This window comes from Shewanella sp. MR-4, assembly GCF_000014685.1.
Lineage (GTDB): Bacteria > Pseudomonadota > Gammaproteobacteria > Enterobacterales > Shewanellaceae > Shewanella.
Genome location: NC_008321.1, coordinates 921351 through 1036693 on the forward strand (window position 1 = coordinate 921351; position 115343 = coordinate 1036693).

At 48.2% G+C, this 115343-nt stretch carries 96 protein-coding genes and 1 riboswitch (1 of these 97 only partly in view); of the genes, 63 read left to right on the plus strand and 33 right to left on the minus strand.

The window, feature by feature from the left end; all coding sequences use genetic code 11:
• Positions 1–952: the 5' portion of an ATP-dependent RNA helicase SrmB gene (srmB, locus tag SHEWMR4_RS04110; protein WP_011621585.1), read on the minus strand. Its footprint begins 311 nt before the window's first position; the window shows 952 of its 1263 coding nt (coding positions 1–952); it begins with the start codon at positions 950–952; the stop codon falls past the left edge of the window.
• Positions 953–1354: 402 nt separating this feature from the next.
• Here srmB and SHEWMR4_RS04115 point away from each other — a divergent pair, with 402 nt between their 5' ends.
• Complete coding sequence (locus SHEWMR4_RS04115) at positions 1355–4711, plus strand: MHYT domain-containing protein (protein ID WP_011621586.1); 3357 nt, start codon at positions 1355–1357, stop codon at positions 4709–4711.
• A 2-nt stretch (positions 4712–4713) separates the two neighbouring features.
• Complete coding sequence (locus SHEWMR4_RS04120) at positions 4714–5709, plus strand: two-component system response regulator (protein ID WP_011621587.1); 996 nt, start codon at positions 4714–4716, stop codon at positions 5707–5709.
• Positions 5710–5783: 74 nt separating this feature from the next.
• Here SHEWMR4_RS04120 and SHEWMR4_RS04125 read toward each other — a convergent pair whose 3' ends face one another.
• Positions 5784–6494, minus strand: a complete 711-nt coding sequence (locus SHEWMR4_RS04125; protein WP_011621588.1) for a tRNA1(Val) (adenine(37)-N6)-methyltransferase — start codon at positions 6492–6494, stop codon at positions 5784–5786.
• 526 nt (positions 6495–7020) lie between these two features.
• On the opposite strand from SHEWMR4_RS04125, the gene brnQ reads away from it, so the two are divergent.
• From brnQ to SHEWMR4_RS04155, 6 genes are all read left to right on the plus strand, one after another.
• Entirely contained in the window at positions 7021–8436 is a 1416-nt protein-coding gene (brnQ, locus tag SHEWMR4_RS04130) for a branched-chain amino acid transport system II carrier protein (protein WP_041408701.1), read from the plus strand.
• An 82-nt stretch (positions 8437–8518) separates the two neighbouring features.
• Positions 8519–9421: a site-specific tyrosine recombinase XerD gene (gene xerD, locus SHEWMR4_RS04135; protein WP_011621590.1), complete on the plus strand. Its 903-nt coding sequence runs from the start codon at positions 8519–8521 to the stop codon at positions 9419–9421.
• Positions 9422–9571: 150 nt separating this feature from the next.
• A complete protein-coding gene (dsbC, locus tag SHEWMR4_RS04140) occupies positions 9572–10297 on the plus strand; it encodes a bifunctional protein-disulfide isomerase/oxidoreductase DsbC (RefSeq protein WP_011621591.1) in 726 nt (241 codons plus the stop codon).
• 92 nt (positions 10298–10389) lie between these two features.
• Positions 10390–12114, plus strand: a complete 1725-nt coding sequence (gene recJ, locus SHEWMR4_RS04145; protein ID WP_011621592.1) for a single-stranded-DNA-specific exonuclease RecJ — start codon at positions 10390–10392, stop codon at positions 12112–12114.
• Positions 12115–12152: 38 nt separating this feature from the next.
• Positions 12153–12482, plus strand: a complete 330-nt coding sequence (locus SHEWMR4_RS04150) for a hypothetical protein (RefSeq protein WP_011621593.1) — start codon at positions 12153–12155, stop codon at positions 12480–12482.
• 13 nt (positions 12483–12495) lie between these two features.
• On the plus strand, positions 12496–12930 hold the full coding sequence (locus SHEWMR4_RS04155; protein ID WP_011621594.1) for a GNAT family N-acetyltransferase: 435 nt from the start codon (positions 12496–12498) through the stop codon (positions 12928–12930).
• A 463-nt stretch (positions 12931–13393) separates the two neighbouring features.
• On the opposite strand, the gene ahpF is transcribed toward SHEWMR4_RS04155, so the two are convergent.
• From ahpF to SHEWMR4_RS04175, 4 genes are all read right to left on the minus strand, one after another.
• On the minus strand, positions 13394–14971 hold the full coding sequence (gene ahpF / locus SHEWMR4_RS04160) for an alkyl hydroperoxide reductase subunit F (protein ID WP_011621595.1): 1578 nt from the start codon (positions 14969–14971) through the stop codon (positions 13394–13396).
• 237 nt (positions 14972–15208) lie between these two features.
• Positions 15209–15778, minus strand: a complete 570-nt coding sequence (gene ahpC / locus SHEWMR4_RS04165; RefSeq protein WP_011621596.1) for an alkyl hydroperoxide reductase subunit C — start codon at positions 15776–15778, stop codon at positions 15209–15211.
• 341 nt (positions 15779–16119) lie between these two features.
• Positions 16120–17655 carry a leucyl aminopeptidase gene (locus SHEWMR4_RS04170; protein ID WP_011621597.1) on the minus strand — a complete coding sequence of 512 codons (1536 nt, stop codon included), beginning with the start codon at positions 17653–17655 and terminating at the stop codon, positions 16120–16122.
• 89 nt (positions 17656–17744) lie between these two features.
• The gene (locus SHEWMR4_RS04175; RefSeq protein ID WP_011621598.1) at positions 17745–18488 is read right to left on the minus strand and encodes a spermidine synthase; all 744 of its coding nucleotides are present in this window, start codon (positions 18486–18488) and stop codon (positions 17745–17747) included.
• 100 nt (positions 18489–18588) lie between these two features.
• Here SHEWMR4_RS04175 and SHEWMR4_RS04180 point away from each other — a divergent pair, with 100 nt between their 5' ends.
• Together SHEWMR4_RS04180 and SHEWMR4_RS04185 are read left to right on the plus strand one after the other, a co-directional pair.
• Positions 18589–19134 (plus strand): mechanosensitive ion channel family protein, encoded by a 546-nt coding sequence (locus SHEWMR4_RS04180; protein WP_011621599.1) that lies wholly within the window; start codon positions 18589–18591, stop codon positions 19132–19134.
• Between the two features lie 248 nt (positions 19135–19382).
• Complete coding sequence (locus SHEWMR4_RS04185) at positions 19383–19928, plus strand: DUF3332 domain-containing protein (RefSeq protein WP_011621600.1); 546 nt, start codon at positions 19383–19385, stop codon at positions 19926–19928.
• A 96-nt stretch (positions 19929–20024) separates the two neighbouring features.
• Here the strand turns inward: SHEWMR4_RS04185 and SHEWMR4_RS04190 are convergent, their stop codons facing one another.
• The 3 genes from SHEWMR4_RS04190 to fccA form a co-directional block, all read right to left on the minus strand.
• Complete coding sequence (locus SHEWMR4_RS04190) at positions 20025–20762, minus strand: dienelactone hydrolase family protein (RefSeq protein ID WP_011621601.1); 738 nt, start codon at positions 20760–20762, stop codon at positions 20025–20027.
• A gap of 67 nt (positions 20763–20829) precedes the next feature.
• On the minus strand, positions 20830–21819 hold the full coding sequence (gene ldhA, locus SHEWMR4_RS04195; RefSeq protein WP_011621602.1) for a lactate dehydrogenase LdhA: 990 nt from the start codon (positions 21817–21819) through the stop codon (positions 20830–20832).
• A 245-nt stretch (positions 21820–22064) separates the two neighbouring features.
• Positions 22065–23855: a fumarate reductase flavoprotein subunit FccA gene (fccA, locus tag SHEWMR4_RS04200; protein ID WP_011621603.1), complete on the minus strand. Its 1791-nt coding sequence runs from the start codon at positions 23853–23855 to the stop codon at positions 22065–22067.
• A gap of 504 nt (positions 23856–24359) precedes the next feature.
• Between fccA and SHEWMR4_RS04205 the strand changes: the two genes are divergently transcribed.
• From SHEWMR4_RS04205 to SHEWMR4_RS04215, 3 genes are all read left to right on the plus strand, one after another.
• Positions 24360–24770, plus strand: coding sequence for a hypothetical protein (locus SHEWMR4_RS04205; protein ID WP_011621604.1), 411 nt, complete (start codon positions 24360–24362; stop codon positions 24768–24770).
• Positions 24767–25291: a class I SAM-dependent methyltransferase gene (locus tag SHEWMR4_RS04210; protein WP_011621605.1), complete on the plus strand. Its 525-nt coding sequence runs from the start codon at positions 24767–24769 to the stop codon at positions 25289–25291. The genes SHEWMR4_RS04205 and SHEWMR4_RS04210 overlap by 4 nt, the downstream gene beginning before the upstream one ends.
• 61 nt (positions 25292–25352) lie before the next feature.
• Positions 25353–25643, plus strand: coding sequence for a hypothetical protein (locus tag SHEWMR4_RS04215; RefSeq protein WP_011621606.1), 291 nt, complete (start codon positions 25353–25355; stop codon positions 25641–25643).
• A 118-nt stretch (positions 25644–25761) separates the two neighbouring features.
• Here the strand turns inward: SHEWMR4_RS04215 and SHEWMR4_RS04220 are convergent, their stop codons facing one another.
• The 3 genes from SHEWMR4_RS04220 to SHEWMR4_RS04230 form a co-directional block, all read right to left on the minus strand.
• The gene (locus SHEWMR4_RS04220) at positions 25762–25947 is read right to left on the minus strand and encodes a hypothetical protein (protein ID WP_011621607.1); all 186 of its coding nucleotides are present in this window, start codon (positions 25945–25947) and stop codon (positions 25762–25764) included.
• A 98-nt stretch (positions 25948–26045) separates the two neighbouring features.
• Positions 26046–27470 carry a cytochrome c biosynthesis protein gene (locus SHEWMR4_RS04225; protein WP_011621608.1) on the minus strand — a complete coding sequence of 475 codons (1425 nt, stop codon included), beginning with the start codon at positions 27468–27470 and terminating at the stop codon, positions 26046–26048.
• Positions 27471–27696: 226 nt separating this feature from the next.
• A complete protein-coding gene (locus SHEWMR4_RS04230; RefSeq protein ID WP_011621609.1) occupies positions 27697–28122 on the minus strand; it encodes an organic hydroperoxide resistance protein in 426 nt (141 codons plus the stop codon).
• 128 nt (positions 28123–28250) lie between these two features.
• Here SHEWMR4_RS04230 and ohrR point away from each other — a divergent pair, with 128 nt between their 5' ends.
• From ohrR to rlmC, 3 genes are all read left to right on the plus strand, one after another.
• Positions 28251–28748, plus strand: coding sequence for a hydroperoxide resistance transcriptional regulator OhrR (gene ohrR / locus SHEWMR4_RS04235; protein WP_011621610.1), 498 nt, complete (start codon positions 28251–28253; stop codon positions 28746–28748).
• A gap of 80 nt (positions 28749–28828) precedes the next feature.
• Positions 28829–30004: a glycerol-3-phosphate dehydrogenase/oxidase gene (locus SHEWMR4_RS04240; RefSeq protein WP_041408972.1), complete on the plus strand. Its 1176-nt coding sequence runs from the start codon at positions 28829–28831 to the stop codon at positions 30002–30004.
• A 179-nt stretch (positions 30005–30183) separates the two neighbouring features.
• The gene (rlmC, locus tag SHEWMR4_RS04245; RefSeq protein WP_011621612.1) at positions 30184–31338 is read left to right on the plus strand and encodes a 23S rRNA (uracil(747)-C(5))-methyltransferase RlmC; all 1155 of its coding nucleotides are present in this window, start codon (positions 30184–30186) and stop codon (positions 31336–31338) included.
• A gap of 14 nt (positions 31339–31352) precedes the next feature.
• On the opposite strand, the gene SHEWMR4_RS04250 is transcribed toward rlmC, so the two are convergent.
• The 4 genes from SHEWMR4_RS04250 to SHEWMR4_RS04265 are packed head-to-tail and all read right to left on the minus strand — an operon-like array spanning position 31353 to position 34498.
• The gene (locus SHEWMR4_RS04250; RefSeq protein WP_011621613.1) at positions 31353–32582 is read right to left on the minus strand and encodes a sensor histidine kinase; all 1230 of its coding nucleotides are present in this window, start codon (positions 32580–32582) and stop codon (positions 31353–31355) included.
• Positions 32583–32593: 11 nt separating this feature from the next.
• A complete protein-coding gene (locus tag SHEWMR4_RS04255; RefSeq protein ID WP_011621614.1) occupies positions 32594–33310 on the minus strand; it encodes a response regulator transcription factor in 717 nt (238 codons plus the stop codon).
• Positions 33307–33726: a DUF3019 domain-containing protein gene (locus SHEWMR4_RS04260; RefSeq protein WP_011621615.1), complete on the minus strand. Its 420-nt coding sequence runs from the start codon at positions 33724–33726 to the stop codon at positions 33307–33309. The genes SHEWMR4_RS04255 and SHEWMR4_RS04260 overlap by 4 nt, the downstream gene beginning before the upstream one ends.
• The gene (locus tag SHEWMR4_RS04265) at positions 33716–34498 is read right to left on the minus strand and encodes a MipA/OmpV family protein (RefSeq protein ID WP_227499228.1); all 783 of its coding nucleotides are present in this window, start codon (positions 34496–34498) and stop codon (positions 33716–33718) included. Before SHEWMR4_RS04265 ends, SHEWMR4_RS04260 begins: the two co-directional genes overlap by 11 nt.
• Positions 34499–34851: 353 nt before the next feature.
• On the opposite strand from SHEWMR4_RS04265, the gene SHEWMR4_RS04270 reads away from it, so the two are divergent.
• The 3 genes from SHEWMR4_RS04270 to SHEWMR4_RS04280 all read left to right on the plus strand — a co-directional run bounded on the left by SHEWMR4_RS04270 (position 34852) and on the right by SHEWMR4_RS04280 (position 43104).
• The gene (locus SHEWMR4_RS04270; RefSeq protein ID WP_011621617.1) at positions 34852–39969 is read left to right on the plus strand and encodes a S8 family serine peptidase; all 5118 of its coding nucleotides are present in this window, start codon (positions 34852–34854) and stop codon (positions 39967–39969) included.
• A gap of 183 nt (positions 39970–40152) precedes the next feature.
• The gene (chrA, locus tag SHEWMR4_RS04275) at positions 40153–41304 is read left to right on the plus strand and encodes a chromate efflux transporter (protein ID WP_041408703.1); all 1152 of its coding nucleotides are present in this window, start codon (positions 40153–40155) and stop codon (positions 41302–41304) included.
• A 135-nt stretch (positions 41305–41439) separates the two neighbouring features.
• The gene (locus SHEWMR4_RS04280) at positions 41440–43104 is read left to right on the plus strand and encodes a methyl-accepting chemotaxis protein (RefSeq protein ID WP_011621619.1); all 1665 of its coding nucleotides are present in this window, start codon (positions 41440–41442) and stop codon (positions 43102–43104) included.
• 107 nt (positions 43105–43211) lie between these two features.
• Here the strand turns inward: SHEWMR4_RS04280 and fdhF are convergent, their stop codons facing one another.
• Entirely contained in the window at positions 43212–47510 is a 4299-nt protein-coding gene (fdhF, locus tag SHEWMR4_RS04285) for a formate dehydrogenase subunit alpha (RefSeq protein ID WP_011621620.1), read from the minus strand.
• A gap of 515 nt (positions 47511–48025) precedes the next feature.
• Here fdhF and prfB point away from each other — a divergent pair.
• The 4 genes from prfB (at position 48026) to SHEWMR4_RS04305 (ending at position 53728) form a co-directional block, all read left to right on the plus strand.
• A protein-coding gene (gene prfB, locus SHEWMR4_RS04290; RefSeq protein WP_164925631.1) for a peptide chain release factor 2 occupies positions 48026–49124 on the plus strand; the annotation gives its coding sequence in 2 pieces (ribosomal slippage) (positions 48026–48100 and positions 48102–49124; 1098 coding nt in all).
• A gap of 29 nt (positions 49125–49153) precedes the next feature.
• Positions 49154–50656, plus strand: coding sequence for a lysine--tRNA ligase (gene lysS / locus SHEWMR4_RS04295; RefSeq protein ID WP_011621622.1), 1503 nt, complete (start codon positions 49154–49156; stop codon positions 50654–50656).
• A gap of 363 nt (positions 50657–51019) precedes the next feature.
• The gene (gene pbpG / locus SHEWMR4_RS04300; RefSeq protein ID WP_011621623.1) at positions 51020–51976 is read left to right on the plus strand and encodes a D-alanyl-D-alanine endopeptidase; all 957 of its coding nucleotides are present in this window, start codon (positions 51020–51022) and stop codon (positions 51974–51976) included.
• A gap of 189 nt (positions 51977–52165) precedes the next feature.
• Positions 52166–53728 (plus strand): rhomboid family intramembrane serine protease, encoded by a 1563-nt coding sequence (locus SHEWMR4_RS04305; RefSeq protein WP_011621624.1) that lies wholly within the window; start codon positions 52166–52168, stop codon positions 53726–53728.
• Positions 53729–53820: 92 nt separating this feature from the next.
• On the opposite strand, the gene SHEWMR4_RS04310 is transcribed toward SHEWMR4_RS04305, so the two are convergent.
• The 3 genes from SHEWMR4_RS04310 to SHEWMR4_RS04320 form a co-directional block, all read right to left on the minus strand.
• Positions 53821–56130 carry a toxin-antitoxin system YwqK family antitoxin gene (locus SHEWMR4_RS04310; protein WP_011621625.1) on the minus strand — a complete coding sequence of 770 codons (2310 nt, stop codon included), beginning with the start codon at positions 56128–56130 and terminating at the stop codon, positions 53821–53823.
• A gap of 160 nt (positions 56131–56290) precedes the next feature.
• Entirely contained in the window at positions 56291–58024 is a 1734-nt protein-coding gene (locus SHEWMR4_RS04315; RefSeq protein WP_011621626.1) for a toxin-antitoxin system YwqK family antitoxin, read from the minus strand.
• A 9-nt stretch (positions 58025–58033) separates the two neighbouring features.
• Positions 58034–60322 (minus strand): hypothetical protein, encoded by a 2289-nt coding sequence (locus SHEWMR4_RS04320; protein ID WP_011621627.1) that lies wholly within the window; start codon positions 60320–60322, stop codon positions 58034–58036.
• Positions 60323–60593: 271 nt separating this feature from the next.
• On the opposite strand from SHEWMR4_RS04320, the gene SHEWMR4_RS04325 reads away from it, so the two are divergent.
• The 5 genes from SHEWMR4_RS04325 to SHEWMR4_RS04350 all read left to right on the plus strand — a co-directional run bounded on the left by SHEWMR4_RS04325 (position 60594) and on the right by SHEWMR4_RS04350 (position 68015).
• Positions 60594–61556 carry a dienelactone hydrolase family protein gene (locus tag SHEWMR4_RS04325; RefSeq protein WP_011621628.1) on the plus strand — a complete coding sequence of 321 codons (963 nt, stop codon included), beginning with the start codon at positions 60594–60596 and terminating at the stop codon, positions 61554–61556.
• 650 nt (positions 61557–62206) lie between these two features.
• Positions 62207–64042 (plus strand): putative Ig domain-containing protein, encoded by a 1836-nt coding sequence (locus SHEWMR4_RS04335; protein WP_011621629.1) that lies wholly within the window; start codon positions 62207–62209, stop codon positions 64040–64042.
• A 989-nt stretch (positions 64043–65031) separates the two neighbouring features.
• Positions 65032–65562 (plus strand): HEPN domain-containing protein, encoded by a 531-nt coding sequence (locus tag SHEWMR4_RS04340; RefSeq protein WP_011621630.1) that lies wholly within the window; start codon positions 65032–65034, stop codon positions 65560–65562.
• 20 nt (positions 65563–65582) lie between these two features.
• The gene (locus SHEWMR4_RS04345; RefSeq protein WP_011621631.1) at positions 65583–66005 is read left to right on the plus strand and encodes a hypothetical protein; all 423 of its coding nucleotides are present in this window, start codon (positions 65583–65585) and stop codon (positions 66003–66005) included.
• 75 nt (positions 66006–66080) lie between these two features.
• Positions 66081–68015: an AAA family ATPase gene (locus SHEWMR4_RS04350; protein WP_011621632.1), complete on the plus strand. Its 1935-nt coding sequence runs from the start codon at positions 66081–66083 to the stop codon at positions 68013–68015.
• A gap of 368 nt (positions 68016–68383) precedes the next feature.
• Here SHEWMR4_RS04350 and metH read toward each other — a convergent pair whose 3' ends face one another.
• Entirely contained in the window at positions 68384–72118 is a 3735-nt protein-coding gene (gene metH / locus SHEWMR4_RS04355) for a methionine synthase (protein WP_011621633.1), read from the minus strand.
• A 210-nt stretch (positions 72119–72328) separates the two neighbouring features.
• On the opposite strand from metH, the gene SHEWMR4_RS04360 reads away from it, so the two are divergent.
• From SHEWMR4_RS04360 to SHEWMR4_RS04445, 18 genes are all read left to right on the plus strand, one after another.
• Entirely contained in the window at positions 72329–73051 is a 723-nt protein-coding gene (locus tag SHEWMR4_RS04360; protein WP_011621634.1) for a histidine phosphatase family protein, read from the plus strand.
• A 180-nt stretch (positions 73052–73231) separates the two neighbouring features.
• A riboswitch (cobalamin riboswitch) is annotated at positions 73232–73391 on the plus strand.
• 132 nt (positions 73392–73523) lie between these two features.
• Positions 73524–74489, plus strand: a complete 966-nt coding sequence (locus tag SHEWMR4_RS04365) for an ABC transporter ATP-binding protein (protein ID WP_011621635.1) — start codon at positions 73524–73526, stop codon at positions 74487–74489.
• Positions 74486–75634, plus strand: a complete 1149-nt coding sequence (locus SHEWMR4_RS04370; RefSeq protein WP_011621636.1) for a FecCD family ABC transporter permease — start codon at positions 74486–74488, stop codon at positions 75632–75634. The genes SHEWMR4_RS04365 and SHEWMR4_RS04370 overlap by 4 nt, the downstream gene beginning before the upstream one ends.
• Positions 75635–75908: 274 nt before the next feature.
• Positions 75909–76961 (plus strand): nicotinate-nucleotide--dimethylbenzimidazole phosphoribosyltransferase, encoded by a 1053-nt coding sequence (cobT, locus tag SHEWMR4_RS04375; RefSeq protein WP_011621637.1) that lies wholly within the window; start codon positions 75909–75911, stop codon positions 76959–76961.
• Between the two features lie 96 nt (positions 76962–77057).
• A complete protein-coding gene (locus tag SHEWMR4_RS04380) occupies positions 77058–77846 on the plus strand; it encodes an adenosylcobinamide-GDP ribazoletransferase (RefSeq protein ID WP_011621638.1) in 789 nt (262 codons plus the stop codon).
• A complete protein-coding gene (gene cobU, locus SHEWMR4_RS04385; RefSeq protein ID WP_011621639.1) occupies positions 77843–78445 on the plus strand; it encodes a bifunctional adenosylcobinamide kinase/adenosylcobinamide-phosphate guanylyltransferase in 603 nt (200 codons plus the stop codon). The genes SHEWMR4_RS04380 and cobU overlap by 4 nt, the downstream gene beginning before the upstream one ends.
• Positions 78446–78532: 87 nt before the next feature.
• Positions 78533–80158, plus strand: a complete 1626-nt coding sequence (locus tag SHEWMR4_RS04390) for a cobyric acid synthase (RefSeq protein ID WP_011621640.1) — start codon at positions 78533–78535, stop codon at positions 80156–80158.
• A gap of 28 nt (positions 80159–80186) precedes the next feature.
• On the plus strand, positions 80187–80822 hold the full coding sequence (cobO, locus tag SHEWMR4_RS04395; protein WP_011621641.1) for a cob(I)yrinic acid a,c-diamide adenosyltransferase: 636 nt from the start codon (positions 80187–80189) through the stop codon (positions 80820–80822).
• A 155-nt stretch (positions 80823–80977) separates the two neighbouring features.
• On the plus strand, positions 80978–82015 hold the full coding sequence (locus SHEWMR4_RS04400) for a DUF2235 domain-containing protein (RefSeq protein WP_011621642.1): 1038 nt from the start codon (positions 80978–80980) through the stop codon (positions 82013–82015).
• A gap of 14 nt (positions 82016–82029) precedes the next feature.
• Entirely contained in the window at positions 82030–82854 is an 825-nt protein-coding gene (locus SHEWMR4_RS04405; RefSeq protein ID WP_011621643.1) for a cobalamin-binding protein, read from the plus strand.
• A gap of 78 nt (positions 82855–82932) precedes the next feature.
• Positions 82933–83316: an MAPEG family protein gene (locus SHEWMR4_RS04410; protein WP_011621644.1), complete on the plus strand. Its 384-nt coding sequence runs from the start codon at positions 82933–82935 to the stop codon at positions 83314–83316.
• A 53-nt stretch (positions 83317–83369) separates the two neighbouring features.
• On the plus strand, positions 83370–83684 hold the full coding sequence (locus tag SHEWMR4_RS04415) for a hypothetical protein (protein ID WP_011621645.1): 315 nt from the start codon (positions 83370–83372) through the stop codon (positions 83682–83684).
• A 343-nt stretch (positions 83685–84027) separates the two neighbouring features.
• Complete coding sequence (locus SHEWMR4_RS04420) at positions 84028–84252, plus strand: hypothetical protein (protein WP_011621646.1); 225 nt, start codon at positions 84028–84030, stop codon at positions 84250–84252.
• An 882-nt stretch (positions 84253–85134) separates the two neighbouring features.
• Complete coding sequence (locus tag SHEWMR4_RS04425) at positions 85135–85530, plus strand: type IV pilin protein (protein WP_011621647.1); 396 nt, start codon at positions 85135–85137, stop codon at positions 85528–85530.
• 24 nt (positions 85531–85554) lie between these two features.
• Positions 85555–86013 carry a Tfp pilus assembly protein FimT/FimU gene (locus SHEWMR4_RS04430; RefSeq protein WP_011621648.1) on the plus strand — a complete coding sequence of 153 codons (459 nt, stop codon included), beginning with the start codon at positions 85555–85557 and terminating at the stop codon, positions 86011–86013.
• Positions 86014–86042: 29 nt separating this feature from the next.
• Positions 86043–86459 carry a type IV pilus modification protein PilV gene (gene pilV, locus SHEWMR4_RS04435; protein ID WP_011621649.1) on the plus strand — a complete coding sequence of 139 codons (417 nt, stop codon included), beginning with the start codon at positions 86043–86045 and terminating at the stop codon, positions 86457–86459.
• Positions 86460–86467: 8 nt separating this feature from the next.
• Positions 86468–87004 (plus strand): PilW family protein, encoded by a 537-nt coding sequence (locus SHEWMR4_RS04440; protein ID WP_011621650.1) that lies wholly within the window; start codon positions 86468–86470, stop codon positions 87002–87004.
• A gap of 66 nt (positions 87005–87070) precedes the next feature.
• Positions 87071–88240, plus strand: a complete 1170-nt coding sequence (locus tag SHEWMR4_RS04445) for a PilX N-terminal domain-containing pilus assembly protein (protein ID WP_011621651.1) — start codon at positions 87071–87073, stop codon at positions 88238–88240.
• Between the two features lie 86 nt (positions 88241–88326).
• Here SHEWMR4_RS04445 and SHEWMR4_RS04450 read toward each other — a convergent pair whose 3' ends face one another.
• From SHEWMR4_RS04450 to pyrC, 4 genes are all read right to left on the minus strand, one after another.
• On the minus strand, positions 88327–88620 hold the full coding sequence (locus tag SHEWMR4_RS04450; RefSeq protein WP_011621652.1) for a DUF3144 domain-containing protein: 294 nt from the start codon (positions 88618–88620) through the stop codon (positions 88327–88329).
• Between the two features lie 246 nt (positions 88621–88866).
• Complete coding sequence (locus tag SHEWMR4_RS04455; protein WP_011621653.1) at positions 88867–89223, minus strand: nuclear transport factor 2 family protein; 357 nt, start codon at positions 89221–89223, stop codon at positions 88867–88869.
• Positions 89224–89382: 159 nt separating this feature from the next.
• Entirely contained in the window at positions 89383–90429 is a 1047-nt protein-coding gene (locus SHEWMR4_RS04460) for a hypothetical protein (protein WP_011621654.1), read from the minus strand.
• Positions 90430–90564: 135 nt separating this feature from the next.
• The gene (gene pyrC / locus SHEWMR4_RS04465; protein ID WP_023269013.1) at positions 90565–91596 is read right to left on the minus strand and encodes a dihydroorotase; all 1032 of its coding nucleotides are present in this window, start codon (positions 91594–91596) and stop codon (positions 90565–90567) included.
• Positions 91597–91966: 370 nt separating this feature from the next.
• Here pyrC and SHEWMR4_RS04470 point away from each other — a divergent pair, with 370 nt between their 5' ends.
• The 10 genes from SHEWMR4_RS04470 to SHEWMR4_RS04515 all read left to right on the plus strand — a co-directional run bounded on the left by SHEWMR4_RS04470 (position 91967) and on the right by SHEWMR4_RS04515 (position 102080).
• On the plus strand, positions 91967–93229 hold the full coding sequence (locus SHEWMR4_RS04470; protein ID WP_011621656.1) for an efflux RND transporter periplasmic adaptor subunit: 1263 nt from the start codon (positions 91967–91969) through the stop codon (positions 93227–93229).
• A 95-nt stretch (positions 93230–93324) separates the two neighbouring features.
• Positions 93325–93600: a hypothetical protein gene (locus tag SHEWMR4_RS04475; RefSeq protein WP_041408976.1), complete on the plus strand. Its 276-nt coding sequence runs from the start codon at positions 93325–93327 to the stop codon at positions 93598–93600.
• Between the two features lie 100 nt (positions 93601–93700).
• Positions 93701–94441 carry an ABC transporter ATP-binding protein gene (locus SHEWMR4_RS04480; RefSeq protein WP_011621658.1) on the plus strand — a complete coding sequence of 247 codons (741 nt, stop codon included), beginning with the start codon at positions 93701–93703 and terminating at the stop codon, positions 94439–94441.
• Positions 94442–94449: 8 nt separating this feature from the next.
• On the plus strand, positions 94450–95754 hold the full coding sequence (locus SHEWMR4_RS04485; protein ID WP_011621659.1) for an ABC transporter permease: 1305 nt from the start codon (positions 94450–94452) through the stop codon (positions 95752–95754).
• Positions 95755–95765: 11 nt separating this feature from the next.
• Positions 95766–96965 carry an ABC transporter permease gene (locus SHEWMR4_RS04490; protein ID WP_011621660.1) on the plus strand — a complete coding sequence of 400 codons (1200 nt, stop codon included), beginning with the start codon at positions 95766–95768 and terminating at the stop codon, positions 96963–96965.
• Between the two features lie 96 nt (positions 96966–97061).
• Positions 97062–98516, plus strand: a complete 1455-nt coding sequence (locus SHEWMR4_RS04495) for a sigma-54-dependent transcriptional regulator (RefSeq protein WP_011621661.1) — start codon at positions 97062–97064, stop codon at positions 98514–98516.
• A 41-nt stretch (positions 98517–98557) separates the two neighbouring features.
• On the plus strand, positions 98558–100225 hold the full coding sequence (locus tag SHEWMR4_RS04500) for a sensor histidine kinase (protein ID WP_011621662.1): 1668 nt from the start codon (positions 98558–98560) through the stop codon (positions 100223–100225).
• A gap of 232 nt (positions 100226–100457) precedes the next feature.
• A complete protein-coding gene (locus SHEWMR4_RS04505) occupies positions 100458–100868 on the plus strand; it encodes a curli production assembly/transport protein CsgE (RefSeq protein ID WP_011621663.1) in 411 nt (136 codons plus the stop codon).
• A 10-nt stretch (positions 100869–100878) separates the two neighbouring features.
• Complete coding sequence (locus tag SHEWMR4_RS04510) at positions 100879–101274, plus strand: curli assembly protein CsgF (protein WP_011621664.1); 396 nt, start codon at positions 100879–100881, stop codon at positions 101272–101274.
• On the plus strand, positions 101274–102080 hold the full coding sequence (locus SHEWMR4_RS04515; protein ID WP_011621665.1) for a CsgG/HfaB family protein: 807 nt from the start codon (positions 101274–101276) through the stop codon (positions 102078–102080). The genes SHEWMR4_RS04510 and SHEWMR4_RS04515 overlap by 1 nt, the downstream gene beginning before the upstream one ends.
• Positions 102081–102138: 58 nt before the next feature.
• Here SHEWMR4_RS04515 and SHEWMR4_RS04520 read toward each other — a convergent pair whose 3' ends face one another.
• Positions 102139–102747, minus strand: a complete 609-nt coding sequence (locus SHEWMR4_RS04520) for a TetR/AcrR family transcriptional regulator (protein WP_011621666.1) — start codon at positions 102745–102747, stop codon at positions 102139–102141.
• 21 nt (positions 102748–102768) lie between these two features.
• Positions 102769–104193 carry a coniferyl aldehyde dehydrogenase gene (locus SHEWMR4_RS04525; RefSeq protein ID WP_011621667.1) on the minus strand — a complete coding sequence of 475 codons (1425 nt, stop codon included), beginning with the start codon at positions 104191–104193 and terminating at the stop codon, positions 102769–102771.
• Positions 104194–104390: 197 nt separating this feature from the next.
• Between SHEWMR4_RS04525 and SHEWMR4_RS04530 the strand changes: the two genes are divergently transcribed.
• From SHEWMR4_RS04530 to SHEWMR4_RS04540, 3 genes are all read left to right on the plus strand, one after another.
• Positions 104391–104789, plus strand: a complete 399-nt coding sequence (locus SHEWMR4_RS04530; protein ID WP_011621668.1) for an STAS/SEC14 domain-containing protein — start codon at positions 104391–104393, stop codon at positions 104787–104789.
• Positions 104790–104808: 19 nt separating this feature from the next.
• Entirely contained in the window at positions 104809–105240 is a 432-nt protein-coding gene (locus tag SHEWMR4_RS04535) for a universal stress protein (protein WP_011621669.1), read from the plus strand.
• Between the two features lie 174 nt (positions 105241–105414).
• Entirely contained in the window at positions 105415–105852 is a 438-nt protein-coding gene (locus SHEWMR4_RS04540; RefSeq protein WP_041408705.1) for a universal stress protein, read from the plus strand.
• A 3-nt stretch (positions 105853–105855) separates the two neighbouring features.
• Here SHEWMR4_RS04540 and SHEWMR4_RS04545 read toward each other — a convergent pair whose 3' ends face one another.
• Together SHEWMR4_RS04545 and SHEWMR4_RS04550 are read right to left on the minus strand one after the other, a co-directional pair.
• Positions 105856–106713 carry a substrate-binding periplasmic protein gene (locus tag SHEWMR4_RS04545; protein ID WP_011621671.1) on the minus strand — a complete coding sequence of 286 codons (858 nt, stop codon included), beginning with the start codon at positions 106711–106713 and terminating at the stop codon, positions 105856–105858.
• 123 nt (positions 106714–106836) lie between these two features.
• Complete coding sequence (locus tag SHEWMR4_RS04550; RefSeq protein ID WP_011621672.1) at positions 106837–107388, minus strand: DUF924 family protein; 552 nt, start codon at positions 107386–107388, stop codon at positions 106837–106839.
• A 198-nt stretch (positions 107389–107586) separates the two neighbouring features.
• Here SHEWMR4_RS04550 and SHEWMR4_RS04555 point away from each other — a divergent pair, with 198 nt between their 5' ends.
• From SHEWMR4_RS04555 to SHEWMR4_RS04565, 3 genes are all read left to right on the plus strand, one after another.
• The gene (locus tag SHEWMR4_RS04555; RefSeq protein WP_011621673.1) at positions 107587–107922 is read left to right on the plus strand and encodes a winged helix-turn-helix domain-containing protein; all 336 of its coding nucleotides are present in this window, start codon (positions 107587–107589) and stop codon (positions 107920–107922) included.
• On the plus strand, positions 107919–109394 hold the full coding sequence (locus SHEWMR4_RS04560) for an NAD(P)/FAD-dependent oxidoreductase (protein ID WP_011621674.1): 1476 nt from the start codon (positions 107919–107921) through the stop codon (positions 109392–109394). Before SHEWMR4_RS04555 ends, SHEWMR4_RS04560 begins: the two co-directional genes overlap by 4 nt.
• A 96-nt stretch (positions 109395–109490) precedes the next feature.
• Complete coding sequence (locus SHEWMR4_RS04565; RefSeq protein ID WP_011621675.1) at positions 109491–109856, plus strand: hypothetical protein; 366 nt, start codon at positions 109491–109493, stop codon at positions 109854–109856.
• Here SHEWMR4_RS04565 and SHEWMR4_RS04570 read toward each other — a convergent pair.
• Positions 109853–110194, minus strand: a complete 342-nt coding sequence (locus tag SHEWMR4_RS04570) for a DUF2956 domain-containing protein (protein WP_011621676.1) — start codon at positions 110192–110194, stop codon at positions 109853–109855. The genes SHEWMR4_RS04565 and SHEWMR4_RS04570 overlap by 4 nt on opposite strands.
• Before the next feature lie 193 nt (positions 110195–110387).
• Between SHEWMR4_RS04570 and SHEWMR4_RS04575 the strand changes: the two genes are divergently transcribed.
• Positions 110388–112169: an ABC transporter ATP-binding protein/permease gene (locus SHEWMR4_RS04575; RefSeq protein WP_083757966.1), complete on the plus strand. Its 1782-nt coding sequence runs from the start codon at positions 110388–110390 to the stop codon at positions 112167–112169.
• Positions 112170–112270: 101 nt separating this feature from the next.
• Here SHEWMR4_RS04575 and SHEWMR4_RS04580 read toward each other — a convergent pair whose 3' ends face one another.
• The 3 genes from SHEWMR4_RS04580 to SHEWMR4_RS04590 form a co-directional block, all read right to left on the minus strand.
• Entirely contained in the window at positions 112271–113875 is a 1605-nt protein-coding gene (locus SHEWMR4_RS04580) for a long-chain-fatty-acid--CoA ligase (protein ID WP_011621678.1), read from the minus strand.
• Between the two features lie 236 nt (positions 113876–114111).
• Positions 114112–114894 carry a type I methionyl aminopeptidase gene (map, locus tag SHEWMR4_RS04585; RefSeq protein ID WP_011621679.1) on the minus strand — a complete coding sequence of 261 codons (783 nt, stop codon included), beginning with the start codon at positions 114892–114894 and terminating at the stop codon, positions 114112–114114.
• Entirely contained in the window at positions 114887–115111 is a 225-nt protein-coding gene (locus SHEWMR4_RS04590) for a ParD-like family protein (RefSeq protein WP_011621680.1), read from the minus strand. The genes map and SHEWMR4_RS04590 overlap by 8 nt, the downstream gene beginning before the upstream one ends.
• Between the last annotated feature and the right edge of the window lie 232 nt (positions 115112–115343).

Below are 115343 nucleotides of genomic sequence, written 5' to 3' on the forward strand. Positions count from 1 at the left end.
TCACGTGGCTGATATCGTCGATATCGATACCGCGTGCGGCCACATCGGTCGCCAGTAATACATTCACTTCGCCTTTGGTAAAGCGGCTTAGGGCTTGGAAGCGCTTCTTCTGCTCCATATCGCCACGCATAAAGGCGCAGGGAATACCGGCTTTAAGTAACTGACCTTCGAGGCTAGACACCACATCGCGAGTCTTCACGAATACGATGGCGCGTTTCACTTCTTCCTGCTTGAGCAGATGGCACAGCAGGGCAATCTTATGGTCTTTATCGTCGGCAAGGTGGATCCATTGGTGGATCTTGGCCTTCTCTTTGCGCGGAGCGTCGACATCGATTTCGATCGGGTCGTTAAGGACTTCGCGGGCAAAACGAATGACGCCGCTACCTTCGAGGGTGGCGGAAAACAACATATTTTGCTTACGACCTTGGGCTTCGAGGGCAATCGCCTTAACCACGGCAGAGAAGCCCATATCGAGCATACGGTCGGCTTCGTCGATGATCAATATGTCTACTGATTCCGCACTGAATTTGCCTTTGTCTAAATATTCCATCAGGCGACCTGGGGTCGCGACCAGAATATCGATATTGCCCTTTAAGGCTTCCTCTTGAGGCGCATAGGGTACACCGCCAGTGATAATGGCAATGTTTAGCCCTTGGTCAGTGGCTAAATGGCAGGCATAGCGGTGAATTTGACTCGCCAACTCTCGAGTCGGGGTGAGGATCAACACGCGCGCTTGGCCCGAATAACGGCGGGGGAAGTCGATTAAGTGTTGCAGCGCTGGCAATAAGAAACTGGCGGTTTTACCTGTACCCGTCGGGGCGCGCGCCAAAATATCCCGCTGCTCTAAGGCGTGCGGCAGGGTTTCTTGCTGGATGGTGGTGGGCGACAGGTGCCCCATGGCTTTAAGTGACTCTAATAAGCTAGGGTCAAGCTGAAAATCTTCAAATTGCATGCGCGGCGTCTCGACGAATAATAGCCAAGTATTATAAAGGTTATAGTCGTTAACTTAAATCATTTAATCGGATGGGGTTTACTTTTACGCGGTTTGGCCGATGAAGTACGGGTCTGCTCGCATGAAGGCGAGCTGATGCTAGTCGTTAGGGAGTGGGTTTTACCGTACTCTATTGCATTTGGAGGCAGACATTTTGCAAAAGATGTATAAGATAAAGAGAATATTGTAAAAATACCGGCTTTTGTTGAGGGTGTTCAAAGGATTGATGGGATGTTAACTGGAGTCTTAACAATAAATTGTGCCTATGGTTGATGAGTGCTATCCCATAGTTCCCCAAGTGTTAGCCCTGCTTGGATGAGTGTTTGAAGTGTTGGTTACGATTAGGTTTTACGTTTCTAAAACATGGGCTTAAAATATATGGCTTTTGATTGGTTTTCGCAGTTTTTTATTTCTTCCCAAGACAGCCTCTTGCTGAATGTCTATTACAATCCTCTGTTAGTGACAATCTCTATTCTGATTGCGATTTTTTCGGCTTTTATGGCCTTTCAGGTCACGACCCAAGCGGTGCTCAGCCAATCGAAATCACGCCAGCAGATCATGTTGCTGACGGGAAGCGTCGTCCTTGGCGGTGGTGTCTGGTCGATGCATTTTATTGGCATGTTGGCCTTCGATTTGTGTTCGCCCGTGACCTATGATTTCGGGCTTACTGCCCTATCCTTGTTACCCAGCATAGGTGCTTCATGGGTGGCGTTGAACTTGCTATCCAAGCCGAGTTTTAAGTTTTCCCAAGTGCTGATTAGCGGCATCTTAGTGGGGGCGGGGATAGGGACTATGCATTATGTGGGCATGGCGGCCATGGATATGGCGCCATTACTGCGATACGACCCGTGGATTTTTGCGCTGTCGATTGTGGTTGCCGTGCTACTGGCCATTATTGCACTTTGGGTTCGCACCGGACTGAATCAGCTTATCGCATCCAATATGAGTGCCATTACGAGCAATTTTATTGCCAGTATCGTCATGGGGCTGGCGATATCGGGCATGCATTACACTGGCATGGCGGCGGCACGTTTTGTTAAACCTGAAGGACTTGAGCTTAGCGAGCAGAGCTCGGAAATTTCATTCTATCTGGCGCTCGGCGTATCGGTTACTACCGTTATCATCATCTGTTTAGTGCTGATCGTGAATGTGATTTTTAAATATAAAGACTTGTCTTTGCTCGCAAAATCCAATGAAGACCGCATGCGCGCCATGATGAACACTGCCGTTGATGGCATTATTACCATCGATGGACAAGGCATCATAGTCAATGTTAACAAAGCGGTGACTACCATCTTAGGTTGGTCACCCGCCGAGTTACTGGGCGAGAATGTGAAAAAAATCGTGCCTGAGTCGATTCGCCCACATCACGATGGCTATTTAGCTCGGTATATTAACACCCGTGAAGCACAGATTATTGGCACAGGCCGTGAGGTTGAGGCGCAGCATAAAGCGGGGCATTCGGTGCCAGTGCGCCTCAGCATAGGTCATGTGATGCAGGGCAAAGCCCATTACTTTGTTGGGTTTCTTTCCGATCTCAGCCTGCGTAATGAGATGGAACAAGAGCTTAAAAACAATGAGGCAAAGTTTCGCTCGCTGATCACCAATATTCCAGGCATTGCCTACCGCTGTAAAAGTACTGAGGGCTGGCCCATGGTGTTTATTAGTGAAGCCGTGCTGAATATCACCGGCTATCCCGCCGAAGATTTTGAGCTTCCTCATCCTAAACGTTTCTTCTCGGATCTCTATTATCCCGATGATATAGAATCCATTTATGCACAGGCTCAGCCGCCGACCTTTTCGATGGAATATCGCATCATACGCGCAGACGGCGAAGTGCGTTGGCTGTTCGAGCATGGTAATTACATCCTAGATGAAACCAGCAATGAGGTATGGATTGACGGTTTCTTAATGGATATCACCGAGCGTAAGGTGATGGAGCAGGATCTAGTAACAGCCAAGAACAATGCCGAGCAGGCGGCTGCGGCCCGTGCTGCCTTCTTGGCCAATATGAGCCATGAGATCCGCACGCCTATGAATGCCATCATAGGCTTTAGCGATATTCTGTTGGAGTCGGTGTTAGATACTGAGCAGCACAAACAGCTCTCCACCATCAATCGCTCCGCCAAATCCTTAATGCATTTACTCAACGATGTGCTCGACAGCGCTAAGCTCGACAAGGGTAAATTAGAATTAGAAAACCGAGTATTTTGCTTAACCGATGAAATCGATACTGTGATTTCAACCCTGTGGTTGCAGGCGAAAAAACAGCGCTTATCCCTCGAGGTCGATATTGCTCCCTCTATGGCGGCGAACTTTATCGGCTCACCCGAGCGTATTCGCCAAGTGTTGATCAATCTGATAGGTAATGCCGTTAAGTTTACCTGTGAAGGCAAGGTCACGGTCAGTGTCTTCCCGCAAAACGACAATCTGGTTACCTTCGAGATTATCGATACAGGTATCGGGATGACACCCGAGCAGCTTAATCGGGTATTTGAGGCATTTGCTCAGGCGGATGCATCGATGAGCCGAAAATACGGCGGTACAGGCTTAGGAACCACAATTAGCAAACAGTTAGTTGAGCTGATGGGCGGTCAGCTTGAGGCTGAGAGTACCTTAGGGCAAGGCAGTACCTTCCGCTTTACCATTCCCTTGCAATCCAGCTCTGAACCGCTCGAGACCGAGCGCGCAGACCATGGCTCATTACCGCCGCTGACCCTGTTAGTGGTCGATGATATTCAGCAGAATATCGATCTCCTGTCCGTATGGTTGACCCGTCAAGGGCATAAAGTGATCACCGCCCGCGATGGTGAGCAGGCGCTGCTGCGGATGCAAAAAGCCGACATCGATATCACGCTGATGGACTTGCAAATGCCTGTAATGGATGGACTGACGGCGGCGAAGATGCGCCGTGAGCAAGAGGCTGAGTCCCAGTTGCCCCATATGCCAATCATTGCGTTAACCGCGAGCGTGCTTGAACAAGATAAGAGCGCCGCAGAGCAAGCTGGTATGGATGGTTTTGCCAATAAACCCATAGATTTTGCGCTGCTGACACGGGAAATTGCCCGAGTACTACAACTGAATCCGCCGCAAGCCGAGGCTGAATCTTTGCAGCCTTTAGGCAGTCAATTAGTCGATGAGGCCAAAGGCGTGAAGTTATGGGGCTCTAAACCACAATTTATCAAAGAGTTGATGAAGTTTATTGCCCAATGGCCAGAAAAAAGCCAAGCACTACAGCAGGCCATTAGTGAGCAAGATACCGCAACGATTAAACTCTTAAGCCATAGTTTGAAAGGTGTCAGCGGTAATTTGGGTCTATTGCAATGGATGAGCTACTTTGCGCAGTTAGAAAAGTTAACCCAAGCTGAGTCTCTCTCGTTTGAGGCCATGGAGGCTATCATTGCGAAAATCAGCGACTCCCTCGTGGAGATTGGAGATTATATCGAGAGCACCACTGTATCATCTGCTAGTGGATCCGAGCTCGCCCAATCGGGGACAGACGATCCCGCACAATTGTTAGCGCATATCGATGCTTTGCTCGCGTCAGTTGTTCATCATAGTTTTGATGAGTCTGATCTTGAGGCGCTTACCGCGCGTATTGATGAGCATTTGCGCCTTAGCGTGACGATAATTACCGAGGCCTTAGATAACTTTGATTTTGATATTGCCCATAACGAATTGCTCGAGTTACGGCGTATTATCACCGCGAATCAGGAGTAGCAATGCAGTCTGCATCTGAACATAAAAAAACCTTATTGTTGGTGGATGATGAGCCGGTTAACTTACGGGTGCTCAAGCAAGTGTTGCATCAGGATTATCATCTTATCTTTGCCAAGAGTGGCGAAGAGGCCTTGCGTTTAGCACAAACTGAACTGCCATCGCTGATCCTACTCGACATCATGATGCCCAATATGACGGGACTGGAAGTCTGTCAGTTGCTCAAAAATATCCCAGAGACTCAGTCTATCCCGGTGATTTTTGTCACCGCATTGAATGATGAGCACGACGAAGCAGCAGGCTTTGCCGTGGGCGGAGTGGATTACATCGTCAAGCCGATATCGGCCACCATAGTCAAAGCACGGGTGAAAACCCATTTATCCTTAGTGCAGGCCGATGAATTGCGTCGCACACGCTTGCAAGTGATCCAACGCTTGGGCCGCGCCGCTGAATATAAAGATAACGAAACTGGCACCCATGTGCTGCGCATGAGCCATTATTCTAAAATTTTGGCATTAGCCTATGGACTGAGTGAGGCACAGGCGGATGATTTATTGCACGCGGCGCCCATGCACGATATAGGTAAAATCGGTATTCCCGATAGCATTATGCTTAAACCGGGTAAGTTAACCGAAGAAGAATTCGCCATTATGAAAAACCATCCCCATATTGGCGCCGAAATTATTGGTGAGGCCGACTCTGAGCTGCTGCGGCTAGCCAAATCCGTGTCCCTAACCCACCATGAAAAATGGAACGGCACTGGTTACCCTAATGGGCTGAAAGGAGAGGAAATTCCGTTAGAGGGAAGGATAGTCGCCTTGGCCGATGTATTTGATGCACTGACCAGCAAACGTCCCTATAAAGAAGCATGGTCAATTGAGAAGACCATGGACTATATCCAGGAGCAGAGTGGTGTACATTTCGACCCTGAGTTGGTGCGCTTATTTACCGAGAACTTAGATAAAGTGATTGAAATTAAAAATAAATGGATAGATAGCTGATGTTGTAACAAGTCAATCACGTTCGTTAGTCGCTATGGATAAGGCTCTCTTTGGAGCCTTATCATTCAAACGAGTCAAAGCTTAAGATAAAAATCCTTGGTCAGTTCGATCATTTGCTCAGTGTAGTTTCCATCTTCCCCTCGAATGGTGAGGTCTGTGCGCTGATATGGCTCCACCTCCGTTTTACTTAACAGCAGCAATGCGCGATTCGCGGCTTTATTCTCTACACTTTTTACCCAGACTTCCCGCACGAGATAAAGAGCAGTGTCATTCAGACAGGCCTTAAAGCGTGCCAGGCTTTGGATTGGTAGGATTAGGCTGGCATATCCCTCAAACGATAGACACTGACTTATCGCATCGAGTAAGGGGGTAAAGCCTAAGGTCTCAGTGTGACGCGCCATCGCCCGGTGTTGTTCACTCGCCTTGGGGCCATGCTCAAAGTAGGGTGGATTGCAGATGATATGGTCAAAATATCCTTGATACTGAGCCAGTTGGCAAACGCTCTGAATATCCCCATGGACAAGCTGACATCTCTTCGCCCAAGGACTTTGAGTCATATTGTATCTACAGGCCGCTGCGGCTTTTTCTTCCAACTCGACAGCAGTGATCTGTCCTTGGCTGCGCTGCGCCGCCATTAAACTCAATAATCCGCTGCCCGCACCAATATCGAGTATGTTTTTTGCCTCAGCCAGCGGCGCCCAGGCGCCCAAGATAACGCCATCGGTGCTGACGGGCATGCCGCAATTAAGGTCGTCAATGTGGAATTGTTTAAAGGTAAATGCCATGGAAATTACATCATCAAGTGAATAATCACGATTTCGCGCAAGAAAGAAGAGGTTATTTTAAAGGGCATACCGCATATTCGCTAAGATTTTTGTGCCTGATACAAATAAGTTCATTCTTCCATTTAGATCTAGTTTTGGTGTTTTTTATGCTGTTTTAAGTCGAGTTTCACTTAAGTCACGGTTTAATTTATTAGATTAGTAACGCATTGTTAGCAGTTAATTAGCATTGGTGAGCTTTTTTAAGTAAAAACAATCTTGTCTGTTGTATTGGTTTTTTAATTCTGATATTAGTTTTGCCCCCATTTTTAATCAATTTTATGATTAACGGATAGGTGAACGGGTTTTTAGGTGAATAAATCGGCAGTGAAGCCAATTTTTAGTTCATTTTTGTTTATAAACTCAGCAGATATCGCACATATTTACCACGGAATTGTGTAAACATAGATTTGCACTCCGGATGGGCTTTGTTTTAGCTATGGCTAATCGACACATAATCACTTAAGTTTATTAAAAACAATAAGACAAGATGGGGCTTTCCGTGCAAGACAATCAGATGAGTATCGGGGATACATTAGGCTTAGGTTTTATGACCTTTGCATTTTTTTTGGGGGCGGGTAACTTAATTTTTCCACCCTTTGCGGGTATGTTGGCCGGGGAGAATATGTTCCTTGCCATGTTAGGTTTTCTCATCACTGCCGTAGGTTTACCTTTAGTCGGGCTCATTGCTGTTGCTAAGGCTCAAGGTAAGGTTATGGCAATGCTGCCAGTGTTTGCGGCAACCGCATTGGCCATCGCGATTTATATCATTATTGGGCCCGCGTTTGCGGCGCCACGTACCGGCCTTGTGGCCTATGAAATCGGTGCAAAGCCCTTTATCGATAACACGACTGCGACCATTATGCTCGGCAATTTATCGCTTAATTTGTCGCAGTTAATCTATACCCTGTGCTTCTTTACCGTGACTATGCTACTGGCATTGTTCCCCGGTAAATTACTCGACAGCGTCGGTAAAGTATTAACGCCTATCCTATTGTTATTGCTGGTAGGTTTAGCCTTATCTGTGGTGTTTTTACCCGCAGCAGATGTAGGTGTGGCCGTGGGTGACTACCAAAACCATCCGCTGACCAAAGGTATCCTCGAAGGCTACAACACCATGGATACCCTAGCGTCGTTGATGTTTGGTATGTTGATTATCGATCTGCTGCGTAAAAAGGGGATCGACCAACCTAGCGCGCAGACTAAATACTTGATCCGTGCAGCCTTTATTGCGGCGGCAGGTCTGGCATTTGTTTATGTGTCTCTGTTCTTTTTAGGTGCGACGGCGGGTGATATTGCCGTAGGTGCTAAAAACGGTGGCGAGATTTTAACTAACTATGTGACACGTGAGTTTGGCAGTTTAGGCGCGGTATTACTGTCTACCGTTGTGACCTTAGCCTGTTTAACCACGGCGGTCGGTTTAGTGAGTGCCTGCTCAGAGTTTTTCAATGAGTTGATGCCAAAGCTGTCTTACCGTTTCTTGGTGGTTGTACTCAGCGCTATCTGTGCCTTGATTGCGAACGTGGGGCTGTCTCAGCTGATCGCTATCAGTATTCCTGTGTTGATGGCAGTTTACCCTGTGGCTATTACCTTAGTGGCGGTAACTTTCTTGACCGAATACTTCCCGCGTCCACAGTTTGCTCACCGTGCTGCACTGTCTGTGGCACTGCTGTTTGGTATTTTCGATGGGATGAAAGTCGCGGCGAAAGGCCTCACAGGTGAAGACGGTAAAGGCATCACCGAAGCGGCGCAGAGCTTTATCGATATGGTGAGTGGTATGTCTCCCACACTGTCGATTTTACCTCTGTATGAAGAGGGGATGGCGTGGTTACTGCCAACCTTAGTCGTGATCGTGCTGTGTTTATTGTTTGGCCGCGGTGGTGCGAAAGCGGTCAGCGCGGCATAAACAAGACGCTGCCACAAGCAGAACAATTGAGTTAATATCAACGGCGTATCCTTAGAATACGCCGTTTTTTTATGGAGTTTTTGTGGCTAAAACCTATCAGTGCGATCCGCTTATCGATGCCTTTCTCGATGATCTTTGGTCCAGTAAGGGCTTAAGTGATAACACCTTGAGTGCCTATCGCACCGATTTACGCCATTTTGACCGCTATCAACAGAGCCAAGGCCTGCGGTTAATCGAGGTGGTGCAAGCCGATGTGCGCGCCTATTTAGCCTACCGAGTCGAACAACAATTTGCCCGCACCAGTAGCGCACGTCTACTTAGCAGTTTACGGCGTTTTTATACTTATTTATTGCAGACCAAGCAGATTGCTGGCGATCCTATGGCGCTGATCGAATCGCCCAAATTGAGTCGGCAATTGCCAGATTCCTTAAGTGAGTCACAGGTCGATAGATTGCTGGCCGAGCCCAATGTGGACGACCCAGTTGAGTGCCGTGATAAAGCCATGCTTGAACTCTTATATGCGACTGGATTGCGGGTGAGTGAGCTGGTGGGGCTCACTCTGGAGCAGATGAGTTTGCGCCAAGGTCTAGTGCGGATTGTGGGTAAGGGCGGTAAAGAACGGTTAGTGCCTATGGGCGAGCTGGCCATTACCGAGGTTGAACGCTACTTAAGCTCTGCGCGCCATGAGTTGTTGGGCAATGTCCAGTCCGATGTGGTATTTCCATCTAAGCGCTCGCAGATGATGACGCGGCAAACTTTCTGGCATAGGATCAAGCTCTACGCGAGCCGTGCCGGCATCGAAACTGAACTTTCACCCCATACCCTGCGCCATGCCTTTGCGACCCACTTACTCAACCATGGCGCCGACCTTAGGGTGGTACAATTACTCTTAGGTCACAGTGACTTATCGACGACTCAAATTTATACCCATGTGGCGCGAGCGAGATTACAAGAGCTACATCAACAGCATCATCCTCGTGGTTAAGTTGGATCCTTCACAAAACCGCGAATGGTTGAATTTAGTTACAGTATAAATTTGCATTCTATCTAGCTTGTCTGTAACTTTTTGCCCCCATACAGGGTCTAATAAGATGACCCATATGTCGCAGTAGCGATTTACTTAATAGGAAGTCCCATGAAGTTGACCCGAGCATTATCTTTAGTTTTCGCGCTTGTTGTTGCGCCTCTGGCCAGCGCCGCTACGGCGACCACTCCCGACACTGCTGCGATTAAGCAAAAACTCAGCGAGATGTTAGACGTTGAAGTGATTTCAATGCAGGATTCACCGATCGAAGGTTTATATCAAGCCATGACCAACCGTGGCGTGCTCTATATCAGCCGCGATGGTTCAAAACTGTTCCACGGTAATTTATACGATATTGATAAGGGCATGAAAAACCTGACGGAAGCGGCGCTTGCTGGCCCTCGTCTGGCGATGATGAAGCCGCTTGAAGATCATATGCTGGTATATAAAGCCAAGGATGAAAAACACGTTGTGACTGTGTTTACCGATGTGAGCTGTGGCTATTGCCGCAAGTTACATAGCCAAATGGCCGACTACAACAAGCTCGGCATTACCGTGCGTTACTTAGCCTTCCCACGTGCTGGTGTACCATCTGCCAATGCCGATGAGATGCAGGCTATTTGGTGTGCTAAGGATCCATTAAAGGCCATGACAGAAGCTAAGGCGGGCAAAAAAGTGTCTGCCGCGACCTGTGATGCCAAGATTGCCGAGCAGTACGAGCTAGGCACCAGCTTTGGCGTTAACGGCACGCCTGCAATCGTATTGGAAGACGGTAATATGATCCCAGGATATCAACCACCTGCCGATCTACTGCGTACCTTAGAAGCTCGCAAATAATCCTGTTTCGGATAAATTTATCCCATTAAAGGTGAGCTTAAGGCTCACCTTTTTGTTATCTTAGCCCCATGATTGCTTAAGAGTTTGCTCCCTTGATCCATAAGATAGTCCGTCGTCCAACCGTTGATGATAGCCATTTACCCGCTCACCTTCCGCCGTTATTAAGACAGCTTTACGCCCGCCGTGGTGTTATGCCCAACGAATGCGAACTGGTGCTCAAAGGCCTGTTAAGACCCGATACAATGAAGGGCTTAGAACAAGCAGCTAAGCTAATTGCCGATGCGATGCAGCAGGATAAGTCGATACTGATCGTCGGCGATTTTGATGCCGACGGTGCTACCTCGACCAGTGTGTGTTTGTTAGCGCTGAGGATGATGGGCGCGAGCAAGGTCGATTATCTGATCCCCAATCGTTTCGACTACGGTTATGGTCTGAGTCCTGAGATTGTCGCCGTGGCGGCATCCAAACAGGCAGAATTACTTATTACTGTAGATAACGGCATTTCCTCAATTGAGGGCGTGGCCGCCGCCAAAGCCTTTGGCATGCAGGTGGTGATCACCGACCATCACTTACCCGGCCATGAGTTACCGGCGGCCGATGCCATAGTGAATCCCAATCAGCCCGGTTGTCAGTTTGCCAGTAAATCCATTGCTGGCGTCGGGGTCGCCTTTTATCTGATGACGGCGCTTAGGGCAGAGCTGCGCGCTCGTCATTGGTATCAAGCCCGCGGCATTGCTGAGCCTAATCTCGGTACTCTGCTGGATATTGTTGCCCTTGGCACTGTGGCCGACGTGGTGTCGCTCGATGCCAACAATCGTATTCTGGTCGAGGCGGGATTGCAGCGGGTACGCAGTGGTCGATGCCGTGTGGGCATTACCGCCTTACTCGAAGTGGCCAAACGTAATCCTGCTCGCATTGTTGCCTCGGACTTTGGCTTTGCCGTGGGGCCTAGGCTTAATGCCGCTGGCAGACTGGATGAAATGGCGCTTGGCGTTGAAACCCTGCTGTGCGAAGACATCATGTATGCAAGGCGGATGGCGGCAGAACTCGATAGTCTCAACCAAGAGCGACGTGAGCTTGAGGTCGGGATGCAGCAAGAGGCGCTGAAAAGTCTTGAATATCTAAAGCTTAATGAAGAGCAACTTCCGTGGGGTATTGCCCTCTTTCAAGAGGATTGGCACCAAGGGGTTATCGGTATTCTTGCTTCGCGGATTAAAGATAAATACCACAGACCCGTTATCGCCTTTGCCGATGCGGGTAATGGTGAAATTAAAGGCTCGGCGCGCTCCATCAAAGGCTTGCATATGCGCGATCTACTGGAGTTGGTTAACTCGCGCCATCCTGGGCTTATCAGCAAATTTGGCGGCCATGCAATGGCGGCGGGCTTGACTTTAAAGTCCGGTGGCTTCGCAACCTTTGCTAAAGCCTATGATGATGCGGTACGTGAACTGTTAAAGCCTGAGCAGCTCACGGGTGAGCTTTGGTCCGATGGTGAATTAACACCGACGGAACTTACCCTCGAAATCGCCCAGTTACTGCGTAATGCCGGACCTTGGGGTCAGTCTTTCGAGGAGCCATTATTCGATGGTTATTTTAAGATTATCCAGCAGCGGATCGTGGGGGAGCGCCACCTTAAATTAGTGCTTGAAACCCCATGCAGTACCGTGATGTTAGACGCGATTGCTTTTAATGTGGATTTACACACTTGGCCCGATGCGACGATTCAACATGCGTGCATCGTCTATAAGCTGGATGTGAACGAATATCGCGGTAATTTCACCCTGCAGTTGATGGTCGAGCAAATCGAGCCAATGTAGTCAGTGATTGCGTGGAAGTAAGATGAAAAGGAGTTCAGTTGAAGCCGTTATCGGATAAAAAAATTCGTCAGTTACTCAAGCGTTTTGCCTGGATATATGCGGCGTTTTTGAGTATTCCCTTTCTGTCAGCACTTTTGACGACCAAGGAACAGGGCCAAATGCTGATTATCGGCATTTGGCCTGCGGCTTCACTGCTTTACTTTTTGGCTTATCGTCATCTCGCCCATTTATTTAAATATGAAATCAATCGCCACTTGGCATTTACTAACCATGGCGGCGGCACTCTGGCAGGAGCCTTGTATTCATTAGCTAAATTAGTGTTATTTGCCATGGCTTTCATGTTATTGGTAAGCGTCAACAACAGCTAAATCGAGGCGAGTGATGGAATACCGGGTCAGCACAGCGCAAACGGAAATGGATTTTGAGCTTATCCATGGTTTTATTTACAACAGTTATTGGGCGCAGGGTATGCCGCCAGAACTCTTGCGAAAGGCGCTTAGTAACAGTTTATGTTTTGGGGTGTTTGATAAAGATAATCAACAGCTTGCCTTTGCGCGACTGATTACCGATAAAGCCACCTTTGCCTACCTTGCCGATGTGTTTGTCCTCGAATCTCACCGTGGCTTAGGTTTAAGTAAGATGATGATGGCAGCAATTATGGAACATCCTGATCTGCAAGGATTAAGGCGCATAATGCTCGCCACCCGCGATGCCCATGGACTCTATTCGCAGTTTGGTTTTAAAGCGGTCGATACACCAGAAACCCTAATGCAAATAAGGCTTGAGAACCCATACCTAGATTTATCCAGTAAATAGGCATGGTACTCAATAAATGATTTCCTAGGGGATGTGACGAAGTGGAATGTCCATTTGATAAGTATGGGTGAATCAAGGTGAAAGGATTAAGAGCTTTTATAAGGGTTGCTTATTTATCATTCTTGTATGTCATTTACCTGACTTTAGGGGGCATTCTTTTTGCGCTGCTTCGAACTGTGATGAGTGAGTTTGGAAATTTCACTGAGTTCATTCATATTTTTCTCACTATGACTATCGTAATAGTGATTCCTTTTTGCTTATTCGGTTTGGTTTTAGACTTCTTTAGGATCAGAGCATATTGTGTTTTGGTTCGGAGGTTAAATATGAAATACAGTTATTTCTTATCTCTGGACACTAAAGAGCAAGAAGCTTTAGCTCGTTCTTTGTGAAGAGTGTTATTTCTCTAAGACAACAAAAAGCCAGCATCAGCTGGCTTTTTAGTGAAGGGATTAATCGTTAACGATTAAGCCGCTTTAGTCGCTGTGGTTTCGGTACTGTCATCGCTATGGCGAATTAAGTAATCAAATGCACCCAGTGAGGCATTGGCACCGCTACCCATGGCGATGATGATTTGCTTGTAAGGTGAGTTAGTCACGTCACCTGCGGCAAATACGCCTGGTACTGAGGTCTGGCCGCGCTCATCGACAATGATTTCGCCGCGAGGAGTCAAATCCACAGTGCCTTTTAACCATTCGGCATTGGGCACTAAACCGATTTGTACGAAGATACCAGCCAGCGCGATATGATGGCTTTCACCCGTTGCACGGTCGGTGTAGTTCAGGCCGTCTACACGGGTACCGTCACCTGTTACTTCAGTGGTCATCGCCTGAGTAATGATTTTTATGTTACCCATAGAGGCCGCTTTACGTTGCAGCACATCATCGGCGCGCAGTTTGCTATCGAACTCGAGTACTGTGACATGCTCAACGATGTTGGCTAAGTCGATGGCCGCTTCGATACCTGAGTTACCGCCACCGATCACTGCAACACGTTTGCCTTTAAATAATGGGCCGTCACAGTGTGGGCAGTAGGCTACGCCTTTACCGCGGTATTCTTTCTCGCCGGGGACATTCATTTCGCGCCAGCGGGCACCGGTTGCCAGTAGTATGGTACGGCTGCGCAGTTTAGCGCCGCTTGCCAGTTCGAGTTCGAATAAACCATCGCTCGCCAGTTTAACGGCTTTTTGGTTATCCATGATATCGACTTCGTAGTCACGCACATGGGCTTCAAGGTTTGCCACCAGTTTTGGACCTTCAGTCGCTTTTACCGAAATAAAGTTTTCGATGCCAACGGTTTCGGCGACTTGGCCACCGAATTTATCGGCCACCACACCGGTACGCAGACCTTTACGGGCAGCGTAAATCGCTGCCGCAGCACCCGCGGGGCCACCACCGACGACTAAGACTTCGTATGGGGCTTTTTGGCTGAGTTCTTCCGCTTTGCGGCTGGCCGCGCCAGTATCGAGTTTGTTTAAGATCTCACCAATGCTGATGCGACCCGCGGCAAAGACTTCACCGTTCAAGTACACAGACGGTACGGCCATGATATTGCGACTGGCAACTTCATCTTGGAACAGGGCGCCGTCGATCATCACGTTGGTGATGTTCGGGTTAATCGCCGCCATCATATTCAGCGCCTGAATCACATCAGGGCAGTTTTGGCAGGTGAGTGACACATAGGTTTCAAACTCATATTTGCCAGGCAGATTACGGATCTGCTCAATAATTTCGTCGCTGAGTTTGATGGGGTGTCCACCCGTGTGCAGCAGGGCTAACACGAGTGAGGTAAATTCGTGACCCATAGGCAGACCAGCAAAGCTAATCTGAGTATTGAGTTCTGGGTTAACCACTGTCATCGCTGGCGTGCGGGGGCCTTGAGCTTCTTTGAGGCTCACTAATGTTGAAAGGCTAACGATGTCATTGGCTAAGCTTGTTAATTCTTGAGACTTTCTGCTTTCATCTGCTGACACGACAAGTTCAACTGGTCTCTTGAGGTTTTGCAGATAGGTTTGCAGTTGATTTTTTAAATTCGCATCTAACATGATGACTCCAAAATCAGTATAAAAAATTGAAAAGAGAGAAAAACGCGAGGGTGCCAACCTAGAACCTTGCAGGGGGCGGTTATCTCTTCCTATTTGGCACCGCAGTGGCGTTGGCTGCATCACTTACCCCAATCACTTAGCGACTAAGCTCATGGGGATTCGTGCAATTGCCACCTTACTGCGGTACCAACTAGCTTGAGATGCTAGGTTGGCGGGGTTGACTCTTGTTAGGCTAGATTAGATTTTGCCTACTAGGTCTAAAGATGGTGCTAAGGTTTCGTCACCTGGTTGCCATTTAGCTGGGCAAACTTCGCCATCGTGAGTGGCAACGTATTGAGCCGCTTGGATCTTACGAACCAGCTCTTGAGCGCTACGGCCGATACCTAAGTCATGGATTTCAGCAACTTTAACTTGGCCTTCTGGGTTGATAACGAAAGTACCACGCAGTGCTAAACCTTCTTCTTCGATCATCACACCGAAGTTACGGCTGATCACGCCAGTTGGGTCAGCCAGCATTGGGAAGTTGATCTTCTTGATGGTGTCAGAAGTATCGTGCCATGCCTTGTGAGTGAAGTGAGTGTCAGTCGAAACTGAGTAAACTTCAACACCCATAGATTGTAACTTAGCGTAGTGATCCGCCATGTCGCCTAATTCAGTTGGGCAAACGAAAGTGAAGTCTGCTGGATAGAAGAATACAACTGACCATTTACCTAACAGATCTTGTTCAGTTACAGGAACGAACTCACCATTGTGGTAAGCAGTGGCTTTGAATGGTTTGATTGTGCTGTTGATAATTGACTGAGTCATTTTATGCTTCCATTTAGTTGATTATGGTGAATTAAGTACGAGGCACTTAACTTGTGTCCCGCTGATGTGAAGCATATTACCCAGCTCAGAATCATAAATATAACGCATAAAAACTATCATCCTAATCGGTTTTGTCGAACTAAGCAGGTTTGAGATGGGGGATTAATCGATTTTTCAGCACTGGCGCGCCCTAGCGGCTAATTGATTGTTTACTTTAATGAAGTGGCACAAGTGCAGGGCAATAAAAAAGGGATATCGACGATATCCCTTAATCTAGCTTCTCAAACCAGCCATAGACTCGGCTTGAGTGGGTTTGGATGAAGTTAACTCACAATATAGCGTTAGTTTTGCGCCTTAGGCTGAGTTAACCAAGTGCTGAGCAGGCGCACGCCATAACCAGTGGCGCCGGCTGGCACGACGGCGGTATCGGTGGCGGTTAAGGCGTTGCCAGCGATATCGAGGTGAGCCCAAGGTTGTTCACCCGCAAAGCGTTTGAGGAACATGGCGGCAGACGATGCCCCCGCGCTGCCTTCTTTACCGGTATTCTTTAAATCGGCGATGGTGGATTTCAGCTCATCGTCGTAGGCTTGATCTAACGGCAAGCGCCAGACTTTTTCACCCACCTGTTGACCCGCAAAGGTGAGCTGCTGCACCAGCGGCTCAGAATCGGTAAACAATCCCGCATAAACGCTACCCAGCGCGCCCACTTTCGAGCCTGTGAGGGTCGCCACATCGACGATAATCGAAGGGCGATAATTCTCACGGGCATACCAGAGGCCGTCGGCTAATACTAAACGGCCTTCGGCATCGGTGTTGAGCACTTCAACCGTGAGACCTTGAGCGGTTTTAATCACATCGCCTGGGATCATCGCATGTCCCGACACCATGTTTTCCGCCATCGGCATAATCGCGACTAGGTTTACCGGCGCCTTTTGAATGGCCATGGCTTTGACTGTGCCGAGTACGGTCGCCGCGCCCGCCATATCGGACTTCATCCGCGCGATAGAGGTACCTGTGGCCTTGATATTGTAGCCGCCAGAGTCGAAGGTAATGCCTTTACCCACCAGAGCAATCGGCGCTTCTTTGCTGCCGGGCCAGTGGGCGACGACCAACTTAGGTGGACGCTCGCTGCCTTTGCCCACAGCGGCTAAGGCGCCGAGGTTTAAACGTTCAATGTCTTTGGCTTCAAGTACTGTGACTTTTACGCCGAGGGACTTAAGTTTACGCGCCTCGTTGGCAAAGCTTTCGGGATACATGATCCCTGCCGGGGCATTGGTGAGATCCCGCGCTAAAAACACACCCGCTTCGATAGCTTGCAGATTCTTATGGTGTTTTTGGTTTTGGCTTAAGTCATCAACCCCGATTTGATAGTTCTTCTCGGCGCGATTGCTGGCTTTAAATTGAGTGTAGCGGTAGCTGCGCAGTTCAATGCCGTGGGCCAGTTCTGAGCCAAACAATGGCGCGTTACTTAAGCCTTGGGTCAGCACACGCACTGTCGCTTGAGGCACGGTTTCAAGCTTGGCGGCAATATTGCCACCTAATGTATTGATTTCACCAGGTGTTAGGGTTTTTGCATCGCCAATCCCAACCAGTAAAACTCGTTTAGCGTCGATTTCGCTCGGGACTAGGATTTCGAGGATTTCACCGCGTTTACCCGCAAAACTGTTGTCGGCGACCGCAAGGTTGAGCTGGTCTTGCGTCGATTGGGGTAAAAAATCGAGACTATAGGTTGTCGAATCAGCGCTTTGGAACAGCACTAATGTGTCGGAATTGAGTGAGTTACGAGTGTCAAAACTAAAGGTTTCGGCGTTAGCATTGAGAGAGTTAAGGCACGCCAGCGCCATAACGCTTAACAAAAATTTATTCTTATTTTTCATGGTGACAGCTCATATCAATAGAGAGTGTGAAGCATAGCAAAGCTGAGTCTTAGGGTTAACTAATTTAAGCCATTTGACTGAGATTAATCTTAAATCCAAGGGCCAAAACGAGTCAGTGAACGTTCAAGGGCAAAATCCAGTTGTTGTGACAGGGTTTGCGCCTGACTTTTCAGCGCCGACGCGCCCAAAGATTGTGGTGTTTGGCTGGCAAAAATCACCCAGTTGCCACCGCTGGTGAGGCAGGCATGCACGTGGGCAAAATGGTGCTGCAGATCGGCGAGTAACTCGCGATTTTGGCTGTGTTCCTTCCAGCAGTTCAGCACTAAATAACCATTGGGTTTAATCAGTTGTGTGCACTGCTGAAGAAAAGTGGGCGAGAGCTGCCCGGTGTCGACCCCTTTGGCGCTGTAAATATCGGCAAAAATCACATCGACCTTTTTATGCTCCGCCGACGCCATAAAGGCGACGGCATCTTCGTTGATGAGATTAAGCTTTTTGCCAATCGGTAATTGAAAATAACGCTTGGCAAGTTCAATCACCGCCGGGCGAAGTTCAACCGCAGTAAGTTTGATTGCGGCATCGAAGCGGCGCAGGGCATGAATGAGGGCGCCGCCACCAAGGCCGAGTACGATGGCGCTTTTGGGTTGGCAAAATAACAACACCAGTAGCATGCCTTGCACATAGGTATGCTGCGGAATATGCGGTGCGGTTTTAAGAATTTTGCTCTGCTCATCGTTGTCGCCAAAGGACAGCACGCGGGTATCACCATAGTCGAGCACGCGGATTGGCCCTAGGGCATCTTGGGTTTCATGTAGTAAAGTTGCGTCGGCCATAGTACTTATTACTCTATTTGCGTTGGGCTGATTTGGGACTCTATAACTGCTGGTGCAAAAAAGTTAGAATTCAGCTGGTTTCGTTTCTTAAGTGGCTATTATGACAAATCAAATCCTACTTGCCTGTATTTATCTTGCGGTGTTTCTCTTTTTGCAGCGTGCCTTAACTCAATGGGTGAAAAAACTCTCATTGATGAAGCAGGTGAGTGCCGCCCGTACCAGCCTTGTCACTCGGTTTATTTCCTATGTGATGTTTTTTATCACTTTGTCTTTGATGGCGGTGTCCCTCGGTTTGGGTTATCAGGACGTGTCGCTGTTCGTCTCCTCCGCGTTTGCGGTGATGGGCGTCGCCTTAGTCGCTCAGTGGTCGATACTGAGCAATTTAACCGCTGGTGTGCTGATTTTCTTTGTGTTCCCCTATCGGATTGGTGAACGTATTCGGGTGGTGGATAAGGATGAAGATATTAGCGGAGTGATTATTGAAATCGCGCTATTTCATGTACTTATTCTTAGGGATAATGGCGATACCATCACTTATCCCAACAATTTGATGTTGCAAAAGGCGGTGTTAAAGCTGGCGGATCAAGCGCCGCTCGCCGAGCGCCAAGCGCTGCAGGAGGGGAAAAAGCGCTTTGATCTCGAGTAGGTCTTCTTGCATTCGTGCGCCGCAGCAGTACATTTATTAGCAAACTGTTGTTGGCGCTGGGTGAGACACTCAGTTTTATTATCTTCCCGTGAGCTTTACTTTCTTGATGCGTTTTTCATAACAAAATCAGCGTTCTTGCTTACATCCACTCCCTTTTGTTTACCTTGGTTTGTGTTCCGTCGCACGGTTTAGCCCTGTCTAATCCTTAGAATTCGTGTTTTTGTTTTTAGCGAATTGGAGCAAACCTCATGAAATCTAAACTCTTAGCTGTGACGATCGGCGCGCTGTTAACCACTCAGTTAACTGGCTGTATGGGACAAATGGGCCTGAGCCAAATGGTGACTAAGGGCAACTTAAGTGCGGTGGACAACCGTTATGGCCGCGCGGGCTTATTTATTTTGTTAAGTCCAGTGTATGGTTTGGCGGCAACGGGCGATTTGTTTATTGTTAATACTATTGAGTTTTGGACGGGTAAGAATCCGATCACCGATAAATCGCCTGCGGTAGTTGATATGCCGGTAGACGCGATTTTTAAGGTGAATCCCCATGTGAGTGATGAGCTGAAATCGGCGCCCGTTAAACTGACTCAGGCGCAAATTGCCTATCCCGATGAGCACACAGTCACTATGACGTTAGCCTACGAAGATGGCAGCTCTCAGTTATTGTCGGGCCGTAAATCTGGGGATGATGTGGACTTCTTCCTCGACGATACGTTTATTGCCCGCGTGAGCAACCAAGAGCTGGTGGCCTATAGCCAAAGCCGCTTACAAGGGCAGGTAAGTCCTGAGGTGTAAAGATTAAGAGGCTTAAGCTCTTAAAGTTAAGCATTTAGCTAAGCCAACCCATTAATCATATTGGTTAAGGGGTTGGCTTGATGCTTTCGGTTTTGACTATCTCAATACTCGGTGAAAAAACGCCACGGATTGTTGATACATTTGCAGCGCCAGTGCGGGATCGTAGCGCTCACCCTCATCACGCATAAAAGCATGCTGAGCATTAACCTCTAACCAACTGAAATTGCGGTTTTTGGCCATCAACTGTTGGTGGATTAATACACGCCCTTCGGGTGATACATGGGGATCTTGCTTGCCAAACACTAACACTAATTCCCCTTGAATATCGCCGCTGCGACTCAGTGAATCATTGCCGTAGGCACAGGGTAGGGTATTGGAGTGAATGTCGGTCGGATAGAGGCAAAAAGCGCCCAATATCTCGGGATTAAGTGCGGCGCGGTAGGCTAAGTGGCCGCCAATACACACACCCATGCTGCCGACTTTACCGGTGCAATAACTTTGCTGGCGAGCAAAATCGATAAGGGCTTGGGTGTCGCTGTCGTGTTGCTCTAAGGGCTTGGCAAATTTATCGGCATTGCCTTTATCTTTGCCCACATCGTCATAGGCCAACACTGTGCCTATCGGATTAAGCTCATGGAAGACTTCTGGCACTAACACCACAAAACCATGGCCTGCGAGGATAGTCGCGGTGCGGGCGATGGGCGCGGTTTGCTGAAAAATCTCAGAATAGAAGAGGATACAGGGGAATTGCCCTGGGGCATCTGGGCGATAGACATAAGTTCGCATCGGCCCTGTGGGCGTGTTGATATCCTGAGTTTGCTGAGTCACTAACATATTTAGTTTCCTCTGTGAGGCTTCAATGTTGAAGCCTCACTTTAGCAGTCAGGTATGGTTCTGTCAGTTAAAACAGTTCGTTACCAGAGCGCTCGCCCGCGAGTAGGGCTTTGACATTGCTCAGGGTTGTATGTGCAATCGCGCCCAGTGCTTCTTCGGTGAGGAAGGCTTGGTGACCGGTAAAAATCACGTTGTGGCAGGCGGATAAGCGACGGAACACATCGTCCTGAATGATTTGGTTCGACTTGTCCTCGAAAAATAATTCTTTTTCGTTTTCATACACATCAAGCCCTAAGGAGCCAATCTGGCCGAGTTTTAAGGCTTCCATTGCATCGAAGGCGTTGAGCAGACCGCCGCGGCTGGTGTTGATCACCATGACGCCGGGTTTCATCTTGGCAAAGCTTTCTTTATTCAGCAGATGGTGGTTATCGGCGGTTAATGGACAGTGCAGGCTGATAATATCGCTATTGGCGTAAATGGTATCCAGATCCTGATATTCCACATTGAGCGCTTCTACCGCAGGATTTGGGTAAGGGTCAAAGGCAATCACTTTACAGCCAAAACCGAGCAATACCTTAATTGTGGCGACCCCAATCTTACCTGTGCCTATTACGCCAACGGTTTTGCCAAACATGTTAAAACCGACCAAGCCTTCGAGGGAGAAGTTCGCATCACGGGTGCGTTGGTAGGCCTTATGGATTTTACGGTTTAGGGTCAGCATCAAGGCGACTGTGTGCTCGGCCACAGATTCCGGCGAATAGGCAGGGACGTTGACCACTTGCATGCCTAAGCGTTTGGCGGCGACTAAGTCGACATTGTTAAAACCCGCGCAGCGCATGGCAATGATTTTCGTGCCACCTTTGGCAAGCTCGACCAACACTTCTTCACAGAGGGAATCGTTAACAAAGGCGCAGACCACCTCAAAACCTTCGGCAAGCTTAACGGTTTGCATGCAGAGGCGATAATCGAAATACTCAATTTGCGCACCAAATGCGGCATTTGTACGGTTAAAATGCTGCATGTCGTAGTGTTTTGCGCTAAAAAATCCAATTCTCATTTCAATCACCTAAAGGTTACATTGTTACTGGCACTGAGTGTATGTGACTCGGCGACGTTTGTCCTCTGGTGATGAATTTACCCCGTAAAAAGAGTGAGCTTTGTCATCAATTGCACAAAAAATCATAAAAAAAGCGAGCCCCTGACGGCTCGCTTGTACTGATAAGCTTGAAGATTCAAGCTGGGCTCAAATGGGTCGTGCTATGTGAGCCTTAGGTTAGTCCCTTAACCTAGAAACGTTTGATACTAGTGATCTTTCGCGTATTTCGCGGCAGATGCACCCGCGATACGGCCATAGGTCACGATATCAGAGATGGCGTTACCACCTAAACGGTTAGCACCGTGAACACCACCAGTCACTTCACCTGCTGCATATAAACCATTGATAGGTTTGCCGGTTTTTTCACTCTTCACTTCGGCTTGAGTATCGATAACGATACCACCCATAGTGTGGTGAACCGCTGGTGCGATTTCTAAGGCATAGAAAGGCGCAGTGGCGATTTCACGTGGCAGGTTTGGACGCTCGAATTGTGTGTCTTTACCTGATTTCACAAAACCGTTGTAAGAAGTGACGGTTTTCGCCAGTTCAGCGGCTGGCACATCGAGTTGTTTCGCTAAATCTTCGATGGTCTTGCCTTCTTTAACGATGTTCAAGTGAACATAGCCTTCGATGGCTTTTAAGCTCTTACGGATAGAGTCATCGAATACAAGGTAAGCGCTTTCGCCTTTCTGTTGCAGAATCGCTGCAGACGCTTTATCTCGGGTCGTGATTTCGTTCATGAAGCGGTTACCGTCACGGTTAACCACGATAGCACCGTTACCACGTACCGCTTCGGTGATCATCACACCACCGGCTGGTGAGTAAGTTGGGTGAGCTTGGATGTATTCTAAGTCACGAGTTGCGGCGCCCGCTTGCTGAGCAACGTCTAAGCCGTCACCGGTTGCACCTGGGTGGTTAGTCGCTTTAAAGCCTTTTAACTTAGGATCGTACTTAGCGACGCGATCGTTGTTTTTCGCAAAACCACCGGCAGCGATCACGACTGCATCGGCCTTGATCACATAGTAGCCAGTGTATTCACCTTTCACTAAAACGCCGGTCACTTTGCCGCTTGCATCTTCAAGGATGCGTACAACACGGCTGTTTAAACGAATGTCAGTACCACGTTTAACGGCATTGTCCCACAGCACTTGTGCAACGTGTGCACCCACACCCGCACCACCGGTTGGACGGTGACTACGGTTCACGCTTGCGCCACCCATACGGCCCACGTCAGTCATGTCGGCACCCATAGCGGTTAACCAATCGATAGAGTCTGAAGAGTTGTTGGCCAGGACTTTCACTAATTCAGGATCGTTGATGTTACGACCACCTTTCATGGTGTCGTCGATCATGATTTGTTTCTTATCTTCGATACCTAACTTAGTCTGTGGCTTAGTTTCTGCAGCGTTCATACCGCCAGCAGCCAGTTTAGTGTTACCACCAGGGATAGGTTCTTTTTCTAACAGAATCACTTTCGCGCCAGCATCACGGGCTGAAACGGCGGCAGCAAGACCTGCACCACCCGAACCGATAACTACGACGTCTGTGGTTTCTTTCACGCCAGCGGCAATGGCTTTATCTTGAGCCGCTTTGTCTGCATCAACAGGCACAAACTTACGTTCCCACTTGCCGCCAAATGGCATATCGAAGCCGAAACTATGGCAAGCGTCACAATAAGTCACTGATTTTTCGTGGCCTTTATGGCAGCTGGTACAAGCGATTTCACCAATTAAGTGAGATTTGTGCGGAGAAACTTTATCTTTTGGCGTTGCAGCAGCCAGTTCTTTTAAATCACCGTGGCAGCTAACACATTGGGCATTTTCATGGGTCAGGTTGTCGTTAGTCACGCCACCTTTGTCTGATACGTGGCAGCTATCGCAGCCGCCCATTTCACCGTGAAAATCGGCTAGTACTTCTGGCGCGGCATAGGCTGTGCCTGCCATCGCACCAGAGATCAGCATGGCTAGTGCTGTTTTTTGAATCTTTCTTGTGAACATAATCGTTCCTCCGCCGTACATTTCATCTACTTAATAAGGGTTATTCATCATGGCGTGATATTTATATTTTACGTAGCTCACGCGCTTTTAGAGTATTCTCCATGGGCAAAGTTACCACTATCTAAAGAGGTATATGCGTACTTGGGTCACATAACGATTGTTGCAAAAGGAATTACATATTTGAAATGTGCAACATGGCTGAAAATATTAACGAAATTGAAGTTAATCACTCAGTGAATACGGTATAACTTGCGTGAGTTAACATATTTTGATGGGCTAAATTATATTTGCTGAATTGATATGGGAGAATAAAGGCTTGTACGGGAGATTTATTTTAACGTGCTAATTTTTATAATTTATTTTTGGTTTGATTATTTAGTGTAAATATTCGAATATTTATCCTGTGAGTATTCAGTAAATAATTAAATCTCACCAGTGTTTTTTTGAGAAAATATAATATATTTTTCCAAATTGTTACTTGAGTGGTGTTAAGGGGTTAAATCTATGCCAAAGCAGCAGATGTCTGAAAGACGTTTTTGGGTACAGCGGCTAAGTAAAACAACCCTAAGAGCTTTACATATATTGGGCATTGCCGGTGCGGGTGGAGGAATATTACTCTCGGTCGATAAATCCCTCTGGTTGAATTATTGGTATCTGGCGATGGGGACCGGCAGCATATTGATGTTGTGGGAAATTATTCGAGATTGGCGTTGGTTAATTCAACTGAAAGGCGTGTTAACTCTTGGGAAATTAGGGCTACTTTGCCTGTTTGTGCCGCTTGCCAACTACAAGCCTGAACTGTTTATCTTAGTGTTATTTTTATCTGTGATAGTATCCCATGGCCCATCGGGGCTGAGGCACTACTCGATAGTGCATCGCAGACAGATAGACACTAAAAAAGAGATAAAGGGATGACACACGCTACACTCAGCACGGCCTCGAGCTTAATTACCCAGTTTTCATGGCCTGAGCTTACAGGGCTTAAGGTATTGGATTTAGCCTGCGGTTCAGGCCGAAATGGTCTGTGGTTTCTCTCCCAAGGTTGTGAAGTGACCTTTATCGACCAGGATTTGAGTGCCTTGGCTAAGCTGACACACGACAAAGCACATCAATGGCAGTGGAATTTAGAAGACGGCAGCGCGCCTCAGTTACCCCAAGAGTCCTTTGATATTGTATTAGTCTTTAATTACTTACATCGACCACTATTTCCGCAAATCGCTGCGAGCCTAAAGTCCGGCGGACTGATTGTGTATGAGACCTTTACGTGGCAACAGGCGCAAATTGGTCGACCTCGCAACCCTGATTTTTTACTCACAGAGAACGAACTGCAATCCGTATTTGCTAACTGGCAACCTTTGCATTACTTTGAAGGTCGGTTAAGCGATGCTGCTGGTACTGAAAGTGCTAAGGCGCAGCGGATCGCACGAAAACCCTAGACGTCACCCCATCGCGGGGCGACTGACCAAATCAGTATTGAAGAAGTGTAAGAGGCCAAGGATGTTCCCGTATCCAGAGCAGTATCGTGTTGCCACGCCACCTTTAACCACGGCGCTGATGGTGGCTTGGGCGCTGTTGAGTCACAGTTTGTTAGCCGATGCCAGCCCTTTTGCCTTGTATCCGTTATTTATGTTGTTCCCCGTGGTGATTGGCCTGCATCTGTATTTGATTTGGCTGGCGAAGGGAATGAGTCGGTTGGATCAATGCTTCTACGCCTTAGTGCATATTCCGCTTGCCTTTGTGGTGTGGACATTCACCATTATGCATGTCAATGGTAATGCCTTTTCTTAGGGCTGAACCCTGTAGTGCCTCAGAACAGTCCGTTAAAATGGCTTTCATCCATTCAAAGCCTTAAACAAAAAAGCGCCCCGATGTTCGGGGCGCTTTTTATCAATCTCTTGCGGGTGGATTAGGCCGTAGTGTTGATATTGTGGCCGGTATTTCCCACGGGTTGAGGTGTTGCAGCGTTTATTAAATCAACGGCAATTTGACCTTCTGCCTTTTGCTGCTCTTTGGCTAACTGCGCCACTTTAACGCCAACGGCGCCATTTTCTAAATTAGGCGTGATAGCTTGGGTGTTCAGTGAAATAGACATAACTAACCTCAATTGTAAGCTGAGTCTCTGTATCGGCAAGCTCAGGTTTTACTTTAGCCCTTTATCCCTTGTTTGCCAATTCGAAACTCTGCTATTGCTTATACCGCTTTATTCGCTTTTGTCGTGAGTAATTTACGACTGAGCACTATGATGGCGGTTATCCCTAATGAGCCTAGAATTAATCCCAGTGCCAGCCCTACACTCTGTAGCGCGGTCGGATCTATCACTAGCGCGACACCCATACCAAACATCATCACACCGGACATCAGCTTGAGTGCTTGACCCTCTTTTTCGGTCAGTTTGCGTTTACCTAAGGTCGCACTAAACACAATCACAATAATCGCCAGCGGGATCACATAGACAATATTGTATAAAACCAGGTACATATAGCGCTCAATGTCCGGTAGGTTGTGCATGGATAGCACACTGGTGTAAATCATAGGGAAGCCTGCAGTGCAGAGCAGCTCGTAGGCATTCGCTAAAATAGCTAGTACGGTTGAGCCAACAATCAGCGCGCCTAGGCTGCTGGAGTTCGACAGTTTGCCCATGCGTTTGATAAGGCTAGTGCGGTTTTCAGCCGACATCGACAAGGTGACGTCGCCTTTTGTGAAGAAGTAATCCTTCACGTTTATTGTACCTGCGATCAAGGCTAAGATCCCCGCGGCTAGGATGATCATCCCGCCATCACTGCCTGCGCCTAACAGCTGGAAGATGTTTAGCCAGGCCGTCATAAACAGGAAGTAAATAAAGCCTGAGAAGAACACGAAGATGCCGCCGACCAACAGCATACGGCTGCGGCTCTTAGCGTTGACCATAATCGACAGTAAAAACAGCAGCACGAAGAAGGCGCAGGGGTTAAAGGCATCGACGCCAGCCAGCACTAAGGTCAGCAGGGGAAGTGACATGCTCTCGGGTGTGACTACACCTACAAGTGGTAACTCAACGGGTTGCACTTCGGCTTGGTTAGTACTTGCAAGGCTGGTGGCATCACAGGTGCCTTCGCCAGAGTCGGTTCCACAGGTACCAAACAGCGGCTCACTATTGGTCGGTGCAACAGCAGGCGTTCCTGTGGTTGGCATATCCGCTTCACTTAGCTGACCGCCAAGGGATAAGTAACAGTTCTTCAAGCGATTCACTAAAAACTCACCTGTCACCGCCTCGCTGGAATAACCGACAATGGCTTTCTCGCAGCTTGCCATATAGGGCACAGAACGGGCTTCGGTAGTGGTCTTAGCCGCGATACCTTGCCAAATGTCCTGCACGCCAGGAGCCGAAACCATATGAGATTCGAGTTCTATCCAAGGGTATTTCTGCGGCAGCGAGTCGATAAAGGGATGGGCCTCGGCGCAGTGTGGGCAGGTTTTCGACCAAAAGAAGTAGAGCTTGATCTTCAGCTCCCCTTGGGCGTTTACATAGTGCCAAGTTTGGTCCGGATTATTGGGTGTTTCGGCCCAACTCGGTGTGCTCAGCATGGCCAATGCAAGGGAGCATAGTAGAGCGAATTTGGTTAAGTATTTAGTCATAGCGCCTCCACAATAGTGGGGTTATAGGTATTAAAACGGTTCTCTGACTACTACTCTACTGAATTCGATCCCCTTGATTAAATTAAGCATTAAGAAATGTTAGTTAACTCGCGATTAGCTGTTTTTTGGGAAGTTAGGCAGGTTTATGGGAAGGGCGATTCGCGGCAGATAACTAAAAAGCACCCTGAGGTGCTTTTTAGACGATAGTGACTGTTGTCTTATGGGCTTAGTTTAACGCCGCGCCATTAACACTCAGTTTTACATCGATATTATTACGTGTGGCATTGGAATAAGGACACACTTGATGGGCATGACGTACTAAGGCTTCGGCCTCGGCTTGGGGAAGGCCAAGATTAACCTCTAGGGCGACGGTTAAGGCGAAGCCACCCGCATCATTGGCGCCAATGCCAACCACAGCGCTGACTGGCGCTTCAGTAATCGCCACTTTGCCGATTTTGGCAACATGTAAAACCGCATTAGAGAAACAGGCCGCATAACCTGCTGCAAACAGTTGCTCTGGGTTGGTTGCCAATCCACTTCCGCCCATCGCCTTTGGATAGGCCAACGCAACATCGAGTAAACCATCATCGGTACTGACTTGGCCTTGGCGACCGGCTCTGGCGGTAGCTCGAGTTTCATATAATGTTTTCATATTTCGTTCCTCATAGTTTTAAAGATAACTTAAGTTGTGCGCAATTTAATTGTGATAAACTATAATTCGATTTTTACCCTGAATGCAAGTATATTGTGCGCAATATATTTAAGTTTTTTGGATCGACTATGCCTAACTCAGAGTTATCATCCTTAGATAAAACGTCGGATACGGCGGAAAATACCCAAACAGACAATGCCTTATGTTTAGAGAATCAGGTTTGCTTCTCTCTTTACAGCGCCGCGAATGCCATGGTGCGCGCCTATCGTCCTATGCTCGATAAGTTGGATTTAACCTATCCCCAATATTTAGTCATGCTGGTGTTGTGGCAGGAGCAGGGGATCAGCGTGAAGACCCTAGGGGATAAATTGTTCCTTGATTCGGGTACCTTGACGCCTTTGTTAAAACGTCTAGAGTCGAAGGGATTGGTGAGTCGTGGACGCAGCGAACAGGATGAAAGGGTGCGCGTGCTGTCTTTGACGCCCGCAGGCCAGGCGCTAAAGCAGGAAGCGAGTGAGGTCCCACATCTGATGCGCTGTAAAATCGGTGCTGAGATAGAAGATCTTAAGGCGCTAAAAGCCATGTGTGACAAAGCCTTAAAGCAATTGCACGCCAGTATCGAATAGGGTGAAAGCCAATCTGTGATAGCAAGGGAGTGGAACATGGATAAACACACCATCAAGGCGCTAGGATGGATAAAGTCGGTATGAGTTCATACGATATTGCGATTATCGGTGGTGGGATCAGCGGTGTCGGTATCGCCCAATACGCGGCAGCGGCGGGGTATTCGACCCTGCTTATCGAAAAAGGCGAGATAGGCGGCCAAACCTCAGCCAATTCCAGCAAGTTGATCCACGGTGGTTTGCGCTATCTTGAAAGCGGACAAGTGAACCTAGTGCGTAAATCCTTGCAGGAGCGGCGCCATCTGCTCGACTTCGCGCCCAGCTTAGTCAAGCCCGTGCCTTTTTATATTCCCGTTTATCAAGACAATCAGCGTAACCCCTGGATGATTCGAGCGGGCTTGAGTCTGTACGCGCTGTTAAGTGAATTTGATCCGCTTGGTCGTTTCGTGTCGATACCCGCTGTGCATTGGCATCGTTTTAATGGACTTAAACTCCAAGGTTTAAAGGCGGTATTTCAATATTGGGATGCACAAACCGACGATAAACTGCTTACCCAGTCGGTGGCGCGAAGTGCCGAGGCATTGGGTGCCCATGTGTATGCCGAGGCGGAGTTTTTACAGCTCAATCATCTGAATGAGCAGATTGAGCTGAGTTTTCGCCATCGCGGCGAAGTGCAACAGATTGAGGCTAAATTGGTGATAAATGCCGCCGGCCCTTGGGTCAATGAGGTGATTGCTAAGGTGACACCACCACTGGCTGGGGCAAAAATTGATTGGGTACAGGGCGCACATCTGCTGCTGGATTTACCGGCCCCCGACGGCATCTTATATTTAGAATCTTGCTTCGATAAGCGGGTGATTTTTGTGATGCCTTGGTATGGTCAACTGCTAATTGGCACCACAGAAACTGAGCTGACCTCTCTAGATATGCTACCCCAAGTGACTGAGTCTGAAATAAATTACCTTTTAGGTATTTATCGGCACTACTTTCCTATGTCACCTTCGATTGATGAACTCAAAACCAAGATAGTGCAGACGTTTTGTGGCGTGAGGGTATTACCTAAACAGGCGAGCTCCGCCTTTGAGCGCCCAAGGGAGACCCTAATGCAAACCTCGATTTCTCACCCGAGATTACTGAGTCTCTACGGCGGAAAACTCACGACCTTTAGGAGCACCTCGGCTGAAGTGCTTGAGTGGATTGAACAAAAACTCGGAAAACGTACACCCATCGCCGATGTAGATAGCCTGAGATTAAGTTAATCTGGGCCGGATAATCGGTCAAGGCTGCACTTCGAGGTGATTTTTCGGCATAAAAACGCTAAAGTGTGGCGCTTTTTGACTGAGGCCTTAATCCTGTTTGTTATGCTTCAGTTGTCATCCAAATTTCACTCGCCATCTCAATAGATAAGATAGACGGGCACTGCTGTGGGTACGATGCTGTGAGTACATTAGTACAATGTGGGTATTTTGAACGAGGCCAATGCCAATCCTGTCGCCATATTAAGCTCCCTATGGCGCAGCAACTAGCGGCCAAAACCCAAGAATTGCAGCAATTGTTAGCGCCTTTTGTCGATAACGCCGAACCTCAGTTTTTACCTCCGGTTGTGGGTGACAGCAGCGGTTTTCGTAACAAGGCGAAAATGGTCGCCTTGGGCGCGGCCCATGCCCCTGTACTGGGGATTGTCAGCCCCAGCGGCGAGGCGGTGAGTCTGTGTGACTGTCTGTTGTATCCTGCTGATATGCAAGCCTTACTCCACCGTTTAGAGCGCTTTGTGCAGCAGGCGGGTATTCCGCCTTACCGTGTCGATAAGGCCAAGGGCGAGCTTAAATTTATCCTACTGACGCGCAGCCAAGTGCGCGGCGAGTATATGCTACGTTTCGTGCTGCGCTCGCGGGATGCCATTGCCCGTATCGAACGTGAATTACCGGCGCTGATGGCCGAATATCCGCAGATCAAAGTCGTCTCAGTCAATTTGCAACCTGTTCATATGGCTATCTTGGAAGGTGAGGAGGAGATTTTCCTGACCGAAAACACTCGCCTCGAAGAGCGCTTTAACGATGTGCCCTTGTTTATTCGCCCCAAGAGCTTTTTTCAAACCAACCCGCAGGTGGCGGCAAAGCTGTATCAAACCGCCCGTGAGTGGGTGGCCGACTTCGCACCAGCTTCCCTTTGGGACTTATTTTGTGGTGTGGGTGGCTTTGGTTTGCACTGTGCAGCTAAAGATATCCCATTGACAGGGATTGAAATTGAAGCCGAAGCCATTGCCTGCGCTAAGATGTCGGCGCAGTTGATGGGGCTGGATAAGGTGCAGTTTATGGCGCTCGACTCCACTGACTTTGCCAAGGGCGATGCGGCGCAAACTAAGCCCGAGTTGATTATTGTCAACCCGCCGCGCCGTGGGATCGGAGAGTCTCTGTGCCATTCCTTAAGTGAGTTTGCACCTAAGGCGATTTTGTATTCCAGCTGCAATCCTAAAACCTTAGCCAAAGATCTCGGCCATATTCGTGGCTATCGGTTAACTAAGGTGCAGTTGTTCGATCTCTTCCCCCACTCGGATCATTTCGAAGTATTAGCCTTATTAGTGAAAGACTAAACCTCAACACGCCATTACTCGGCGTCAGTTTCGGCTTTAGGCGTTAAGGCATCGTCCCAGATAATGCTGATTTCGGCGCCGCCTAAGGCCTGCGAGCGACTTAACTCCAGCGTGCCATAATGCCAAGTGGCAATTTTTTTGACGATATACAGTCCTAACCCATAGCCGCTGGTATCGCTCTGTTGGCTGTCTCGTTCGAAGGCGACTACGAGCTTTTTGCCTTTGCCCTCAAATCCCGGACCATCATCTTCGACACTGATACGATTAATGTTCCCCTCCCGATAGAAGTGGACATGGATCTCGTGCTGGGCGAAACGCATGGCATTTTGGATCAGGTTTTGAATCGCAATCGTCATGGCAATGGGATCGAAGTGGGCCTGCTGCGGCTCATAGTGAAATGCAATATTTAACTTGGGTTGATAGATAGCATATTTGTGCGCCAGTTTTTCCATAAACAAGGCAACGGGTTGTGACTCTTTATTTAAGGTTTCTTCCTTATGCTCTAGGCGGGCAAAGGATAGGTAATTTGCCGCAAGTTGTTCAATATCATCAATATCTTCACTTAACCGCTGCGCATAATTGCTGTCTATTTGTGGCCGAATGATTTCCAACGCAAAACGCATCCGAGCTAAAGGTGTACGAACCTCATGGGAGATGGTGCGGGATAGTTCCTTATGCATTTGTACAAAGTCGACAATTTGGTGGCTGACGCTGTTAAACGCCTTGGCCAGCGGGAAAATGGCCGAGTGTTTATGGACCTCGTTGGGACGTTTGCGCGGGGATTGGCCAAACTCGATAGCCGCCTGTTGCAGATGGTTAAGATCCCGAAATACGGGCCAAATCCACCATAGAGCAACCAAGCACAGAGATGAATACAGCCCTAATAAAATCAAACTTGTATTACGCTCTTTGGGCATAGAGGTTTGCACTGGGCCTAACATCAAGATGTGCTGTTTGTCTTGCTCTAAGTGATAGTAATAGAGTTCATCACTACTGTGGCGTAGCGCGATAGTCGCGCCCTGTTGTAGCGAGTCCTCTAAGTTTTGCGGCAGCGAGAGGGCGCCGATGGGGAGGCGTTGTATCTTTGGAAGCTGCTCATCGTAGTTTTGCAGTAAGTCGTCGACGTCTATTTGGTAATTGTACTTATCTTCGGCAAAATGCTCGGCGAGCTCACCAAAGCTCCAGATCACTAATCCGCAGGACAACAATAAAAAAATAAACAAGCGGTAGAACTGAAATTTCATTTCGGTTAAACCTAACCTTTTTTAGGTAAGTAATTGAATAAATAGCCTTTGCCGTGAATAGTCGTAATGGCTAACCCCGGTACATTCAGCTCATCTAAGCGTTTACGTAGTCGGCTGATTTTTAAGTCTATAGCCCTGTCTAAACCGTCATATTCGCGGCCGACGAGTTGTTCGAATAAAAACTCCCGCGACAGCACTTTGCCAGCATGGAGGGCGAAGATCCACAGCAGTGAAAATTCTTTGGTGGTGAAGGATAAGGCTTCATCCCCAAGATTAACCTGCTGTAGGTTGGGGTCTAAAAATAAGTCGTGTAACTTAAGCTTACTGCGACTGCTGCTGGATTGCTGTTTGCGCAGGTTGGCCTTAATCCGCGCCAACAGCAGGGGAGGGACAACGGGTTTGAGTAAGTAATCGCAGGCCCCTAGATTTAATCCGCGAATTTGGTCGGCATGATTATCGAGCGCCGTCAGGAAGATTATTGGACAGGGATAACTGGCCGCAAGCTGCGGGTAGATACTAAAACCATCCTGCCCTGGGAGCATGACATCGCAAATGATGAGGTCAAAATCATCGGTATCCTGACGAATGAGCGCATCTTCAGCATTATCCAAATGGATAAGCTTATAGCCTTCTTGGGTTAAATAGGTGCAGACCAGTTCGGCAAGGGGGAGGTCGTCTTCAATCAATAGGATTTGCGATAGGGGTTCAGGCATTGGCGCGCTTGTCATAATAAGTTCCAGTTCAGTCCGCGACGTCTTCTGGGGTTGGCGGGTTCAAACTTAGCGACTTTGACTAATGCTGTGGTCACTATGTTATTGCTTTGGGGATCCCTGAGCTCAAATAACGCATCTTTTGCTAGGGTCAGTTGTACTTGGTACTTAAAATCGAGGCTGTCTTGAAAACAGGTGAGCGCGACGGTTTCTGTGGCGAGCCAAATGCAGAATGACTGTGGAATATCAGATTGATATTCAATGAGTAAGTCTAAATGACAGTCGGGCTTTTCGAGGGTGACAGCACAGGTATTCGGCGTGACTTTCAGCTCATCGGCGAGGGCCGATAAGCTAAACAAACAGGCAATAATTAAACTGCAATAGGTACAGTAAATAAGCCAGAGTGAGTTGAGGTGATAGGATTTAGAAGTCATAACTGATCCCTACAAATCCAGACACATAGCCATCTTTATCTATCAGTACGCTGTCAGTGATCTCTTGTCCTAACCAAGTATACTCGAGGATCCCGACAAAGTTGACGTTGTCGAAAATGGGGACGTTGACGACTGTACGGGCATGATAATTGATTGCGGCCGAGGGATTATATTTAGGATGCAGTGGTCCTTCTTCCTCCTTGGTGAGTTTGTAGTAGTAACTGACGAGGTTTTCACTTTTTCGAATCGCCCCGACTTCAAAGCCGAGCGCGCCCCAAGAAAACGCCTGACTGTGTTTTAGCCTGAGCTGAATTTCATTGCCTTGGTGTACCCCGGTAATATCGTGGAAGTAACCTAAAGTCACATCGAGATAGGGGGTCACCCAAGTGGCGTTTAGTCCACCTAAGTAGGAAAGATTACGCTCAATTTCCTCAAATTTGACGGCTTTTGGATTAATGGGCTGTTTCACTGGGGTATAACCTAAAATATCACTCAGTAATAGTTTATTCAGTCCATCGAATTCGTAGAAAAAACCGTCCTCATTAAAGCGAGTCTGTACGTCGACAATAAAACTTTCCGATTCGTACAGGCTATAACCTAAGGTGAAGTTTTCGACATAAAAGTTCTCACCGTAATAATACCAAGTGGGTAGCACCCAAGTGTTGATGTTCTCCACCTTCGCCCTTGGGTTTTCGAGTGCGCCATAACCCGCGGCAAGGGAAATCTGCCAATCTCCAGCGGAAACTGTTTCAATTTCTTTAGCTTGCAGCATGGCACAATTACTTAGTAATAGTGCGAGCAGTAAGAATCGTTTGCTAGCGTTAACAGTCACTTCTTAGATAATCCCCAATGTTGTTCAAATACATTGCTAAACCGCATTAAGACGAGCCTCAGCCTATCATCTTGTTCACAAAATTTAAGCATAATTATTCATTGCGCTACAAAATGCTACATCTTTGTCTGTAAAGGAATGTGTGCTGTTTGTGTTTAATTGGTGTTAATCAGTTGTACAAAATGCTACGTGAAAGTGTTGATGTTTTCTCCAAATTGGATGCTTAGATGGTATGCCGCTTGGCAGCTTGCCCGTGGATAACGGCTCGCGATAACAATAACGGAGAAAGCAAAGTGAAGCTTAAAATACTAACTTGTACTATTGCTGCCGCCCTTTATGGTGCTGGTGCTATGCAGGCTGCTGCTAGCATAGGCGATGTACATAAACTTAAAGGTTTGCAGTTAACATCTGATCAAATTGCAAAGTTAAATGCCCCTGAAACGAAGATCGATGACGCTGATTTAGGGATAGGACTCAACCTTCAAATTACCCCTCAAGCTAACAAATTCGAATTTGAGGATGGCATAACGGGTGAGCAGATCTATATCGTTCGTCTGAATCAAAAACCACTGGCGCAAGTCAGTACGGAACTGTTAGCCAGCACGACTGCCAGCAAAACCTTTGGCAAATCGTCAAACTCAAAATTATTCGTTGCCGGTCAACCTGCCAGCAGCGCGGTAAAAAACTATCGTAGCCGCTTACTCGACAGCCAAAGACAAGTGATTGCTGACGTTCAGTCCACCGTGGGTGCCCGCCAAGTACGTCAACAATTTACCAATGCGGTCAACGGCTTCTCTATCGCAATGACGCAGGAAGAGGCGCAGCGCGTGTCTCAACTGGCCAATGTGTCCTCGGTTCGTCGCTCTAAAACCTATGAATTATTATCGGATGCGGGCCCTGAGCTAATTCAAGCCAATAAGATTTGGTCTGGTGAGGCAACAGATTCAGTACCTTACAAAGGTGAAGGGATTATCGTTGGTATCGTCGATACTGGGATTAACTCGGATCACCGTTCATTCGCCGATGTCGGTGATGATGGTTACGACCACACTAACCCATGGAATGCGGGTAACTACGTAGGTGACTGTACCAAGAGCGGTTTTGAGACCATGTGTAACGACAAGTTAATTGGCGTTCGCTCATACCCTGTTATCACTGATAATTTCACCAGCGGAGTGTATGGCGCAACTCGTCCAGCCGTGGGTGAAGATTATCAAGGCCACGGTACACACGTTGCTTCAACCGCTGCGGGTAACGTCCTGTTAGATGTCGATTATGTCAACCCTGATTCGGGGACTGAGGCATCAGATGGTTCCGTGATTAAGCCTAAACTATTCCCTCGTATGAGTGGTGTAGCGCCACACGCGAACATCGTTGCTTACCAAGTGTGTCACCCTTCTAACGCAATCAATGCAGGCTGTCCTGGTGAAGCGTTAATTGCAGGTATTGAAGATGCGATCAACGATGGTGTTGACGTGATCAACTTCTCCATCGGCGGTCAGGATTCAAACCCATGGGCTGACGATGTGGAATTAGCTTTCTTATCGGCTCGCGAAGCCGGTATTTCCGTTGCGGTGGCTGCGGGTAACTCTGGTCAACCAGTGGGTTACAAAGAATATTTTGGCCGAATTGACCACGCGTCACCTTGGTTAATGAACGTTGCTGCTAGTACCCATGCTCGCGAAGTTGAAATCACCACTAAGCTGATTGACCCTATGGGCGGCAGTGAAGTGCCAAAATGGAGCGAAATTGTTGGTGGTGCAATCAACACGGCACCTGTCACAGGTATGGTGGTTAACGCTAAAAACTTTGGTGATGAATACTGTGCTAAACCCTTCCCAGCGGGTACCTTCGATCTGAAAGACGGCGACGGTAATCCAACGGATGTGATCGTGGTATGTAAGCGTAATAGCCTAGAAGATCCCAATGCGGTAGCCCGTACTGCTAAGGCTGATAACATCAAAGCTGGCGGCGCAGATGGCATGATCATGTACAACTATGCGACCGCCGATGCGTTGGTGCCTACCGCTTCTTACTCTGTTCCAAGTATCCATATTACTAAGGAAGAGTGGGATGGTCGCTATGATAATGGCTTAGCGGGTTATGGTCTAAGTGATTGGCTGGCAAAGGGTAGCAATCACATGCTGACCATTTCTGGCACGACCATCGAACGTACAATGGATCCAGAGCGTGCCGATTGGTTAGCCGCATTCTCATCTCGCGGTCCAAGCCCATCAACGCCTGAGGCGCTGATCCCTGCCGTTGCTGCGCCAGGGGTGGATATTTATGCAGCCTTCGCCGATGAGCACCCATTCAGCAGTTCAGCTGCATCGGGTGATTTTGCCTTCCTAAGTGGTACTTCAATGGCATCGCCGCATGTAGCGGGCTCTATGGCCTTGTTACGTCAGGCTCAACCAAGCTGGAGCGCGACTGAGATCCAATCTGCATTGGCGATGACGGCTGAAAACAAAGTGCAATACTACCGCTTGGATGACAAGAATGGTGATGTGGCTTTAGCTTCAACCTACCGTGCGGGGACTGGCCGTATCAACGTGGCCAACGCAGTAAATGCTGGCTTTGTGATGGATGAAACCGTTGAACGCTTTAAAGCGGCTGATCCGCATAATGGCGGTGCCGTTCACAAGCTGAATATTCCGCAGTTAGTGAACTTTGAATGTAAGCCTAAGTGTCAATGGATCCGTACTATCAAGGCGACCAAAGATGGCACTTGGAGCGTGACCAACGGTGATGTGATTAACTGGAGCGTCGATTCACGTTCACAGTTCGTCCAAAACGGTGTGTCAATTAAAGTTACGCCAAACGAGTTTACTCTAGCGGCCGGCGAAACCATGGATATCGTGGTCGAAGCATCGATCATGGATACTCAAGACTGGTTCAGTAACGCGGAAGTTGAACTGCATTCAAACTTAACCTTCACCGAAACCAGTGGTAGAGCGTCAGAAGCGCACTGGCCTGTGGTATTCAAATACGACAAAAATGGTATGCCAGGACGCTTGAGTGCCGTGGCTCACCGTAATGAGGCAAATGCTGTCATCAAAGGTATCGATTTACCTGAGGGCGACAACATTCATGGTCGTATCTTTAGCCCTGTGAAAGCGGAAGTGAAAACCGTTGTGCTGCCGAAGGACGGCGATGGTAACTTCCCATGGAGTAGCAATGCTGATTTAACCGTCAGTATGGACGAGCGTATCGATGAAGCCACCTATGTGGAAATGATTGATGTGCCTGCTAATGCTCGCCGTTTAATCGTCGAATCCTTTGGTACGACTCAGTCTGAACTCAGTGAAGTTTTAGACAAAGGTAATCTGATCGTCTTCGTTGGTAAGGACTATAACGGTAACGGTAAGGCCGATCCTTTCGAAGAGCTGCTTTGTGTGTCTAACCACATCCAATACAACAACTTCTGTAATATTAACCAACCAGAAGAAGGTAAGTATTGGGCGTTGTTCTATAACCCAAGAAAAGGCTCTGCGAGTAACAACTATTACAATGCGTTGGAAGAAACCTTCCAATATGCAACGACAGTTGTGATGGACCAAGTTGCCAGCGAAATGAGTGTCGACGTTCCTGCGAGTAATGGTCGTGATCCGGTTGATATTACAGTTAACTGGGATATGCCAGAGATGAAAGAAGGTGACGTGTACTACTCGTTACTGGACTTTGGAACCTCAGAGGTGAACGCCGGTAACATTGGTAAAGTTGCCTTTAAACTGGAACGCGGTGTGGACGATGTTCACTTAGACGCAACCCAAACTGCGGCAGTGGCTGGCGATCAAATTCCGTTTACCTTCGAGGTGCAACCTAACAATACTGGCGCTGACCGTGCATTTAGCATTGTCGCGACCATTCCGTCAGGATTTAGCCTACGTGCTGAGGACGTTCTAAGCTCTTCAAGCACTATCGTTAAAGATGTGAAACTGGAAAATGGCAAGCTCACCATTAGCGGTATACAACCCGATACCAGCGAGCTTGAGCCACGTTACAACATCACCACTAACGTTGATGATGCTATGTGCCGTACGCCGGACTTCGGTAACAAGAAACCGGGCGGTTACGTGAACTTAGAAGAGTTCACTATCTACCCAATCTTCAGTGGTTTTGCGCCAGTTGAGTATGGTGCTAACGGTAAGGCATTAAGTGGTAAGGATAATAATATCCTGTATCGCAACGGTATTACCTTACCAATCAGTACCGTCTTTAATGGTGCCTATGACAGTTTCCACCTGTACAACAACAAAGATAGCATCAACGTTTGGAAGCAGAACCACTTGGATATTCGTGGTCACGGTATCGTGTCCTTATTCCAAAATCAGCCATTCTTCTACCCATACCATGACATCTTCCCGTACAACAGCTTCCCATACGCTTCTATCGGTATGCTGTGGCGTGGATTTGGTCTAGGTGCGGGGGCAACTCAAGATATTCTGAGTGTGCCATTGATTAATAAGACTACTGAACGTGCGGGTATCTCTATCGCGAGTACACCAAGCGGTTGGGGTATTTTGGAATACGATAATGCTCGTTCTTATAAGCCTTTAGGATACGATGCAAACCGTGTTTACCAATGGGAAGAGAAGGATGATAGGTTCGACTTCGAGCTGATCTTCAACGCTAACACCCGCTTCGGTGATGGTGAATACGAATTGATGATGGCTTACGACAATATCAACTTTGGTTCTCAAGATGACCGTGGTTCTATTGGTCTGCAAGGCTTCCAAGGCGGTCTATATGCCTATGGTCCACTGCAGAAGTACCTAGGTGAGCAATATGCCTTCAATAATCTGAAGGACAAAATCCACAACGGTTTAGTGATTTGTTATGACTACGTTGGCCCAGAGTCGTCACAGTTTGAAGTGACTGCATGGACTACCGTGAAAAATAACGCCGCTGGCCAAGTGTTGACGGTTGATGCGGTTAGCCAAGTTGAAGGTATGGCCGACATCAGCATGAGCCACAGTGTAACTGTGCCGTCCAATATCAGTATTGGTGCGATTGCCGACCAAACGATCGCGGAAAACACTAGCCTAGAAGGTCTTAAGGTCGTGTTTGCCGATGAGCAAAACAGCGTGAACAAGATCACCGTAACAGGTGAGCACATCAGCGCTGTCGTGGATGGCAATACCTCTGGTTCAAGCATCACTATCACGCCAGAAGCTAACTTCCACGGCGACGTAGAAGTCACAGTGACTGTGAGTGATGTGGAAAGCCCAACAGATGCAGCGAGCACCAGCTTTATGCTGACCGTTGAATCCGATGGTGTTGAGCCACCAACTACGCCTGTAACACCTGAACCAAAGCCTGACACCAACAAAGATAGCGGTGGTGCGTTAGGTGGTTTGTCTATGTTACTCGCACTGGGGGCATTGATCAGAAGAAGAAAAACTCACTAATCTTGAGTTTAACTTCCTAGTCAATTGATATTTATCCTGAATTTAGGATGCCGGCAAATGGATTTTGCCGGCTTTTTTGTTTATGGAATCCGCTATACCTCGAAGATTTTACATTTCACTTTCATTAAATTGTCTTTTTAGTGGCATAATCTTGTTCATTTTATGCATCCAAAGGCAAAGTTTATGCTGCAGATATTCTTACGTTTTTTTTCCCTTGGTCTAATGAGCTTTGGTGGACCAGCGGCGCATATTGGCTATTTTCGCCAAACCTTTGTCAATGAACTCGCTTGGCTCGATGATAAACGCTACGCCAGCTTGGTCGCTTTAAGCCAATTTATGCCGGGGCCAGGGTCGAGCCAAGTAGGATTTGCCATTGGTTACCATCGCGGTGGGCTTTTAGGCGCCATTGCGGCCTTTGCTGGATTTACCTTACCTTCCTTTGTGTTGATGTATCTGCTGGCCGTGACAACCGCGGCCTGGCTAGGTAATGAATATATGCAGGGCATCATCCATGGCTTAAAACTGCTGGCGGTCGTAGTGGTTGCAGATGCTGTGCAGGTGATGTTTAAGCAGTTTTGCCAACGTCAAGCCGCCCGTTTAGTTATGCTTGGCAGCGCCGCGGCGATTTTGATTTTTCCGTTTTTGTGGACCCAAATTGTATTGTTAATTCTTGCCGCTCTCTTAGGCTTATCATTTCTCAGTGCGAGTGAGAGCGAAGTGCAAAAGTCTGAACCCATTCGCTTGAATTACCTGAGCCTCGCTATATTTATCGCCTTGTTTGCGGGGAGTTTTTTTGCGATTAACCTCGGCGCCGAGGCGGGGATCTTTGGCGAATTCTACCGTGTCGGCAGCTTAGTCTTTGGTGGCGGCCATGTGGTGCTGCCACTGCTTGAAACTGCGGTGGGTGATACGATGAGCGGCGATCGTTTTCTCACCGGATACGCCTTTGCCCAAGCCGTGCCTGGGCCTATGTTTACCTTTGCCACCTTCCTTGGCGCCGAGATGATGCTAGACAATCCCTTTGTCGGTGCCGCCATTGCAACTGTAGCTATCTTTTTACCGGGATTTTTATTGATGTTGGTGGGGTTAAAAAGTTGGCACGCGATTGCCGCCAGACCCAAGATTGCTGGCATGCTCTCGGGCGTGAATGCTTGTGTGGTGGGATTATTGGCGGCGGCGCTGTATCAACCCGTGTTTACCCAAGGCGTGTTATCCGCGGTGGATATGGCCGTAGTACTGCTTGGTTTTGGTGCATTAAAGCTCTTTAAACCGCAGATGGTACTGCTGGTTCTTGGCTTTAGCGTATGCGGTATCGGATTGATATTGCTTGGGTAAACTAAATTATCGACATGCTAGCTGGTGCAAATTAATACAATATTTGTTAAGTCAAACCCAAAGATGTTGCACTGTTTTGGCTATACTTCAGACATATTAAAAAAAATAAGCTCGATCACCCTGGAGTAAGCAAGCATGTCGAATTTAAGCCTGCGTAATAAATTACTGCTGTTATCTTTGTTTCCCCTCATTTTGACCCTATTTGTGCTCATGACCGTCTCCTACTATGTGGAACAGGAATCCCTCGCGGAAGAAGTGGTGACCTTTAGGACTAAGCTGGTGGGCGAACGTAAACAACAAATTAAAGAAGCTACCGAAATTGCCGCCGGAATCGTGAAATACCAACTGTCTCTCAAGGAAAATGGCAATGTAAATCAAGCCCTGCGTGATATTCGTTTTGGCAGCGCGGGTTACTTCTTTATGTATGACTCACAAGGGAAAAATATTTTCCACGCTCTGATGCCAAACTTAGAGGGGCAAAACAAAATCGATATGACTGACCCCCGTGGCACTAAGATCATTGTCGGTTTGCTGGATGCGGCAAAACGGGGAGACGGTAACTTTTCCTACTATTATCAAAAGCCTAATACTAATGAACAAATTGAGAAGATAAGCTATGTGATGATGGTTCCTGGCACCGACTGGATGTTAGGTACTGGAGCTTATATCGACGATATCGAAGCGGTTGTCGAGGATTATCGCCAAACCGTAACTGAGCAGATGGACGAAAAATCTTTCATGATCTTATTGATCGCCCTTGCGCTCACAGGGATCACGGCCTTTATCATCATGATGGCAGCCCATCGTATGGTCGTACCGATTAAACACATGGCGGATAATCTTAATGATATTGCCAAGGGGGAAGGGGACTTAACCAAACGCTTAAGTGTTAAGGGAGCAGATGAGATTGCCCAATTAGGTCAAGCCTTTAACTTGTTCGTCGATAAGCTGCAAAACATTATCGGCGATGTAGCGAATGCGACGGCGAAAGTAAAATCCGCCGCCAACGCGATTCACGACCAAACCAAAGTGATGTCAAGGCAGCTACTTAGCCACAACAACGAAACAGACCAAGTGGTGACGGCCATTACCGAGATGTCGTCTACTGCGAGTGAAGTGGCGCAAAATACCACTCAAGTGGCCGAGGCGACCCACGCGGCGACGGGTGATGTAGCCAATGCTCAGCGCTGCGTCGATGCCTCACTCGAAGAGATTGCAGGTCTTATGGCGCAAATCAATAATGCCGCTGGCAGCATTAAATCCTTAAGTGAGCAATCGCAAAAGATTAACAGTGTCTTGTCGGTAATCGGTGGCATTGCCGAGCAAACCAACCTGCTGGCCCTCAACGCGGCGATTGAAGCAGCCCGCGCCGGTGAACAGGGTCGAGGCTTTGCCGTGGTGGCCGATGAAGTGCGTAATCTTGCCAGCCGTACTCAGGCAAGTACCTTAGAAATCAACGAAATGCTTTCAGAACTCCACAAGCTGGTGGCCTTAGCGGTAAAAACCATGGATGAAAGCCAACAGAGCTGCGTGCGCTCGGTGGATTCTTCCCGCGCTATTTCGGAAAGCTTAGGCTCAGTGACATCGGCGGTGACTGCGATTAACGATATGAGTACCCAAATTGCGACGGCGGCGACCGAGCAAAGTTCAGTGACCGAAGAAATCAACCGTAACGTTTATGCCATCCAAGAAATCGTTAACGAGCTGCTGCACTCCAGTGAAGATGCGGCCAAGGTGAGTCAAACCGTGTCTCAGGAAGGGGTTAACCTGGGTAAATTGGTGGGACAGTTTAAGATTTAACTCGGCTAATTAAACAAGTTAATTAAGTTAGCGAATAAAGACGGGAGACAGTGTCTCCCGTTTTTTATGTTTATCTTTGGGCTTAATTTTATGCTTGCAATGAAGCCTTAGGCTGGTTCACTCACGCTTGTTGTCACCTTTTCAGCCCTGACCGCGCAGACCTTATATTCGGGAATATAAGCCACAGGATCTAAGGCATTGATCGTGAGCTTATTCGCTGCGGCCTCCACAAAATGGAACGGCAGGAACAGCACGCCCGCTTGGGCGCGTTTAGTCACAAAGGCATCGATTTCAATCTCTCCGCGGCGGGTGGTAAGGCGAAGTTTATCGCCGTTATGGATCCCCAGTTGCTCCGCATCATAGACAGAAATCATCACCTTAGGCGCGCCGAGTAGATCCAGCCCTGGTGTTTTACGGGTGAGTGTGCCCGTGTGGAATTGCTCCAATAGCCGCCCCGTCGATAGCGTCAGCGGATACTCGTTGCAGGGCATCTCTGCAGGCAGGCGATAACTAACGGGGGTAAATAAGCCTAAGCCTCGAGTGAATTGGCTTTGGTGCATAATCGGCGTCCCGGGATGGGTTTCATCTGGACAGGGCCATTGAATCCCTTGAGAGATTTGACCTTCGGCATTGGCACTTAATCTGTCCCAGCGAATACCGCGATACTGCGGAGTAAGTTCGTTGATCTCGCACCAAATGGCTTCTTCGTTGGCATAATCCCAGTTAGCGCCCATGGCATTAGCGACGGCCTGCACTATCTGCCAATCGGGTAAGGCTTCACCCGGTGAGGCGAGCGCTTGCTCGAGTCGCTGCACCCGACGCTCGGTATTGGTAAAGTGACCGCGTTTTTCCACGAATGCGGCGGCGGGCAAGACCACATGGGCAAGCTCGGCCGTCTCGGTTAAAAAGATATCCTGCACCACCAAAAACTCGACTTTGCTCAAGGCATTAAGTACATGGGCTTGGTCGGGGTCGCTGAGCACGGGATTCTCACCCATCACATACAAGGCTTTAATGTTGCCCTTGGCAATATCATGCATCATATGGGTTGCGGTGACGCCAATCTCCTCCGATAACGGCGTTTGCCAGTGGTCTTCAAAGCGCATTCTGGCATGAATATCCGTGACCTTTTGGTAACCGGTAAAATAGTTGGGTAGCGCGCCCATGTCGCAGGCACCTTGGACATTACTCTGGCCGCGAAGTGGGTTAATCCCCGCGCCTGACACACCAATATTGCCGCAAAGTAGCTGCAAATTAGAGATAGCCGTGACGTTATCGTGCCCAGTCGTATGCTGAGTGATACCCATGGCGTAATAAACCGCGGTCTTTTGCGCCGTGCCTATGGTGCGCGCGAGGCGGGCAATGTCTTCGGCTTTTACGCCCGTGATGAGTGCTGCGTTTTCGAGGGAGTAATCCTCCTTGGATAACTCCGCATAGAGGGCCACAATGCCTTCGGTACGCTCGGCGATATAGTCTTTATCCTGCCAATCGTTACGAATAATTTCTGCCATAATGGCGTTGAGCAGCATCACATCCGTCCCCGGTCTGTGGGCGACATACAGCTCGGCCTTTTCGGCAATGCCAACCCGCTTCGGATCGGCAACCAGCAAACGCGCGCCGTGCTGCATCACTGCCTGTTGAATTTTAGAGGCGATAATCGGATGGGCGCAGGTGGTGTCTGAGCCTAAGATAAAGATGACGTCCGAGTCCTTGATGCTCGGAATATCATTGGTCATGGCACCGCTACCAATACTCTGCTGCAAACCCGTTACCGTCGATGAGTGGCATAGGCGGGCGCAGTGATCAATATTGTTGGTGCCAAGAACACTGCGAACAAACTTTTGCAGCACAAAGTTATCTTCGTTGGTGGCCTTGGCCGAGGCGAGACTGGCGAGAGCATTGCTGCCATCTTTTTGTTTTATCTCGGTTAAGCGTTTTGCCACATAGGCAATGGCTTCGGGCCAACTACTCGGTTGCAGCTCACCGTTTTTACGTATTAGTGGCGTAGTGAGACGTTTGTCGCTGTGAATAAAATCGAAGCCAAAACGTCCCTTAACACACAGCATGCCTTGGTTAACGACCGAGTCCTTATTGCCTTCGATATGACGAATGCGATTGGCGTTGGAGTCGATTTTAAGGTCGAGGCGACAGCCAACGCCGCAGTAAGTACAAATCGTCGAGGCAGTTTTTAATTCTGTGCTATCGCCTTGGCGTTTATCTCGGGCATCGACCAGTGCGCCCGTCGGACAAACCTGTACACAGTTACCACATTGCACACAGAGGCTATCGGCCATGCTCGCACTAAAGCCGACTCTCGGCGCGCGGCGCTCCATGTGTTGAGTCATTTCCTGCGGCAGCGCCTGATAGGAATCTTGGCTAAATTGAATCGCGCAGTGGCCACTCTGCTGTTGACACACATCGACGCATTTACCGCAGCTAATACAGCGATTAGCATCGAATTGAATAAAGGGTGCGCTCTTATCAACACTGAAATGCCGTGCATTTTCAGTGGCTAAGCTTTTGGCCTCGACACCATAATCCGTGGCGTAATCCCTAAGCTTACAGTCAGTATTGGCCTGACAGGCGCACTCGAGACAGCGCGCCGCCTCTTGCATGGCGGCATCTGCGGGAAAACCTAACTCGACTTCACTGTAATTCAGTAGCCGTTGCAGCGCCGTGAGTTCGGGCATCTTCAAGCGGGGCTGACGCGGCGTATGGGGATAATGCGTTGACCCTGCTTTTGAGCTTGTTTCGGTTTGCTTAAGAGCGTTTGGAATGAGGGCGCTTGGTATGGTTTTGACCGAGTTAAACTCATGGGCATGTAAATCGCAGCTAAGGCCGATTTTTAGCATCTTATCAATAGCGATTGCCGCTTTACGGCCATCGCCAATGGCGGCTACGGCGGTGGCAGGACCTCTGCGGGCATCGCCCATCACAAACAGTTTTTCTACACCCGATGACATGGTTTGCTCGCAGCCTATCAGGGTGTTCCAGCGGCTCAGCGCCAGCTCGCCATGGCTGAGTTGCCCCATAGGATCTTGCATAAAACTCAGATCTGGCGCTTGGGATACGGCGGCGATAACGGTATCGAAGGCCTCGGTAAAGGTTTCCCCCGTGTCCACGGGCGCGCGTCTGCCCGAGGCATCGGCTTCGCCGAGTGCCATTTTGCTGAAGGTGACAGCTTCTACCTGTCCATTGGCATCGCTATGATTTTCAATGGGATTGGTTAAGAAATGGAATTTGACGCCTTCAACTTCGGCCTCATGTACTTCGTAGGCTTCGGCGGGCATTTCGGCGCGGGTACGGCGGTAGATTAAGGTGACATCGCAGCCTTCGCGCACGGCGGTGCGGGCGCAGTCGATGGCGGTGTTGCCACCACCAATCACGGCGACTTTTTTGCCCAACTTCAATTGTTTGTCGAGGCAATGTTCCTTAAGAAAACCCACCCCCAGGTAACAGCCCGCAAGTTCTGAGCCTTTGTAGTTCATCGGCACCGCCTTTTGGGCGCCGATGGCAAGGCACACCGCATCGAAATCGGCGACCAGTTGGGCTAAATGAATTTCATGGCCGAGGCGAGTATCCGTATGAATGGTTAACCCATTGCGGCATAGCAGCTCTATTTCTTTATCGAGAATTGCCTTGGGTAAACGGTATTCGGGGATCCCGTAGCGCAGCCAGCCGCCCGCCTTGGGCATGGCTTCAAAAATCTCAACACTATGCCCTTGGTTTGACAGGTAATAACCGGCACTTAAGCCTGCGGGGCCCGCGCCAATAATGGCAATTTTTTTGCCCGTATCTGCGAGGCGTGGTGGTTGATAACTGCCACCTTGTTCATCGTCGGCCAAGTCTAAATCGGCGGCGTGGCGCTTGAGTTGACGAATAGCAATGGGGTCATCGACGAGGCCGCGGCGGCATTCAGTCTCGCAAAACGCGGGGCAGACTCGGCCAATCGACAGCGGCAGCGGCAGGGTATCTTTAATGACTTTAATGGCTTGGCTATGGTCGCCTTGGGCAATGTGGTACAGGTAACTTTGCACATCGACACCCGCGGGGCAGGCCTGTTGGCAAGGCGCCTCACAATCGGCAAAGTGGTCACTTAAAATTGTGCTCAATGCAGCTTGGCGCTGTTTGGTTAAATATGCCGATTGGGTGATGACCTTCATGCCCGCTTCGGCGGGCGTTTCACAGGCTTTAACGCAGCGCAGGCTGGCATCGGTATTTTCGATTTGCACTAAGCAGAGGTTGCAGTCCTGTTTATCGGCATGGGGAGCCGCGCCCAATTGCCGTGTGGCGTCTGTTGGATCGCACAGACTCGGAATTGCTATGCCAGCCTTACTGGCTGCCCGAAGTAGGTTATCGTTCGGCTCGGCCGTGACTATCTGATTATCGATTCGAAGTTCTATCATCCCATGGCCTTTTATATTTGTAGGGTGCTTGCTGCATGGCAGGCTTAAGGTGGCGTTGAGTATAACTAGAGCGCTTTAGAAGACGCTTATGGGCGAGGGATGTTTGACGCTAAATTGCTGTGGTCATCACAAACCCGTGTCAGACTGTGCGCTGGAGAGGCTTTGTTGGTGAAATGCTGTGATTATCTCGGCATTTTATACGTGTTTTATCTGTATCTAGCTTAATCCTATGTAGTTTTTAGTGATTATCACTGTTTAGTAAACTCAATTTTTAACTGAATTGGGGCGTCAGGCTGGTAATTTCATGTAAGATCACAGTCTTAACTGGGCTTTGTCTGTTAATCTGCCGGCACTAACGGTACTTTTTATGCTGATAAAATCGCAGTGAAACGCCATCACGCCCTAGGTTTACAAGCGTTGTTAGGTTAAAATGCGCGGTTGCAATTACCGTTAAGCGCCGCCGTCTTTGATGGAAAATCCATTGAAACGGCACAAATAAGCGAAGTTGAAAATTCATGTTTGAAGTTAATCCAGTAAAATTCAAAATTAAGGAGCTTGCCGAGCGTACGCAGCTTCTTAGGGGGTATCTTTGACTACGATGCTAAGCATGAGCGTCTAGAAGAAGTCAGCCGTGAACTTGAAAGTTCTGAGGTGTGGAACGAGCCAGAACGTGCTCAAGCCCTAGGTAAAGAGCGCGCCAGCCTCGAAGCCGTCGTAAAAACTATCGATGATATGGACTCAGGTCTAGAAGACGTTGAAGGTCTGCTAGAGCTTGCCATCGAAGAAGAAGACGAAGACACCTTCAATGAAACCACCAAAGAGCTGGATTATTTAGAGAGCCGTTTGGCCGAACTCGAATTCCGCCGTATGTTCTCTGGTCCACAGGACGCCTCAAACTGTTACTTAGACATTCAGTCGGGCAGTGGTGGTACCGAGGCGCAAGACTGGGCCAACATGGTACTGCGTATGTATCTGCGTTGGGGCGAAGCCCACGGATTCAGCCCTGAGCTGATGGAAGTGACCGACGGTGACGTGGCCGGCATTAAGGGCGCGACCATTAAATTTACCGGTGAGTATGCCTTCGGTTGGTTACGTACCGAAACTGGCGTGCACCGTTTAGTGCGTAAATCGCCATTCGACTCATCGGGTCGTCGCCATACCTCTTTCTGCTCGGTATTCGTTTACCCAGAGATTGATGACGATATCACCATCGATATCAATCCTGCTGACTTACGTATCGACGTATACCGCGCCTCGGGTGCGGGTGGTCAGCACGTTAACCGAACCGAATCTGCGGTACGTATTACCCACTTACCGACTAACACGGTAGTGCAGTGCCAGAACGACCGTTCACAGCACAAGAACAAAGATTCGGCGATGAAACAGTTAAAAGCCAAACTGTTCGAATTAGAAATGCATAAGCAAAATGCGGAAAAACAAGCCGCCGAAGATGCCAAATCTGACATCGGTTGGGGCAGCCAGATCCGTTCTTATGTATTGGATGATTCCCGTATTAAAGACTTACGCACTAGCGTGGAGACGCGCAATACCCAAGCGGTACTCGATGGCGATCTGGACAAGTTTATCGAAGCCAGTTTGAAATCAGGGCTGTAATTAATTCAAAGGTATAGACGAGAAATAAGATGACTGAACAAGTACAAGATGAAAACAAACTGATTGCCGAGCGTCGTGCCAAGCTAGAAAGCATTCGCCCGAACTGCAGCGCTAATGCTCACCCTAATACTTTCCGTCGCACCCACAAAGCGGCTGAGTTGCAGGAAAAATACGGTCAAAACACTAAGGAAGAACTCGAAGCCTTAGGTTTTAAAACCAGCATCGCTGGCCGTATCATGGCAAAACGTGGCCCATTCCTGGTGATCCAAGACGTGTCTGGTCGTATCCAAGCTTACGCTGAAAAGGGCGTTCAAGCGGATCTGAAAGACCGTTACCAAGGTTTGGATATCGGTGACATCATCGGCGTAACGGGTCAGTTGCACTTGTCTGGTAAAGGCGATCTGTACGTGAACATGGAAGAGTATCAACTGCTGACTAAAGCACTGCGTCCTCTGCCAGAAAAATTCCACGGCCTGACCGACCAAGAAACTCGTTACCGCCAACGTTATGTGGACTTAATCGTTAACGAAGAATCTCGTCAAGCCTTCGTCATGCGTTCAAAAGTGGTTGCTGCTATCCGTAACTTCATGATCAAAAAAGAGTTCATGGAAGTTGAAACCCCAATGATGCACGTGATCCCAGGCGGCGCTTCAGCCCGTCCATTTATCACTCACCACAATGCGCTGGACATGCCAATGTACCTGCGTATCGCGCCAGAGTTATACCTCAAGCGTTTAGTGGTCGGTGGTTTTGAGCGTGTGTTCGAAATCAACCGTAACTTCCGTAACGAAGGTCTGTCGCCACGCCATAACCCAGAATTCACTATGATGGAATTCTATATGGCCTATGCAGACTACAAAGATCTGATGGACTTAACCGAAGAACTGTTAAGCTCAATCGCGATTGAACTGTTAGGTAGCGCGCAAATGCCATATGGCGAGCACACTGTTGATTTCGGTGGCCCATATGCCCGTTTAAGCATGTTAGAAGCGATTCAGAAATACAATCCTGACAACGCGACTATCCAAGCCATGACCTACGAGCAAGTGAAAGATCTTGAATTCATGCGTGAACTGGCGATCAGCCTAGGCATCAAGATCGAGAAGTTCTGGACCTGTGGTCAGCTATTAGAAGAAATCTTCGGTGAAACTGCTGAATGGCAGCTAATGCAACCGACTTTCATCACTGGCTACCCAGCGGATATTTCGCCACTGGCACGTCGTAACGATGACAATCACTTCATCACCGACCGTTTTGAATTCTTCATCGGTGGCCGTGAAGTGGCTAACGGTTTCAGCGAGTTAAACGATGCTGAAGATCAAGATAGCCGCTTTAAGGCGCAGGTTGATGCGAAAGACGCAGGTGACGATGAAGCCATGTTCTACGATGCAGACTACATCACTGCACTGGAACACGGTTTACCACCAACAGCGGGTCAAGGTATCGGTATCGACCGTTTAGTGATGCTATTCACTAACACTCATACTATCCGTGACGTGATCCTGTTCCCAGCGATGCGCCCACAGGCCTAAGTCTGTTAGGTGTTGATTCAACACCAAGAGCATGAGCGAGTAATAAAAAACCAGCCTAATGGCTGGTTTTTTTATGGCAGAGATATTTTTACTTGCAAAGCTTTTGAATCATTTCACTATAAAAAATCAATTTTATAGGTTTAGTCACTAATGATGGTTGTGTTAATGGATCGCACTGCTTAGTTATTCATTTATGCTAAGGTTTTACGCTGTTATTTTGCATTCATTTTTTAGTGTAAAAAGTGCTGATATTACTGATAAAAGTCGATGGGGATTCTATTCCTTTTTCCACAGACCTCTTATACTTAGCTTCAACCATGTGCGTAGCACATTCGACTTATTTAACGACTCAGTGAAATCTACATGAAGATCCCTTCTCTGCTTGGTAGTTTTATCTTGGTATGCAGCAGTTTAACTGTTGCCGCGACAGCGCATTCTGCCGATTCGGCCTCTGTCACTACAAAAAGCACCGCCACGGCGAAAAAAGCCCCTGCAAAACAGCAGGAAGTGGCCGCCAATAGTGCGCTGGTGGTGGATCTAAAAACCAACGAAATTCTCTATTCCAGTAATCCCGATGCCGTAAGGCCTATTGCCTCTGTGACTAAGCTGATGACCGCCATGGTGACCTTAGATGCTAAGTTGCCTATGGATGAAAAGCTTGCCATCAATATCAATGACACTAAGGAAATGCGCGGTGTCTACTCTCGAGTGCGTATCGGCAGTGAAATTAGCCGTAAAGATATGTTATTGCTGACATTAATGTCATCAGAAAACCGTGCTGCAGCGAGTCTTGCCCACCATTATCCCGGTGGTCATAAGGCCTTTATTAAGGCGATGAACGCTAAGGCAAAAGCCCTAGGTATGAAGAATACTCGTTATGTGGAGCCGACTGGGCTGTCAGAGAAAAACGTTTCGAGTGCCCGCGATCTGGTGGTGTTACTCAAGGCCAGCGAAGGCTATCCCATGTTAGGTCAGTTAAGCTCGACCGAAAAGAAAACCGTCACCTTTGGCAAACCTAAGTACAGCCTCGACTTTAGAAACACTAACCGTTTGGTTTACAAAGATAACTGGAACATTCACCTCACTAAAACTGGCTTTACCAATGAAGCAGGCCATTGTTTAGTGATGCGTACCGAAATGGCTAAACGCCAAGTGGCCTTTGTGGTGCTCGATGCCTATGGTAAATACACCCATATGGCGGATGCTAACCGTTTACGTAACTGGTTAGAAACAGGAAAAGTGACTCCTATCCCTGCCGAAGCTAAGCAGTATAAAAAGCAGCGCAGCCAACAGCAGTTTGCCAAAGTCAGCGAGACCTAAGCAGACATTAATTGCTTATCCATTCAACAAAAAGGCCAGAATCGTTCTGGCCTTTTTGTTGTCATTTTTCTAGCACTTTTGTTGTAGAGGATTGATTGGCTTCACTAAAATTCAAGCAATCGTCCTGCTAAAGATGCGTTGCGTGGCGATACGCCGTATCATTGGCGGGATTTTTCTCTCAAGGATGATATGCGTGTGGCGTTAATCTTAAAAAAACTCCAGTTGATCTATGTGCCCTTTATACTGCTCTGCCTGCTATTTGTCTCAGGTTACAGCTTGCTCCATTGGTTGTTGATTATCGAGTTCCAACTACTGAGCATTGACGAATCGATTATCAATTTTTGGTTGCCGCTGATATTGCCTTGGCCCTTACTGTTTTTCTACTTAAGACCTCGGCTCAAGTTATTCCGCTTTACCAAGAGTAATAGCCGTTTTATCTATTTTGTGATTGCCGTGCTGTTGCTGGCCGTGCCCACTATCGTGGCGCAGGAATACCTTAATAGCGCAACGGGCAAGTTGACTCAACTCGAGTCCATCAATGCACTATTGCATCAGCCGCAGACCAAGTATTACCAATTAAATCAGTTTTATATCGACAAAAAACATATAGGGGTGCAGCGCAATATTGAGCCCATAGGCAAGGGCAACAGTGAGCTGCGCATGAGCCTGTATATTGCGATGCCAATTTTCGCTAAACGTAACGAGAGTTGGCGGGTCGGTGCTAAGGCCTTGGCATGGTATGGCAAAGTTTATGAGAAAACGATCAGTAATCGACTCGAACAGAAAGAGAAAGAAGCGCTATTTCAAGAGTTTATTCATCATAGCCAGCAAGAGTTTAATGCCTTAAACCCTGATGACTTTATCTATCTTGACCGTATCGGCCCGTCAAGCCGCTACACTCAGTTACTCACCGCAGCCCAAAAAAGCTCAGTCTACTTCGAGGGTTATCGAACCGTCTTGATGCCAGTGAATCAACCCTTCGAGGCGCGTAATGGTCATAAACTGGCGTGGATTATCGCTTGGCTAAGTTTTGGGGCCATTCTGTGGTTGTTGATGAGTCTGATGTTAAAGCTGGATGAGACGCAGGCGTCTAAGGCGGCACAGCTAAGCCTAGAAAAACCTAAGGCGGAGCTCTATGGTTTTTTAGCCGAGTTTAGGCCTCGGCAGGGCTTTGTTATCACGCCTATCTTGCTCTATATCAACAGCTTGATATTTGTATTAATGGCCTTTGCCAGTCAACACTTTATCGCTTTTCCAAACAGCGTGTTACTCGATTGGGGGGCAAACCTTCGTCAGTTGGTGCTTGAGCAACAAGTCTGGCGTTTACTCAGTAATGTGTTTTTGCATGGCGGCCTGATGCATTTGGTTTTTAATTTATATGGGCTGTTTTTTGCGGGGATGTTTTTGGAGCCGTTGCTGGGTAAATGGCGTTTACTCGGGGTCTATTTATGTTGTGGCTTAGTGGCGAGCCTGGCCAGCATAGGCTGGTATGAGGCGACAATCAGCATCGGGGCATCGGGAGCCATCATGGGGCTATTTGGCGTGTTGATTATCTGGATATGGTTGGGCTTGTTGCCCTTGGCGGACAATATGCCACTCGCCCTCAATCTGGCCCTATTCGTCTCTGCCAGTCTTGTTATGGGGCTCTTTGGCGGCGTGGACAATGCCGCGCACCTTGGCGGTTTAGGTTGTGGATTATTGCTTGGGAGCTTATTACGGCCAACGCGAAAGGCGGCCATACAGCATAAATAACAGCCTAAGGTGATTGCTGAAGCTGACCGTAAATAGGCAGCTTCAGCAATCTTTAAACACTGAGGGTTGAATCGAAACGGTAGGGTAAGCTATTAGAAATGCTCGGTATTAATCAACTTACCGAGCTGATCGTAGTGGCTCCAATCCCCCGCTTGGCGGTCGGCGATATAGCTGCCTTCACTGCGTTTTTCGCCACTGGGCCAAAATTGCTGCCATAAGCCTTCCCTGCGATCCTTAAGATAAGTGCCTTGTTCGGCGAGTTTGCCATTGGTGTGGTAATAGCTGGCATCGCCTTCCTTCTGACCCTTTAACCAAGTTTCAATTAGTTTAGGTTTACCATTTTGGTGGTATTCCCTGCGCTCGCCGTCGAGTTCGCCTTTAGTGTATTGGGCTTCGAGTTTGAGCTGGCCATTGCTGTAATACTCTTTGCTGCTGCCATGCTGTTGGTTATCTAAAAACTCGCTGCTGGCGGCTAAAATGCCATCCTCATACCAGCTTTCCCACAGTCCCGTTTGCTGACCTTTATCCATAGTACCGCTCAGTTTGAGCTGGCCATTATTAGGATAATATTCGGCATAGGTGCCCGTTTTATCATTGTTATCATAGGTTTCTAAACGATAAACCACTTGCTTAAAGCTGTAGTACTCGCTTGTGCCGTTACGCTTATTATCCTTCCAATGGGTTTTCTGGCTGATATTGCCCTCGGGGATCGCGCCGTAGGTTGGATCTTTGGCTTCGTAGCGGTAATCAATCCAGAGACTGGTTTTTTGATTATCCTCATATTGGCCAGTGACGCGGCGTCGACCTTGGTAATACTCGGCATAATCGCCATTGAGTTTGCCGTTAACAAAGGTCTGTTCTTTTTGTTTTTGTCCCTGCTGATATTGGATCCACAGTCCCTCTTTAACGCCGTTTTGATAATCCCCTTCCTCATTGAGATCGCCATTGTAGTACCAACGGCTAAAGTGGCCATCGAGGGGATAGCTATTGCTGTTATCCGCTTTCGTGCGGGCGTAGTGGGCGAGTTCTCTTGGCTTGCCATTGTCGTAAAAGGATTCGTATTTACCGACCCAGGCGCCTTCGATGCGCTCACCGCGTTCATTCACCGAGCCATCCTCATAGTAGGATTCTGAGCGGCCAGTGAGTTTGCCATCGACATATACATCTAAGCTGCGTAGTTGGCCATTAGTGTGGTAACGACGGAATTCTCCGTCTCTTTGACCTAGCTTCCACACCTCTGCGGTTTGCAGTTTACCGCCGTTATAGCGTTCAAATAATCCATCTTTTAAGCCCATGTTGTAGCTGCTTTTTTCGATAAGATGACCGTCCGCATCATAACGCTCAGATGGGCCATGCAAGGGGTATTGACCATTATCGGCCAGTTGCGAGTCCTGATAGGTTCGCAGCTCTTTCAGTTGGCCGTTGGAATGGAAATACTTTTGCGTGCCAGCGAGCATATCCTGCTTGTAATTCAAATCGCTGGTGAGTACACCCTCAAGGTTGAAGTATTGCTGACGTCCCTCTAGTACATCGTTGAGGTATTGCTCCTCCACTTGGAGTTTGCCCAGTTCATTGAATTGTTGGCATTTACCGTGGCGAAGCCCGGCTTGATAGTGGCACAGGCTTGCCAGTTCGCCACTGGGATAAAAGGTGCGTTCTTCACCCTCGAGTTTATCGAGATTAAATTGGCTGGCACTGGCCTTAGTACCATCGTCGAAAAAGGTTTCCCATAAAGCTTGGCGGCGGCCGTTGGCATCGAAGCGGCCACTTACAACGACTTGGCCCTCGGCATTTTGCTCGAGATAGGGGCCAGAGAGTTGGTTATTGGCGTAGGTTTGGCTTTGGGAGAGGGTGCCATTTTCATAAAAGCTTTCCCATTTACCGTGGCGAAGGTTATCGAGGTAGCTTTCCTGCGCCTGTAATTTGCCACTCGGGAAGAATCGTTTTACTTGGGACTTTTGGCCATTTTTATAGAGGGTGCTTTGGGTAACATTGCCCGTGGCGTTAAATTCCTTCCATTCGCCAACGGGGACTCCCTTGGTAAATTGCTGCTCCTCGGTCATGGCGCCATCTAAGTCGAACAGTCGCCAGGTGCCATCTTGGTAACCGAGTTGATAGTTACCTTCGACAATTCTGCTGTTATTACTATGAAAAACCTGCCATTTCCCATTCGGTATCCCCTGCGAAAATTGCCCTAAGGTATAACCTTGGTTATCGCGAACGATGGCGATATCACCATTTAAGGGCATGCCCGTGGCGAGATTGTAATAGCTGGGAATACCGTCCTGCTGGCGAATTTCGACCATCATGGAGGAGAGGTTTTGCGCCGCCTGTGCATGGGCGCCGACTAGGCTGATCCCGGCAATGGCGAGGCTAATAAAGCGAAATGGCGAGTTGTACATGCTGATCCCTTGCTGTGGATCTTAGGGCCGCGCAATGGGCGGCCAGTATAAGAATCCTAACGTTTACACTATGTTGATGCTGTGCACTTTGGCCGAGTGCACGGCGAGTTAGTTTACGCGATTGGCGTTAAGCTAAACAGCTTAACGCCACATGCTTTCGTCAATAAAAAGGAAACACGCTATCTTCAACGGGTAAGACGGGCGGCGGTGTTTCCTGATTTAAAAACTGGCCGTGATTGTAATGATTAATCACCTGTATCGAGCCATTATTCTCAAACTGGTATTGCTTACCATGCAAGTTACCTTGGTCGTCATAGTTAGCAATTTCAAGCACATAATCCTCGACTGTACGCAGTTCCCAGTGGCCGACTTGCTTACCCTTGTCGAAGCGACCATGCCAAGAGCGTCTTTCTGGATTCGGCCTTGGGCGATATTGGAATTCGTTATCGGTGAATACCCAATCGCCTTGGCGCAGTTCATTAAGGTATTCGCCTTTTTCATACACTTGGCCATTACTGGCGTAACGCTGGACTAAACTATCGGGTTTGCCATGTTTAAAGTGCATGGATTCAAGCAACTGCCCTGAGTTGGTCTTGTTGAGGTATTCACCGTGGAGCTGGCCATTATCATCGTGGCTATAGGTGATGGTGGCGTCGTCCTGATATTTCTTCCAAGTGCCTGCTTGTTTATCCTTGGCATACTGACCTTGCTCTACCAGCTGACTTTTGCCCGTGGCAGGCTCAATTTTCACCGTCTCATAGGCGCCTTCACGCTTACCCGCCTGATAATATTCACGGGTGAGGGTGATGACATCGTTGTAGTCGAAGGATTTGATTTGTAAGCCATTCAATTGCTTATTGAGTAGTTCCTGACGCTCTATTAACAAGCCTTGTTTGAAGGTTTCAGAGAGCGACCCGTTTTTGAGTTTGTCCTCTTCTTGAGTCTCAATCAATTGACCGTCGCGATAGCGCTGCTGTTTGCGATAAACCCAGCGATTACCTTGGTATTTGCTGTCGGCGGTGCGTTTAATCTCACCCTTATCATCGTATTCGATGGACTGGATGACATCGCCCTTATCGTTGGTGACTTCCTTTAATTTGAGCTGACCATTTTCAAAATAAGTGAGCTGCTCACCGACCTTATAATTCTGTTGATACTGGAAGTGGTGCTCCACCTTGCCATTGTCAAAATAGCTAAAATAGTCGCCGTGTTTTTTATCTTTAAACCACTCTTGGGTCGAGATGACTTGCCCATTTAGCCCCCAAGTGGTCTCTGTGCCTTGCAGTAGCCCATCAACCTTATGTTCCTCTCGGTTGAGTTTACCTAGATTAAAATATTGGCTGACGCAGGTGGGGTCATGGCAGATTTTGGCGGTGACTTCACCTTCGGGACTAAAATTTTCGCTGATGCCGACGGCTTGGCCATCTTTATAGGTGGTTTTGTTGCGGATATTGCCGCCATTCCAATAACCCGTTTCTTGGCCTTGTTTTACACCATTTTCATAGTGCGACTCTGTATATAACTGACCTGTGGCAATGTACTTTTTGATGACTCCATCGAGCTGACCTTGCGCGTTACGAAAGCCCTGTTCGTAGGGGGTTCCATCGTCGAAGTGACATTGATAAGGCCCGCGAAATTGCTCGCTAGTGAGTGCCTTACCAATATTTTTATCGGCGATGGCCGTTGAGCAGAAAAGCCTATTCTTTTCTTTGTAGTAAACCTCGATCTTGTAGTAACCATCAGTCTGATCAACGGGTTGCTCAAAATAGTACAGAGCTTTTTTCTCATCCTTGATGACATTCCAATTGGCATCGAGTAATACCTTTTCCGCATTGGCATGGGTACTGATGAGGGCGAGCGCTCCTAGGAGCAGTTTTACAGTAAATGGACGCATAACCGCTCCTTAAGGCAAAGGTTTAAAGGTGAATTCATAGGGAATATCGACGGCTTCTTGGGAGATAGTCATATAACTCACCTTAGCGGCGGCGCCTGTGACACTTAAATAGCGGCCATCTAACAGCACCTCATCAATCCTATACTCTGTCTCTTCGGGCAAACGAATCGTTAATGGCTTGCCTTGAGCATTCTCGACTCTGATGTAATTGGGTAAATCTTTACTCGGCTCCTTGCCATACCCCGTATCGGTCAGCCAGGTTTGCAAATCGATTAACCAAGGGCGCTCGGTGATAGATTGCGGCAAGTTTTGCCAGTGGATATCGCCTTTGCAATGGATAGTGCCTTGAATGCGCTTATCGTAGAAGTACTGGCGCACGCGGTCGGGTGTCATCAAATGGTAAGCCGCGCCTTCGGGCCCATTGGGCACAAACTGCCAAGCCACAGTCTGTGTGCCTTCATTAAAGCCTTGTGCTATTTCGGGCTTACAGGCCGTCGCTAACGCGGCGGACATGGGGATATACAAGTTGTGGCCATTTTCAGTTGCCGTTTTTATATCCTTCACCGCACTGATTTCAGGCTTTGCCTCTGCCAATTTATCCGAGAAGGAGTCACCTATGCTGACGCTGCCAAACTCGCTCAGGGGGTTGGCAAGATTTTGGTTGTACTCGGCTTCGGGAACAAAACGGATCTGCTTGCTTTGGCTGAGCTCAGGTTGGGGTTGACTCGTTACTAGCACTAGGCTTTTTGGGATTTCGTCTAACTTAAGCAGCAGTGCCTTGGTGGTCAGCGGATGACTATCATTGGCACTGGTCAATTCCGTTAGCAGTTCTTTATCGGTCAGGGTGAGCCACTTAGGATATTCTGATTCGGGGCTGGCATAGGCCATTTTGCCTGTTAACTGCTGAAGACCGAGGTGGATCTTGTGGCTGTCGCTCTGCTTGATGACTACTTTAAATAGCTTAGCGTTGGCATCTAGGGGCTGAATCGTGAGGCTGGCATCGCCAAAGGTATAGGGCGTAGCGAGCAGTTCGTCCCAGGATTTATCGATGATGCTATTCGCCTCGGGAACTAAGGTGAGCTTAGCGTTGATATAACTTATCCGCTTGAGTTTATCGGCGGTGTTATCCCACCCCGTGGCGATAATGTTGGTCGACGACTCAATGTTGCGGCTGAAATTGACCGCCGCCCCCGTGCTGTGTTGCCAGAAGTCGAGATCTAACGCTTTTCCGCTCTCATCAAAGGCGGTGATGTCCTCATAGCGCATATTGCCGACCACATATTGCGGACTCATGGCATGCACAAAGCGCAGTTGGATCTCCTCGGGAGTATCGCTGCCCCAGTCGCCAATATTATCAATAATCCCTTGGTGATCAGCTAATAAGGATTGGATAAATGCCTTGTCGATAGGCTTGTATTCCCGCGGCACATCGCTGATGGGATAAAGCTCTTTTTGCTTATCATCTATATCCCGCTCGGCATCGTAGTTGTCATCGGCATACCAAAGCAGGCTCATCACATCGGGGCGATCCTTAGGTGCCATAATGATGCGCTGGACAAAGGTTTTCCCCCGCTGTTCATCCTGTTTAAACAGCGCCATGCTCTCTAACCAACCGGTTTTACGGTTAAGCTCGAACTTGCCGTAGACCTTAAGATGACTGTTTTCGCCCTGTTGCTGTTTAGTCTGCAACACGGCCAGCAAGCTATCGTCGCTCACTTGCTCAACCGTCCAGATTAACCGCTCATCCATGGGGGCGCTGGTGCTATAACCTACGCGGGGCTCAAGCTGCACGGGCAGGGTAGGCGATTGCTCAAGTAGGGATTTAAGGCTCGTCCAGCGGTTAAACAGCTCGGCGATATCCTTTTCTTCTATCTGGGTAACCGGGGTAAGCCGATTGTTGTCACCATTTTTCAGCTCGAGATTAAAGCCCGCTTGAATGATGGAGGTGAGTTCTTTGCCACTGTTTTTCGGATCGATATTACTGATCGGAATAGGCAGGCCGTGATCGCTTAATTGCATCAGGCTCGGCTGAACGAAGAAGTGGGCATTATTGGTTAAGGGTGTAGTTAAGCTAGTCGCTTTACCCTGAGCATCCTGCAACTGGTAATTCAGTAGCACGCGCCCCTGCATGTGCTTTTGGGTTTCGATACCATCATTGATGCTGAGGGTCGAAATCACCTGATATTCGCGTGCGGTGGGGATGCCCCCCGATTTATTGGAGCCAGCGCTATCGCACGCCGTTAATCCCAAGGTGAGCGTGAGACTGGTACAAATTACCCTGCATATCCCTATAGCCATTTGAACTCCATTGGCAACTTATGTTGTTGAAATGTAAATCTATTAATCTAAAAATTGGCGACATTATACACAAAAAATCCCTTAGGGAATAAAAAGCTCATGCCAATCTGGGGGCAAGATCAGTCGTAAGTTTGCATGATGAATAGTGGTATAAGGTGAGAAAGCCGATTGCCCTGATAAGGCTTCATCCTTTACTCTTGTTAACGCCGCTAGATAACTCACAAGCTAGGAATGATAAACCTGTGGTAGCTTGTTCAATGGAGAAAGAACGATGAGCCCACAACCCAAGTCCGACAATAACGCGCCAGCTGCTCAACCTATCCCGCAGGAGGCCTTTGATTGGTACGATGAATATGCCCACGGCATCATCGACCGCCGCGAGTTTATGGCTCGCCTCGCCGGCCTTGTGGCACTGGGGTTTACCATGACAACGCTCACTGGCGCACTCATGCCCAACTATGCCTTAGCCGAACAAGTCTCCTTTAACGATCCCAGCATTCAAGCCAGTTATGTGAAGTTTCCCTCCCCCGAAGGGTATGGAGAAGGGCGCGGCTATTTAGTGATGCCAGCTTCCATGCTTATTCCCGGCAAAGAGGCGGGCGATCCTAAGACCTTGGACCCCACTAAAAAAGCCGCCGTGGTGTTAGTGGTGCATGAAAACCGTGGCCTGAATCCCTATATCGAAGATGTGGCCCGCCGCTTAGCGGCCAAAGGCTATATCGCCTTCGCTCCCGATGCGCTTTACAGTCTCGGCGGCTATCCCGGTAATGACGATGCGGGCCGCGCCATGCAAGCCAGTCTCGACAGAGCCAAAATCGAGCAGGACTTTATCGCCGCCGCGCGCTTTCTCAAGGCGCATCCACAGAGTAATGGCAAACTCGGCGCCGTCGGTTTCTGCTTTGGTGGCTACATAGTCAATATGCTCGCCGCCAGCATTCCCGATGAACTCGCTGCTGGCGTGCCTTTTTATGGCACACCCGCGGCAACAGAGCTACGCAGCCGAGTCACTGGCCCGCTGATGTTGCAATTTGCCGCGTTAGATCAACGGATTAACGACACTTGGGCCGAGTACGAAACCCAATTAAAGGCTAACAAGGCCGAGTATATTGCCTACCTCTATCCCAATGTGAATCATGGTTTCCATAACGATTCCACCGCACGCTACGATGAGCCAACCGCCGAGCTCGCATGGGCAAGAACCTTGGATTTCTTTGGGAAGTACCTACAAGGTTAGGGGTTGCCGAATTGCAAAAGGGAATTTTGGGATGCGGCCTAATGGCCGAGAAAGTCGTCGGGTTTCACCCTACACTCGATGATATTGCTGTTAACTGTTAATTGCGGCCTTACGGCCGAGGTGAATCAAAGTCGTGGGGCTTCACCCCACACCCGACCAAGGAGGACTGCTCGTCCTATCCTCCTTGGATGCTCCAAGACGCCCTAGCGAAGTTACATGCATTGGTTAGTGGCTTCGTGCTTATTCGAAAATCACTAATGCTTCCGATGGGGCGTCCCTTCCCCCCGAAAGCTACGCAGACGTCCTGTCTGCGTTACGCGATTTCCTTCAACGCCCTTCAGCAACTTCGCAGGGGAGGTGAACTCCTTTGGCTTTGGAGTTGTATGCATATTTTTAAAAGCAAAATATCAACATTAGTCATCACTTAACTAATTAATTTGTAATGTGAAAGTGGTAGACAGATATTAAACAGAACGTTATCTTAGGTTTTTAACAAGGATGAAACTTAATCGTGACCTCGGTTCAGTTCACTTGCATCAGGAAGATGTATCATGTTCTTAACTTAGATACTTAAAATTCTCCTGCGACCTGTTACTTATGATTTATGTTGTTCAACTAGTAATTATACTGATGTTAGGAGAGGTATCTGTATGTATAGAAGTGTATTAGTTATTTTATCTATTATTTCAGTATCAGCTATAGCGGTTGAAAGTCCTTATTCAATTGATAAGACGTATGAAAATAACCTGCCTAAATCATCCTTAAAGGTGGCTTTCTCTGAAGCTAACAACGAAATATTAATATCTGGTACTGCTAGTGATGAGTTTTCTGCTGATAAAAGAATTTATTTATGGAAGTATAATGTTGATAATAATGGGGTGGATTATATTAGCTCTGCCAGTTTTGGTATAGCATCAGATCTCGTTGGTTATATTAATGTGGAACCTATAGGTGAATATAATAAAAACTATTACGCTTTATCTGAGTCAAATTATGATGGAGCTAGAAAATTAGTTAGATTTACTCTTGAAGGCAATGAGTTATCATTGTCTCAAGAAGTAGAATTTTCATCTAGTTCAGGTCAGTACGGTTCATATGTAGAACAGATTGAATTTGTAAATAATAATACCATTGTTGCTTTGCATCCAAATCATGATGATACTCTGAGTGGAAAAGTCAGTTACGATTACAGTGTTTGTAATTTAAGTGGAAATGGTGAGATAGATTCTTGCGAGCGAAAAAAAATCTTAGCTGATAAATCACTCATATCAAATAGTACCTACAAGTTATATCGATTAGAGGGTCGTGATGAAATTATCTTCTATCCAGAAAGGGTCGGGATTAATGAAACGAAGGTAGAGCCTAAGTTGTATGTCCTTAAATGGCAATCTGATATTAATGATTTTGTGGTTTTTCAAGAAATAGTTATCCCTGAAAGAGTTGACTCGACTAAATTTAGTGGTGTTAAAACCATATATACAATTAATGATGGGAAAGAGCTTATAGTAGGTAGTGATATGCTTCTGCATTATCAATACTCACCAGATGATAATAAATTTGTTCTGTCAAAAATGAAGAATAGTGTTAGTTATCCCAAAGAAGCTATTTATTTAAAGAGTGAAAATTATTTTATTGAACGCTCTGGAAGAAATTCTTATGTGTTTGATGATGAAGAAAAGTATTTTTATAAGTCTTCCCAGGTGTATGCTATTGCAGATGGTTGGTTTCAGCTCACTGATGACAAGAAAGGTTTTTTCGTTAACTTAATGTCACCTAATATTACAACGTTTACCCTCTCTAACCCTAACCCTCTTATATATAAAGGTGGTTTACCTAAAGGCTCTATTCCAGCTGTTCAAGATGTTCCTTTGGCGATAAATATTAAGAAGCATTTTCTAAATGGAAACAACCTTGTGGTTACCGGTTTTCAAACTGAATATTTACATGAAAGATTGATTTGGGATGGTGAATATATTCGTGGGACTTTTACTAATGAAGATATGTTTGCCTCAAAAAATTTAATTGATCCAACACCAGCCAGTCCCATTCAAGTGAGAGTGAATATTCCTCCATTATCTACAGAGATCTTTTATATTACACCGACTAACGTTAACGATGCTCCTATGTTAACTGCGGAGATTGGTATTCAGTATCTTGAAAAGGATCAACAGTATTACGGTGTGCTTTCAGGAATTGTCGTCGATCCTGATAGAGAGGCTGTGACTTATACATATAAGAATGTACCTAATGGATTAATAGCTAGTGAGGATGGAATATTCCACGGTGCAGTTAAGACTAAAGGTCAATACTTGATGACGGTCACCGCAACAGACCCTTCAGGTGCAGAGTTGACGTTTGATGTGACATTTATCGTTAATGATACTGGTGAACCTGAAAAATCATCCGAAGGCGGTGGTGGGATTATGGATTTCACATTGTTGATGCTATTGATTACGTTGTTTTTTAGGCGTTTAAAGCATAATTAAATACTTAACAATTGAAGTTGATGCTTTGTGACTTGATGAATTATGGGGTGATTACGGCCTAGCGGTCGAGATGTATCAAGGTCGTGGGGCTTCCCCCTGATTTTTAAACAAGAGTCGACCAAGGAGGACTGCTCGTCCTATCCTCCTTGGATGCTCCAAGACGCCCCTAGCGAAGTTACATGCATTGGTTAGTGGCTTCGTGCTTATTCGAAAATCACTAACGCTTCCGATGGGGCGACCCTTCCCCCCGAAAGCTACGCAGACGTCCTGTCTGCGTCACGTGATTTCCTTCAACGCCCTTCAGCAACTTCGCAGGGGAGGTGAACTCCTTTGGCTTTGGAGTTGTATGCATATTTTTAAAAGCAAAATACCAAGATTAGTCATTACTTAACTAATTAATTTGTAATGTGAAAGTGGTAGACAGATATTAAACAGAACGTTATCTTAGGTTTTTAACAAGGATGAAACTTAATCGTGACCTCGGTTCAGTTCATTTGCATCAGGAAGATGTATCTTTATTTCGCTAGAAACGCCTCCTGAACAATCCAGCCCTTACCATGATTGGCTAATGACCGTTAGCCAAGTGCGGTAGCCATGGGAAAACTTTTGTTTTTGCGGCCTGTCGGCCGATAAAAGTTTAAGGTCGTGGGGCTTCACCCCTGATTTTTAAACAAGAGCCGACCAAGGAGGACTGCTCGTCCTATCCTCCTTGGATGCTCCAAGACGCCCCTAGCGAAGTTACATGCATTTAGTTAGTGGCCTAGCGCTTATTCGAAATCGCTAACGCTTCCGATGGGGCGTCCTCTTGATGTTAAACAGAGAGTCCGAAAGCTAACTCGGTATCCATGCCTAGCTCACGCGATTTCCTTCAACGCCCTTCAGCAACTTCGCAGGGTATTGGCGTAACTCTTGGTATTAGTGTTTATTTAAAAAACTTTATTAAAATTCATATTGTTACTTGTATGACTACTATTTAGCTAAGGAATAAAATGTCTGTTGCTCTAAATACATTTAAGCGTGCAATCAATGATGCAAGAGCTTTGATCGAATGCTACGACGAACTAAATGTAAAACAGGAATCACAAGCATTAGGTGCATTAAAAAGAGCCGCTTTGATCATGACTATGACCGCTTGGGAAACCTATGTAGAAGATGTTGCTACAGAACTTTTCAACAACAAGTTTGGAGCATTAAAAGGGTGCCAAATTGGAAACTTTATGGAGCAGCAGTTTTCTACCCGCTTGAAAATGTTTCATAACCCTGACTCCGCTAAAACTAAGCAAATTTTTGAAGAGTTTTTTGGGATTGATGTTACAGAGCATTGGAAATGGTCGAATTATATCCCTAAACAAGCCAGAGAAACCCTTAATTCTTGGCTAAAAAAGCGTGGAGATGCGGTTCATCGTGCACAGGTCGAAATAGGAACCCCTCAGATTATTAAGCGCGATGAAGTGGATAAGTGTATTCGATTTATTACCGAGTTAGTAACTGCTACAGATAAAGCATTGGGCTCAGTTTAGTTAGGATTGTGTGTGCAGCGATGAAACTAGTACTCCAGATTACCTTAGGGATCTTGCTAGCGAGCTTGGTTACTTTGTTAGTTCGAATTGGCTATCTAAGCTACGTCGAATATAGGGTTAAGCAAGAAATAAACGAAATCGCGCTACAGCAACAACAACGAGAAAAAGCGCGTCAACAAGCTGTAAAAGAGCGCCAGCTTGCTGAATACCAACAGCAACAAATTGCAATACAACAGGCTGCGGAACAACGACGAATAGCACAACAAAACGAAGCGGCACGCATACGTAAAGCCGAAGCATGGCGCAAATACTATATCGTCCCCGAAGACTGCAAAAACTATAAGTCAGATGAACATATGGTCAACTGCCTAAACCATAAAGCCGATGCCAAAGCAGAATTTGATAGAGCGTACGATTCAGGGGAATTGGTACTGCCACAATAAAGTTATACTCATTAAATTAGCAGTTGATTTTGGCGGGTTTAATTCTGCTTCCTATTTTTAAAAAAAGGAGTTACTTTGATATTTTCAATTTTTTTGCGGAATTTTAAAATATATCGAGGTTGGAATTACGTTCCTATTTCAACTGGTGATTATTTTACTGCATTCATTGGTGATAATGGAGTTGGTAAAAGCTCTATATTAGAGGCTTTAGATACTTTTTTTAATAGACCAATGTCAGAATGGAATTATAACCACTCTATTATTAAAAGTGGGTTTGATAGAGAGCCAAATATTTGTCCTATCTTCATTGTTGAAAAGGCTAAAATAAATAAAAATAGAAACGTTTATAAGTACTTATCAACAGTTAGCGATATAATGTGGCAGGTTGAAGAAGGTGATGTGCACAATACCCATAAGCACATTGTTGCTCAATTAGTTAAGCAGATTAATGCCTTGAAATTACACAATTCAAAGTGTGATGATGAGTATTTTTTATTTCCTTGTGGAATTAAAAAGATATCTAGTAGTAATACTGAGCTGACATTAGGTGTTTTTGACTCAATACAATCATTCTCTGATGATTTGCTTAATGAACATAATGTTGATTTAAGCTCTGTTTTGGATGAGATTTATTCATACGTAAAGGATGAGTTCGAGTATATTTATACACCATCAGAAATAGATTATGATACTTATACAAAAATAGAAGGAAAAACTATTCAATCTTTAATGGGGACTTCTGTTGATTCAATAATTAAAGATTGTATTGATGAAGGGGTTATTAAAGATATAAACAGTGGTTTAGATGAGTTTCTTAGAAAAGTAGAGATCTATTTAGAAAAATATGAATATAAAAAACCTGCTAAAAGGCAGACTTTATTCAATTTGACTCATCTAACATCAAAAATAATCGAGACATATTTTGAGTCAAAAGTTCTAAATTTAAGGTCTAACTCTGAACTTACTCCGATTTATAATTTTAGTTCAGGCGAGAAACGCAAAGCAATTATTGATTTAGCTAGAGCATTTATTTTAAATTCAGGAAGAGATTTACACAATAAAACGGTTGTTATTGCTATGGATGAGCCAGAGGTATCTCTTCATACTTCAGCTTGTTTTGAGCAGTTTGAAAAATTAGAAGAAATATCAAAAAATCGAGTACAAACACTTATCTCAACTCATTGGTACGGATTTTTCCCATCAGTATCGTCTGGTAATGCTGTTTATATTGCGGACTCGGAAGATAATAGAGTTTCTTTTTTGATTAACTTATCAAGATTCAGAGAGGATGTCAGATTAATACGTAATGAAACTCAAGGCAAAATGCCCAGTAATATTGAGCTTAAAAGTGTTAATGACTTTGTTCAGTCTGTTATATCGTCAATTACTCGTAGTAATAAACGATGGATTATTTGTGAAGGCGCTTCAGATAAAATATATTTAAATCATTTCTTGGAAGGTGAAGGTTTTAACATTCTTTCTGTTGGTGGAAGTAAGTATGTTAAAAAAGTTTATGAATATATATATTTAGCGCTAGAGGATGAACGAAGCGATATTAAAGGTAAAGTTTACTTTCTTCTTGATACAGATAAAAAATTCGAGGGTTATTCTGCAAAGGATTCGATGAAGAATCTTAGATTAAGGAGAATGCAAATAAACAGTTTGACCAAAGCTGTTGAGCTTTTAAAAGCATCTGATAATTCCCATTTCCCACCTACAGAAATTGAAAATGTTTTAAATTCAGAAATATTTAAAGAAGTGCTGGAATATTACTGCTCTACAGGTCACAAAGGGCTTCTTGAAAAAGTTGTTGATAGTTGCATTGGCTTTGAAAATGAACTTGTTTCTGGAGTTGCATTTGACTTCAGAATCTCTGAATTAGCTTCTCTAGATGAATTTTTCGATCAGATTGGAATGAAGGTTAAATTCGCAAAAAAATACTGCGAATTAGATGTGAATCGTAAAGTACCTAATTGGGTCAATGATATGAAAGACTTTTTTTTGGATTGACATCTTACCGGCGCTAAGAGACAGGACATGCATAGCTTTTGAATGCGAAAAGTTAACTCTAATGCTGCAGACGTTCACCGATCCCCTGCGAAGTTGCTGAAGGGCGTTGAAGAAAATCGCGTGACGCAGACAGGACGTCTGCGTAGCTTTCGGGGGGAAGGGACGCCCCATCGGAAGCGTTAGCTATTTTCGAATAAGCACGAAGCCACTAATCAATGCATGTAACTTCGCTAGGGGCGTCTTGGAGAATCCAAGGAGGATAGGACGAGCAGTCCTCCTTGGTCGGGTGTGGGGTGAAGCCCCACGACCTTTTCGGTCGCAAGACCGATCTTAGATCTCATACCGCGTTAGCGTAATAAAGATCCTGATTATTCAGGATCATAATCCAACACTGGCGCTAGCCACTTCTCCGTCTCTGCGACTGTCATCCCCTTACGCTTCGCGTAATCCTCCACCTGATCGCGGCCAATATTGGTCACGCCAAAGTAGCGAGATTTCGGGTGGGCAAAGTACCAGCCGGATACTGCGGCGGTCGGGAACATGGCGTAACTTTCAGTAATGTTTAAGTCGATGGTTTCATTCGGCTTTAACAGTTCCCACAACAGGCCTTTTTCGGTGTGATCCGGGCAAGCGGGGTAACCCGGTGCGGGGCGGATCCCTTTGTATTTCTCACGAATTAAGGCTTCATTATCGAGCTGCTCATCGGCGGCATAACCCCAGAATTCCTTACGCACGCGCTCGTGCATCCGCTCGGCAAAGGCTTCGGCTAAACGGTCGGCTAAACACTTGAGCATAATGGCATTGTAGTCATCGTGGTTGGCCTCAAAGCGGGCGATATGCTCATCGATACCATGGCCTGCGGTCACGGCAAAGCCGCCCATATAGTCGGCTACGCCGCTGTCTTTTGGCGCCACAAAGTCGGCCAGACAGAAGTTATCGTTACCCACACGCTCAAGCTGCATCCGCAGGTGATGGGTGGTCATTTCGACCTCGGTGCGAGTCTCGTCGGTATAGAGCTCAATATCATCGAAGCCGACGGTATTGGCGGGGAATAACCCAATCACGCCCTTGGCGGTGAGCCATTTTTCATCAATGATTTTTTTAAGCATCGCCTGACCATCGGCGAACAGTTTCTGCGCCTCAACCCCCACTACGTTGTCGGTTAAGATCTCGGGGTAATGGCCGTGCAGCTCCCAAGCGCGGAAGAACGGCGTCCAGTCGATACGGTCGACTAAATCGGTTAATGGATAGTCTTCAAATACTTGGCGACCCAGTACGTTAGGCTTGAACGGGGTGTAGTTTGCCCAGTCGTGCTGGCAGCGATTTTCGCGGGCAGCCTCCAGCGAGACAATTTCCTTACGCTTGGTTTGCGATAAACGCTTAACACGCATCTCTTCGTATTCGGCGTAGGTCTCATCGATCGTCGCTTGGCGAGTTTCATTGCTGACTAGCTTGCTGACCATAGGCACGGCGCGGGAGGCGTCGGCAATGTAAATCGCGCCATGGGGATAATGGGGCGCAATCTTCACCGCAGTATGGATTTTCGAGCAGGTGGCGCCGCCGATAATCGCTGGAATGGTGAGGCCTTCACGGTGGAAGGTTTTCACATTGTGCACCATCTCATCGAGGCTTGGGGTGATAAGCCCAGACATGCCGATAATGTCGATATTGTGCTCTTTCACTGCCTCGAGAATGCGCTCCACCGACACCATCACGCCTAAATCGAATACCTCAAAGCCGTTACAGGCGAGCACCACGCCGACAATATTCTTGCCGATATCGTGCACATCGCCCTTAACCGTGACCATCAAAATTCTGCCGTTAGATTGGCCTTCTACCTTCTCTTGCTCGATAAAGGGATTGAGGTAGGCCACAGCCTTTTTCATCACCCGCGCCGACTTCACCACCTGTGGCAGGAACATTTTGCCCGAGCCAAACAGGTCGCCGACGATATTCATACCGTCCATCAGCGGGCCTTCAATCACATCCAGCGGACGAGAGGCGAGTTGGCGAGCCGCTTCAGTATCTTCGTCGATAAATTCGGTGATGCCTTTGACCAGCGCATGGGCGAGACGTTGATTAACTGGCCATGAGCGCCATTCTAAGTCTTCTTTCTTGGCGGCACTTGAGCCATCGCCACGGAATTTTTCAGCAATCTCAAGCAATTGCTCGGTATTGTTTGAGCCTTCCACTGGGCAAGGCAGGTTGAGCACGACGTTCTCGACCTTATCCTTAAGCTCGGGGTCGATATCATCGTAAATCGCTAATTGGCCCGCGTTGACGATACCCATGTCCATGCCGACTTTAATCGCGTGGTACAGGAACACCGCGTGAATCGCCTCACGCACTGGGTTGTTACCGCGGAAGGAGAACGACACGTTCGACACACCGCCCGAAATCATCGCGTGGGGCAGGGTGGCCTTAATCTCTTTAATGGCTTCAATAAAATCGACGGCATAGTTATCGTGCTCATCGATACCCGTGGCAATGGCGAAAATATTTGGGTCGAAGATAATGTCTTCGGGCGGAAAGCCGACCTTATCGACCAGCACGCGATAGGCGCGGGTACAGATCTCGACTTTGCGCGCCTTAGTGTCGGCCTGACCTTGCTCGTCGAACGCCATAATAATGGCCGCGGCGCCGTAGCGTTTCACTAGGGTTGCCTGCTCGATAAACTTTTCTTCGCCTTCCTTCAAGGAGATAGAGTTGACGATTCCCTTGCCTTGAATACATTTGAGGCCCGCTTCAATCACCTCCCACTTTGAGGAGTCGATCATAATCGGCACACGGCTGATATCCGGCTCAGAGGCGATAAGATTTAAGAACTTATGCATTACCTCCACACCATCGAGCATGCCTTCGTCCATGTTGATGTCGATGATCTGCGCGCCGCTTTCTACCTGTTCACGGGCGACATCGAGCGCCTGCTCGAACTTGCCTTCTTTGATCAGTTTTAAAAACTTGGCTGAGCCAGTCACGTTGGTACGTTCGCCCACGTTCACAAACAGGGTTTGGGCGTCGATAGTGAGCGGTTCCAAACCCGATAAACGGCAGGCGACTGGGATCTCGGGTAATACCCGTGGCGCAAACGGCTCCACGGCTTCGCGAATGACTTTAATATGCTCGGGCGTGCTACCACAGCAGCCGCCGATAATGTTGAGCATGCCTTCACGGGCCCATTCTTGGATAACGCTCGCCATATCCTCTGGGGTTTCATCGTAACCGCCAAACTCGTTTGGTAGACCCGCGTTAGGGTGCGCCGAGACATAACATTCGGCGATGCGAGACAGTTCTTCGACGTAAGGGCGCAGCTCCTTAGGGCCGAGGGCACAGTTAAGGCCGATGGACAAGGGCTTGATATGGCGAAGGGAGTTATAAAAGGCTTCGGTGGTTTGTCCGGTCAGGGTTCGGCCCGAGGCATCGGTAATAGTGCCAGAGATCATTACAGGCAAACGTGCTGGCGAATTTGCCCCAAAGAGTTCATCGAACACGGTTTCGATAGCAAATAAGGCGGCCTTAGCGTTTAAGGTATCGAAGATGGTCTCGACCATAATGATATCGGCGCCGCCCTCAATTAAGGCGCGGGTCGATTCGCAGTAAGCGGTTACTAACTCATCGAAGTGGATATTGCGATATCCGGGATCGTTAACATCGGGACTGATAGAGCAAGTGCGGTTAGTGGGCCCTAACACACCGGCAACATAACGGGGTTTCCCCGTGGCCTTTTCGATTTCGTCACAGGCCTCACGGGCGAGGCGCGCACCTTCACGGTTAATTTCGGCGGACAGTGACTGCATGTCGTAGTCGGCCATGGCGATAGTGGTGGCGTTAAAGGTGTTGGTTTCAATAATATCGGAACCGGCTAATAGGTAGTCGATGTGAATTTGTTTGATGATGTGTGGCTGCGTGAGCACTAACAAATCGTTATTGCCCTTAACGTCGGTATGCCAATCCTTGAAACGCTCGCCACGGTAATCGGCTTCTTCCAGCTTGTAGCCTTGGATCATAGTGCCCATAGCGCCGTCTAAAATCAGAATGCGCTTTGACAACTGGTTGCGAATGTCTGCCAGTGTTTGGCTGGCTCGATGGAGAGATATCGCCATAAAATGATTACCTTTACTACAGCTAAGTTGAGTCCAAAGTACGCAATCGGGTGACAAATTGCATTTTATTATTGAATGTCGTTCGTTATGTTTTGGACATTTATACGTATAGACGTCCATAATACGCGACATCGGATTGTCAGGGCAAGGCTAAAGTTGGTATAGCATAGGCGAGATAACCCAGATAAAAACGATAAAAGGAAAGATCAGATGAAGCAGCTCAGGTTATTACTGTTACGCCATGGAGAATGCGAGGGCGGGGCGATTTTACGTGGCCGAGTCGATGTGCCACTGAGCGACAAGGGCTGGCGGCAGATGTCGGCGGCGGTGGAGGCGCAGGCGACTGTGTGCCACGGCATTTATAGCTCGACCTCAAGGCGCTGCGCCGAGTTTGCCAAGGCCTTTGCGGCTGAGCTGCATTCGAGTGCGTCCGTGGGCATGAGTTTAGATGCGCCCGCGCCTTTGCCGCTGAAGGTCAACTTGCTGGAGGAGTTACAGGAAATAGCCTTCGGCGATTGGGATGGTTGCCTGCTCGATGACTTATATCAACGCGACGGCGAGCGGATGGCGGCCTATTGGCAGAATCCCTGGGAGGTGACGCCGCCCAATGGCGAAGCCATGGCAAGTTTCGAAGCCCGAGTCGATGGGGCGATAGAACAAATCCTCGATAAAGAGTTTGCCCTGCTGGCGATGGATGATGAACAGGCCCACGGCGAGTTTAATGCCAATGCACCCGCGGCCAATATCTGGGTAGTGACCCACGGCGGGGTTATTCGCCATTTGATGTCAAGGGCGCTTGGGGCGGTGAAAACCTTAGGTTTTTACAGTCAGCTCGCCTTACCCGTGGCGGCGGTGGTGACGATTAATGTCCTCGAGGATGAGCAAGGTAAAAGATACTGGCGTTTAGACTGGCCCTCGGGCCACTGTGAGTAGCTTAAACGCATCTGCCATCGGTATGATGAAAATTTTCTGATTTAAACAGCATTGCCTAATGAGCAAGATATAGGATAATGCTTTTCCCTGACGTTTGAGCCAGATAACGAACCCAGTACGTTAAGCTCAAAGGTCGCAGAAATAGGTGTTAGGAATTTTGTGCGATTGAGTGCTATTGCTTAAAGGCAACAGTATTTAAGCGCGCCGGATAACCCAAACATAATAGGGAATCGGGGAGCTGCCCGTCAGTAGCCCGAACTGTACCCGCAACTGTGAGTAGTCGAAGCATTTTGCTTCTTACCTACGAGTCAGGATACCTGCCTATTTCTGTTTTCGCTGCGTGCAGCCTTAGTTCTCGAGCGGGTAACTCGAGGGAGCAGAAGATGACATTAATGAGTTTCGCCCTGTTGGCCCAAGCGGCGGCAGGCACAAATAACACCAATCAATATCCATGTGGGAGCAATCGTTAGTGATGCATTCCACATCGAGCCTTGCGCCCTTAGCGCCCGCTGCGACTTCCGCCAATATGGCACTTCAAGTGAGCCAATTGAGCTGGGCGATTGAGGGAAAAACCATTCTCTCGGAGATAAGCTTTGCCCTGCCGAAGGGGGAAATGCTCGGGCTGATTGGCCCCAATGGCGCGGGTAAATCCAGTTTGCTGCGCTGTTTATACCGCTTTATTCGCCCTGCTAAAGGGCATATCAGCCTGTTTTCGCAGGATATTAGCGAACTGTCGCCCAAGGCGTTTGCCTGTAAAGTGGCGGTGGTGCAGCAGGATACGCCGCAATATTTCGATATGACCACAGAGCAATTGGTTGCCATGGGACTCACGCCCCATAAGGGGATGTTTGATAGCCATTCCAGCGAAGACAGTGACAAGATTGCCAAGGCGCTGGACAAGGTCGGCCTGAGTCATAAAGTGCATCAGCAATACGATCGATTATCGGGCGGTGAGAAGCAGCGCGCCCTGATCGCCCGTGCCATAGTGCAGCAGCCGCAGTTATTGATTTTAGATGAGCCGACAAATCACCTCGATATCCGCTATCAAATTCAAATCTTAGAGCTAGTGCGAAGCCTTGGGATCAGCGTCATCGCCTCGATTCATGACCTGAATTTAGCCAGCGCCCTGTGCGACCACTTATTGCTACTGGATAAAGGGCTGGTGAGTGCCATGGGCACGCCGGCTCAGGTGTTAACCGAAGAACGTATCGCCGAAGTGTTTGGAGTATGCGCCCAAGTGACGCCCCATCCACAGCATGGTAACCCCTTGATTAATTACTTTTATGGTTATCAAAAGCCTAAGAGCGATACTGCGGACGCAGCGAGTGACTCCCACCCAGTTTCGGCTCAAGCGTTACCTCCTGTGGCCTGCGCCTGTCATAACCCCGGGGCGCCTAACGCGGCCTTGCACAAGCATAGCGTTGAACCCACGCCATGATAGACACACTCAAATTGGTGACCATGAATTTTTTTAGCCACATTTTTACGCCGCTCACCCGCCAGCAATGGCTGATTTTAGGCTTGGCGGGCTTTGCCCTGCTCACCCCCATCGCTGCCGCGAGTTTTGGCGCGGCAAACATTAGCTTTTTAGATGTGCTGCATGTGTTTATCAATAAACTTAGTCAGCTGTTTATGGCTGATGAGGCCGTGAGCTCCAGCAGCATGACAGAGCGGATTGTGATGGAGCTGCGACTGCCACGGATTTTACTCGCCTTTGTGGCGGGGGCAGGGCTGTCTTTGGCGGGGAGCGTGCTGCAAACCGTGACCCGTAACCCCCTTGCCGATCCTTATCTGTTCGGCATTAGCTCCGGCGCCTCCTTTGGTGCCGTGGTCATGCTGACCCTGTTTACCAGTTCTGGCCTGTTTGGCAATGGGGGCGCCATTGCCAACTCAGGGATTTTTAGCGGTTCGGGCAGCTTTGCGGGGCTGCTCTGGTTGAGCTTACCCTTTGGCGCCTTTATTGGTGCCAGTCTGTCGGTGCTAATCGTGCTGGCGTTAGCAGGGTTAGGCCTTAAGAGCCAGGTAGAGCGGATGTTGCTCTCTGGCGTAGCCACCTCCTTTATGTTTGGCGCGTTAACCAGTTTACTGCTGTACTTTGCCAGCCCGCAGGCCACCGCATCGGTATTGTTTTGGAGCCTTGGCAGTTTTGCTAAGGCCAGTTGGTCGCTGTTGGTGCTGCCGTCCTTAGTGGTGCTGGTGAGCTTTTTGATTATTCTCGGTTGGAAGCGCCAAATCATGGCGTTGCAGGCGGGGGATGAAACGGCCCATACCTTAGGGGTGAATGTGCCTAAGCTGCGCCTCAATATGCTGCTGCTCTGCTCGCTTATCACCGCCATTTTAGTGGCGACCTGTGGCGGCATTGGCTTTGTCGGCTTGATGATCCCGCACACAGTACGTTTGTTATTCCCCGGTCGTCAGCCCATCTTATTGACGGGGCTGGTGGGCGGCCTGTTTATGGTGTGGATAGATGTGCTCGCCCGATGTTTGCTTGGCAATCAGGAATTACCCGTAGGGATTATTACTGCCGCGATTGGTAGCTTCTTCTTTTTGCTGATTTTGCGTCGGCGCAAGCTATCGAATTAGTTGTTTGCACGCTGATGTTGATAAGCAATTGTTCGATAAGTGATTGTTGAAAGAGAAATTGCCCAACTCGAATGAGCCAAATTCGTACTTAGTGCGTATAGCAAATCGCTGCCGAATGCGTCGTAGTGGTTGTTCTAGAATTGTAGTTGCGAACGCATCGTTGCGAACAAATCGTTGCGAACGAATAGTTGTAAATGAATAGCTGCGAGCGTATTAGCCAATAAGTTATGAGTAGCGGCTCCACATGGGAGCCTAAATTGCCACTGGAGCGTGAATGTCTCAATCTACCCTGTTATTTCAAATCGAGCCTGCGAGTCGAGCGCAGGATCAGTTTATTCAACAAAAGATCGATCTGAAGACTAAGCCGCCGGGCGCTCTGGGGTTGTTAGAACCCTTGGCGCTGCAAATTGCCCGCATTCAAGGGCCTAAGCAATTAGAGATAGTGAACCCAACCATGTTGGTGTTTGCTGGGGATCATGGGATTGCCGCCGAAGGCGTGTCGATAGCCCCGAGCGAAGTCACGCGGCAAATGGTGCAAAACTTTGCCCATGGCGGCGCGGCTATCAATGTGTTTTGTCGCCAACTAGGCTTCAATCTCGAAGTGATTGATTGCGGTATTTTAACCCCGGTTGAGGGTGTCGAAGGCATTATAGACCAACGCCTTGGCGCCGGCACTGGCGCAATTCACTTAGAGCCAGCGATGAGTTTAGCTTGTGTGGACAAGGGCTTTGCCATGGCGCAGGCGTTAATCGAGCGCCACCACCAAGCGGGTTGTAACTTGGTCGCCTTTGGCGAGATGGGCATAGGCAACACCTCTTCCGCTGCGGCGATTATGGCGGCCATCATGCAACTCGATGTGGCCGACTGTGTTGGCCGTGGCACGGGGATCAGTAGCGAAACCTTAGAGCGTAAACAGATGCTTATCGAACTCGCACTGCTGTTACATCAGAGTGCGATGACAGGGCCAAAGCAAGTGCTGGCCTGTTTGGGCGGCTTTGAAATTGTGCAAATGACGGGGGCCATGCTCGCCGCCGCCGAGCGCAAGATGCTGGTCGTGGTGGATGGTTTTATTGCAACCGCGGCGGCTTTGGTTGCCGTGACTATCAATGCCCATGTGCGGGATTATTTGATTTTTGCCCACCGCTCCGAGGAGCAAGGTCATCAGCGGATGTTGGAACATTTAAAGGCTAAACCATTGTTATCTTTGGGGCTGAGATTAGGCGAAGGCACGGGCGCTGCCTTGGCATTACCGTTAATTCAAGCCGCAGTAAATTTTTACAATCAAATGGCGAGTTTTAGTGATGCCGGGATTGAGGCTGTTGTATGATGTGCCCTGCTAAGTGTCTTATTTAAAATAATAACTTTTAGCTAACCGTTTTAATCTTAAACCTTGCAGCAAGTGTTAATTCACTAAGGATGCTTTATGTCAGAACGCGAAAGCTGGCACAAAGAGATAGATTTGTTTTTAGTGGCCATGGGCTATTTTACCCGCATTCCTATGCCCAAATGGGTTGAGGTCGATGCCGACAAACTCAATAAAGCCAGCCGTTACTTTGGGTTAGTGGGTCTGCTGGTGGGGCTACTCAGTGCCATCGTGTTTTGGCTTACCCAAAACTGGTTGCCCGCCGGCGTGTCTGTACTGCTGTCGATGGTCACAGGCGTGCTGCTCACGGGCGGTTTTCACGAGGACGGTTTAGCCGATACCTTCGATGGTTTCGGTGGCGGTTGGACGGCGGAAGACAAGCTGCGGATCATGAAAGACTCTCGCCTAGGCAGCTACGGCGCCTTGGCTTTGATGCTCGTGCTGATGCTCAAGTGGCAATTATTAGTGGAACTCGCGCTTTATGATCCTGTGGTTGCAGGCTCGGCGATGATAGTCGCCCACACTGTGAGCCGTGTCGTTGCCGCCAGCCTTATCTTTACCGAGAAATACGTGCGCGACGATGAATCCAGTAAATCCAAGCCGTTAGCGCAGCATCAAGGTATTAATGAACTGTTTATTTTGATCGCCAGCGGTGTGTTAGTGCTGTTGGTGCTTAAGGGCATTGCCGCGTTGTCGTTGTTACTGGTGATGATTGGCCTACGCCGTTTGATTGTGGTGATCTTTAGACGCCAAATCGGTGGCTACACGGGTGATACCTTAGGCGCGGCGCAACAGATCTGCGAAATCGTCTGTTACTTCGTGCTGCTCGTTGTGGGTAGCATACTGTGATCCATTTAGTGCTAGGCGGCGCGCGTAGCGGTAAGAGCCGCTACGGCGAAGCCTTAGTGCGCCAGTATACCGCCCTCGGATTTGATGCCTGCTATCTGGCGACTGCACAGGCGCTCGATGCCGAAATGAGCAGTCGCATTCGTTTACATCAGGATGGACGTGCCAAGGATGATATCGACTGGCAACTCGTCGAAGAACCCTTGGCATTAACCGCCAAGCTCAAACACTTAGCCAAACCCGGCCGAGTGATTTTGGTGGATTGTTTAACGCTTTGGCTCACCAATCAACTACTTGCACAAAGCCCCGAGGCCGAGCCCGCCTCAACGGAATCGGACTTTGCCTTGGATTTTGCCAGTTCTCGCCATGAGCCTTTAGAACACTGGCGGCAGCAACGCGCCGATTTTATCCAGACCTTAAGCACCCTTGAGGGCGTAGTGATTTTAATCAGCAATGAGGTCGGCTCTGGCATTGTGCCCTTGGGCGAATTGAGTCGTCAGTTTGTCGATGAGGCAGGTTGGTTAAATCAGGCCGTTGCCGAGGTGGCGGATAATGTGACCTTAGTGGTGGCGGGTCTGCCACTGGTGCTTAAATCCAGCTAAGACAGAGTGTTATCAACGCATTCTTAGTGAGGGAGCGAACCGTTTCCCCGTTAGTTTATTTTCCTCTGTTGAGTGATGTTCTTGCCCATGAATTCAAATAACGCCTCCAACTCCACTTCGGCCTTGTCGCAAAACCAGTTTCAAGGTGTTGCAAGTCAAAGCGAAGCTCAGCATTCAGGTGCAAAAGTGCTTATGGTGCAGGGGACAACCTCGGATGCGGGCAAAAGTACGCTGGTGGCGGGAATATGTCGATTGCTGGCCAGGCAGGGCGTGAAGGTCGCGCCTTTTAAACCGCAGAATATGGCGCTCAATAGCGCAGTGACCATTGATGGCGGCGAGATTGGCCGCGCGCAGGCACTGCAAGCCGCAGCCTGTTTTCTCGCGCCGCACACGGATTTTAATCCCATCCTGCTTAAGCCAAGTTCGGACACGGGCGCGCAGATCATAGTCCACGGCAAAGCCTTAACCACCCTAGAGGCCTCGGCCTTTTTCGGGGAAAAGTCTAAGGATTATAAAGCCATGGCGCTAAATGCCGTGCTGGAATCCTTTGCGCGTTTAGGTCAGCAATACCAAACGATTGTGGTTGAAGGGGCGGGAAGCCCTGCGGAAATCAATCTGCGTGAAGGGGATATCGCCAATATGGGCTTTGCCGAGGCGGTCGATTGCCCGGTGATCATCATTGCCGACATAGATAAAGGCGGGGTATTTGCCCATTTGGTGGGCACCTTAGCACTGCTGTCGCCCTCCGAGCAGGCTAGGGTAAAAGGCTTTGTGATCAATCGCTTTCGTGGCGATATTAGCCTGTTGCAGTCTGGCCTCGATTGGCTCGAGGCCCATACGCAAAAGCCTGTGTTGGGGGTGTTGCCCTATTTGCATGATTTGCATTTAGACGCCGAGGATGCACTTATCGAGTCGCCCACTAAGCAGGCAAAAAGCCGTTTTAAGGTGCGGGTATTAGTGTATCCCCGCACCAGTAATCACACGGATTTTGACCCACTTAGGTTGCACCCCGATATCGATTTTGATTATGTGTCGCTCCAGACTCAGGCCACAGCACAGACGCAGGAGATTGCCGCCGATCTGCTGATTTTACCCGGCAGTAAAAATGTCCGTGCGGACTTGGCTTTTTTGCGCGAGCAGGGTTGGGATAAGCAGATTGCCAAGCATTTGCGCTACGGCGGTAAGCTACTGGGGATCTGCGGCGGCTATCAAATGTTGGGCGAACGCATTGCCGATCCCATGGGGATCGAAGACACGCTCGGTGTGAGCCAAGGGCTCGGATATTTACCCATTACCACCGAATTTAAAGCTGAAAAACAGCTACGTAGGGTCACAGGCCATTTAGCACTGCAAGGGCAACAAGTGGAGGTGAAGGGCTATGAGATCCACTGCGGTGAGTCCCAATATCTCACGTCCAGTGATGCCGCCAAGAGTGCGCCATTACGCTTGAAAAGTGAGAGTGCTTGCGATCAACAGGCAGAAAAGTCTTTTGCCGATGGCTGTTTAAGTGACGACGGGCAAGTGCTCGGTAGCTATTTACATGGGCTATTCGACAGCCCTGAGGCCTGTCAGCTAGTCCTTAATTGGGCGGGGTTGGAAAATGCTCAAACGATTGATATCAATGAAATTCGTGAGCAACAGCTGGATCGTTTGGCCGATGTATTAGCCGAGCATCTCGATATGCAAAAACTTGCGTCCATTATAAATGCATAAGAATTAGCAGTAGGAAGAACAGAAGATCATGACAGCAGAGAACGAAAAACAGCTCGACACCGAACAAGCGCAAATCAAGGCTGAACGCCATAAGGCGCGCCAGCAAAAAGTGAAGGCGGGTGTGGACGCTAAAATTGCCGCCGCCCAAGAAGAAAAAGGCATTCTGCTGGTGCTCACAGGCAATGGCAAAGGCAAGTCGACCTCAGGTTTTGGCACGGTTGCCCGCGCAGTGGGTCACGGCAAAAAAGCCGCGGTAGTGCAATTTATCAAGGGCACATGGGAATGCGGTGAGCGTAATCTGCTTGAAGGTGCGGGCGTGGCATTTCATGTGATGGGCACCGGATTTACCTGGGAAACCCAAGACAGAGAAAAGGACACTGCCGCCGCTCTCGTGGCGTGGGATGCCGCCGAAGCCTTGCTTCAAGACGAAAGTATTGATTGTGTGATGCTCGATGAACTGACCTATATGGTGAGTTACCATTACCTCGATGTGGAGCGGGTGCTCACGGCGCTGAAAAACCGTCCGCCGATGCAGCATGTGATTATCACTGGCCGTGCTTGCCACCGCGCGATTATCGAACTGGCGGATACGGTTAGCGAAGTGCAGCCGATTAAACATGCCTTCGAAGCAGGCATTAAAGCGCAGCCGGGATTCGACTATTAAACAGTGCGGCTTAGGCGGATTGGTTACACCGCGAGCCGCCCTTTAAACCCCATTAGGGCTGTTGTTCCTCGGTAAAATCCGTTAGCGTCACTATGGTTAGCGTTTTTATCTATAGCCGTTAGCGTGAGTAGCATGGGTAACTCAAGGATGATGCGATGAATAAACGTATTGTGATTTGTGCCGACGGAACTTGGAATCGGCCAGAGAAAGACCTTAAGGTGGATTTTCCCACTAATGTGCTGCGTCTGGCGCGGGCCATCAGCCCTATGGCGGCCGATGGAAAACCCCAGCAGGTGTTTTACGACTGGGGCGTTGGCTCCTATTACGATCAAGCCATTGGCGGCGCGACGGGGCGTGGGCTGCACAAAAATATCATGGATGGTTACCGCTATTTAGTGCAGAACTATTCCCCCGGTGATGAGATCTATCTGTTTGGCTTTAGCCGAGGCGCTTACACAGTGCGCTGTTTATGTGGCCTTATCAATAATTGCGGCATCCTCAAGCGTCCCGATGCGAGGCTTATTCAACAAGCCTTTGACCACTATAAAAAAAGCAGCGCGCCCTTTGCCCCAAGCGGCGATAAATCCGTTGAATTTAGACAACAGCACAGCCACGAATCGCGGGAGATTAAGTTTGTTGGCGTGTGGGATACGGTGGGCGCCATGGGGATCCCGATTTCGTTTCTCGGCTTATTCGAAGATAAAGACGAGTTTTACGACACTAAGATTGGCCGTAATGTGCGGGTTGCCCGCCATGCCTTAGCGATAGACGAACATCGCAGCGACTTCGAACCTACGATTTGGCAAGTGCGCGACAATATGGATATGCAACAGGTCTGGTTTGCCGGTGCCCATAGCAATATTGGCGGCAGCTATCTGCCAGATAAGGATGGCTCGCTATTGTCGGATAATGCGCTCGCGTGGATGATGGCCGAGGCTGAGCGATTTAATTTGAGCTTAGAGCCGCACCTAGCGGCGAGTTTGCATCCCAATCCTTTGGCGACTTTACACGACTCGCGCCGCAGTTTTTACCGAATTAAGCAATCTTATTTGCGCACAATTGACCCTAACGTCGCGCCCGTGTTGCTGCATCGCTCGGTGAAAACCCGCTGGGATCAAGACCCTAAATATCGGCCTAAAAACCTGCAGACCTACCTTGAGCAGTACGGCTGGCCAGAAGAATTCATCGATTAAATATAAGGAATATCATGTTCATGCGACGCTTTATTGCCCTCGGCCTGAGCTTGGCGCTGTTACCCATAGCGGCGATGGCCGAGCCTGCAAAACGTATTATTGCGCTTTCGCCCCACGCGGTTGAAATGCTCTATGCCATTGGCGCGGGGGAGTCGATTGTGGCCGCGACAGATTATGCGGATTATCCCGAAGCGGCGAAAAAAATCCCCAGTATCGGGGGGTATTATGGGATCCAGATTGAGCGGGTATTAGAGCTAAATCCCGATCTGATTGTGGTGTGGGACACGGGCAATAAAGCCGAGGATATCAACCAACTCAAAAGCTTAGGTTTTAAACTCTATAGCAGTTCCCCCAAGACCCTTGAGGATGTCGCCAAAGAAATTGAGGAGTTAGGAGCGCTCACGGGGCGCACAGAGCAGGCGAGCCAAGTGGCGGCCGATTATCGCAATCAGCTGCTGCAATTACGCAGTGAGAATGCCGCGAAATCCGAGCCAAAGGTGTTTTATCAGCTGTGGTCAACGCCGTTAATGACGGTCGCGAAAAACAGTTGGATCCAGCAAATCATCGGTGTGTGTCACGGTAAAAATGTTTTTTACGATGCGGCGAGTGATTACCCGCAGGTGAGCTTGGAGAATGTGTTAATGACCTTGCCCGAGGTGATTTTACAGAGCGAAGAGGAAGGCAATGTCAAAGGGGTTGATTGGAGCAAATGGACCGAAATTCCTGCGGTTAAAAACCAGCATATTTATCAATTAAATGCCGACCTATTACACCGGGCAACGCCAAGGGCACTACTCGGTGTAAAGGCAGTCTGTGATGCTTTGGATAAAGCGCGTTAATCGCATATCACATATTATTCAATTTAATGCAATGTACTGTTTTATTGATATTTATCATCAAAATAATAAGGAAGTTCCATGCATACATTACTGACTTGTTTGTTTATCGCTATGTTATTGCCGTATTTGGCCAAAGGGCCCGTCGCATGGGCAATGGCCAAAGCGGGCGGTTATGATAATCATCACCCGCGTACTCAACAGGCGCAATTAACCGGATTTGGTGCACGGGCTCTCGCTGGGCATCAAAACGCCTTCGAATCTCTACTGATTTTTGGTTTAGCCGTAGTGACGGTTATCGCCACGGGCAAAGTCACTGCGACTGCTGAGTGGTTAGCGGTTGTGCATATCGCCGCGCGGGTGGCGTATCAGATCTTGTATCTGCTGAATAAAGGCACGTTGCGTTCATTGTCTTGGTTTGTGGCGATTTTCAGCGCCTTTGGAGTCTTCTTCCAAGCGTTTTAACAGCCTGGTGTTGGTTAACAGTGATGTGAGTCTCTCAGACCGAAGGAGTGGAGATGAGAGTGGTGGATACTGAGAATCGAGCCTGGTTTTTGTTTGAACATGAGGGTGACCTTTATCTGGATGCTAACTGCAGTATGAGTGCATTTGGTTATCACTACTTGATCCAATTAAATGAACAGGAATTGGCGCGCTATCGTGAGATGGGGCGAGCATACTTAACGCAACTTGCCTACGACATTCATTATTCGGTGCCGATTGCTGAAAACAGCCGCTCAATTTATCGAGGCAGAGATCAATCCAGAGAGTTTGAACCCTTAACTCGTCGCGCTATCCAACTATGGGGAGAAAGGCTTCCTCCAACAACTTAAGACTGCGCTATAGCCTAGGCTTGACTTGCTGTGTCAAAAATCACAACTGATGAATTTATCGTCGATTTTCTGACATTAGTTAAGCGGAACATGATTTATTGTCACTTAAAAATCTATGTCAAATAATCGCTCATTTTTAATGGTTAACAGCCAATTTTGACGGCTAGAAGCTGGCTTTAGTCTCAAATAGCTAAATTGATGTAATTAAAGGTTTTTGTGTTTCTCTATCCTATTGAATAATGGTGGTAATTTGACAATTTTAAGCCATTAAATTGACAGTTTTCTTTATGAAAAACCTCAGTTATATTGCAGTTGTTGATACAATTGTTGAGGTTTAAAAACCATGTTACGTCTAATGACCTATGGCATTGTCGCCTTTGCATCTTGGTTTATTTATCAGGATGTGTCTGACCATTTTGGGATGGAGACCTTTGATAAGGTCTTGGTGGAGAATGTGCAACATAAGGTTGAGGCTCGAAAGGCAAAAGCAGCGGCGGAGCAATACGCACAGCAGCTTAAGCGTCAGGCCGCAGCCGACTGCCAAACGACAAACGCATGCACTCAATAACGGCGATGTATCATCTTTGTTCTTGCTGCGCATAAGTAAGAAGCTGTTCGCCACAGTGTCATAGTAGAGGGGCAAATAATCCTATTTGCCCCTCTTGGGCTTTAAGTTGCAGGGCTTCACCCTAAACTCTACTAAGGAGGAAAGTTCGTTCTATCCTCCTTATATGGTTTTCACAAGCAGCTAAGATGCCCTACGAAGTTGAAGGCCTACGGCCTTCCTCAGGCAGAGCAGTTGACAAATCGCCAGTAACTTCCTGCAAAGTAAACTTTAAGTGATTTAGTCATTCGTAATACTGAGCATTACTCTGTTATAGAACCCATAAATTCTTAGGAATACCGCTCATCTAAGGACGATTTTCATCTGGGGGACGTCATACTTTTGACTTAATTTACCCTAAATTGAAAAAAATTATACTCACCTATATTGATATTAAAAGTGAAAACTAACGATTTTATTAGCGCACAACAATAAGAATGTCGATATCATTTTTATGCAGTTAATTCTCACTCTGTAAATAAAAGTGATACAGATGGAATAATCAAGGTTTGAAATGTTCTTATATTTTTACCGAACGCAATTCAGGGTTTGGTTTAACTATGGTATTGAAATTAATGTTTAATATTTAGATGACATTGGCGATTAACATTATTCTTTCCTTTTTATTAGATTGTTCATTACCGTGATAACAATAATGGCCAAACTTCTATATCAGTATAAGCACTCACTTCTTAACTCATATTCCAATATTTTCTAAATCAATATTCCAACTCCAACTTAGTTCGCTTAAGCAGGCTTGGCCATTATCTATACAGATTTCAAATTGTGCTGCTAGAATGGTGTTAGTTTTTTGACGCCGACTAAAATGACTAAGAATCACCACATATGAAACTCAGTAAAATCAAAGTTAATACTGGATTTACGCTAATTGAATTGATGATAGCTATTGCCATAGTCGGCATACTGGCCAGTATTGCATTACCGTCATATCAGGAGCATGTACGCAACACCCGTAGGACTGATGCCCGTGATGCACTAAGCAATGCCGCTCAGATTATGGAGCGCCAATACACATCAACCAATACCTATACTGGTGGCACTATAGTCAAAGATGTCGCATTTTCCTCGCCAAGTGGTTATTACAGTGTGACGGCCACCGAACTGACAACGGGCACCTATACCTTAGTCTCAACGGCTAATGCCCCCCAGGATAAAGACGTTGCCTGTAAAACCATGAGCATCAACCATACAGGTACGAAGACGCCAGCTGCATGTTGGTAACCATACAAGGAAGTGGGCATATAGATGAGCACTAAGAAAATCCTAGGGTTTACCTTAACCGAGCTCATGGTTGTAGTGGCCATAGTGGCCATCATAGCAGGCATTGCAGCCCCCTCATTTGCGTCTATGATACGCGAAAATACCGCACGTACTCAGGTCAATGAATTGTTAGCATTGACGAATTATGCCCGTTCGGAAGCCATAAAGCGTCAATCCAATATCCAAGTTGCAATCACCTCGTTGGGTGCTTCTGGTTGGAAGGCTCAGATACTGTCTGGTACGGAGTTGCTCAAAGAAATGGATAAATCCGGCAGTGTTGTGAGCGTCAGTGCTGTCAATTTAGGTTTTGATATGCGAGGTCGACGCGCTACTGGTACAGATAATTGTGTCAGTGTCAGTTACAGCAGCTACACAAAGCAACTACAGGTTGGACTCGGGGGGAGCCTCAAAGTGACAAGTGGCAGTTGCCCAGAATCATCCTGATAACTAAAAACAAGCGTATGGGAAATGGAATGAACAAGCGCAAGCAAAAAGGATTTTCTCTGATAGAGATCATGGTGACTTCTTTTATTGTGGCCTTTGGAATACTGGGCATGGCGGCTTTGCAGCTCAAGTCGCTACAGGCCGCGCATTCGGCATATCAAAGAACGATTGCCAGTGTGATTGCTATGGATGTGGTTGAACGCCTTTGGGCCAATATGGCCATGGATACTCCGCTCACCGAAACTCAGTTACAGGAACAGTCACTCGCTCACTGGCAGCAAACGGCCAATAGTCGTCAGTCTTTGCCAGGTTTGGGGCTAACGCTCACCAATGCCACTGGCACTAACACCTATGTTATTACTGTGGACTGGGGAGAGTCACGCTTTGGGGAAAACGATGTCCCGTCTCAGTTTATTTACTCCGTCGATCTCTATCCCGGCAGTTGAGGCCTGTAATGCACAAACTCATTTTATTACCTAAGGTCACTCAGACAGGATTCACCCTAATTGAGTTGATGATCAGCCTTACACTCGGTCTTGTCGTCATGCTGGGCGCATCACAGATTTTTGTTAGCGTTAATAAGGCTTATGTCGAAACCCAGCGTTTTTCTCAGCTACAGGGGGACTTATCTCTCATCAGTGACATGCTGGCATCTGACGTGCGCGCGGCCTCAAGCGTTATCGTGGCCAGCGACGCTAACGGCAACAGTATACTGACATTGGTATTAGCGACGGGCAATGTTGTCTACAACCTAGCTAGTGGTAGTTTAAATCGCACCCAAGCTGGTGTGACTGAAACAATGACGGAGCAAGGTTCGAGCTTTACGAGTCAGTGTATTGCTAAGGACCTAAGCACTTCGTGTGATAGCCCTATCATGCTTAAGCTCGCGGTTGGACTTAATTCCAGTGATGGCACAACTACCCGAGTTCACTTAGTCGAATTCAATGTCGCGATACGCAATAACGTGTTGGCGGTAAAGTTTTCGAGTTAATAGACGGTTTTTGAAGAGTTGATGAATATCTTCACTCTCTAAATAAGCGCATAAGAAGGGAATAACATGCAAGGTAAGCACAAGGGAGCTGTTTTAGCCATAGGACTGATATTCTTGCTGATTATCACCCTTATTGGTGTTGCTGGGGCGGGTCATTCACTCTTGGGAGAGCGTATGGCAGGCAATAACAAACAGATTGCCGAAGCTTTTATGGCGGCAGAAACTGGGTTGGTCAATGCGGTCACTTGGCTGGATAACCCTGATAACGAAGCATCATGGGGCCTGGTGGACTCGAGTCTAACCGCTATCAATGCCATTGCCGTTTCATCTGAAACTGGCAACTCTGCTAGCTGGCAGATAGACAGTTTGGTCTTTACTGCTGATGAAGCCACTATTGTCAGTTGTGGGGCGATCGATAGCTCTGGGGTTCGCCGTTGTATATCCAGTACTTATGTCAAAGGCTCTGGTGGCGGTAATCTGGCTGCCATGAACATTATTGGTAAAATCAAGACCTTTGATACGGCTAACAGCAACCAGTTCAAATTAATTGGTGGCGCAGGAGGGCCTGCGTTGGCGACTGACTCCTTGGTAAATGCCGAGCTTATTATCGATGATATCGAGAACAAAGGCCGTATGGACAACTATGTTGGCGGTGTCAAAGAAGTCAAATTTGACGACCCTTTCGGTGATCCTGCAAAGATGGCTGAGTTTATCGAAGGAATAAAACTTCAGTGGACTGCAATGGCCAATACAGACCCCAAGAAAGGTACTGCAAATCCGCTTAGTATGGGCAGTACGGCGTCACCTAAGATCACCTATTATGAGGGCAACTTGGAACTTAAAGGTAGCGGGGCCGTAGGAGCAGGAATACTTGTTATCGTAGGTAATTTAACTATTTCTGGTAATTTTTTCGACTACGATGGACTGGTTGTGGTTACTGGACAGTCGTTTTCTCTTAAAGGGGGTGGCAATAAAGATGGTAGAGGAGCGATAGTGTTTGCTAACCCCATCAAGACTGGTGATACCTGGGCTTTTGGTGAAGCCGAAGCCACCTTCGAATTTGATGTCAGTGGTGGTGGTAACGCGACTTTTACCTATGATGAAGAGGTACTCAGCACCGCTAGAATGTTGCTCAGTGATGATAATGTTGCTAAGGAACTTTGGCAGATTGCTGGTTCAAGTAGTGGCGCTACCAGTAAAAGTAAAGTCACCAACTGGAGTGCATACACCGAATAACGAAGAGCTCAGACAGGCATGGGCACGACTGATAATGGCAAATCTAACACCCCGAAAATATTTGATTATCGGGGTGTTTTTTCTCATTACTTTTGTGTGGCGCGGTAGTGGTCGAAGTTTTCGATATAGTCTTCGAGATTGGCGTCAATCATCTCTTTGTAGCGTTCGATATAGTAATCCATCATTTCCTGTTTTTTGGCCTGCATTTGTTCTTTGGATTCAAAGCTGGTGGAACCAAACCAAGCGTTGTAGCGGGCGACGGCCCACATAAAGGAAGCACTGACCTCACCGGTTTGGATCTCGGTGTTTTGGTTTTGCTGGTTCGCGAGCTTAATCATCTCGGTGGCACGTTCGTAAAAAGCTTGTTGGTTATCAGACATCAGCAATTCCTATTGTTGGGCAAAGTGAAGAGGGCGTTGAGTGCATCGCCCTTTTAATAACCCTAAGGTATTTTGTGGTTGAGGGACAGTCGTGCGCTTCACAGAATCCGTTGATATCACACCAAAAGGCGGCGCCAAAATGAAATATGGGATAGGCATAACACTTTTCACTGCTTTGGCGAGCGTCTTTGCCGCAGATGCTTGCTGTTACGCCAGTCAGCTTGATATGACCATTTAGCGCGCGTCCTAGTTAGCGGCAAAGCTCCACATCGCTTGGATAAGGCCATTAGCGACTTCAAAGACTACCATGACTTCAAAGGGCTCCTCGCGGATGCCGCTGATCCGTTCGTGATCGACCACCTTATTGCCGACCACCATTCGATTGAGGATCTCGGCGTGCAGATGCGGCAAGTTAAAGCGTTCATTTTGATAGAAATCACTAAAGGCGGCCTTGCCTCGGATCACGGGCTCAGTGGCGGGTGGGCGGTAAATACAAACATCGTCGCTAAAGAGCGCGACAAAGCTTGCTAGATCGTGTTGGTTATAGGCGACTAACTGGGCTTGCACTAAGGCTTCGGCAGTTTGTTCTGCTATCTGGGGCATTTGCTGGCTCAAGCTATCTTCCTTCAAAATAGGGGCAGAATCTGACAAGAGACGCTAGCCCGTCAAGGTTAACGAGAAAGGGCTTTCTAACGCAAAATGTTGTTATCTCAGCCTGCTTTCCCGCCATCGCGATTAATGATGAATTTATATTAAATTTTATTATTCCAATAGCTTAAGCTGCGTTTGCCCCCAAGGTGTGGCAAAGGGCATGGCTTCTTGTGGGGTTAAGGTAAACTCCTGCTCACAACCATCGCCACGGGGCATTTCCCAAAACTTAATCCCATTCGTCTCGAGGGTGAGCTGAAAATACCCAGAGCCGTCGGCACTTGGACATTCGGCATCTGGGACCGCATTGGCAAACAGCTTTTCCTTAAGTGCGGGTGGGAGCTGATAACTCATGCTTTCTGGTAAGGTTTGCGAGGGTTTATCGGCAATAAACCACTGCCACGGATGGAAAGGTGTACCATCGGCGAGGGAGAAGCTAACAAACTCTTGGCTGATCCCATTGGCACCAAAACCTGCCGCCCAGCGATATAAGCGCACGCTGAGCCAATGCTGATTGAGGAAAATCGGTTCTGCATAGGTTTCATCGGCCACAAAGTGGCCCATTTGCGACAACATTCTGCGGCGAGTATCAAAGGTCTGTGCCAGCTGCTCATCATCGGTGAGCTTTTTCTCAAGCCACTGATTAATGGCGGGAATGCCTTTTTGTGGGCCGTTAAATTCGATGCCGACTTCGGTGCCATAGGTCAGCGGACGGTATTCAATGGTTTGAAAAGCTTGCCATTTTCCACGGCTCAGTGAAGGCTTGGTTTCAAGCGGCAGATTGTAGGCATCGGCGCTGCAGTCATCCTGGTTATCGGGGCTGAGTTGGTGCTCAAGCTTTATGGGTAAGGATTTACCCGAATTGTCTTTAAACCAATGGCCGCTGAGTTGCTGCGCCGTAGTGCTATCGAACTGCCAGTTTCCGGTATTGTTTTCTTCTTTCCAAATACCGTTTTGCAGCTCGAGCTGTATTGGGGTTAAGTAGCGTTGATAGTAGTAACTGCCACTGCCGTATTGATTAAAGCAGACCCTTACACTGCTTTTACCCAGCGTTCCTTGCCAGACTCCTGAGAGTTCGTCGGCGGCAAAAGTGCTGAGTGGCAGCGTAGTGGCAAGTAATAGGCTTGAGGACAACAGCTTAAGTAACTTCCGTGTATTCATGTTTTTTCTCGTAAAAGTAACAGCGTATAGCTTTATTTGCTGGTTATAAAAAAGTCGCCCTAAGGCGACTCTTAACGGTTTAGATCTCGATAAACGGCAGATTTAGCTAGCCGTTTATCGCGTCAAAAGGCCCGTTTATTCGACCTGCCAATCGATTTGTTCGCCAGCGCGAATTGGCACAACGTTGTTGTCGCCAAGTGGGTAACTGACGGGCACATCCCAAGATTTTTTCACTAGAGTGATGGTATCGCTGTTGCGAGGCAGATTGTAAAAATCTGGGCCGTTGAAGCTGGCAAAGGCTTCTAATTTATCCAGCGCATTGACCGATTCAAAGGCTTCGGCGTACAGCTCAATGGCCGCATGGGCAGTATAAGAACCCGCGCAGCCACAGGCGGCCTCTTTACGATCTTTAGCGTGTGGCGCTGAGTCGGTACCGAGGAAGAACTTCTTATTGCCACTGGCCGCGGCGCCTAACAGCGCTTGCTGGTGGGTATTGCGCTTTAAAATCGGCAGGCAATAGAAGTGCGGACGAATACCGCCAGCTAACATATGGTTGCGGTTATAGAGCAAGTGGTGCGCGGTGATCGTGGCGGCCACGTTGTCAGACGCTTGAGTCACAAAATCGACCGCATCCTTAGTGGTGATATGTTCGAGAACGATTTTAAGCTTAGGGAAATCGGCCACGATCTTGCTGAGGATATTCTCAATAAACACGCGCTCGCGGTCGAAAATATCAATCGATGAATCAGTCACTTCACCATGCACTAGGAACAACATGCCCACTTCCTGCATCGCTTCGAGGGCGGGGTAGATGTTCTTCAAATCGGTCACGCCAGAATCCGAGTTGGTGGTCGCGCCTGCTGGGTAGAGTTTAGCGGCAACGATTTTGCCCGAGGCTTTGGCTTTACGGATTTCTTCTGGGCTGGTTTTGTCGGTGAGGTACAACACCATTAAGGGTTCAAATTGCGAGCCGGCTGGCACTTGTGCCTTGATACGATCGTAATAAGCCAAGGCGGTTTCGGTATCGATAGCGGGAGGAACCAGATTAGGCATCACGATAGCGCGGCCCATATAGCGGCTGATATCGCGAACCGTGTCTTTTAATTGTGCGCCGTCTCTTAGGTGAATGTGCCAGTCGTCAGGACGAGTAATAGTGAGTGTTGTCATAGGGCGATTCATCTTGTTGAATGTTTCTGCTGCGAGGGTGGCAGGATCTTATGTGGCAAGGATTTAGCTGTAAAGGGAAACTCAGCCATTTCACCAATAAAAGTGTTAACGCATGTTGAGTGTCCGCACTCCGTCTTACTCCTATGTTCACAAACCGCTTTTCAGCGGACACTTTCGCGAAAACCTGCGGACACTTTCTAATAAAGCCCTCGGTGTCCGCGGACACTTTTATCTTAAACATTACTTAACTGACTGAAAATAAATGTTTTAACGAAATTGGCATAGGCGTTGCTATTACTGGATATCGATTTTTAATAGTGTCCGTAGCGATGGGCCTATCCAGCCCTCCGACAGGGAAGCGAGAAACGCCATGATTAAAGATACCAGCGGCCAAGATAAAGTCCTTGTGCCATCGACCGCCAAACGCCTCAAGTTGCCTCTAATGATTGGCGGCTGCACCTTACTGGTTAGCGCCTTAGTGTGGGCCAGTTTTGGTAGCGATAAAGTCAGCCAGTCCATCAGCCGTAGCGAGCTCACGACCGCAACTTTGTACGTTGGCACGCTCACTCGAGATGTGGCCACCACGGGCAAAATTGTTGCCGCCAATGCGCCAATCCTCTACAGCACCGAAGAAGGCACAGTGACGCTACTGAGCAACCCAGGTGATAGCGTCAGCAAAGGTGATGTGGTCGCAAAGCTGGACAGTCCAAGATTAACCAATCAATTAGAGCAGGCGAAATCGCTATTGGCGGGATTAGAGAGCGCCCTTGAGCGTGCCAAGCTAGATGCCAGACGTAACCAATTACAAGTCAATCAAACCTTAGACATGGCCTCGGTCGATTTGGAAGCGGCCGATCGGGAGAGCCGCCGTGGGGATTTATTGATCCAATCTAAACTGATCAGCCAAATCGACTATGAGAAGGGCAAGGACGATCTGCACAAGGCAAAACTCAAGTTTAAGCATGCGGAGCAGGAAGTGGCCTTAACCAAGGATACCTTAACCTTTGAGGTGAAAAACAAGGCCTTGGAAGTGGAGCGTCAGAGTTTGGCGGTAAATGAGCTTGAGCGTCAGGTCGACGCCTTAAATATCAAGGCGCCGGTGAGCGGCATTATTGGTAACTGGTTGACCGAGCAAAAAACGCGTCTGAGCGCCAATCAGCCCATCCTGACTGTGGTCGATTTAAGTGCCTATGAGGCCGAGTTGGCGGTGCCTGAATCCTACGCCGACGAGTTAGGGCTCGGAATGGAGGTCGAACTGAGCTTCGGTGAAGTCAAACTCATGGGCAAGTTATCCTCGATTTCCCCCGAAGTGCGTAACCGTGAAGTGACCGCCAGAGTGCAGTTTGTCCAGAGCGAAAGCTTGAAGCTGCGCCAAAACCAACGGATCTCCGCCAGAGTCTTACTCGAACACAGGGCGAATGTGTTGATGGTTAAACGCGGTGCCTTTATGACCAGCGGTGGCGGTGATGAGGTGTACCAAGTCGAAGGCGATATCGCTACCCGCCGCGAGATTAAGCTTGGCAGCACCAGCATGAGTCAGGTGGAAGTGATCGAAGGCGGTAAAGCGGGTGACGAATGGGTGATCTCCAGTGTTGAGCCCTTTAACCATGCCGAACAGGTCAAAATGCATTGATGACCGATAGTCAAAAATTACTTATTAATCAAATTGATGTAATTAACGCCGCTCTGGCTAAAAAGTATGCGGCTAAGGTGTACAAGGAGTTCATTATGCGTACTAAAAACGTCGATCTTGGTCTGCTGATGTCATCCAAATTGTTTGGTGTTCTGGCCTTGGCCCTACTGGTCGTGGCGGTTGAGCTGGGCATAGGTGAGGCCAATAGCTGGTTTTTCCTCGGTTTAAATATTTTGGAATGGACGAATCCCCTAGAAGAGGCGCGCCAGGTGGGTGATGTCTCGATGGAAAGTGTGAGCTTTATATTCGCCTGTCTCAATGGGTTGTTCGATGCCTTGAGTGGGTTGGTGATGGGCCGTTTTGCGGGGTAATGGCTTTGTGTTAGCCGTTACCGCTTAAAGATAAAGAAAATACTGGCGCGTTTTATAAGCCGTTTGCGCGCAAAGATAAAAATTAATCAAGGAAATTAAAATGTTATCAATGAAGAATATCAGCAAGGTTTTTAAAACGGACTTAGTGGAAACCCACGCGCTGCGGGATTTCAACCTTGAGGTGAATGAGGGCGAGTTTGTGGCGGTCACTGGTCCTTCTGGCTCAGGCAAAACCACCTTCTTAAATATCGCAGGCTTGCTCGAAGGCTTCACCCATGGGGATTATTTTTTAGATGGAATTAATGTCTCTAACCTTAGTGATAACAAGAGTGCCGCCGTACGCAACGAGAAGATTGGCTTTATCTTCCAAGGCTTTAACTTGATCCCCGATCTTAACCTCGCGGAAAATATTGAGGTGCCGCTGCGCTACCGTGGTTTTAGTGCCAAGGAGCGTAAACGCCGTGTGGAGCAAGCGTTAGAGCAAGTGGGCTTAGGTGCGCGGATGAAGCATTTACCGACCCAGCTATCCGGCGGTCAGCAGCAAAGGGTGGCGATTGCCCGCGCTTTAGCGGGGGAGCCACGCTTCCTGCTCGCCGACGAACCTACGGGTAACCTCGACAGTTTAATGGCCCGCCAAGTGATGGAATTATTAGAGAATATTAACCAATCTGGCACCACGATCATCATGGTGACCCACGATCCTGAACTGGCCCGCCGTGCCCAGCGCAATATTCAAATAGTCGATGGTCAGGTCTGCGACTTTACCATGTATCAACCCAATGCGGCCCGCAGTGCAAGCCACGGCAGTGTCGATAAACTGGTTGCTAACGCCCAAGGCTAGGAGCGGTTATGTTCTTCTATTACTTAGATTTAGCTTGGCGTAGCATCAAAAAAACGCCCATGTTGTCGGCATTGATGATCATGGCGATTTCTATCGGCATTGGCATCACTATCACTACACTCAATATCTATAAAATGATGTCGATTAACCCTGCGGGGGATAAATCCGGTCAATTGTTTGCGGTGCAGTTGTGGAGCCAAGGGCCAGATGCCTGGGATCGCTTCGATCAACAGATCACCTATCAAGACGGGATGAACTTACTCAAGAGTGATATTCCGAGCCTGCAAACCCCCATGTTTCGCACGGGCGGCGCGGTGCAAACCGAAGATCCCGCTTTTTTACCCGTGCTGCAATCTCGGGTTAGGGTAACCAATAATGACTTTTTCCCACTGTTTGGCCTCGAATTCCAATACGGTCAGGCATGGGATGACAGTGTCGATACAGATGCTCGCTACGAAGTGGTGCTCACCGATGAGCTAAATAAGACGCTGTTTGCGGGCCAAAATAGTGTCGGCAAGACGATTTATTTCAATGCGAAGCCCTATCAGGTAGTTGGCGTGCTTAAGCCTTGGGCTCCGAGTCCAAACTATTACGATCTTAACAACGGCGCCTTTGGCAATGTGGATACCTTGTTTGTGCCCTACAGCTTAGCGCCGATTGAGGAATATGGCAGTTGGGGTAATACCAACGGCTGGAACTATGAAAGCATCAACAACTATGCACAACGTTTAACCTCGGAAAAGCATTGGACGCAATATTGGGTGCAACTGGATACGCCTGAGCAAGTGGCTGAGTACCGTCAGTGGGTACGCCAATATATTGAACAACAAAAGAAATTAGGCCGCTTTAGCTCACCTAAGGCCGATGTGCAGTTGTCCGATGTAGACCAATGGTTAGCCATCAATAAAGTGGTGCCTGAGGATAACAAGGTGCTGGTGGGCCTGAGCGCACTCTTCTTAATTGTCTGTTTAGTCAATATGTTAGGTTTATTGCTGTCTAAGTTTTTACGCCGTGCTCCCGAGATCGGTGTGCGCCGCGCCATCGGCGCCAGCCAAGGACAGATCTTTGCCCAACATATGGTGGAAGTGTCCTTGATGGGATTATTCGGCGGTTTACTCGGCTTAGCTTGGGCCTGGGGCTCACTGATGCTGCTGACGAAGAAGTTTCAGTTGGAGGCATCTTTAACTCACCTAGATACCAGCATGTGGTTGATAGCACCTTTGATCGCGATTTTGGCGGCTGTGGTGGCTGGCATCTACCCCGCGTGGCGTGTGTGTACGACTAACCCAAGTGTTTATCTTAAGAGCCAATAATCGGGGGCAATATGTTACATATCAAACCTATTCTTAGCAGTTTATTACGCAGTAAAAGTGGCCCCTTGTTGCTGTTATTACAGATCATTTTATCTGTGGCTATCGTCGCGAATGCCAGCTTTATCATCGCCGAACGCCTGAATTTAATGGCGCGGGATTCGGGGATTGTTGAAAGCGAAGTCTTCGATTTCAGTATTTATCATTTTGATAAATCAACGGATTTAGTCGCGCAGGATAAACGAGATTTAGAGATCATCCGTGCGATCCCGGGCGTTATCGATGTGGCACCCACCTCTATGGCTCCCCTGAGCGGTGGCGGTTGGTCGAGTAACTTTACGCTGGGGCCAGAGGAGCGCGCTAAATCCACGCCCAATACGGGCATGTATATGAGTGATGAGCATTTCATCAACTCCCTAGGACTGAAGTTAGTCGAAGGACGCAACTTCTATCCCCAGGAGATCACCACAGAGTTGCTTGAAGATGGTGGCAAGATGATCGTCACCAAAGCCTTTGCCGATAAGGTATGGCCGAATGAGACCGCGCTCGGCAAGAGCGTATATATGGGCACTCAGCACTTTGTGGTGATTGGGGTGTTGGAGCGCTTACAAACGGCGTGGGTAGATAACAAAAACCTGGAGTTTAGCTCAGTGTTGTCGGTGAATTATCCCGCTGACTATAAACGCTATTTAGTGAGAGCTAAGTCGAGCGATATGGCTCGCCTAAAAGAAGTCATACCCGAACTGCTGCATAAGGAATATCCAAGCCGCGTGGTCGAAGGTTTTACGACCATGGGAGAGCGTCGTATCGAGGCGTACCGTGACCATGAGTTAATGGCAACCGTACTGACCATGATGGTGGTGTTACTGCTGCTGATCACATCCCTTGGGGTGACAGGCATGGTGATGTTTAATATCCAGCGCCGCACTAAGCAAATTGGCACTCGCCGCGCGTTAGGGGCGAAAAAACGGGATATTATCAGCTACTTCCTCGTAGAGAACTATCTGCTCTGCTTGCTCGGCGGTGGCATTGGTGTGCTGTTAGCGATTCAGCTCGGCCAGCAATTGATGAGCCTCTATAGCCTGCCGATGCTGGAGATAATCTATCCATTGCTGACTGTGGCGGGGTTGTTTGCGGTAACCACCCTTGCGGTGTACTTGCCAGCTCGCAAGGCCGCTAAGATTTCTCCTGCGACAGCCACCCGCAGTGTTTAAATAGGATGAAGGGCATTAAGTGCAATAACATTAGGATGTTATTGCACTTTTTGTTACTTTAAGGTTAATAGTTTTACTCTGGACGCACATGCTCACATGGACACTATTCTGATTGTCGACGATAACCATGCCATCTGTCAGGCCTTAGGCTTAATGCTGGAGATCAATGGTTATCAGGTGTTGACTTGTCATACGCCCGAAGATGCCCTTAGCCTAATGGCAACCCAAGATGTTGATTTGGTTATCCAAGATATGAACTTCACCCGCGATACTACCTCGGGTGAAGAAGGGCGGCAGCTGTTTTATGCCCTGCGTGAGCGTCAGCAAGATCTGCCGATCGTCCTGATGACTGCATGGACCCAGCTCGAAACTGCGGTCGAGTTAGTTAAGGCGGGCGCCGCCGACTATATGGGTAAACCGTGGGATGATGCTAAGTTACTCAACAGCATCACTAATTTAATTGCGTTACATAAACTTGCCCGTGCAAACCAGCAGCTTGAGCGAGTGAATTCCCAGCGTCAGGTGGCGATCGCCGATGCGGATCTCTGCGGAATCGTGTTTGGCAGTGGTGCCATGCAGCGCTGTATCGACTTAGCCTTGCAACTGGCGCGCTCCGATGTGTCTGTGTTGATCACCGGCCCCAATGGTGCGGGTAAAGACAAGCTTGCCGATATTATTCACGCCAATTCCCCCTTAAAAAACAAACCTTTTATCAAGGTGAATGTGGGCGCCTTGCCGATGGAGTTGCTCGAAGCCGAACTCTTTGGTGCCGAGGCGGGAGCATTTACCGGTGCCAATAAGGCGCGTATTGGTCGCTTCGAAGCGGCCGATGGCGGCACGCTGTTTTTGGACGAAATTGGCAATTTACCGCTCTCGGGCCAAGTGAAATTGCTGCGGGTATTACAAACCGGAGAGTTTGAGCGCTTAGGCAGCCATAAAACCTTAAAGGTGAAGGTGAGGGTGATCAGTGCGACTAACGCCGATCTGGCCCAAGATATTGCCGAGGGGCGTTTCCGTGAGGACTTATTCTATCGTTTGAATGTGATTGAATTGGCCTTACCGCCGCTGAATCAACGAATTGACGATATCTTGCCCTTAGTGAAGCATTTTGTCGGCGAGGGTTTTAGCCTGAGTAAACCAGCGCAGCAAGCCCTGTTGCAGCACCGCTGGCCGGGCAATGTGCGCGAGCTAGAAAACGCCTGCAAACGTGCAGCGCTGTTGGCTAAAAGCCGAGTGTTAACCGAAGTCGATTTTGGTTTACCGCCCGCGCATGCCCACCATCAAACTAGCCACCAAACGAGTCATCATGCTAGCCATATGAGCGTCGCGCCCCTTGGGCAGACTCGCCCCATAGTCTCGCCACTTGAGATGCAATCCATGGCGAATCCGCCGATTGAGCAAGAGAGCAATGAGGCGACGGATGTGAGCCGTGAGCAGATTGAAATGGCCTTAAGGCAACACAAGGGAGTGATTGCGCGCGTGGCGAAATCCTTAGGGTTGAGTCGCCAAGCTTTGTATCGCCGCATGGACAAATTTGGCTTAGAGAAGTAACGATTGGCAGCATAATGGGTGGCGATTAGGCGGGAATTAACGTGCTACTGCGAACAAAATTAATCATTTATTCAACAGTTTGTTGTGCTTTGGGTGTGTTACTCACCCTAGGCACCATGAGTTATCGCTCGTCAGTTTCCTCTCTTGTGGAGGATGCTCCGCACACGTTGCCCGATATTACCGTGCCTGAGCTGGATTTGGCGCAGCTCGAAGATGCGGTGGCCGCAATCGAATCGACGATTAAGGATACTGAGCAATTTCAAAAGGCACTCTCATTGCAGGAGCGCTTGAAGACAGAGCAAATCAAACACGAGCTACAAAAGTTAGAGCAACTAAAGCAAGAGCAAGTGCAGATTAAGCTCTATAAGCTCGATCGTTTGAAGGACGGGCTTTTTAGTCCCGCCCCCCATCCTATTGAGGCGCCACCTATGGTTGCGCCGGTTGAACCTGTGATCCCCGCCGAATTTAGCCTGTCGGAACACACTCAGTCGATGCCAGCAGTATTTGACATGCTGCTGATATTGCTGCTGGCCTGTGGTAGCTGCGCGCTTGGGGTTGCTTGGTTTACTCGCCATTTAGCTCGCAGTCTCAATGCCTTAGAGGTTGGTTTACTCAACTTTAACGACAATGACTTTAGCGTGAGCATTCCGGCAAATGGTGAGGGGCAGCTGAAAGCATTGGCGGAATTATTCAATGATTCGGCGGCTAAGCTGCGCCAAGAACGGCAATATATTTACCAGCGGGAACTGCTGCTGGATAAAGTGATTCAAAGTTCTCCGAATGTGATGCTGCTGTTTAACGACCACCAAAAACTCATGTATGCCAACGATGCGGCGCGGCATCTTTTTCATATCAAAGGCAAGATGGAAGGCTTGAGCCTCGACGAGCTGCTGCAAGACTTACCCGAAGCGCTTGCCTTGGCCCTTAAGCAAGAAAAGAGCGGCCTGTTTACCATGGGTGAGGATGATACTGAGACTTGGTATCTGAGCCGTGGCCAGTTTTTACTGAATAACCAACAACATAACTTAATCTTGCTCAAGCAGATGACCCGAGAACTCAATCGTCAGGAAGTGGCGGTTTGGAAGAAGGTGATCCGCATTATCAGCCATGAGTTGAATAATTCTGTCGCGCCCATCGCCTCCATGGTGAACTCGGGGCGTTTACTGACGAAAGATCTCGATAATCCCAAGCTTAAGCTGATATTCGACACTATAGAGAGTCGAACGAATCACTTGAGCCAGTTTATTTTCAATTATGCGCGCTTTGCTAAACTGCCTTTACCGCAGCGACGTGATGTGCCGTGGCAGCAGCTTATCGAACATTTAACCCAACATTATCCTTTTACCTTAGCCAATGAGTTACCCGTAGAGATGGGCTATTTCGACCAAGGGCAAATGGAGCAGGTTCTGCTGAATTTACTCAAAAATGCCCATGAATCAGGTTCGAATCCCGATGAAGTCACGCTCTCGATTCGCCACCAAACCATGGTGGATGGGGCGGGCTTTAGTATCAAAATCGAGGATCGCGGCAGCGGTATGTCCGAGGAAGTGTTAGAACAAGCCCTATTGCCCTTTTACTCGACTAAACAATCGGGCACGGGGTTAGGTTTGCCCCTTTGCCGCGAGATTATCGAAGCCCACGATGGCAGCATTAGCATGCATAATCGCAGCGACGGTGGTCTGTCGGTACATTTGTGGCTGCCGCAATAAACCGCCTTTAAGTGTGTATCAAGAGGTTTCACTCCTCAGCCGAATGTATTACCCAAATGGGCTATTTTGCGGTTTTTACCTTAGCTTTTCGGGCTAATTTGCCCCTCCCTCTAATGACGACAGATCGGCTGTCCTGTTACCCTGCGTAAGCGAAAATGTTGACTAAGGGCTTGTCCTTGGTTCGGCTTTGGATATCGCGCAATGGGTGGCTTTCATCGACAGGGAGAGGAAAGTGAGATCGTTAAAAAAGCGGTTGTTCGTCTGCATCTTGTGTCCCTTGCTGTTTGTCAGTGCCCCTTGTGTGTTGGCCGATGATGACATTGAAATCAGTGGATTAGTCATAGACAGAACCTTAACCCGTTTTGGTAAGGATTTTGGCTTTTACTATTCAAGTTATTGGCGCGAATTGCCCTTTACCCAAGGTTTTAACGTGACCCTGTATGAGACTGTGTTTCCACAGGCGGGCACGGTTTTAACCTTAGAGGTCAACGGTACGCGCATCTACACCACGCACTTTGGCCGCCGCGCCAATCCGATTAAGGAAAGCGCAGAGCAGGCCATATTGCTGACCATTGATTACTTAGCTCAGGTTCGAGCCAATGCTATTACGGGTGATTTTTCAGGAACAACGGACGACTTTTAGGATAATTATAATGACTTACAGGACGTTACTTTCTCTTGCCGTGCTCTGCATGGCATGCACAAGCCAAGCAACCGAATTAATCTATACCCCTGTGAATCCCAGCTTCGGCGGTAATCCGCTCAATGGCTCCTTTCTGCTGAATAAAGCGCAGGCTCAAAACGATAACAAAGCCAGCTCGACCGAGAAGGATTTTGTTACCCGCTTTAAGGAATCCTTAGAACGTAACATCATCAACTCCATCACCCGTGGCGTGGCCGATGGGGAGATCTCCGATGGGGTGTACGATACCGGTGATTTTCGTATTGAAGTGGCCTCCACTGGCACTGGGGTGATGCTGACCATCACTAATATCGAAACCGGTGAAGTGACAGTGATTGAAATGCCAACCTTCGGAGGCGGAAACTAATGACTCGTTTCATCTTTATCGCCCTGATGCTGCTGAGTATGTCAGCCTGTAGTTTGATCCCAAAGCCTGACTTAAATATCACGCCCGCACAGGTGAACCCCGTGAGTGAGGTGATGAAGGAACTACAGAGTCAGCCTGGGCCGAAGTTTCCTATCCCTGTGGCCGTGTATTCATTTCGCGACCAAACGGGCCAGTATAAGCCTCAAGCGAACGTGAGTTCCTTCTCCACGGCAGTCACGCAAGGGGCAACCTCTATGCTGATGCAAACCTTGCTCGACTCGAAATGGTTTACCCCCGTCGAGCGTGAGGGCCTGCAAAACCTGCTAACCGAGCGCAAAATTAGCAACAAACAAAATGGCACTAAGGGCGATGATATTCCGGTGTTATCGACGGCGAGATTGCTATTAGAAGGTGGCATTATCAGTTACGAGACCAACACCAGCACCGGCGGTACTGGGGTGGAATACTATGGCATCGGCGCCTCGGAAATGTACCGTGAGGATTTAGTCACTATCTATCTGCGCGCGGTCGATGTGCACACGGGTAAAGTGATGATGTCTGTATCTACGAGTAAGAGAGTGCTATCGCAGGAAATGCGTGCAGGCCTGTTCCGCTATACCAGTTTGAATCGTTTGGCCGAGGCTGAAGTCGGTTTTACCACTAACGAACCTGTGCAATTTTGCGTGCTGCAGGCCATCGAACTCGCGGTCGCCGAGTTGATTGATAAGGGTATTAAGCAAGGTTATTGGAGTCAGGCTCAGATGACACAACCCGCTGAAAGACAGCAGGAGTTGAGCCAAGGTTAATTCCCATTGCGATAACAAGCACCGAGCCTGCGACATGTCTGGCTCGGTTTTTTTATGGTTAATCGGCCTGTAATGCCTTCCAAAACAGCGCGAAGCTGGCATCGCGGTATTTTTTATCTTCCCCTAGCTCTGGGTTATCGATAAAAAAGCGCGTGGCGGCCAAGTATTGGCCATGACAGTTTTCAAGCATCAAATCAACGGGATAGTGAGCAATCAACCCCATCAGTTGTCCCTGTTTTATCAATTGCGCGATAAACCCTAAGATGCTGTTCATCGCCTGCTCGCGAATATGCACTGCTATCTGCGGCGACATAGAATACTGCTGGAAAAACAATTGTTTGACTGGGTTTTCAATCGACCAATCGATCGCACTCTGCCAAAGCGTTTCGGCATTGTGCTTAAGGTCTTGCCCCTCACCGACCTTTAACAACAAGGCATCGGCAAATTCTTGCTTGATGGTAAGAAACAGGCTTTCCATCAGTGCTTCCTTGGTCGGAAAATGATGGAACAGGGTGCCCGTGGCGACGCCCGCCTGTTTGGCTATCGATGCGGTCGAGGTGCCATGAAACCCTTGGTCGACAAATAAGCGTAAGGCGGTCTCTAAAATGGCCTGACGTTTATCTGTCATGGGTTTAGTGTCTGTATCTGTTGGTAATAAGCTCGGCATAACCCCTCCTAAGCGATCCGATTAGCGTAAAAACAGCTTCATCAACATGCGTTGGATAAAAGTACCATAGGGAGGGTGGACAAACTTACCCGTGTTGAAGCGACCACGGCTGAGCACGGTTTTAGCGTGACTAAAGGTGAGGAATCCTTCCTTGCCGTGGTAATGGCCCATTCCCGATGGACCGATACCGCCAAAGGGGGCATCATCGGCCGCCACATGGAACACGGTTTCGTTGATGCACACACCGCCGGAATGGGTTTGCTTGAGGATTTTTTGTTGGCTCGCTTCATCAAAGCTCATCACATACAGGGCTAAGGGGCGGGCGCGATGGTTCACGTAGCTAATGGCCTCATCTAGGCTGTCATAACCAATCACTGGCAGCAGTGGGCCGAAGATTTCCTCTTGCATCAGTAGCATATCTTCAGTGGTGTCGGTAATGAGCTGAGTCGCGAGTTTACGATGCTGGCTATCAATCACGTCATTCGAGGCGGGGATCACCTTAGCCCCTTTAGCCTTGGCATCCTCAAGCACGCTTAGCAGACGCTCAAACTGACGGGCATTAATGATGCTGCCGTAATCTTTGTTTTGGGTAATGGCGCCATACATGGCCTGGAATTTCGTCTGATAGGCTTGGATAAACTCTGCCACTTTCGCCTTAGGACAAAGCACATAGTCAGGTGCTACACAGATTTGTCCAGCATTCAAACACTTACCATAAATCATTCGTTCTACTGCTATCTCAAGTGGCATATCGGGGGCGATAATCACTGGCGACTTACCGCCCAGCTCGAGAGTCACTGGCGTGAGATTATTGGCGGCGGCGCGCATCACATGGCGACCGACTGTGGTTGAGCCTGTGAACAGCAAATGATCGAAGGGCAGGGCTGAAAACTGCGCCGCGACATCGGCTTCCCCTTCGACCACGGCAACATGGGATTCTTCAAACACTTCGGCAAGCAATTGCTTAATGACACTATTGGTCGCTGGGGTGAATTCCGAGAGTTTGAGCATGGCATGGTTGCCAGCGGCGATGGCCGTGACTAAGGGGCTGATGGAGAGCATGACGGGGAAGTTCCACGGCACGATTATCCCAATAACCCCAAGTGGTTGATAATGCACTTTCACTTGGGCGGGGGCGAGTAAGATACCCGCATGACGGCGGCTTGGCTTGAGCCATTTCTTCAGGTTTTTCAGGCTGTAATTGATGTTATTGACCACGGGCATAATGTCGGAAATCAAGCTGTCGTCGACCGATCTGTGGCCATAGTCCTGTGACAGCGCCTCGACGAGTGGCTGTTGGAATTTCAGCAAGGTGGCCTTAAGGCGGATTAAGCGTTCTTTACGGATAGCGTAATCGGGATTCGGAGCGGCCAAGTAACTTGCACGTTGGCGTTGGAGTAACTCGGTGAGTGGCGAGATTTTTGCTGGGTCTGTTGCCATATTCATAGTAATTCCTCGGATGCAAGTCTTGAGCTGATGACGTGATTTGTGGCGTATAAAAATAAACCGACTGATTAGTCGGTTTATCCTAGCGAATAGAGTGAGCATATGCAAGTATTCTGGTGCATTTATGAGCAAGATCACGGCCCGAAGTGGGCTTAACTTCTACACTGAAATAGTAGTTTGTTAAACAAGGAGTGGGTATGACTTTGTTAAAGCATGGAATTTCTGTTGGTATTGAGCGTTATGGCGATGATGATTTTTTTGTTGCCTTTAAAGCCGTTGGCACTTTAACTCATCAGGATTATGAGATGATGGTGCCCGTGCTCGAAGCCGCGTTAGCTGGGGTAAAAGATCCCGATATTTATGCCTTAGTCGATGTTACTGAGCTCGATGGTTGGGAACTTCAAGCCGCTTGGGACGATCTAAAACTAGGGGTTAAGCATGTTCGCCACTTTGAGCGGATTGCCATAGTTGGTAAAACGACGCTACAGGAGGTGATGGCAAAACTGGCAAACTGGTTTACTCCGGCAGAGGTTAAGTTTTTTGTCGATAAGCTGGATGCTATTACTTGGCTCAAAGATGAGCTTCACGATGACTAGCCATTAAGGAGAACAGATTATGCGTTCAGGTCAAATACTCTGGCCCACCGATTTTTCGGAAACTGCGGCCCATGCGCTACGTTATGCTATTGAAATGGCAAATCTATACCATGTAGGGCTAAAGATTTTACACGTTGTAGAGCAACCCTTGGGTGACGAAAACTATATGATCTTAGCGATCACGCCAGAAGAGCTCGCTAAGAGTATGGAAGAAGCCGCCGCAACTAAGATGCAGGCTTTACTCGAGGGCCTTAAAACCGAATTACCTATCACGACCTTAATTCGCCGTGGCGATCCCGTCGATCAGATCCTCGAAGAGGCGAATGGCAAAGACGTGGGCATGGTGGTGATTGCCAGCCATGGCAGGACGGGGATCTCGCACTTTTTACATACCAATGTTGCCGAGGCCGTTGCCAATGGCGCAGCTTGCCCCGTACTGGTAGTGAAATAGCGTTTAACCCAGGTACAAGAGGGCGCTAAGGCGCCCTTTGTTTTTGATTGCTAAAGCATAATTAATTTTACGCCCTAGCTGCTTGTGCCGATTTACTGCTATAAAATACAGATTATCAGCAATGCGATTTGCCCCCAATATTGGGCGAAACAACAATCAGCGATGGATAAGATTATGCGTACTCAAGAAGTGTTATGCCCGACGGACTTTTCGGCGACTGCCACCCATGCTCTTAAATATGCGGTTGAAATGGCGAATCTTTATCAGGTGGATATCCGCTTGTTACATGTCGTTAGCCCCGCACGAAGCGCCCATTTTTACGGTGTAGCTGTGGAGACTCCAGCGGCATTGGAGCAAAAGCTGGCGCAATTTGTCGATGAAAAAATGCAGAGCCTACAGCAGGAGATGCAGCTAGGATTAAAGCCTGGCCTTAATATCAAATGCATTGTTCGCCACGGCGATGCGAGCGAAGAGATCTTAGCCGAAGCCGCCGATGTAGGTATGGTGGTTCTCGCCAGTCACGGTAGTAGCGGCTTGGCTGACTTTTTAAAACCCCATGTGAGCCAAGATGTAGTGAGACTGGCAAAATGCCCAGTATTAGTGGTTAAGTAAAAACTAGAGCGGATCATGCTTTAACACTGTGTGGTCGAGCAGGGTATTTGAGGCCTCGGCATCGTTGTCGAGGGACACGAAACGTCGATATTTTTCCTGTAGCGCGTTGATGGTTCCATCCTCGGTGATCTGCTTCAATCCCAGATTAAAGTCATCCCGAATTTGTTCATTTAAAAAGGCAAATTTATATTCCGTTGGCGGGAAAATACGATTGCAAATAGCCACTTGCTTGATTTCCGCCTCGGTCAATTTCCCCTCGATAAATGCCTGCTTGAGATAGTATTTAAAAATGTTCTTATCCATCACTACCACATCGGCCCTGTGTTTCATCAACATATAGACCTGTTGTATTTGCCTCGCCTGTTCTTGGTAGCCGCTGTTGGCTTTTGCCATCAGGCTAAATTCCTCGCCAAGCAACACAGAGGCCCGTTGGAAGGCGACTACCTTTTTATTGGCGAGGTCTTGGACACTGTTGATAGCGAACTTATGTTCATCGAGGCTGATGGCACAGTTTTGATAGCGGATCGCGACGTCGGAGTAGAATACGTTATCTACCATGCCTTCTTTGATGTTGATAATGCCGTCGAGATTGCCCTTTCGAAGCTCATGAAAGGTACGCGCCAAGGGGAAATAATGGATACTGGCATTATGTCCCTTAACGGCGAGGGCTTTGTAGAGTAATTCAAGCTCTAAGCCACTATTGGTCTCTTGAATCACATAGGGAGGGATTGACACACTGACCCCTATCTTGAGTTCATCAGCTTTGCTTGTTAGGGGATGAAATAGGGCGATTAGCCCCATTAGCGGGTAGCGAATATGGCAAAATTTAGCGTAAGCCGAAGCAAAATTAACCTGTCTCATCACTCATCAATACCTCTTAGTGAGTCACCAACCAGTTTTGGCCGCTCCATGACCTACTGCAATAAGTGTAGTTTGCTAATTTATAGTCTTGTTTAATTTATTTAGCAAAGGCGCAACTAGTCCTTAGAAAGAGGACCCCGGCTGGGTTAAAAAGGCGATTTCATCTGTGGTGGATTCTCTGCCTAATATCTTGTTTCGATGAGGATAACGGCCAAATCTGTCAATGATGGCTTTGTGTCTAAGCTCAAATTCTAAATTGGCGATTGCCGCTTCTCGATTGAATAACTTTTCGGCGACCTGATGAATGACGGCCGACTCGCTATGCATGTAAGGCATAAATAAAAAGGGCACCTGTTTTGGCTTAAGTGCTTGGTCAACCTGCTGGGCGACGGCCTCTTGGGCAAGGACGAGCGCGATAGTATCGGCCTCAAAGGCAGCGGGTGTGTCGCGATAGATATTTCGGGAGAATTGATCCAGCACTATGATTTCGGCTAACCGTCCCTGAGGGGTGACGCGCCAATCGGCAAGCTCGCCCCGTTTTGCTTGTTTAAGCAATTCTTCAAAACGGGACTGGATAAGGGCGTCAAACTCGTGATCTTTTATCCACCAAGATTTAGGTGAGATTTCCTCAAACCAGAAATGCAGCACTTGCTCCGCAGTAATAATGTGGCTCATCGCTTGCTCCCATCGATTGACTCCTTTTAGAAATAACAGCGATGGGGGGACAAACACAAGTCAATGATGCAAAATTGTTCAATATTGGTGGGTGTTGCGCTGTAAACTCTGCCTAATAATTTGCGCTGAGGCTATTTCTTATTCACTGAATATCAAGTAGTTTTATTGTCTCTTGGTTAATTTTTGGATCGTTCCTCTATGCCCCTAGAAGTTGCAGCCACTCAATCGATGTCGAAACAGCATAAGGCATTTTTGCGTAAGCTATATTTAGCGCATTTAATGGATGATGAACGACATAACCTTTTATCACTCAATAAGTTAACTGGAATGCCTCGGCGCACGCTGCAGGATTCTATCGCCGCATTTGAAGATATTGGCATTCGAGTCGAATTTGTGCAGGACGGCAGTCGTAACAATGCGGGTTATTATCGTATCGTTACCTGGGGGCCTATCAGCAGCGCCTGGGTTGATACCCATGTCGATGAAATTGCCGCAATTATTGGTGTTAATGCCTCGAGCGAAACCTTGGCGTGAAAGAGCGCGGATTTTGGTTCGACACTGAGCCTAAGTTAACTCAACGAGCCGTTTTACCACCCTTAGAGCAGGATATCAGCGCCGATGTTGCCATTATTGGTGCGGGGTATTCCGGGCTTTGGACTGCCTATTATCTAAAGCTATACCAGCCAAATCTGTCTGTGGTTATCCTTGAGGCCGAACGCATAGGCCAAGGTGCATCCGGTCGCAATGGTGGTTGGTTGATGGGCAGTTTCAGTGGTGATGTGGCCTACCTTAATCGGCTCGAGGGCGAGCAGCGCCTTAGCGCTAAAGCCATTATTCAAGCAACTATTTCTGAAGTGGCCACAGTTTGCGCCAAGCATCATATCGACTGTGATTTACACCATGGCGGTAACTTGCGGGTGGCGGCGCGTTATTCCGAGCAATTAGCCAATATTAAAGCCGAATTAGCGCAGTGGCGCGCAGAAGGTTTTGGTGAAGAAGATATTCGTTGGCTGGATAAGACAGAGCTCGATAAGCAAGTGTCTATGGCCGAGGGCCAAGCGGCACTTTTTACTCCCCATTGCGCGCGAATACATCCGGCGAAACTCGTCTGTGGTTTGGCTGACCTAGTGCAACGCTTAGGGGTGAAGATCTACGAGCATACTCTAGTAAATCACATGGCGCATCTTGGTGATGCACAAACCCTATTGCAAACACCAAAGGGACGAGTTCGTGCGACGATTGTGGTGCCCGCGGTGGAAGGTTATCTGCGTCAGCTCAGTGGACTTGGGCGATTTACCTTACCCGTGCAGAGTTTACTTATCGCCACTGAGCCGTTAACGGATGCCACATGGGATGCAATTGGCCTAGCCAATCGCGCGACCTTTAGTGATGCCAGCCGCATAGTGACTTATGGCCAGCGTAGCCCTGATAATCGGCTGATATTTGGTGCCCGTGGCGGCTATGGCTTTGGCGCGGAAATACGCACCGAATTTGGTTTTGACCCTAAACTGTTTAACGGGAAATTTCCTGCAAATCAAAGCCCACCTCAGTGTGATTTCGAGGGCGAATTTGGCTTTCGTTATCAATTATTATTGGCGTTATTTCCTCAACTTAACGGCGTGCAAATTACCCATGGTTGGGGCGGAACGTTAGCCTTGGCGAGGCGCTTTGCTCCCCATGCCATCTTTGATCAAAGTCTGGGTTTAGGCCTGATTGGCGGCTATGGCGGGGAAGGTGTCGGGGCGGCAAACCTATTTGCCCGCACGCTGGTGGACTTGATATTAGGGCGTGATACACAGCTTGCATCTATGCCTTGGGCGTTTAATGCTCCAGTACAACAGGTATTAGCACCCTGGGAGCGCGAGCCTTTGCCTTGGCTCGCATACCATGGCATGAATAAGATTTTTGCGTGGGAAGATAGGCTCTACAGTCAGCCAAAGAGTGCGGCTTGGCAAAAAGGTTTAGCTAAGCGGTTCGCGAATCGATTAGAAGGCTTAATGAGTTAATCTACTTATAAACCAGAGAGTTAATCAGGCCATTACCGATTCATCTTTTTAATAAACGATTTATTCATATACGATAACTACTTTGATGATCCGATTATGTTAACCGAACAGTTTTTTCTAGAGGGTCGCTTTAAGCTGGAGACCATTCCCCATGAAATGCGCATGTCCCATTGGGTATATGCGCCGAGATTAACCGACACGCAAAGCGGGCAAGTGCTGCTCGACCTTGTCGGCCAATGCTGGGATTGTCAGTCTGCCATTGAGCGGGATAATACGCTTTGTCTAACACTCGATGGCTACCCCGATAGAGCCAACTGGCTCGAGTTGGCCTTTTTATCCGAGACGGGGCGAGTCCTGCTAAAGGCTGGCAATATCAATGCTAAGGCGTTAATGGCACAAGCGTTTCATCCGCATGAGCTGACTAGCTACCTTGATACGTTACGTGCGCATCTCCTCAGTTAAAGGAAGATATAAGCCCCAAAGCCCAGCCAACTGAGGAGTAACAAGGCGATGGCTGCCCAAGCAACAGGAGTAAATTGAGTCTGCGGCAGCGAAAAATCTTCGCCGTCATCCATCTCGTCGGCTGCGCTCGCTTGTTGGTTTCTGGCCCTTAGTTGTTGTTTTCTTAGTTTATCGCGCTCACGGGCCATGGCTTTTTGGCGTTTTTTGTATTCGGCAATGCCTTTTTCAATCCCCTGTGCGATAAGCTTGGTTTGTTCCTTCGTTTGTCCCGGTTTTTGCGTGGCTTTGGCAATGCTTAAGGCGTCTTGCTGTGTTTCTGTTGAGATTGGCGTTTTCATATTGTCACTTTTACGAAAATTTGCACTTATTATACCTAGGTCGCTGGCAAATTTTGGGTTAAGGTCCAGAGTTTTCTTATGATTTACATCAGTTGTAATCGAATGCGTCATCATTTTATGGGAAGGAATCGCGGTGAACTCATCAAATCATAAATCTTCGCAAACGGTATTACCGCATACTCCCGTTGAGTCACTGGCTTCTCCCCCCTCCAAGGTGCAAGACAGAGCCGTACTCCCCTGGATTTGGCAATTTCTTAAGCCCTATCGCCTGCGGGTGGTCGCGGCGATTGTATTTCTTTTGATTGGCTCCTTGGCCTGGCTATCCCTCGGGCAGGGCGTGCGGTTGATGGTGGACGAAGGTTTTATTAAGGATAACGCCCAGCGTCTCAATGAAATTATTTTGTTGGTACTGCTGATCACCGCAGTGAGTGGCACTGCGGTGTTTTGCCGATTTTATCTGATGACTTGGCTCGGCGAGCGGGTCAGCGCCGATATAAGGCTGACGGTTTACAATCAACTGCTGAAGTTGTCTCCAGCCTTCTACGCCAAGGTGCGTACCGGTGAGGTGATTTCGCGCTTTACCGCCGATTCGACTCTGCTGCAAACCGTGGTCGGCTCGAGTCTCTCGATGGCGCTGCGCTCCGGCGTGACTGTGATCGGTGGGTTGGCGATGATGGGGATCACCAGCGTGAAGATGACGCTGCTGGTGCTACTGGCAGTGCCTTTGGTGCTGGGGCCTGTCGGTTTCTTTGGCCGAAAAGTGCGAACCTTAGCGCGGGAGAGTCAAGATAGGGTGGCGGATTTGGGGGCCTATGTGGATGAAACCTTACATGAAATCCACACAGTGCAAGCCTATGGGCATGAGGATAAGGACCGCAGTTTATTCAATAGTCGTGTCGAAGATGTGATGACCGCCGCCAGTGGTCGTATTCGTTACCGTGCCATGTTGATTTCCTCCGTGATGTTTTTAAGTATCGCCGCCATTGCATCTGTGACTTGGGTCGGCGCCCACGACGTGATGTCGGGAAAGATGACGGGCGGCGAACTGTCGGCCTTTATGTTTTATGCCGTGATGGTGGCAGGTGCCGTTGCGACCATCAGTGAAGTTGTCGGTGAGATCCAACGCGCCTCGGGCGCCGCCGAGCGCTTAATCGAACTGGCTGAAACTGAGGTCGATATTCCTGCGCCATTGGTGCCTAAAACACTGCCTGCGAAAGTGCGTGGCGAGCTGCAACTGCAACAGCTGAGTTTTCATTATCCCGAGCAAACTCAGTTAGTGCTCAGCGACTTAGAACTGATGATTACCGCGGGCGAGCGAGTGGCCTTGGTCGGGCCGAGTGGTGCCGGTAAGAGTACCTTATTTCAGTTATTGCAGCGGTTTTATGTGCCGTCTTCGGGCAGCATTCATTTGGATGGGATTGATATTGCTGAGCTTTCACCAAAGGATTTACGGGCGCAGTTTGCGCTTGTGCCGCAGGACTCAGTGATTTTTGCTACTAGTGTGCTGGAAAATGTGCGCTATGGCCGCGTCGATGCCAGCGAGCAGGAGGTGATTGATGCCTGTATTGCGGCCCGTGTCCATGAGTTTATCAGCGAATTTAGTGAAGGTTATCAAACCTATTTGGGTGAGCGCGGCGTGCGCTTATCCGGTGGTCAAAAGCAGCGTATCGCGATTGCGAGGGCGATTCTAGCCGACAGGCCTATCTTGCTGCTCGATGAGGCGACCAGCGCGCTCGATGCCTTAAGCGAGCAAAAAGTGAAGCAGGCACTCGATGAATTGATGAAGGGGAAAACCACGCTTATCATCGCCCATCGCCTTGCCACTGTGATCAATGCGGACCGAATTATCGTGTTCGATAAGGGACGTATCGTCGCCAGTGGTAAGCATCAAACCCTTTTACAAACCAATGCGTTATATCGTGAGTTTGCCAGTTTACAGCTGCTAACGGATGACGTGAGTGCGCTTAGCGAGTAAGGTTTGGACGGGAATGTAATGCAAATAAAACCCCAGAGTGTTGCTCTGGGGTTTTATTTGGGATTTAAGACTGCTCACACATCAGTGATGTTTAGCTATGTTTAAGCCTGATGTTTCAATTCTCGGCGCAGAATTTTACCCACGGTACTCTTAGGTAGCTGTGGCATAAACTCAATCAACTTGGGCAGCTTGTAGGCGGTGAGTTGCTCGCGGCAGAAGTTGATAATGGCGGTTTTCATTTGCTCATGATCTTGGCTGTCATCCTTAAGTACAACAAAGGCTTTGACCGCTTCTCCTGAGTGTTCATCCTTTACACCAACCACGGCACATTCAATGATATTCGGATGGCTGGCGAGCACGTTTTCGACCTCATTCGGATAGACGTTAAAGCCGGAGACGATAATCATATCCTTTTTGCGATCAACGATTTGATGGAATCCTTCCTCGTTCAAAATCGCAATATCCCCGGTTTTAAAGAAACCATCGGCAGTCATTACATTGGCCGTTTCTTGGAGATTATTCCAATAACCCAGCATCACTTGCGGGCCGCGGGCAGCGAGTTCGCCGGCTTCCCCTTGCGCGACTTCATTGCCGTTTTCATCTAACAGTTTGACCTCGGTGCCGAGAACGGGCTTACCGATAGTGCCAATCTTTTGATATCCGGGAGCATTGAGTGAAATCACCGGCGAGGTTTCGGATAATCCATAGCCTTCACTGATGGTATTGCCCGTGGTTTGCTGCCAGATATTGGCTGCGGCCGCGGTGAGTGCCGTACCACCCGAAATAGTGATTTTTAAATGACTGAAATCTAGCGCCTTAAATTCGGGCTGATGGCACAGGGCGACAAAGAGGGTGTTAAGCCCTGCAAAGCCAGTAAAAGGGTATTTCGCCAGTGTCTTAATTAAGCCACTAATATCACGGGGATTGGGGATTAATACCGAGCAACCACCACATTCAAAATACAGAACTAAGTTCACCATAAAGGCGTAAATATGGTAAATCGGCAGTGGCGCGACAAAAATATCTTCCCCTTCGCTGATAACGCTGCCGATGCGGGATTTTACCTGCGCCGCATTGGCGAGCATATTACCGTGGGTCAGCATGGCGCCCTTGGAGAGGCCTGTTGTACCACCTGTATATTGCAGCGCCGCTAAGTCACCTGCGGCAGGGACTATTCGGTTAAAGGGCAGCTCTGCCCCTTGTTTTAGCACTTGGCAAAATTCGACATTTTTAAGCCCCGTTTTGGGCTGCACCTGCGGATCGATAAGATCTAATGGGTGAGTGGAAATCACTAATTCAATTGGTGTGGTCGCAACTACTTTGGCAAGGGTTGGCAACAGATCCGAAAGCACCACTAAGGCCTTAGCACCTGAGTCATTAAACTGATGAATAAGCTCTCGTTCGGTGTAGAGCGGGTTAGTGTTGACCAGAATAAGTCCCGCCCGCAGCGCACCATAGGCGGCGATAACGAACTGGGTAATATTGGGTAATTGAATCGCGATCCGATCGCCGGGTTTTAGGTTAGTGTTATTCTGCAAATAGGCGGAAAAATAGCGTGAATCGCGCTCTATATCATTGAAGCTGCTGGTTTTCCCCAAACAAGCATATGCCGTTTTATCGCCAAAGCGTTGGCTAGTGCGTTCGATTAAGTCTATGAGTGATGAGTATTTGCCAAGTTCGAGTTGTGACTCTTGATCGTATGCCATGCCTAACTACCTCAAATAGGTTTATCGTTGTTATTATTTTAAAATCAAACGAGTGTTTAGATTAGAAGGATTCAACCTGTCAGGTCAACGTTTATCGTTAAATTATTGTAGCAATTTGCACGGCTATCCAATTGTAAAAATAGAATTTTTACTCTAATGAAGGGCGGTGAACTGCAGTGCAAATTTACTACAGCACACCTGAATTTGAGATGAAAAAGCGAGGGTTAGCGTCGAAATTAGCGGGGAGATTGCTCATCGTGGCGTAGGGTGAGCACTTCATATCCCGTAGGGGTGACAAGTATCGTATGTTCCGATTGCGCCGAGAGTTTTTTATCGCGGGTAACAACCGTCCAACCATCTTTTTTGAGCTTTATCTTTTCTGTGCCCTGATTCACCATAGGCTCAATGGTAAACACCATGCCCGCTTTGAGCTTAAGGCCTTGATTCGGCTTTCCATAGTGAAGGACTTGCGGCTCTTCATGCATTTCTTGACCTATCCCATGGCCGCAGTAATCCCTGACGATGCTATAACCAAAGGATTGCGCATATTGTTGAATCGCATGGCCAATATCGCCTAGAGTCGCCCCAGGTTTTACCTGTTTTATTCCCTGCCACATGGCAAGATAGGTAACATCAGCCAGCTTTTGGGCTGGGGCGGGCGCCTGTGGCATCACATACATTTTACTTGAGTCGGCAATATAGCCGTCTTTCTCGAGGGTTATATCTAAGTTAATGATATCTGTGCTTTTGATGACCTCATGCGCTGAGGGCACACCATGGCAGACCACCTCGTTAATGGATGAATTCAACACATATTGATAGCCATACTGACCTTTACTCGCGGGACGCGATTTTAGCTCATTGACGATAAAGGCTTCGACCGTATCGTTGATATCCATGGTGCTGATGCCGGGGCGGACATAGGTATCAAGCATTTGAAATACTTGAGCTAATAATTGCCCTGCACGGCGCATCAGTGCAATTTCTTCGGCAGATTTTATCTTCACCTGATTATTCATCGGCCATTTCCTTTACCTGGGTCACGTTGGCTAGGTTCACATCCGCAGATTTCATCAGATCGGCGACTAACTGATTAAAGGAGAGTTGCGGATGCAATTCTGCCAGCATCCCGATCCTTATCCAGAATTCTGCCTGCGAGTTGATTGAACGTGACATGACCGAACTGGCTTTTCTCAGCTCATCATGCAGTTCTTCGGAAATTTTAACTATGCCCATAAATATACTTTATATATGTTTCGTATATTTATTGTATTCGATCTATATAGCGCTCCGTCAATAATAAATCGACATTGCTTTACCGCAATGACAGCCGAGCCTCTTTTGATCTGTCGCCGTAAGCGCAAGAGAAGTGGCTAGAAGGCTATGATTTTGCATTGGCATACTTCATGTTTGTGCGGCGCGAATTGAGGCTATTTAGCGGATTTAACGAAACAAGCTGAGCAAAAAG

Excerpts from the sequence above, each read along its gene's own strand:
- SHEWMR4_RS04420 (WP_011621646.1), top strand. The coding sequence starts at position 84,028 with ATGTTACGTCTAATGACCTATGGCATTGTCGCCTTTGCATCTTGGTTT.
- SHEWMR4_RS04485 (WP_011621659.1), top strand. The coding sequence starts at position 94,450 with ATGTTCTTCTATTACTTAGATTTAGCTTGGCGTAGCATCAAAAAAACG.
- SHEWMR4_RS04225 (WP_011621608.1), bottom strand. The coding sequence starts at position 27,470 with ATGACTAAATACTTAACCAAATTCGCTCTACTATGCTCCCTTGCATTG.
- SHEWMR4_RS04475 (WP_041408976.1), top strand. The coding sequence starts at position 93,325 with ATGCGTACTAAAAACGTCGATCTTGGTCTGCTGATGTCATCCAAATTG.
- SHEWMR4_RS04180 (WP_011621599.1), top strand. The coding sequence starts at position 18,589 with ATGACAAATCAAATCCTACTTGCCTGTATTTATCTTGCGGTGTTTCTC.
- SHEWMR4_RS04425 (WP_011621647.1), top strand. The coding sequence starts at position 85,135 with ATGAAACTCAGTAAAATCAAAGTTAATACTGGATTTACGCTAATTGAA.
- SHEWMR4_RS04525 (WP_011621667.1), bottom strand. The coding sequence starts at position 104,193 with ATGAATATGGCAACAGACCCAGCAAAAATCTCGCCACTCACCGAGTTA.
- SHEWMR4_RS04370 (WP_011621636.1), top strand. The coding sequence starts at position 74,486 with ATGATAGACACACTCAAATTGGTGACCATGAATTTTTTTAGCCACATT.
- SHEWMR4_RS04345 (WP_011621631.1), top strand. The coding sequence starts at position 65,583 with ATGAAACTAGTACTCCAGATTACCTTAGGGATCTTGCTAGCGAGCTTG.
- SHEWMR4_RS04390 (WP_011621640.1), top strand. The coding sequence starts at position 78,533 with ATGAATTCAAATAACGCCTCCAACTCCACTTCGGCCTTGTCGCAAAAC.
- SHEWMR4_RS04460 (WP_011621654.1), bottom strand. The coding sequence starts at position 90,429 with ATGAATACACGGAAGTTACTTAAGCTGTTGTCCTCAAGCCTATTACTT.
- SHEWMR4_RS04360 (WP_011621634.1), top strand. The coding sequence starts at position 72,329 with ATGAAGCAGCTCAGGTTATTACTGTTACGCCATGGAGAATGCGAGGGC.
- SHEWMR4_RS04170 (WP_011621597.1), bottom strand. The coding sequence starts at position 17,655 with ATGAAAAATAAGAATAAATTTTTGTTAAGCGTTATGGCGCTGGCGTGC.
- SHEWMR4_RS04365 (WP_011621635.1), top strand. The coding sequence starts at position 73,524 with ATGCATTCCACATCGAGCCTTGCGCCCTTAGCGCCCGCTGCGACTTCC.
- SHEWMR4_RS04230 (WP_011621609.1), bottom strand. The coding sequence starts at position 28,122 with ATGAAAACATTATATGAAACTCGAGCTACCGCCAGAGCCGGTCGCCAA.
- cobT (WP_011621637.1), top strand. The coding sequence starts at position 75,909 with ATGTCTCAATCTACCCTGTTATTTCAAATCGAGCCTGCGAGTCGAGCG.
- SHEWMR4_RS04215 (WP_011621606.1), top strand. The coding sequence starts at position 25,353 with ATGTTCCCGTATCCAGAGCAGTATCGTGTTGCCACGCCACCTTTAACC.
- SHEWMR4_RS04205 (WP_011621604.1), top strand. The coding sequence starts at position 24,360 with ATGCCAAAGCAGCAGATGTCTGAAAGACGTTTTTGGGTACAGCGGCTA.
- SHEWMR4_RS04455 (WP_011621653.1), bottom strand. The coding sequence starts at position 89,223 with ATGCCCCAGATAGCAGAACAAACTGCCGAAGCCTTAGTGCAAGCCCAG.
- SHEWMR4_RS04430 (WP_011621648.1), top strand. The coding sequence starts at position 85,555 with ATGAGCACTAAGAAAATCCTAGGGTTTACCTTAACCGAGCTCATGGTT.
- metH (WP_011621633.1), bottom strand. The coding sequence starts at position 72,118 with ATGGCGATATCTCTCCATCGAGCCAGCCAAACACTGGCAGACATTCGC.
- pyrC (WP_023269013.1), bottom strand. The coding sequence starts at position 91,596 with ATGACAACACTCACTATTACTCGTCCTGACGACTGGCACATTCACCTA.
- dsbC (WP_011621591.1), top strand. The coding sequence starts at position 9,572 with ATGAAGTTGACCCGAGCATTATCTTTAGTTTTCGCGCTTGTTGTTGCG.
- SHEWMR4_RS04265 (WP_227499228.1), bottom strand. The coding sequence starts at position 34,498 with ATGCTGCAAGCTAAAGAAATTGAAACAGTTTCCGCTGGAGATTGGCAG.
- chrA (WP_041408703.1), top strand. The coding sequence starts at position 40,153 with ATGCTGCAGATATTCTTACGTTTTTTTTCCCTTGGTCTAATGAGCTTT.
- SHEWMR4_RS04470 (WP_011621656.1), top strand. The coding sequence starts at position 91,967 with ATGATTAAAGATACCAGCGGCCAAGATAAAGTCCTTGTGCCATCGACC.
- brnQ (WP_041408701.1), top strand. The coding sequence starts at position 7,021 with ATGGGGCTTTCCGTGCAAGACAATCAGATGAGTATCGGGGATACATTA.
- ahpC (WP_011621596.1), bottom strand. The coding sequence starts at position 15,778 with ATGACTCAGTCAATTATCAACAGCACAATCAAACCATTCAAAGCCACT.
- SHEWMR4_RS04570 (WP_011621676.1), bottom strand. The coding sequence starts at position 110,194 with ATGAAAACGCCAATCTCAACAGAAACACAGCAAGACGCCTTAAGCATT.
- SHEWMR4_RS04240 (WP_041408972.1), top strand. The coding sequence starts at position 28,829 with ATGAGTTCATACGATATTGCGATTATCGGTGGTGGGATCAGCGGTGTC.
- SHEWMR4_RS04550 (WP_011621672.1), bottom strand. The coding sequence starts at position 107,388 with ATGAGCCACATTATTACTGCGGAGCAAGTGCTGCATTTCTGGTTTGAG.
- lysS (WP_011621622.1), top strand. The coding sequence starts at position 49,154 with ATGACTGAACAAGTACAAGATGAAAACAAACTGATTGCCGAGCGTCGT.
- SHEWMR4_RS04445 (WP_011621651.1), top strand. The coding sequence starts at position 87,071 with ATGCAAGGTAAGCACAAGGGAGCTGTTTTAGCCATAGGACTGATATTC.
- fccA (WP_011621603.1), bottom strand. The coding sequence starts at position 23,855 with ATGTTCACAAGAAAGATTCAAAAAACAGCACTAGCCATGCTGATCTCT.
- SHEWMR4_RS04175 (WP_011621598.1), bottom strand. The coding sequence starts at position 18,488 with ATGGCCGACGCAACTTTACTACATGAAACCCAAGATGCCCTAGGGCCA.
- SHEWMR4_RS04545 (WP_011621671.1), bottom strand. The coding sequence starts at position 106,713 with ATGAGACAGGTTAATTTTGCTTCGGCTTACGCTAAATTTTGCCATATT.
- SHEWMR4_RS04310 (WP_011621625.1), bottom strand. The coding sequence starts at position 56,130 with ATGTACAACTCGCCATTTCGCTTTATTAGCCTCGCCATTGCCGGGATC.
- SHEWMR4_RS04410 (WP_011621644.1), top strand. The coding sequence starts at position 82,933 with ATGCATACATTACTGACTTGTTTGTTTATCGCTATGTTATTGCCGTAT.
- SHEWMR4_RS04415 (WP_011621645.1), top strand. The coding sequence starts at position 83,370 with ATGAGAGTGGTGGATACTGAGAATCGAGCCTGGTTTTTGTTTGAACAT.
- pilV (WP_011621649.1), top strand. The coding sequence starts at position 86,043 with ATGAACAAGCGCAAGCAAAAAGGATTTTCTCTGATAGAGATCATGGTG.
- SHEWMR4_RS04440 (WP_011621650.1), top strand. The coding sequence starts at position 86,468 with ATGCACAAACTCATTTTATTACCTAAGGTCACTCAGACAGGATTCACC.
- SHEWMR4_RS04115 (WP_011621586.1), top strand. The coding sequence starts at position 1,355 with ATGGGCTTAAAATATATGGCTTTTGATTGGTTTTCGCAGTTTTTTATT.
- SHEWMR4_RS04480 (WP_011621658.1), top strand. The coding sequence starts at position 93,701 with ATGTTATCAATGAAGAATATCAGCAAGGTTTTTAAAACGGACTTAGTG.
- SHEWMR4_RS04450 (WP_011621652.1), bottom strand. The coding sequence starts at position 88,620 with ATGTCTGATAACCAACAAGCTTTTTACGAACGTGCCACCGAGATGATT.
- SHEWMR4_RS04495 (WP_011621661.1), top strand. The coding sequence starts at position 97,062 with ATGGACACTATTCTGATTGTCGACGATAACCATGCCATCTGTCAGGCC.
- SHEWMR4_RS04515 (WP_011621665.1), top strand. The coding sequence starts at position 101,274 with ATGACTCGTTTCATCTTTATCGCCCTGATGCTGCTGAGTATGTCAGCC.
- ldhA (WP_011621602.1), bottom strand. The coding sequence starts at position 21,819 with ATGAGAATTGGATTTTTTAGCGCAAAACACTACGACATGCAGCATTTT.
- SHEWMR4_RS04520 (WP_011621666.1), bottom strand. The coding sequence starts at position 102,747 with ATGCCGAGCTTATTACCAACAGATACAGACACTAAACCCATGACAGAT.
- SHEWMR4_RS04590 (WP_011621680.1), bottom strand. The coding sequence starts at position 115,111 with ATGGGCATAGTTAAAATTTCCGAAGAACTGCATGATGAGCTGAGAAAA.
- SHEWMR4_RS04400 (WP_011621642.1), top strand. The coding sequence starts at position 80,978 with ATGAATAAACGTATTGTGATTTGTGCCGACGGAACTTGGAATCGGCCA.
- SHEWMR4_RS04220 (WP_011621607.1), bottom strand. The coding sequence starts at position 25,947 with ATGTCTATTTCACTGAACACCCAAGCTATCACGCCTAATTTAGAAAAT.
- SHEWMR4_RS04565 (WP_011621675.1), top strand. The coding sequence starts at position 109,491 with ATGTTAACCGAACAGTTTTTTCTAGAGGGTCGCTTTAAGCTGGAGACC.
- SHEWMR4_RS04555 (WP_011621673.1), top strand. The coding sequence starts at position 107,587 with ATGCCCCTAGAAGTTGCAGCCACTCAATCGATGTCGAAACAGCATAAG.
- SHEWMR4_RS04185 (WP_011621600.1), top strand. The coding sequence starts at position 19,383 with ATGAAATCTAAACTCTTAGCTGTGACGATCGGCGCGCTGTTAACCACT.
- SHEWMR4_RS04510 (WP_011621664.1), top strand. The coding sequence starts at position 100,879 with ATGACTTACAGGACGTTACTTTCTCTTGCCGTGCTCTGCATGGCATGC.
- ohrR (WP_011621610.1), top strand. The coding sequence starts at position 28,251 with ATGCCTAACTCAGAGTTATCATCCTTAGATAAAACGTCGGATACGGCG.
- SHEWMR4_RS04580 (WP_011621678.1), bottom strand. The coding sequence starts at position 113,875 with ATGGCATACGATCAAGAGTCACAACTCGAACTTGGCAAATACTCATCA.
- SHEWMR4_RS04315 (WP_011621626.1), bottom strand. The coding sequence starts at position 58,024 with ATGCGTCCATTTACTGTAAAACTGCTCCTAGGAGCGCTCGCCCTCATC.
- SHEWMR4_RS04325 (WP_011621628.1), top strand. The coding sequence starts at position 60,594 with ATGAGCCCACAACCCAAGTCCGACAATAACGCGCCAGCTGCTCAACCT.
- SHEWMR4_RS04125 (WP_011621588.1), bottom strand. The coding sequence starts at position 6,494 with ATGGCATTTACCTTTAAACAATTCCACATTGACGACCTTAATTGCGGC.
- fdhF (WP_011621620.1), bottom strand. The coding sequence starts at position 47,510 with ATGATAGAACTTCGAATCGATAATCAGATAGTCACGGCCGAGCCGAAC.
- SHEWMR4_RS04535 (WP_011621669.1), top strand. The coding sequence starts at position 104,809 with ATGCGTTCAGGTCAAATACTCTGGCCCACCGATTTTTCGGAAACTGCG.
- SHEWMR4_RS04490 (WP_011621660.1), top strand. The coding sequence starts at position 95,766 with ATGTTACATATCAAACCTATTCTTAGCAGTTTATTACGCAGTAAAAGT.
- SHEWMR4_RS04260 (WP_011621615.1), bottom strand. The coding sequence starts at position 33,726 with ATGACTTCTAAATCCTATCACCTCAACTCACTCTGGCTTATTTACTGT.
- map (WP_011621679.1), bottom strand. The coding sequence starts at position 114,894 with ATGAATAATCAGGTGAAGATAAAATCTGCCGAAGAAATTGCACTGATG.
- ahpF (WP_011621595.1), bottom strand. The coding sequence starts at position 14,971 with ATGTTAGATGCGAATTTAAAAAATCAACTGCAAACCTATCTGCAAAAC.
- SHEWMR4_RS04320 (WP_011621627.1), bottom strand. The coding sequence starts at position 60,322 with ATGGCTATAGGGATATGCAGGGTAATTTGTACCAGTCTCACGCTCACC.
- SHEWMR4_RS04280 (WP_011621619.1), top strand. The coding sequence starts at position 41,440 with ATGTCGAATTTAAGCCTGCGTAATAAATTACTGCTGTTATCTTTGTTT.
- SHEWMR4_RS04210 (WP_011621605.1), top strand. The coding sequence starts at position 24,767 with ATGACACACGCTACACTCAGCACGGCCTCGAGCTTAATTACCCAGTTT.
- SHEWMR4_RS04335 (WP_011621629.1), top strand. The coding sequence starts at position 62,207 with ATGTATAGAAGTGTATTAGTTATTTTATCTATTATTTCAGTATCAGCT.
- SHEWMR4_RS04530 (WP_011621668.1), top strand. The coding sequence starts at position 104,391 with ATGACTTTGTTAAAGCATGGAATTTCTGTTGGTATTGAGCGTTATGGC.
- SHEWMR4_RS04405 (WP_011621643.1), top strand. The coding sequence starts at position 82,030 with ATGTTCATGCGACGCTTTATTGCCCTCGGCCTGAGCTTGGCGCTGTTA.
- SHEWMR4_RS04380 (WP_011621638.1), top strand. The coding sequence starts at position 77,058 with ATGTCAGAACGCGAAAGCTGGCACAAAGAGATAGATTTGTTTTTAGTG.
- SHEWMR4_RS04305 (WP_011621624.1), top strand. The coding sequence starts at position 52,166 with ATGCGTGTGGCGTTAATCTTAAAAAAACTCCAGTTGATCTATGTGCCC.
- SHEWMR4_RS04340 (WP_011621630.1), top strand. The coding sequence starts at position 65,032 with ATGTCTGTTGCTCTAAATACATTTAAGCGTGCAATCAATGATGCAAGA.
- SHEWMR4_RS04120 (WP_011621587.1), top strand. The coding sequence starts at position 4,714 with ATGCAGTCTGCATCTGAACATAAAAAAACCTTATTGTTGGTGGATGAT.
- cobO (WP_011621641.1), top strand. The coding sequence starts at position 80,187 with ATGACAGCAGAGAACGAAAAACAGCTCGACACCGAACAAGCGCAAATC.
- pbpG (WP_011621623.1), top strand. The coding sequence starts at position 51,020 with ATGAAGATCCCTTCTCTGCTTGGTAGTTTTATCTTGGTATGCAGCAGT.
- SHEWMR4_RS04540 (WP_041408705.1), top strand. The coding sequence starts at position 105,415 with ATGCGTACTCAAGAAGTGTTATGCCCGACGGACTTTTCGGCGACTGCC.
- SHEWMR4_RS04250 (WP_011621613.1), bottom strand. The coding sequence starts at position 32,582 with ATGAAATTTCAGTTCTACCGCTTGTTTATTTTTTTATTGTTGTCCTGC.
- SHEWMR4_RS04255 (WP_011621614.1), bottom strand. The coding sequence starts at position 33,310 with ATGACAAGCGCGCCAATGCCTGAACCCCTATCGCAAATCCTATTGATT.
- SHEWMR4_RS04155 (WP_011621594.1), top strand. The coding sequence starts at position 12,496 with ATGGAATACCGGGTCAGCACAGCGCAAACGGAAATGGATTTTGAGCTT.
- SHEWMR4_RS04190 (WP_011621601.1), bottom strand. The coding sequence starts at position 20,762 with ATGTTAGTGACTCAGCAAACTCAGGATATCAACACGCCCACAGGGCCG.